The 115,343-nt window shown below is 62.9% G+C and carries 91 protein-coding genes and 3 pseudogenes (1 of these 94 running past the window's edge); 69 read left to right on the top strand and 25 right to left on the bottom strand.

The window, feature by feature from the left end; genetic code table 11:
• The 6 genes from H7F51_RS14475 to H7F51_RS14450 form a co-directional block, all read left to right on the top strand.
• Window positions 1-1,339, top strand: partial view of a TonB-dependent receptor gene (locus H7F51_RS14475; RefSeq protein WP_185665017.1) — the 3' portion only. It extends 1,178 nt beyond the left edge of the window; 1,339 of the gene's 2,517 nt are visible here — the last part of the coding sequence; its start codon lies beyond the left edge, outside the window; it ends in the stop codon at window positions 1,337-1,339.
• A gap of 82 nt (window positions 1,340-1,421) precedes the next feature.
• On the top strand, window positions 1,422-3,926 hold the full coding sequence (locus tag H7F51_RS18545) for a PepSY domain-containing protein (RefSeq protein ID WP_221774158.1): 2,505 nt from the start codon (window positions 1,422-1,424) through the stop codon (window positions 3,924-3,926).
• 26 nt (window positions 3,927-3,952) lie between these two features.
• Window positions 3,953-4,858, top strand: a complete 906-nt coding sequence (locus H7F51_RS14465) for a dienelactone hydrolase family protein (RefSeq protein WP_185665016.1) — start codon at window positions 3,953-3,955, stop codon at window positions 4,856-4,858.
• A gap of 119 nt (window positions 4,859-4,977) precedes the next feature.
• Window positions 4,978-5,835 carry a dienelactone hydrolase family protein gene (locus H7F51_RS14460; protein WP_185665015.1) on the top strand — a complete coding sequence of 286 codons (858 nt, stop codon included), beginning with the start codon at window positions 4,978-4,980 and terminating at the stop codon, window positions 5,833-5,835.
• 48 nt (window positions 5,836-5,883) lie between these two features.
• Window positions 5,884-6,510, top strand: a complete 627-nt coding sequence (locus tag H7F51_RS14455) for a DUF4142 domain-containing protein (RefSeq protein WP_185665014.1) — start codon at window positions 5,884-5,886, stop codon at window positions 6,508-6,510.
• A complete protein-coding gene (locus H7F51_RS14450; RefSeq protein ID WP_343061299.1) occupies window positions 6,464-7,738 on the top strand; it encodes an MFS transporter in 1,275 nt (424 codons plus the stop codon). Before H7F51_RS14455 ends, H7F51_RS14450 begins: the two co-directional genes overlap by 47 nt.
• Here the strand turns inward: H7F51_RS14450 and H7F51_RS14445 are convergent.
• Window positions 7,735-8,979, bottom strand: a complete 1,245-nt coding sequence (locus tag H7F51_RS14445) for an ROK family transcriptional regulator (RefSeq protein ID WP_185665013.1) — start codon at window positions 8,977-8,979, stop codon at window positions 7,735-7,737. The genes H7F51_RS14450 and H7F51_RS14445 overlap by 4 nt on opposite strands.
• Window positions 8,980-9,429: 450 nt before the next feature.
• Here H7F51_RS14445 and H7F51_RS14440 point away from each other — a divergent pair, with 450 nt between their 5' ends.
• From H7F51_RS14440 to H7F51_RS14410, 7 genes are all read left to right on the top strand, one after another.
• The gene (locus tag H7F51_RS14440; RefSeq protein WP_185665012.1) at window positions 9,430-11,097 is read left to right on the top strand and encodes a GMC oxidoreductase; all 1,668 of its coding nucleotides are present in this window, start codon (window positions 9,430-9,432) and stop codon (window positions 11,095-11,097) included.
• A 154-nt stretch (window positions 11,098-11,251) separates the two neighbouring features.
• Window positions 11,252-11,602, top strand: a complete 351-nt coding sequence (locus H7F51_RS14435) for an MFS transporter (protein WP_185665011.1) — start codon at window positions 11,252-11,254, stop codon at window positions 11,600-11,602.
• A 43-nt stretch (window positions 11,603-11,645) separates the two neighbouring features.
• A complete protein-coding gene (locus tag H7F51_RS14430; RefSeq protein ID WP_185665010.1) occupies window positions 11,646-12,113 on the top strand; it encodes a C-glycoside deglycosidase beta subunit domain-containing protein in 468 nt (155 codons plus the stop codon).
• 3 nt (window positions 12,114-12,116) lie between these two features.
• A complete protein-coding gene (locus H7F51_RS14425; protein ID WP_185665009.1) occupies window positions 12,117-13,256 on the top strand; it encodes a sugar phosphate isomerase/epimerase family protein in 1,140 nt (379 codons plus the stop codon).
• Window positions 13,256-14,479, top strand: a complete 1,224-nt coding sequence (locus H7F51_RS14420; RefSeq protein WP_185665008.1) for a lactonase family protein — start codon at window positions 13,256-13,258, stop codon at window positions 14,477-14,479. Before H7F51_RS14425 ends, H7F51_RS14420 begins: the two co-directional genes overlap by 1 nt.
• Window positions 14,480-14,584: 105 nt before the next feature.
• Window positions 14,585-14,875, top strand: a complete 291-nt coding sequence (locus H7F51_RS14415; RefSeq protein WP_185665007.1) for a DUF2218 domain-containing protein — start codon at window positions 14,585-14,587, stop codon at window positions 14,873-14,875.
• 51 nt (window positions 14,876-14,926) lie between these two features.
• Window positions 14,927-16,372, top strand: a complete 1,446-nt coding sequence (locus tag H7F51_RS14410; RefSeq protein ID WP_221774157.1) for an MFS transporter — start codon at window positions 14,927-14,929, stop codon at window positions 16,370-16,372.
• Window positions 16,373-16,395: 23 nt separating this feature from the next.
• On the opposite strand, the gene H7F51_RS14405 is transcribed toward H7F51_RS14410, so the two are convergent.
• The 7 genes from H7F51_RS14405 to H7F51_RS14375 form a co-directional block, all read right to left on the bottom strand.
• A complete protein-coding gene (locus tag H7F51_RS14405; protein ID WP_185665006.1) occupies window positions 16,396-17,589 on the bottom strand; it encodes an MFS transporter in 1,194 nt (397 codons plus the stop codon).
• Window positions 17,590-17,711: 122 nt separating this feature from the next.
• Entirely contained in the window at window positions 17,712-19,880 is a 2,169-nt protein-coding gene (locus H7F51_RS18840) for a TonB-dependent receptor (RefSeq protein WP_185665005.1), read from the bottom strand.
• A 22-nt stretch (window positions 19,881-19,902) separates the two neighbouring features.
• Entirely contained in the window at window positions 19,903-21,210 is a 1,308-nt protein-coding gene (locus H7F51_RS14395; protein ID WP_185665004.1) for an MFS transporter, read from the bottom strand.
• Window positions 21,211-21,229: 19 nt separating this feature from the next.
• Window positions 21,230-22,315 (bottom strand): TIM barrel protein, encoded by a 1,086-nt coding sequence (locus H7F51_RS14390; RefSeq protein ID WP_185665003.1) that lies wholly within the window; start codon window positions 22,313-22,315, stop codon window positions 21,230-21,232.
• 8 nt (window positions 22,316-22,323) lie between these two features.
• Window positions 22,324-22,710, bottom strand: coding sequence for a C-glycoside deglycosidase beta subunit domain-containing protein (locus H7F51_RS14385; RefSeq protein ID WP_185665002.1), 387 nt, complete (start codon window positions 22,708-22,710; stop codon window positions 22,324-22,326).
• 93 nt (window positions 22,711-22,803) lie between these two features.
• Window positions 22,804-23,739, bottom strand: coding sequence for an amidohydrolase family protein (locus H7F51_RS14380; protein ID WP_221774156.1), 936 nt, complete (start codon window positions 23,737-23,739; stop codon window positions 22,804-22,806).
• Between the two features lie 186 nt (window positions 23,740-23,925).
• Entirely contained in the window at window positions 23,926-24,933 is a 1,008-nt protein-coding gene (locus H7F51_RS14375) for a LacI family DNA-binding transcriptional regulator (RefSeq protein WP_185665001.1), read from the bottom strand.
• Between the two features lie 169 nt (window positions 24,934-25,102).
• Here H7F51_RS14375 and H7F51_RS14370 point away from each other — a divergent pair, with 169 nt between their 5' ends.
• Window positions 25,103-25,681 carry a gluconate 2-dehydrogenase subunit 3 family protein gene (locus H7F51_RS14370; protein ID WP_185665000.1) on the top strand — a complete coding sequence of 193 codons (579 nt, stop codon included), beginning with the start codon at window positions 25,103-25,105 and terminating at the stop codon, window positions 25,679-25,681.
• Window positions 25,681-27,357, top strand: a complete 1,677-nt coding sequence (locus H7F51_RS14365) for an FAD-dependent oxidoreductase (RefSeq protein WP_221774155.1) — start codon at window positions 25,681-25,683, stop codon at window positions 27,355-27,357. Before H7F51_RS14370 ends, H7F51_RS14365 begins: the two co-directional genes overlap by 1 nt.
• Before the next feature lie 64 nt (window positions 27,358-27,421).
• Here H7F51_RS14365 and H7F51_RS14360 read toward each other — a convergent pair whose 3' ends face one another.
• Both H7F51_RS14360 and H7F51_RS14355 read right to left on the bottom strand, forming a co-directional pair.
• Complete coding sequence (locus tag H7F51_RS14360) at window positions 27,422-28,243, bottom strand: methylenetetrahydrofolate reductase (RefSeq protein ID WP_185664999.1); 822 nt, start codon at window positions 28,241-28,243, stop codon at window positions 27,422-27,424.
• A gap of 204 nt (window positions 28,244-28,447) precedes the next feature.
• Complete coding sequence (locus H7F51_RS14355; protein WP_185664998.1) at window positions 28,448-29,194, bottom strand: GntR family transcriptional regulator; 747 nt, start codon at window positions 29,192-29,194, stop codon at window positions 28,448-28,450.
• A 229-nt stretch (window positions 29,195-29,423) separates the two neighbouring features.
• On the opposite strand from H7F51_RS14355, the gene H7F51_RS14350 reads away from it, so the two are divergent.
• From H7F51_RS14350 to H7F51_RS14330, 5 genes are all read left to right on the top strand, one after another.
• Entirely contained in the window at window positions 29,424-30,806 is a 1,383-nt protein-coding gene (locus H7F51_RS14350) for an aminomethyl transferase family protein (protein ID WP_185664997.1), read from the top strand.
• Between the two features lie 191 nt (window positions 30,807-30,997).
• Window positions 30,998-31,852 carry a formyltetrahydrofolate deformylase gene (gene purU, locus H7F51_RS14345; protein ID WP_185664996.1) on the top strand — a complete coding sequence of 285 codons (855 nt, stop codon included), beginning with the start codon at window positions 30,998-31,000 and terminating at the stop codon, window positions 31,850-31,852.
• Window positions 31,853-31,855: 3 nt separating this feature from the next.
• Window positions 31,856-32,752, top strand: a complete 897-nt coding sequence (locus tag H7F51_RS14340; protein WP_185664995.1) for a bifunctional 5,10-methylenetetrahydrofolate dehydrogenase/5,10-methenyltetrahydrofolate cyclohydrolase — start codon at window positions 31,856-31,858, stop codon at window positions 32,750-32,752.
• A gap of 221 nt (window positions 32,753-32,973) precedes the next feature.
• Entirely contained in the window at window positions 32,974-34,221 is a 1,248-nt protein-coding gene (locus H7F51_RS14335; RefSeq protein ID WP_185664994.1) for an MFS transporter, read from the top strand.
• A gap of 253 nt (window positions 34,222-34,474) precedes the next feature.
• Window positions 34,475-36,664, top strand: coding sequence for a TonB-dependent receptor (locus tag H7F51_RS14330; protein WP_185664993.1), 2,190 nt, complete (start codon window positions 34,475-34,477; stop codon window positions 36,662-36,664).
• A 63-nt stretch (window positions 36,665-36,727) separates the two neighbouring features.
• On the opposite strand, the gene H7F51_RS14325 is transcribed toward H7F51_RS14330, so the two are convergent.
• Entirely contained in the window at window positions 36,728-37,954 is a 1,227-nt protein-coding gene (locus H7F51_RS14325; protein WP_185664992.1) for an ROK family transcriptional regulator, read from the bottom strand.
• A 264-nt stretch (window positions 37,955-38,218) separates the two neighbouring features.
• Here H7F51_RS14325 and H7F51_RS14320 point away from each other — a divergent pair, with 264 nt between their 5' ends.
• The 9 genes from H7F51_RS14320 (at window position 38,219) to H7F51_RS14280 (ending at window position 49,881) form a co-directional block, all read left to right on the top strand.
• On the top strand, window positions 38,219-40,414 hold the full coding sequence (locus tag H7F51_RS14320) for a TonB-dependent receptor (protein ID WP_185664991.1): 2,196 nt from the start codon (window positions 38,219-38,221) through the stop codon (window positions 40,412-40,414).
• A gap of 100 nt (window positions 40,415-40,514) precedes the next feature.
• Window positions 40,515-42,209: a GMC oxidoreductase gene (locus H7F51_RS14315; protein WP_246448488.1), complete on the top strand. Its 1,695-nt coding sequence runs from the start codon at window positions 40,515-40,517 to the stop codon at window positions 42,207-42,209.
• Between the two features lie 23 nt (window positions 42,210-42,232).
• Entirely contained in the window at window positions 42,233-43,507 is a 1,275-nt protein-coding gene (locus H7F51_RS14310; RefSeq protein WP_185664990.1) for an MFS transporter, read from the top strand.
• A gap of 13 nt (window positions 43,508-43,520) precedes the next feature.
• On the top strand, window positions 43,521-43,988 hold the full coding sequence (locus H7F51_RS14305; protein ID WP_185664989.1) for a C-glycoside deglycosidase beta subunit domain-containing protein: 468 nt from the start codon (window positions 43,521-43,523) through the stop codon (window positions 43,986-43,988).
• Window positions 43,989-43,991: 3 nt separating this feature from the next.
• Window positions 43,992-45,131 carry a sugar phosphate isomerase/epimerase family protein gene (locus H7F51_RS14300; RefSeq protein WP_185664988.1) on the top strand — a complete coding sequence of 380 codons (1,140 nt, stop codon included), beginning with the start codon at window positions 43,992-43,994 and terminating at the stop codon, window positions 45,129-45,131.
• Window positions 45,131-46,348, top strand: a complete 1,218-nt coding sequence (locus H7F51_RS14295) for a lactonase family protein (RefSeq protein ID WP_185664987.1) — start codon at window positions 45,131-45,133, stop codon at window positions 46,346-46,348. Before H7F51_RS14300 ends, H7F51_RS14295 begins: the two co-directional genes overlap by 1 nt.
• Window positions 46,348-47,478: a Gfo/Idh/MocA family protein gene (locus tag H7F51_RS14290; protein WP_246448487.1), complete on the top strand. Its 1,131-nt coding sequence runs from the start codon at window positions 46,348-46,350 to the stop codon at window positions 47,476-47,478. The genes H7F51_RS14295 and H7F51_RS14290 overlap by 1 nt, the downstream gene beginning before the upstream one ends.
• A gap of 13 nt (window positions 47,479-47,491) precedes the next feature.
• A complete protein-coding gene (locus tag H7F51_RS14285) occupies window positions 47,492-48,547 on the top strand; it encodes a sugar phosphate isomerase/epimerase family protein (RefSeq protein WP_185664986.1) in 1,056 nt (351 codons plus the stop codon).
• Between the two features lie 56 nt (window positions 48,548-48,603).
• Entirely contained in the window at window positions 48,604-49,881 is a 1,278-nt protein-coding gene (locus tag H7F51_RS14280; RefSeq protein WP_185664985.1) for a gallate dioxygenase, read from the top strand.
• 118 nt (window positions 49,882-49,999) lie between these two features.
• On the opposite strand, the gene H7F51_RS14275 is transcribed toward H7F51_RS14280, so the two are convergent.
• Genes H7F51_RS14275 through H7F51_RS14260 form a run of 4 tightly spaced genes read right to left on the bottom strand, consistent with a single transcriptional unit; the run spans window position 50,000 to window position 54,286 of the window.
• Window positions 50,000-51,067 carry a lactonase family protein gene (locus tag H7F51_RS14275; RefSeq protein ID WP_185664984.1) on the bottom strand — a complete coding sequence of 356 codons (1,068 nt, stop codon included), beginning with the start codon at window positions 51,065-51,067 and terminating at the stop codon, window positions 50,000-50,002.
• 7 nt (window positions 51,068-51,074) lie between these two features.
• A complete protein-coding gene (locus H7F51_RS14270; RefSeq protein ID WP_185664983.1) occupies window positions 51,075-52,493 on the bottom strand; it encodes an aldehyde dehydrogenase family protein in 1,419 nt (472 codons plus the stop codon).
• Window position 52,494: 1 nt separating this feature from the next.
• Complete coding sequence (locus H7F51_RS14265; protein ID WP_185664982.1) at window positions 52,495-53,604, bottom strand: phenylacetate--CoA ligase family protein; 1,110 nt, start codon at window positions 53,602-53,604, stop codon at window positions 52,495-52,497.
• A gap of 55 nt (window positions 53,605-53,659) precedes the next feature.
• A complete protein-coding gene (locus H7F51_RS14260; protein ID WP_185664981.1) occupies window positions 53,660-54,286 on the bottom strand; it encodes a GntR family transcriptional regulator in 627 nt (208 codons plus the stop codon).
• A 149-nt stretch (window positions 54,287-54,435) separates the two neighbouring features.
• On the opposite strand from H7F51_RS14260, the gene H7F51_RS14255 reads away from it, so the two are divergent.
• The 6 genes and pseudogenes from H7F51_RS14255 to H7F51_RS14230 all read left to right on the top strand — a co-directional run bounded on the left by H7F51_RS14255 (window position 54,436) and on the right by H7F51_RS14230 (window position 59,734).
• The gene (locus H7F51_RS14255; protein ID WP_185664980.1) at window positions 54,436-55,458 is read left to right on the top strand and encodes an aldo/keto reductase family protein; all 1,023 of its coding nucleotides are present in this window, start codon (window positions 54,436-54,438) and stop codon (window positions 55,456-55,458) included.
• Between the two features lie 112 nt (window positions 55,459-55,570).
• Complete coding sequence (locus H7F51_RS14250; protein ID WP_246448484.1) at window positions 55,571-56,866, top strand: MFS transporter; 1,296 nt, start codon at window positions 55,571-55,573, stop codon at window positions 56,864-56,866.
• 16 nt (window positions 56,867-56,882) lie between these two features.
• On the top strand, window positions 56,883-57,599 hold the full coding sequence (locus H7F51_RS14245) for an IS6 family transposase (protein WP_185664979.1): 717 nt from the start codon (window positions 56,883-56,885) through the stop codon (window positions 57,597-57,599).
• Between the two features lie 65 nt (window positions 57,600-57,664).
• A pseudogene (locus H7F51_RS14240) lies at window positions 57,665-58,078 on the top strand (IS6 family transposase); the annotation flags it as partial.
• A 745-nt stretch (window positions 58,079-58,823) separates the two neighbouring features.
• A complete protein-coding gene (locus tag H7F51_RS14235; protein WP_185664978.1) occupies window positions 58,824-58,982 on the top strand; it encodes a hypothetical protein in 159 nt (52 codons plus the stop codon).
• A gap of 35 nt (window positions 58,983-59,017) precedes the next feature.
• Entirely contained in the window at window positions 59,018-59,734 is a 717-nt protein-coding gene (locus tag H7F51_RS14230; RefSeq protein WP_185664977.1) for an IS6 family transposase, read from the top strand.
• 120 nt (window positions 59,735-59,854) lie between these two features.
• On the opposite strand, the gene H7F51_RS14225 is transcribed toward H7F51_RS14230, so the two are convergent.
• Genes H7F51_RS14225 through H7F51_RS14210 form a run of 4 tightly spaced genes read right to left on the bottom strand, consistent with a single transcriptional unit; the run spans window position 59,855 to window position 65,997 of the window.
• Window positions 59,855-61,876 carry an acetyl-CoA carboxylase biotin carboxylase subunit gene (locus tag H7F51_RS14225; protein WP_185664976.1) on the bottom strand — a complete coding sequence of 674 codons (2,022 nt, stop codon included), beginning with the start codon at window positions 61,874-61,876 and terminating at the stop codon, window positions 59,855-59,857.
• Window positions 61,877-61,882: 6 nt separating this feature from the next.
• On the bottom strand, window positions 61,883-64,108 hold the full coding sequence (gene scpA, locus H7F51_RS14220; protein ID WP_425491030.1) for a methylmalonyl-CoA mutase: 2,226 nt from the start codon (window positions 64,106-64,108) through the stop codon (window positions 61,883-61,885).
• On the bottom strand, window positions 64,023-64,460 hold the full coding sequence (mce, locus tag H7F51_RS14215; RefSeq protein ID WP_185664975.1) for a methylmalonyl-CoA epimerase: 438 nt from the start codon (window positions 64,458-64,460) through the stop codon (window positions 64,023-64,025). Before mce ends, scpA begins: the two co-directional genes overlap by 86 nt.
• 10 nt (window positions 64,461-64,470) lie before the next feature.
• A complete protein-coding gene (locus H7F51_RS14210; RefSeq protein ID WP_185664974.1) occupies window positions 64,471-65,997 on the bottom strand; it encodes an acyl-CoA carboxylase subunit beta in 1,527 nt (508 codons plus the stop codon).
• A gap of 116 nt (window positions 65,998-66,113) precedes the next feature.
• Here H7F51_RS14210 and H7F51_RS14205 point away from each other — a divergent pair, with 116 nt between their 5' ends.
• Entirely contained in the window at window positions 66,114-67,523 is a 1,410-nt protein-coding gene (locus H7F51_RS14205; RefSeq protein ID WP_185664973.1) for a helix-turn-helix domain-containing protein, read from the top strand.
• Window positions 67,524-67,608: 85 nt separating this feature from the next.
• Window positions 67,609-68,325, top strand: a pseudogene (locus H7F51_RS14200) (IS6 family transposase).
• 204 nt (window positions 68,326-68,529) lie between these two features.
• Here the strand turns inward: H7F51_RS14200 and H7F51_RS14195 are convergent.
• Window positions 68,530-69,186 carry a redoxin domain-containing protein gene (locus H7F51_RS14195; RefSeq protein ID WP_185664972.1) on the bottom strand — a complete coding sequence of 219 codons (657 nt, stop codon included), beginning with the start codon at window positions 69,184-69,186 and terminating at the stop codon, window positions 68,530-68,532.
• A 117-nt stretch (window positions 69,187-69,303) separates the two neighbouring features.
• Complete coding sequence (locus tag H7F51_RS14190; protein WP_185664971.1) at window positions 69,304-70,137, bottom strand: LysR substrate-binding domain-containing protein; 834 nt, start codon at window positions 70,135-70,137, stop codon at window positions 69,304-69,306.
• A gap of 181 nt (window positions 70,138-70,318) precedes the next feature.
• On the opposite strand from H7F51_RS14190, the gene H7F51_RS14185 reads away from it, so the two are divergent.
• From H7F51_RS14185 to H7F51_RS14145, 9 genes are all read left to right on the top strand, one after another.
• Window positions 70,319-70,921 carry a cysteine dioxygenase family protein gene (locus tag H7F51_RS14185; protein WP_221774154.1) on the top strand — a complete coding sequence of 201 codons (603 nt, stop codon included), beginning with the start codon at window positions 70,319-70,321 and terminating at the stop codon, window positions 70,919-70,921.
• 186 nt (window positions 70,922-71,107) lie between these two features.
• Complete coding sequence (locus tag H7F51_RS14180; RefSeq protein WP_185664969.1) at window positions 71,108-73,096, top strand: TonB-dependent receptor domain-containing protein; 1,989 nt, start codon at window positions 71,108-71,110, stop codon at window positions 73,094-73,096.
• A gap of 228 nt (window positions 73,097-73,324) precedes the next feature.
• Entirely contained in the window at window positions 73,325-73,522 is a 198-nt protein-coding gene (locus H7F51_RS18915) for a hypothetical protein (protein WP_343061296.1), read from the top strand.
• Window positions 73,523-73,580: 58 nt separating this feature from the next.
• Window positions 73,581-74,954 carry an LLM class flavin-dependent oxidoreductase gene (locus H7F51_RS14170; protein ID WP_185664968.1) on the top strand — a complete coding sequence of 458 codons (1,374 nt, stop codon included), beginning with the start codon at window positions 73,581-73,583 and terminating at the stop codon, window positions 74,952-74,954.
• A 26-nt stretch (window positions 74,955-74,980) separates the two neighbouring features.
• Window positions 74,981-76,507, top strand: a complete 1,527-nt coding sequence (locus H7F51_RS14165) for an ABC transporter substrate-binding protein (protein ID WP_185664967.1) — start codon at window positions 74,981-74,983, stop codon at window positions 76,505-76,507.
• Window positions 76,504-77,526, top strand: a complete 1,023-nt coding sequence (locus H7F51_RS14160; protein WP_185664966.1) for an ABC transporter permease — start codon at window positions 76,504-76,506, stop codon at window positions 77,524-77,526. The genes H7F51_RS14165 and H7F51_RS14160 overlap by 4 nt, the downstream gene beginning before the upstream one ends.
• A 4-nt stretch (window positions 77,527-77,530) precedes the next feature.
• On the top strand, window positions 77,531-78,358 hold the full coding sequence (locus H7F51_RS14155) for an ABC transporter permease (RefSeq protein ID WP_185664965.1): 828 nt from the start codon (window positions 77,531-77,533) through the stop codon (window positions 78,356-78,358).
• On the top strand, window positions 78,355-80,103 hold the full coding sequence (gene nikE, locus H7F51_RS14150; protein WP_185664964.1) for a nickel ABC transporter ATP-binding protein NikE: 1,749 nt from the start codon (window positions 78,355-78,357) through the stop codon (window positions 80,101-80,103). The genes H7F51_RS14155 and nikE overlap by 4 nt, the downstream gene beginning before the upstream one ends.
• Window positions 80,103-81,428 (top strand): NtaA/DmoA family FMN-dependent monooxygenase, encoded by a 1,326-nt coding sequence (locus H7F51_RS14145; RefSeq protein WP_185664963.1) that lies wholly within the window; start codon window positions 80,103-80,105, stop codon window positions 81,426-81,428. Before nikE ends, H7F51_RS14145 begins: the two co-directional genes overlap by 1 nt.
• A 29-nt stretch (window positions 81,429-81,457) precedes the next feature.
• Here the strand turns inward: H7F51_RS14145 and H7F51_RS14140 are convergent, their stop codons facing one another.
• A complete protein-coding gene (locus tag H7F51_RS14140; RefSeq protein WP_246448470.1) occupies window positions 81,458-82,699 on the bottom strand; it encodes a rhodanese-like domain-containing protein in 1,242 nt (413 codons plus the stop codon).
• Between the two features lie 299 nt (window positions 82,700-82,998).
• On the opposite strand from H7F51_RS14140, the gene H7F51_RS14135 reads away from it, so the two are divergent.
• From H7F51_RS14135 to H7F51_RS14110, 6 genes and pseudogenes are all read left to right on the top strand, one after another.
• A complete protein-coding gene (locus H7F51_RS14135) occupies window positions 82,999-83,715 on the top strand; it encodes an IS6 family transposase (protein ID WP_185664961.1) in 717 nt (238 codons plus the stop codon).
• 396 nt (window positions 83,716-84,111) lie between these two features.
• A complete protein-coding gene (locus H7F51_RS14130) occupies window positions 84,112-84,657 on the top strand; it encodes a sigma-70 family RNA polymerase sigma factor (protein WP_185665051.1) in 546 nt (181 codons plus the stop codon).
• Window positions 84,623-85,651: a FecR family protein gene (locus tag H7F51_RS14125; RefSeq protein ID WP_185664960.1), complete on the top strand. Its 1,029-nt coding sequence runs from the start codon at window positions 84,623-84,625 to the stop codon at window positions 85,649-85,651. The genes H7F51_RS14130 and H7F51_RS14125 overlap by 35 nt, the downstream gene beginning before the upstream one ends.
• Window positions 85,652-85,768: 117 nt before the next feature.
• Entirely contained in the window at window positions 85,769-88,924 is a 3,156-nt protein-coding gene (locus tag H7F51_RS14120) for a TonB-dependent receptor (protein WP_185664959.1), read from the top strand.
• A 25-nt stretch (window positions 88,925-88,949) separates the two neighbouring features.
• Window positions 88,950-89,639, top strand: a complete 690-nt coding sequence (locus H7F51_RS14115; protein WP_185664958.1) for an EF-hand domain-containing protein — start codon at window positions 88,950-88,952, stop codon at window positions 89,637-89,639.
• A 176-nt stretch (window positions 89,640-89,815) separates the two neighbouring features.
• Window positions 89,816-90,052 (top strand): annotated as a pseudogene (locus H7F51_RS14110) (IS6 family transposase); the annotation flags it as partial.
• A 70-nt stretch (window positions 90,053-90,122) separates the two neighbouring features.
• Here the strand turns inward: H7F51_RS14110 and H7F51_RS14105 are convergent.
• Window positions 90,123-91,916: a tannase/feruloyl esterase family alpha/beta hydrolase gene (locus H7F51_RS14105; RefSeq protein WP_185664957.1), complete on the bottom strand. Its 1,794-nt coding sequence runs from the start codon at window positions 91,914-91,916 to the stop codon at window positions 90,123-90,125.
• Between the two features lie 247 nt (window positions 91,917-92,163).
• A complete protein-coding gene (locus tag H7F51_RS14100; RefSeq protein WP_185664956.1) occupies window positions 92,164-92,877 on the bottom strand; it encodes a GntR family transcriptional regulator in 714 nt (237 codons plus the stop codon).
• Window positions 92,878-93,213: 336 nt separating this feature from the next.
• Between H7F51_RS14100 and H7F51_RS14095 the strand changes: the two genes are divergently transcribed.
• The 17 genes from H7F51_RS14095 (at window position 93,214) to H7F51_RS14015 (ending at window position 114,313) form a co-directional block, all read left to right on the top strand.
• Window positions 93,214-94,464 (top strand): LysR family transcriptional regulator, encoded by a 1,251-nt coding sequence (locus tag H7F51_RS14095; protein WP_185664955.1) that lies wholly within the window; start codon window positions 93,214-93,216, stop codon window positions 94,462-94,464.
• 36 nt (window positions 94,465-94,500) lie between these two features.
• Window positions 94,501-95,469 (top strand): aldo/keto reductase, encoded by a 969-nt coding sequence (locus H7F51_RS14090; RefSeq protein ID WP_221774153.1) that lies wholly within the window; start codon window positions 94,501-94,503, stop codon window positions 95,467-95,469.
• A gap of 169 nt (window positions 95,470-95,638) precedes the next feature.
• Window positions 95,639-96,622 (top strand): DODA-type extradiol aromatic ring-opening family dioxygenase, encoded by a 984-nt coding sequence (locus H7F51_RS14085; RefSeq protein ID WP_185664953.1) that lies wholly within the window; start codon window positions 95,639-95,641, stop codon window positions 96,620-96,622.
• Between the two features lie 251 nt (window positions 96,623-96,873).
• Window positions 96,874-97,665, top strand: coding sequence for an ABC transporter permease (locus H7F51_RS14080; protein ID WP_185664952.1), 792 nt, complete (start codon window positions 96,874-96,876; stop codon window positions 97,663-97,665).
• A gap of 63 nt (window positions 97,666-97,728) precedes the next feature.
• Complete coding sequence (locus H7F51_RS14075) at window positions 97,729-98,559, top strand: ABC transporter ATP-binding protein (RefSeq protein WP_185664951.1); 831 nt, start codon at window positions 97,729-97,731, stop codon at window positions 98,557-98,559.
• 220 nt (window positions 98,560-98,779) lie between these two features.
• Window positions 98,780-99,001, top strand: coding sequence for a tautomerase family protein (locus H7F51_RS14070; RefSeq protein WP_185664950.1), 222 nt, complete (start codon window positions 98,780-98,782; stop codon window positions 98,999-99,001).
• A 104-nt stretch (window positions 99,002-99,105) separates the two neighbouring features.
• Window positions 99,106-99,384: a hypothetical protein gene (locus H7F51_RS14065; protein ID WP_185664949.1), complete on the top strand. Its 279-nt coding sequence runs from the start codon at window positions 99,106-99,108 to the stop codon at window positions 99,382-99,384.
• A 42-nt stretch (window positions 99,385-99,426) separates the two neighbouring features.
• Complete coding sequence (locus H7F51_RS14060; protein ID WP_185664948.1) at window positions 99,427-100,266, top strand: class III extradiol dioxygenase family protein; 840 nt, start codon at window positions 99,427-99,429, stop codon at window positions 100,264-100,266.
• Window positions 100,267-100,447: 181 nt separating this feature from the next.
• Window positions 100,448-100,891, top strand: a complete 444-nt coding sequence (locus H7F51_RS14055; RefSeq protein ID WP_185664947.1) for a nuclear transport factor 2 family protein — start codon at window positions 100,448-100,450, stop codon at window positions 100,889-100,891.
• Between the two features lie 99 nt (window positions 100,892-100,990).
• On the top strand, window positions 100,991-101,917 hold the full coding sequence (locus H7F51_RS14050) for a dihydrodipicolinate synthase family protein (protein ID WP_185664946.1): 927 nt from the start codon (window positions 100,991-100,993) through the stop codon (window positions 101,915-101,917).
• 45 nt (window positions 101,918-101,962) lie between these two features.
• Window positions 101,963-102,985, top strand: coding sequence for an ABC transporter substrate-binding protein (locus H7F51_RS14045; RefSeq protein ID WP_185664945.1), 1,023 nt, complete (start codon window positions 101,963-101,965; stop codon window positions 102,983-102,985).
• A gap of 1 nt (window position 102,986) precedes the next feature.
• Entirely contained in the window at window positions 102,987-104,465 is a 1,479-nt protein-coding gene (locus tag H7F51_RS14040; RefSeq protein WP_221774152.1) for an aldehyde dehydrogenase, read from the top strand.
• Between the two features lie 357 nt (window positions 104,466-104,822).
• Complete coding sequence (locus tag H7F51_RS14035; RefSeq protein ID WP_185664944.1) at window positions 104,823-107,900, top strand: TonB-dependent receptor plug domain-containing protein; 3,078 nt, start codon at window positions 104,823-104,825, stop codon at window positions 107,898-107,900.
• An 11-nt stretch (window positions 107,901-107,911) separates the two neighbouring features.
• Complete coding sequence (locus H7F51_RS14030; protein ID WP_185664943.1) at window positions 107,912-109,519, top strand: carboxylesterase family protein; 1,608 nt, start codon at window positions 107,912-107,914, stop codon at window positions 109,517-109,519.
• Between the two features lie 99 nt (window positions 109,520-109,618).
• Window positions 109,619-111,274 carry a carboxylesterase family protein gene (locus H7F51_RS14025; protein ID WP_185664942.1) on the top strand — a complete coding sequence of 552 codons (1,656 nt, stop codon included), beginning with the start codon at window positions 109,619-109,621 and terminating at the stop codon, window positions 111,272-111,274.
• 43 nt (window positions 111,275-111,317) lie between these two features.
• A complete protein-coding gene (locus H7F51_RS14020; protein ID WP_185664941.1) occupies window positions 111,318-112,988 on the top strand; it encodes a carboxylesterase/lipase family protein in 1,671 nt (556 codons plus the stop codon).
• 128 nt (window positions 112,989-113,116) lie between these two features.
• Window positions 113,117-114,313: a LysR family transcriptional regulator gene (locus H7F51_RS14015; RefSeq protein WP_185664940.1), complete on the top strand. Its 1,197-nt coding sequence runs from the start codon at window positions 113,117-113,119 to the stop codon at window positions 114,311-114,313.
• A gap of 107 nt (window positions 114,314-114,420) precedes the next feature.
• On the opposite strand, the gene H7F51_RS14010 is transcribed toward H7F51_RS14015, so the two are convergent.
• Window positions 114,421-115,343, bottom strand: a 923-nt coding sequence (locus tag H7F51_RS14010) for an ABC transporter substrate-binding protein (protein ID WP_185664939.1), incomplete at its 5' end; no start/stop codon positions are given.

Here is a 115,343-nt window from a genome sequence, read left to right as displayed (position 1 = left end):
GATCCGGGTGACTTCGCCGGGCACCGGACCGCTAACCTACGTTGCCGGCCTCTATTACCAGACCCAGAAGGTCGGCCGCGAGTACCTCCAGCGGTGGGGCACCTGCCCGGTTACCGCGGGTAACACGGTGGGCCTGCCGTGCGGAACTTCCACCACGGTTCTGCCGATCTACGTTTCGAATACGCTGAACGCTGGCCAGACCAGCGACCAGATCGCCGTCTTCGGCCAAGGCGAATACAAGCTGACCGACAAGCTTTCCGTGCTTGCAGGCGTGCGCGTACAGCGCGAAACGGTCAGCTACTTCGTGATCCGTCCGGGTGCGTCGCAGCCCGGCGACGTTTCGACCCTTTCGGTGGGTTCGGGCAGCGGCAACACGGCTGACAACACCATCACCGGCAAGCTCGGTCTGCAGTACCATGTCAATCGCAACGCGCAGTTCTATGCGACCTATGCACGCGGCTACAAGGGCGCCAGCTACGACATCGAGCTGACTGCGGCCTTCAACCAGACCACGCCGGTCCTGCCGGAAACGGTCAATGCCTTCGAAGCCGGCTTCAAGGGTCGCATCTTTGGCGGGCGGGCACTCCTGACCGCGGCGGCCTTCTACGCCAAGTACAAGAACCTGCAGGTTCAGGCACAGGCGGTCGATCCGCTGACCTTTACCGCGACCAGCATCCCGACCAATGCCGGCGATGTGACCACCAAGGGCTTCCAGGCAGCAATCTCTGCCGAAGTGACCCAAGGACTGAGCGTGAACGCCAGCGTGGTTTATTCGAAGGCCACGGTTAACGCCAATGGCCTGCCCTGTACTTTCCCGCAGAACAATGCGGCGGTCTATGGCCTCCCGGCTATCGCGACCGTCGCGGTCGGGGCGGCGCAGCCGAGCAACGTCTGCTTCCGTCAGCTGAACACGTCAGGTGGCAGCGCCACTTTCCAGAACGTCCGCAACGGCTCGCTGCCCGGTGCGCCGGAGTGGCGCGGCAATGCCTCGATCCGCTACGAGCATCCGCTGTTCGGCTCGCTGGCCGGGTTCATCATGGGTTCGATGAACTTCCAGTCGTGGCAGTCGTTCGATCTCAGCCAGGATCCGTTCCTGAGCCAGCCCGGCTATGCGACGTTTGACCTCAACTTTGGGGTCAAGGATATCGACAACAAGTATTCTTTGACAGTCTTCGTCAAGAATTTGACCAACCGGCACTACTACACGGGCAAGAACTATGCGGGGAACAACGTTCGCCCTGCCGGCTATGTCCTGAACTACGACCAGCAGGGATACAACGTGAACCTGCCCAAGGCGGCCGATCGCTACGTGGGTGCCACCTTCGCCTTCAAGTTCTGAAATTCATCTCTGGGCGGGCCCGCGAGGGTCCGCCATTTTTTCTGAAACAAGAATAACATAATCGATTCGTGGGAGCCCGACCGTGCTGAAGAAGCTGCTGTTCAATCTGCACTGGATTCTCGGCCTCGTCGTCGGGTTGTTCGCGTCGATCATGGCCATTACCGGTGCCGGGATCGCGTTCGATCAGGACGTCAGCTACTGGGAAAGCGGCGATCCGCTGCACGTCGAGGCGGCTGGCCGCCCCTCACTCTCGCCCGAGCAGATCTGGGTCAGGGCGCGGGCGGCGAACCCCGATGACACGGTCACCCGGCTGGTCTTTTCGGGTGATCCGAACGAAGGCGTGGTGGTCGACCTGACCGGCACCAACGTTTCCGAGGGCAACCAGCTGGTCAACCAGTACACCGGCCAGGTGCACAATTTCAAATATGTTCGGCATGCCCTGGGCAAATTTGGCCAGTACATGGAAGGGGTACATCGCAGCCTGGTCTTCAGGATTCCCGGTACGCGCACGGGGCTCTACCCGATGCCGAAGTGGGCGATGTTCTACACCTCGCTCGCGGTGCTGATCCTCAGCCTGTCGGGCCTCTATCTGCGCTGGCCCAAGAGCAAACTGGCCGACTGGCGCTCGTGGTTCAAGATCAACTGGAAGGCGCAGGGCTATCCCTTCCTCTACAGCCTTCACGCGGCTGGCGGCACCATCGTGCTCATCGCGTTCATCTCGATGTCGCATAGCGGCCTGCTCAACGAGATCCAGAGCAACCGCTACATGGACTTCGTCGGCAGTGCGACCGGGGCGGAACCGGCGCGTTACATCAACTACGACAGGGACAAGTCGAAGGAACTGCCCAACCGCTCCTCCTACGATCTCAACAAGCTGTGGGCCTCGTTCCAGCGCGAGGTTCCGACCTATGCGCAGGCGACCGTGAACTTCAAGGAGAGCGGGCCTGACTACCTGAAGATTGAATACCTGCTAAGCAAGCAGCGCACGGTGAAGGGCGGACACTCGCCTGCGCTCAACAGCAAAGTCAACGTCGTGGTGCTCGATGCGCATACCGGCGCTGTCATCACCCACGACCGTTTCGGTGATTTGCCGCTGTTGCAGCAGATCGTGATGCGCAACTTCGATTTTCACAACGGCGCGATCCTCGGCCTGCCCGGGCGCATCTTCTTCTTCCTCGCTTGCCTGATGATGCCGGTATTCTTCGTCACCGGCTGGATGATGTACCTCAAGCGCCGTCGGCGCGAGAAGGAAGCGGCGGCGATGAAGGTCGCGGCGAGCGGTCATGTCGCCACGCTGGAAGGCGTGCCGGAATGGATCGTCGCCTATGCCAGCCAGACCGGCGGCGCCGAACGCTTCGCCTGGCAGACCGCCGCGGCGTTCCACGCCTCGGGCCTGCCGGCCAAGGTGATCGGGCTCGACAAGCTCGAACTCGATGAACTCGAGAACGCCGAGCGTGCCCTGTTCATTGTGTCCACCCATGGCGAAGGAGATCCGCCGGACATGGCGCGCGGTTTCTTGCGCAAGATCATGGGCGAGAAGGCGGCTCTGGCGAACCTGCATTTCGGGGTCCTCGCCCTGGGGGACAGCGCCTATGCGAACTTCTGCGGGTTCGGTCGCAAGCTTGATGCCTGGCTGAACGAACAGGGTGCACGTCCGCTGTTCAAGCGGATCGACGTCGACAATCTCGACGCGGCTGCTCTGGACGAGTGGAAGTCCGAACTGAGCCACTTTGCCCGGACGGACGACATGCCGGACTGGAAGGCGCCTGCCTTCGAACGGTGGCGTCTGGCGGGCCGCCGCCACCTCAATCCGGGCAGCGCGGGCAATCCGGCCTATCACATCGAACTGGAGCCGCTGGATGGTGCCGCGGCCGACTGGGAAGCGGGCGACCTTGCCCAGATACTGGCTCCGGCCGATCCCGATCGGGCGCGTGACTATTCGATCTCGTCGATCCCCGCGGATGGCCGAGTCCAGTTGCTGGTGCGGCAGGAGCGGCGCACCGACGGCACGCTGGGCGTCGGCTCGGGCTGGCTGACCGACGGCGCGGCCCTGGGCGGTGAGATCGCGATGCGTCTTCACCCGCACCAGAACTTCCGTCTGGGCGAGAACGTCGACCGGCCGCTGATCCTCATCGGCAATGGCACTGGCCTTGCGGGATTGCGCGCGCACCTCAAGGCCAAGGCTCTGGCCGGCAAGACCGGGAACTGGCTCATCTTCGGTGAGCGCAATGCTGCGTTCGACACCTACTATGCGGACGAGCTCGAGGCCTGGCAGGCACAGGGGATTCTCGAACGGGTCGATCTGGTGTTCTCGCGCGATGCCGTGCCGGTGGCACTGCTCGAAGCGGCCGGGGGCGCGGATGGCGAAACCAGCCCAGATGCGCCGCCGCGCCGCTATGTCCAGGACCAACTGCGGCTGTCGGGCGATGCGGTGTGCGACTGGATTGCGCGCGGAGCGGCAATCTACGTGTGCGGCAGCCTTGAGGGGATGGCCACCGGGGTCGATGACGCGCTGGTCGAGATCCTTGGCGCCGATGCGCTCGATGAACTGACCCAGCACGGGCGCTATCGCCGCGACGTCTATTGAACCCCGCGATCCAACGGAGAGCCAAGATGGACAAATCTGTTCTAAGGGCACGGCGCGGCTTGGTCTGGGCATTGGCCCTGGCGCTGCTGACCGCGCAGGCGCCGCTGGCCAAGGCTCAGGCTCAGGCTCAGGCTCAGGCTCAGGCTCAGGCTCAGGCTCAGGCTCAGGCCGAGATGCATGCGGCCGGAGGCGGCAATGGCCCAGTAAATGTCGCCTGGATGCCGTCGACCCGCGAGGATGACCGGCGTTATGCGGTGAAGACGGCGGTCATCGCCGGACCTACTGCTCCGTTCAACGGCTATCTCGTCACGCCTTCTGCCTGTGCTCGCAAGAAGTGCGGGGCCATTGTTCTCCTCGTCGAGAACCGCGGGCTGACCCGTTATGCCAAGGATCTCGCCCGGCGCTATGCCGCGGAGGGGTTCATCGTGCTCGCGCCGGACTATCTGGCGCCGCGCGGGGGGCAGCCGGAAGACGAGGATGTCGCTTTCGCGCGGGTCCATGACGTGACCGACGCTGAATATGTTGCGCTGACCCGGCAGGCAATCGCGGCGCTCAAGGCGATGCCCAATGTCCGGGCCGTGGGCGTCGTCGGCTATGGCAAGGGCGGGAGCCAGGTCGATCAGACGGTGAGCGAGGATTACACCCTTGCCGCAGGCGTGACCTACTCGTCTTCGAACCTGCTCGACCTTGGCAAGCTGCACCTGATGAGCGCCGCGCTGCTCAAGCATTACGGTTCGCCCGATCCGGCGCGCAACACCAAGATCAAGCCGATCGACGATGCGATGACGGCCTCGCACAAGCCACACGAATTCTACGAGTACGCTGGAGCCAGGTGGGGCTTCGCCAATGCCTATGGCACGACCTTCGATGCGGGGCCGGCGGCCATCAGCTGGAGGCGGACGATCGCGTTCCTGCACAAGTACCTGAAATGACAATCGTCGCCGGACGCGCGGGGCGTGGCCGGAGCAAGGCGATAAATGCGTTCTCGAGGGGAGCCAGAATGAACCAATCCAGGTCTCGCGGATTATCGATTGCCGTCATGATCGGTGCGATGAGCCTTGCTTCGGGCGGCGCGACGGCACAGCCGGTTGCTGCGCCGGCCAAGGCCCCGGCTGGCAGCGATGCGCAGGATGCATGGAAGAACCCGGCCGTTTGCTGCCGCGCCACGCACAATCCGCCGCCGGCGGACTGGAAGCCGCTGTCGCGAGGAAACGATCCCCGCGTCCGGGTCTCGACAGTCTCCATCCCCGGCTGGCATGGCCTGACCGGCTATCTGGCTATGCCGGTCAGTCCGCCCAAGAAGGGCAAGCGTTATCCGGCGATCGTCATCCAGGTCGATAACCGGGGCATGAACGCTCATACCAAGGACATTGCGCGGCGCTTCGCGCTTGAGGGCTTCATCACGCTCGCCCCCGATTTCCTCGGGCCCTACGGCGGCCAGCCCGCTGACGAAAAGCTCGCCGACGACATGGGCGAGAAGCAGAAGGATCAGGAGATCGTAAACTTCATCCGCCAGGCTGAAGACTATCTCCGCAGCCGCCCGGACGTCGGCAAGGTCGGCGCAGTAGGCTTCGGCAAGGGCGGCGATCAGGTCGATGAACTGGTGGGCCAGGACAGGGAGCTTCAGGCCGCCGTCTCCTACTACACCAATCTCAACGATCTGACGGCCGTGCCGCTGATCCGCGCACCGATCCTGAAGCACTACGGGCTGCTCGACGTCTCGCATTACCGGCGCACCAAGGAGCTTGACGAGACCCTGACCCGGTTCGGCAAGGTCCACGAGTTCTACACTTACCCCGAAGCCAAGTGGGGTTTTGCCAACGACTATGACCCCACCTGGTACAGGAAGGACGATGCCGAGCTTTCTTGGCGGCGGACCATCGTCTTTCTCAAGCGTTACCTTGACTGAAGGAGGAACGGCATGCGCATAGCTTCCATTGCCCTCGCACTGGCCGCCTTGCCGGTCCTGGCCGGCTGCGGCGTTTCCCATGAGACGAAGGAGGCCTCCATTTCGGAGGACTTTTCCGGACAGGCGGTAAGCCCTGCTCAGTTCGTTGATGCGGCGTCGCAGCTCTACGAATATCAGGTTTCCGCCGCACGGCTGGCGATCACCAATTCGATCCAGACCAAGGTCGAATATTACGCCTATTACCGCGTCAAGGAGGCCGAGCGGTTGAAAGGCCTGCTGGGCGAGGCCGCGCCGGGCAAGGCAGCGGCTCCGTTGAATGCGGCACAGATCAAGTCTCTCACGGAACTGGGGCGGCTGTTCGACTTCTTTTTCGATGAAAAGTATGTCCGCTCGCAGATCGCGGTGCAGAAGTCGCTGTTGACGCTGATGGACAACTATTCACGCCAAGGTGACGATCCGGCGTTGAAAGCGTTCGCGGCAAGAAACCTGCCGATCGTCCGGGGCAATCTGCTGGCAGCCCAAGGCCTCATGAGCGTCGTTCACGGCCCGGAGACCAAGCCTCACTACGAGTTCAGGCCGGGCCAGAAGCGCCCCGATCCGCTGAAGGATCACAACGCTGGCCTGCTCGATGCCCAGGTCAGTGCGGAAGGTGCCAAGAATGACAACGTCGGCTGAAACACAACACAGCGCTCGCTCGCGGTATCTCCTGATCGCTCTGGTTTTCGCGGGGACTGCGCTCAGTTACCTTGATCGGCAGGTGCTTGCCCTGCTCAAACCGACGCTCGTCTCGACATTCTCGTGGACAGACCAGGAATTTGCGCACCTCGGCTCGGCATTCACCTTTGCCACCGCCGCGGCAGTGCTGTTCTCGGGCTGGTTGGTCGACCGCTTCGGCGTTCGCGTGGCCTATGGGGCGGCCGTTGCCCTGTGGAGCCTTGCTGGCATGGGGCACGCGGCCGCGGCAACGGTCAGCGAGTTCGTCATGGCGCGTATTGTCCTTGCGCTCGGCGAATCCGTTTCAGGCCCTGCCACTGTCAAGTCGACGGCCCAGTATCTGCCGGTCGAAGAGCGCTCGCTTGGCCTCGGGATCATTGCCGCTGCGCCTAGCATAGGTGCCATCGTCGCGCCTTTGACGATCCCCGTAATCGCGGTTCTCGTCGGTTGGCAGGCGGCCTTCCTCATGACTGGTGCTCTCGGCTTTGTCTGGGTGTGGTTGTGGTTCCTGGGGACCCGACACCTCAAGAACGTGCAAAAGGCCGCGCCGGTGGCGCAGAACAACTGGCAGATATTTGGGGAACTGCTCCGGGATCGGCGCACCTGGGGGATCACCGGGGCCAAGATGCTGGCCGACATGGTCTGGTGGTTCATGCTGTTCTGGATTCCCGACCTGTTCAGCCGGGTATTCCATCTCAGTCAGGCAGAACTCGGCGCGCCTGTGGCTCTGACCTATATCATGGCAGCGGGCGGAGCGATCTCCAGCGGGCTCCTGTTCCCGGCCCTGCTGCGTCGAGGCTTCACCGTCAACACGGCGCGCAAGACCTCGATGGTGATCTTCGGGCTGCTGATCTTGCCGCTGCCACTGGCGCTGGCGATGCCCAGTCCGTGGCTGGCGGCTCTCCTGATCGGGCTTGCGCTGTTCGCCCACAATGGTTTCGTCACCAACATCTTCGGTGCGACCGCAGACATCATTCCTCTGAACCGCGTTGCCACCGTGACGGGGCTTGGTTCGGTTTGCGGCAACCTCAGCGGCATGGCGATGATCGAGTTCGCCGGATGGTCACTGACCAATGGCTATGGCTATTATCCGATGTTTGCCATTGCGTCCGGCGCCTACCTGGCCGGAACGCTGGTCCTGCATCTCATGGTGCGCAACCTCGTTCCGGCCAGCGAACTGGGCGACTAAGCGATTGCGGCCGCTGGTTGCGCGAGCGCCAGCGGCTGCGGTTCGAGCATCCACGGCGCAAGGGTGCTGACGCCGAGATTCAACTCGGCCAGTATGGCAGACATGCCCCCAAGGATTTCCGCGTCGTCGATTATGGAGGCGAGCAGAAATTCCGGTGATTGTCCGATCGCGCGCAGATTGGTGATGTCAGGGGACGAGCGCAAACCATCGAGTACGATGTCGCCGGCCGCACCGAGTATCCCGCCGATGGCGATCACGCTCGGACTGATGACGCGCACGACGATGGCAAGGGCCTTACCGAGGTGCACGCCGGCCTCGTAGAGCACGCGCTGACACGCAGCATCTCCCTGCTTCGCGCTGTTCACCACCTCTTGAAGCGAGCTCTTGGGATTGTTGGACGCTCGAAGCACCGCAAGGATCGCATTTTCCGATGCGAAGCCGGAGAGGCAGCCGCGATTGCCGCAGAAGCAGATCTCGTCACCTTCCTCGACAACCATGTGGCCGATCTCGCCAGCCAGACCCATCCCGCCATGGTATAGCTTGCCATTGATGATGAAGCCGCCGCCGACACCTTCGCAACAGGTGAGTTTCAGGAAGTCGTTGCAGCCACGGCCCACACCCCAGGTCCATTCAGCCAGCGCCGAAAGATTGGCATCGTTCTCGATCACGATGGGTATGCGCAGGTGTCTTGAAAAGTGCTGGTTGAGAGAAATGCCCTTCCATTTGGGCAGTCGTCGCCATGCCCAGGGAGCGATTTCTCCGGTCGATGCCTCAATGGGGCCTTCGATGGCAATCGCCAGTCCCGACACTGGTGAGCCGCGTTCCTGTGCAACTGCAATCAAACGCTTCGCGATGTCCAGCGCCATGGCCGGGCTCGATTCCTGTTCTCGCCAAGTTTCCAGGTCGCTGCTGGCAAGGTCAATGCGGGTCTGGTTGGAGAAGTCGAGGAGCGTTGCGTAGACTGCCGAACTGCGCACCAGCATGGTGACCAGTGAGTCCCGCGCCGACGACAGGCAGACAAGGGCTTCGCGCCGGTTTTTCCAGTTGTACTCGACCTTGCCCTCGTCGCGCAGGGCCTGCACGACCTTGTTTACGGTCGCGGGCGAGAGCGAGGTCATGCGGGCGATCTCGGCCTGGGTGCATGGACCATTTGCGCGCAGGGCGTCCAGGATGCCCTGGATGTTTGTTGCGCGATCCGCACGCCGCGAAGCCTGCCTTTCTACATTTCCGGTCTTCGTCATGGGGCCAATTGAATCCGCGCAAGTGAATGGTCAATCCCGTCACCTCTCCATCTGCCTTGTCGTTGGGGCAAGGGAAAGAGAGAGGTGGGTGTGTTCGGCAGGCAGCGCTGCAAATGACACAATGTCAAGCGCTGACGGCCGATGAATCCTATCTATCGACGGCAAATCTATCGATAATCATTCTAAAAGGAAAGAATAAACTCATTGCATTGTGGAAATGAAAAACGATAGGGATGTCTCTGGGTGTAAGGATGCGAGGGTGTTCTGATCCGCGCGCCGGGTGTGAAGGTGGACTGCGTAAAGTTGTCCCGTCCGGACTCGAAATGCCTGCGGGATATGCAGGCGTCCATGAGTTGCGCGGCCGGAGCGGTTCCAGCCCCTCCATCGCCCACCGTTGCGGGGATTTTCCTCGAAACGCCTCGAACTGATTGCGAAAGCCAGGGGTCCGGAATGAGCGCGAATATGCATGACGTGATAATCGTCGGATCGGGAGCTGCGGGAAGTTTCGCCGCACACGAACTGACGTCGCGCGGTGTCAGGGTCCTCCTGCTCGAGGCCGGTCGAACGATAACGCAAGATGATTTTCCAGTGAACCGCGCAGGGCCCAAGGAAAAGGGCATCCAGCTGTGGGCACGGATACGCGCAGCCGTGACGGGACAACCCATTCAGTCGAAAGTGGCGTTCTACGGCCAGCAGCAGCGGCATCTGTTCGTCAAGGACAGCGAACACCCCTACAGCACGCCGCGCAACCGGCCCTTCCTGTGGATTCGCGGCAAGCAATTGGGAGGGCGCCTCCACGTTTACGGTCGGGTGCTGCTTCGCTGGTCGGACTTCGATTTCAAGGCTGCAAGCCGCGATGGGCAGGGCCAGGACTGGCCAATTTCCTATGCCGACCTCGAGCCGTACTACGAGCGTGTCGAAGCCATGCTCGAACTGCGCGGTTGTCCCGAGCACATCGCTAACCTGCCGGACAGCAAGTTTGCCGGCCCCGCGAAGCTGACTGCGGCTGAGCGATCGTTTAAGGAATCCACCGAAGCGCATTGGCCCGAGCGCCACGCAACGACGTGGCGTTACATGCCGCCAAACCCGAAGCGCATTCCCCAGCCGCTGGTCGCTGCGATCGACAGTGGGTTGCTCACTGTTCGATCGGACGCTGTGGTGAGGCGGATTCTCACCGACCCGACGACCGGCAAGGCTACCGGCGTGGAATTTGTCGACCGCAATACGCATGGGGTCGAGACGGTTCATGCCCGTGCGGTGATGGTTTGCGCCTCGCCAATCGAATCCGTGCGGCTGTTGCTCAACTCGGCCGGGGGCAGGCACCCGACCGGGCTGGGCAACAGCTCGGGTAACCTCGGCCGCTACTTCATGGATCAGGTCCCGAACATGATCATGGGCACCGTGCCAGGGCGGACCGGCTCGGAGCAGGACGACAGCGTGCCGCCCGATCCATTCTATGGGGTCTCCGGCGGGGTTTACATTCCCCGCTATGAGAACCTCGACACGGTGACTTCCACCAGCTTCCGCCGCGGCTTCGGTTATCAGGGCACCGTGGGGCGGCTTTATACCCCGCCCACCAAACCGGCCAAATTTGCCATCATGGGATTCGGCGAAATGCTTCCCCATCCCGACAATCGCATCACGCTGCACCGTTCTCGCAAGGACCAGTGGGGGATGCCGATCCCGCACATCGACATCCAGATGCGCGCGAACGAGATCGCCATGGTTCGAGAGCAGTCCAAGGCGATATACGAGATGTGCAGCAATGCCGGGCTCGATACCGAGTTCGTCGGCTCCTACCTTGATCTGCAGGAACACGGCAAAGGGGCCTTCCCCGATGCAGATTGGTTCAGCCGCCTGCTGTTCCGCCTGAACTTCAAGAGCAGCATGAGCCTGGGCGCCTGCATTCACGAGACGGGCGGCGCGCGCATGGGCGACAATCCGTCCACTTCGGTGGTCAACGACTTCAACCAGGTCTGGGATGCACCCAACGTCGTCGTCGCCGATGCGAGCGCATTCCCGACCAGCGGATGCGCAGGCACCACGCTGACCGTCATGGCGATGAGCAGTCGCGCCGCCGAGCATCTTGCGGCCGAACTGGCCGCCGGCGCGTTATGATCCCGCGATAGCAAGGCAAGCGAACAATGGCAGCATTCGCGCCTGGTCCAAACGAACAGTCCTCGGGGATTGATCCGCGACACGCGCCTCCGGGCCTTGCCATCCCGGCGCGGCTCAGCATCATGATGCTGCTTGAGTTCATTGTGTTCGGGGCGTGGTTGAGGTGGGATATGCGATTGCAGGCGTGGCGCTGCATGGCATCTGCAACGACTCCTTCATCATCATAGCCGCGATGTACATCGCGCGGGTCGCGCCCGCCGACCTTCAGGCACAGGCGCAGGGTTGGCTGACCCTGATGCTCTCCGGCTTCGGACAGGCGATCGGATCAGGCATTGCCGGCGCGATCTTCGCGGCTCGCGTTCTGCCGCGCGGTGAGCTTGGCGCGGCGGCGTGGGCCCCCTTGTGGATTGTGCCCATCGGTCTTGCGCTCGTGACGGCCCTGGTCTGGGCAACCTTGTTCCGGCCGGTGGCACAGCACCCCGGGGGCAGCCCGCCCACACACTGACCGTTTTTCCTTCGCGACACTCCAGAAACGACGGACCTATATCATGTTCGACAATTACCTGATCCGTTCCGACAGCCTTCGCAACGACATCGTCGATGGCGAGGTCGTGGGCTTTTCGATGGCGGTGCGTATCGCCAACTACCGCGGCGTGTTTCTCTCGCTGCACACGGGCTACTATCTGGTGGTCGATGGGGTGGACTATCCGCGCGAGGTCCAGACCTTCGAGGTCAATGGCCAGCCGCCGCGCGGCTTTGACGAGATCAAGGGCTGCGTCTGGGAGCACTGGGACTACGACGACGAGGCGATCCTGCATGTCGCCAAGCCGGGAGGGCTGGCTCTTGGGGCGCACGTGATACAGTTCCAGCAGTGTGTGATCGCCGCCTACGGCTACCTGTCGACCGACGAGGAATGGGTGAAGGCTCCGCCCAAGACCGGCACCGGTGCCGGATCGGACAAGACGCCCCAGGTCATTACCTATCACCTTGAACTGAACGAAGGCGTGGAGGCCTGAACCATGAAGCTTGGCGTTTCGCTCTACAGCTACCAGCAGTCGCATTTCTTCAAGGAGCTGACCCTTGAGGACCAGATCCGCGAAGTGGGTGAGAACCTCCCCGGCGCCGATGGCATCGAGATCGTCGATGAGATGAGCCTGCGTTATCCCGATCCGGGCGAGGACTTCGTGCGCCAGTGGCATGGCTGGATGGAACGGTACGGCACCGTGCCGGTCACGATGGACGTCGCACTCGACGTACTCCAGTTTCGCGATCACGTGATGTCGACCGAAGAGGCGGTCGAGCGCCTCGAACGCGACATTCGTCTCGCCAAGCGGCTCGGATTTGCCAACGTGCGAGTGCTCTCGGCCTGCCCGTTCGATGTCATGGCCGGGGCCCTGCCGCTGGCCGAGAACCTCGACATCCGGTTGGGCAAGGAGATCCACCAACCAATGCGCCTCGAAGGCCAGCAGGTCAGCGAGATCATCGAGCATATCGAGCGCACGGGCACCAAGCACATGGGGATCGTTCCGGATTTCGGCATCTTCGGCTTCCGTCCCTCGGAGGTTCTGCTGGCTCAATATGAGCGGCGCGGGGCGAAAGCAGAGGCGAGCGCCGCCTCGGTCGACCTGTCGGCCCTGCTGCGTAGCGGATCGGCGCCGTTCGATCTCAGCGACATCATCAATCATACTGCCGGCAACCTGCGGGTGGCTTTCAAGCAGTTCATCAATGACGGCACTTGCGTGCCTGAGATGAAGGCGGTGTTCTCGGTGCTCAAAGCGTTCGCCGAGGAGCGCGTGCCGCGCCCGGGCGAACTCGACTATATCGTTGTGGCCGAGGCCATCATGCAGTCCAACACCTCGCTCGAGACGATGCGCGATCTGGCGAAGCATGTGATCAGCTGCCACGGCAAGTTCAACTACATGTCGGAAATTCCGGGCCGACCCGGCCAGTATCAGGACATCGCGATCGACTACAAAGGGGCCATCGGCGCTCTCGTGAAGGGTGGTTTCGACGGCTATATTAACAGCGAATACGAAGGGCAGCGTTACTTCCAGGACCGAACCCGCGCCGAGATGATGGACGAGGTCGATCAGGTCCGCCGGCACCACGAGATGCTGCGCCGCCTGACCGGTGTCGGCATCCCGGCGGAGGCGCAGTAATGGCGGGAGCGAATGGCAAGCGGCTGGTCGCCTATGTCGGTACCTATGGCGTTGCGCCGGGAACGAAGGGGGGCGGAATCTTCGCGTTCGAGGTGACAGCGGGTGGCAGGGCGCTGACCCCGCTGGATCACGCTCCCCAGCCCAGGGACGCCGGCTATCTGGTCTATGCGCCCGAGACGGCGACGCTCTATGCCGTCGACGAACGGAAGACCGACGGGCGCGGACCGGTGGACCTGCCGGCGGCAGTCCACGCGCTGTCGGTCGATTGCCCGACCGGAGCTCTTACCTGGCGCAATTCGCAGATCGCACCGGGGCCCCGGCCGACCTTTCTCGACCACGATGCGGGGCAGGGCCTGCTGTTCAGCGCCAACCACGGCGACTTCCATCATGTCGAAAAGGTGGTCCGACAGCCCGATGGGAGCTGGGGCGTCGAATACGACTATGACGATTCCACCCTCGTTGCCTATGATCTTGCGTCCGACGGCTCGGTTGCCGGGATCGCGGACGTTCACGTTTTTACGGGGCAGGGCACCGATCCCAACCGCTCGCCACAGAACGGGGGGCACGCCCAGTCCAACCCGCACGCCCACTGCGCGGTGATCGATCCGAGCCGTCGCTTCGTCACCGTTTGCGACAAGGGCACTGACCGGATCGAGGTGTTCCGGCTGGGACGCAAGCTGGAGCAGGTTTCTTCGCTGCAGTTCGATCCCGAGACGGGTCCGCGCCACATCGCCTTCGATCCGGTGAGTGGTCTGGCTTTCGTCACGCTGGAGTTCTCGTCGCAGCTGGCCTCGCTTCGGCTCGATGCCGAAACAGGGCAGTATGAGTTGATCGACGTTGTCTCGACGATTTCCGGCAGCCATTCGGGCCGGAACGAGCCGGCCGAAGTTCGCGTCCATCCGTCTGGCGGACTAGTCTACGTCAACAATCGCGGCGAGGACACACTGGCCTGGTTCCGCAGTGATGCCGAGGGCAAGCTGGAACGGCTTGGAGCGGTGACGCTGGCGCAGTCAGTCCATCCCGGTCTGGCTGCACGCAGTTTCATCTTCGATCCTGTCGGGAACCTCGTTATCGTGGCCGATCGTCCCGCACATTTGGTGCGCTGCTATGCTGTTTGCGGTGAAAGCGGAGCCCTGACATGGCTGGGTCAGATCCATGTACCCGATCCGGCCTATGTGACCATCGTTGAACTTGATGCGCCGCGCGAAGAAATGAGGCTGTAATCGCCAAGGCGATGAATCTTGTCCAGTTGTTGTCCTGGTGCGTGCCCGTGCCCGTTGCAACGGCGCCTGTATCGCAATTGACGCGGGGTCAACAAAGAGGTTGTTATGCCTGTTACCACGACTTGTTTCGCTCCTTGTGAAAAGGCCAGCCGGTATCTCCAGCAACTGGTCAGCCACTGGAGCCACCGCATGGCAGCCACCTGGAACGACGGCCGGGCCGAGTTTCCATTTTCGGACACGAGTCGCGCTTCGATGGAGGCTCTGGAGGTCGGCATCGTCGTAACCCTGACGACAGCAGACGGCGCCGAGAACGAAACGATGCGCGGGGTGATCGAACGTCATCTTGATCGTTTTGCGTTCCGCGAGGCGCCGTTGAGCTTCCAGTGGAGCCTTTGAAGCAGAAGCTTCGATTGATTGCCCTGACGATCGAAGCGCTGGGGAGAATCCATGGCTGAGAGCGTAAACCGCTCCGACGATCACGTTGCCTCGGAGGGGGGCGAGTATTCAGGTCTCCGCTTGAATCTGGTTATGGCGTTGATCACGACCACGCTGTTCATGGAGATGCTTGACGGGTCTGTCATCCTGACCGCTTTGCCCACAATGGCGCGCTCGTTCCACAGCTCCACGATCGAGCTGAATTTTGGCGTGAGCATCTATCTGCTGGCTTTGGGCGTGTTCATCCCGATTAGCGGGTGGGCTGCCGATCGTTTCGGTGCGCGCGTGATTTTCACGTCGGCAATCGGGCTGTTTACGGTAAGTTCGGCGCTGTGTGGAGCGGCTGATGGCGTCCTCGAATTTGTAATCCTGCGCGGGTTTCAGGGCCTCGCAGGCGCTATGATGGTGCCGGTGGGACGGCTCGTGGTGATGCGAATTACCCCGCGCGGGCAATTGCTGCGGCGCATGTCAGCACTACTCTGGCCAGCGCTCTCCGCTCCATTGCTTGGTCCGCCGCTCGGCGGATTTATCACCTTGCACTGGGGATGGCGGTGGATTTTCTACCTCAACGTGCCGATCGGCATCGTCGCTTTGGCCGTGAGCCTGATCCTGATCCCCGATGTGAGAGGTGACGGCCCGCGCAAATTTGACGGTCTTGGCTTCTTTCTGGTTGGCGGATGTACCGTAGCGTTGTTGTCAGGCCTCGAGTGGATGGTCGCGTCCGACCCATCGATCGGAGTGGCGCTGATTGGCGTGGGGATCGTGCTCGCGCGGGCATCGTGGCGGCACTTGCGCCGAGCCGAGCAGCCGATCGTCGATCTGTCCGCGCTCAACGCGCAGACCTATCTGGCATCGATCCGAGGTGGCTCGATCAACCGGATGGCGATTGGCAGCGTCCCCTTCCTGTTGCCGCTGCAGTTTCAGGAAGGATTCGGCATGAACCCTGCCCGTTCCGGATTTCTCGTGCTGTTCGTGTTCCTTGGAAACCTGGGAATGAAGGCGTTCACGACGCCCCTGCTCAAGCGCTTCGGGTTCAAGCGCATCTTGCTGGTGAACGGGGTTTTGGCTGCGGCATCAATCGCGGGGTGTGCACTCCTGACCCTCCACACCGAAGAATGGGTCATAATCGCGCTGCTGCTGTTCGGAGGAGCATCAAGGTCTTTGCAATTTACCACTCTGTCGACATTGACCGTTGCTGACATTCCCAAGTCCATGATGAAAGACTCGAACAGTCTGTTTCATGCTGTCCTGCAGATCAGTTCAGCGGCGGGGATCGCTTTTGCGGCATTCGGCGTCCGTTTGGCCACGCTGGGGTTGGGCGGGTGGGATGCCCACGCCGGAGCGGATGCCTATCGAGCGGGCTTCATCCTGATGGCGCTGGTCGCCTTGTTCGGTCTATTCGACGCCATTCGACTGCCTTCGGGCGCAGGCATTGAGTTTGTGCGCCAGTCGCGGTGAAGAACATGGCCAGATCCATCGTTCTAATTCTCGGAGTTGAGCGCCTCAGGTTGAATTTTCATACTCAAGCCCAAGGCAAGGGCTCCGGCGAGGCTGATCCCGGAGCCTGCGACCAGCACGGTGAGGAAGTTGTCCTCGCTTGGAATCGCAGCAAAGATGATCGATGCGATGATCTGGGCTACAACCACCATCAGGTCGAATAGTGAAGTCGAAAGGCCGACGCGTCCCTTGATCGATTCCTGGATATAACTGATCGGGATGCTGACCAGCCCTGCCATCGCCAAGGCGTTGAGCCCCTGTAGCCACAGCACATCATGCACCGAGTGCGAAAAATGGACGAGGAGCAGGTAGGCTGCATAGAGCAGGGCATTGACGATGATGATCCATTCCTTGGCGAACCGACCTGCGGCGTAACCCCACGCCAACATGAACGGGATTTCAAGGCCAGCACAGAGCGCGGAAACGAGGCTGACATCAGCCAGCGTTCCACGGAATGGGCCGGTAAGGATCAGCGGCAGGGTCATCGAGTGCAGAAACACGGAAGCCCGCAGCAGAGATACTCCGCCGATGCCGACGAGGCGATCGAATGGCAACGTGCCGGAAGGGGCGCACTGGATGGGGAGGGGCGCGACCCGTCCCACTTTTGTTTCCGGGATCAGGAAAAGCAGCGAGAAGACTGCGATCAATGCAATCTGCGCAATCATGGCTGCGCCGAATACACCGAACACGGAATACCGGTAGGCGATCCAGCCCACGAGCGCCTGAGAAACGACCCAAGCCAACGAATATAGCGTCCGCAACGCTGACATGAAAAATTGCGCGCTGCCCGGCCTCGCTCGCTCCATGTAAGCGCGCGAAAAGGAAAAGCTTTGTGAGAACAGCGCGCCGCCCAACGGCAGTATCGCGCAGAACGCCGCCACGTAGCTGAATTTTGATCGAACGATGAATATCAGGGCATATGCCAATCCAGCAAAGGTAGCGCACAGGAGTACGCCAAGCCGGCGATCATGGATTTGATCAGAAAAATGCCCCAAGAGTAGCGAGACTCCGGCAGTGCCGATCGAACTGATCGCTGTCACCGTCGCGAACAGAGAGTTCGACATCCCGAGGTAATTGATGGCGACAATGCCACGATATGGCCCGATCGCCGATGCCGAAAGACCAGCGAGGAAAATGGTCGCGAAAAGAACCGGGCCTGCAAGCGTACGGGATCGCATGATTGTGACTCGCAAGCTGATTCTCTGCTGGAAACCGATCTTGGTCCGGCAATTGGCGATCGGAACGGACCCGGGGAATTTTCCCGGGTCCGCTTCCTTGCTTCGCGTGAAGGCGTTGGTCGTTAGAAATTGACCTGCAGGCGGCCGCCAAACGTGCGCGGTGCTGCGAACTGGTAGAGGTTGGTGCCGGTGAACGAACCGATGTTGGCGGAGGTAACTACCACCTGGTTTGTCAGGTTGCGGACATAGGCCTGCAGGCTCCACTTCTTGTCCGGCGAGGTATAGGTCGCGCTCAGATCGACCGTCGCGTAGGGCCGCATGCGATCATTCAGGCGATTGAAGAACGTCAGGTACTGTTCCGAACGATAGAGGAACTGCGCCCGCGGAGCGAGGGTTGCGCCGTTAGGCAGGTCGAACGAGTGCTCGTAGCCTCCCGAGATGGCCCAGTCGGGCGCCTGGACCAGGCGGTATCCGGCCAGGTTGACGTTCACCCCACCCGAGGCCACTGCGAACTCGCGGAAGCGCGCATTGAGGTAGTTGACCGAAAGATCGATCGTATCGTTCGGCGTGGCGCGCCAATCAATCTGGGCCTCGACGCCCCTGACACGCGACCGGCCTGCATTGAGCACCTGAGTGCCGTTGGGCGTGAGTTGGCTGACCTGCTGGCCGGTATAGTCGTAGATGAAGGCGCTGAGGTTGACCTGCAGGGTGTTGCCGAGGAAGCGGTTCTTCGCCCCGATCTCGTAGGCCTTGACCGTTTCAGGGCCATAGGCATTGATCGTGGTAAACCCGCCCGACTTATAGCCCTTGTCGGCCTTGGCGTAGATCAAGCTAGAAGGTGAGATCTGGTAGTCGATCCCCAGGTGCCACGAGGTGTCGGTGTCCTTCGACTTGCTGCCCGGGCCTTCGTCCACCCGGTTCAGGGTCGGCTGCGTGGTCCAGGTCGCGGTCAGGCTCGGCCCGTTGAGGGTAAAGCCGGTGCGCTGCTTGGTGTCTTCGGAGAAGCGCACGCCCGCGCTGACCTTCAGGTCGTCGGTCAGGGCGTACGAGACCTGACCGAACCCTGCCTTGGACTTCACCTCGACGTCGTAATTGAAATTACGCAGCGTGATGGTTTGACCGTTGTAGATGACCGTGTTGAACGAGCGGATCTTGAGGTTCTGCTTGTAGAAGAACGCGCCGACCTGCCATGTGAACGGGCCATTGCCGTTCGAGGCGAGGCGGAATTCGTGGCTGTAGTCCTTCGAATATTCGCCCCGGCGGAAGACATAGGCCTGCGTGCCATATTGCCCCGCCGTGCCATCGATGTCGTACTTATGGTCGAGGTCGAGCCCGGCGAAGCCGAACAGGTAAGTCGCCTTGACCGGGCCGAAGTCGTAGTTGAGCTCGGTCACCAGGTTCTTGCGGACCAGGCCATAGACGCCCGGCTCGCTTAGCGGGAAGGTCTCTGCCTCACTGGGCGACGTCGGCGCTTGCGGGCGCGAGGTCATGTAGCCGACCCCGACGGGGCCGTTGCCGCCCTGGTCGATGTAGGTGCCGGAAAGCAGTGCGCTGAAGTGGTTGTCGGGCTTGAACAGCAGCTGCAGGCGCGCGCCCTTGGTCTTCTCGTCGTCGCCGCGCTCTTCGTTCGCGCTGCCAGGCAGCGTGTTATTGCGATAGCCGTCGTGATTGCGGCTGGTGAACGAAGCGCGCATCGCCAGGCTGTCGCCCAGCGGTACGTTGATCGCGCCTTCGCCGTTGACCGTCTTGTAGTTGCCAACGGTCACCGCGGCATAGCCGCCCAGGTCGAAGTTAGGCCGCTTGGAGATGATGTTTACTACGCCGCCGGTGGCGTTGCGGCCATAGAGGGTGCCCTGCGGCCCGCGCAGTACCTCGATCCGGTCGAGGTCGAAGAAGGCAGCGTTCATCCCGTTGGGGCGCTGAAGGAAGACGCCGTCGACGTTGATCGCGACCGCCGGATCTCCGATTTCCGTGGCGTCACGGCCCGAAACGCCGCGCACCGTCACGAAGGTCGCGCTGGCCGATTGGGCGATCTGCACGCCCGCATCCATGGCCTGCAGCGCCGAAATGTCGGTGACGCCGTTCTTGGCGAGCTTTTCGCTGGTCATTACGTCGATCGCGATCGCTGTCTTCTGCACGTTCACCGTCCGCTTTTCAGCGGTGACGACGATTTCCTCGAGCCCGGCGCTCTTGGTGCCGGCTTCAGCGGGAGCCTGCTCCTGCGCCTGTGCAACGGTCGGCAGAACCCAGGCGAGCGCCAGGGCGGAGATGCCAATGCGGTAAGTGTTCATGTCAGTCCCCTCAGGTCGGTTATTATGCTTGAGATGCAGGTTGATCGGATTGCGCTGAGCTTGCGCTAAGCTTGATCCGGTCGTCGAATAGCCAGATGAACAGGGCCATGGCGCCAAGCGTGATCGCGGCAGGAACCAGCCAGACTGCGGTCCAGTCATGATGGACCGGCGAGTAGGTATTCAGCCCGTAGACGAAGCCGGCGACATTAGCCCCGATCACCACGCCCATGCCGGAAAGGATGAACCAGTAGAACGACTGGGCCCGCGCCCGGATCGAGGGGTCGCACCGCTTGTCGAGCCAGATCTGGCCAGAAGTGAACAGGAAGTCGTAGCTGACACCGTGCAGCAGGATGCCGGTCAGGATCAGTGGCTTGATCGCCTCGTGCCCCTCGAAGCCGTAGGCGAAGAAGAGGAAGCGGGTGACCCAGCCGACCATGCCCAGCACCATCACCCACTTGATCCCGATCCGCGCGATCAGGTACGGGATCGCCAGGATAGTCACGATCTCCACTGCCTGGCCCAGCGCCTGCATCGCCGTCGGCTCGAAGCGCAGGCCCAGCAGGGTGACGTTCATGCCCTTCTCGACCAGGAAGTTGTTGAGGTAGCTGTCGTAGAACTTCTTCGGGATGACCATGACCAGGATCAGGCTCATGAAAACCCAGAATACCATGTCGCGGTTGCGCTTGAGCACGTCGAGGCCAAGGATCGCGGTCACGGTCAGCCGCTCCGCGCTCGGCCGCGGTGGCCGCGGCGGAAGGGACAGCGCATAGACCGCGAGGATCATATAGGTCACCGATCCGACCAGCATCGGGATGCGGGTCTGCCCGGCGCCGGGCCACAGCCCGATCATGAGCCCGGCGACGACCCACCCGGTCGATCCCAGCACGCGCACGCCGGGATATTCCCGGCTTGGTTCGTGCAGCGCGTTCATCGCGATGGTCACGCCAATCGGGATCGAGCAGATGTAGAACAGGCAATGGGTCAGCATCGCGATCAGGAACAGGCCCTGCGCATGGTCGATGGTCGAGAGCCAGAACAGCGTGATGCTCGACATGAAGGAGAGCGCGGCCAGGACCTTCTGGGCCGGGAAGTAGCGGTCGGCGATCGTACCGACGATGAGGCTTGAGGCGATTGCAGCGAGGCCGACCATACCGTAGGCCGCGCCGATGATCCCGTCGAAGCGCAGCGTCTTGCTCATGTAGGAACCGAGCGGGACCAGCCAGACTCCGGCGGCCACATATTGCAGGAACATCATGCCCTGGAGGCGGCTATAGACCAGCCGGCCGGTCTTGGGGACGGCGTGGCTGTCGGTGGCGAGAGCGACGGTCATGGTCGGTCGGCCTTCTGCTTCAAGCGGCGCCGCAGGCGGCAGGCCGCGTAGCCTGCGCATTCCGGTCCGCCGGGATTTCTCCGAGCATGCGGCGCAATTGCAGCTGGTTGCGGCGCACCTGTTCACAGCTATCGGTCTGCAGCGCGTCCTGCGTGTGGCGCTGGCCCTCGTATTCGGTGTCGATCGAGCCCTTGTATCCCCCGGCGACCAGCGCGGGAATGACCTTCTCGTAAGGGATCGAATACTCGGTCATGTCCTCAGTCATCTCGAGGATCTTGGCGTGGACGTTCATCACGTGGGGAAGGAAATCCGTCAGGTCCGCCACGTTCTGCTCGAAGGCGATCGCATGGACCGCGTTGAAGAAGCGCAGCTCGGCATCGCTCGCGCCCATCGCCTTGGCGGCGGCCAGTGCCTCGTCGCGCGGCGTTCCGGCTTCGTGCGTGTCGGTGATGGCCACGGCCACAGCCTCGCGCAGCACGCCGTCACGGATCTGCCGGTCGCGGACCACGCGCGGATAGCGATCCTGAAACACCGACATGTCGAGCGTGAAGCCAAAATGCCGGGTGCCGGAGCGGTGAATGGTCTCGAGGTAGGACTGGACCTTGGGCCCGCTGAGAAGGGCCGGGGAATGAATTTCCGGCGCGATGCGGATGTCGAGCTTCTCGGCGATCGGCAGGGCGCGCTCGATCAGGTCAGTCACCTTGAACAGCTGCGGATTGCCCTCGGTCGGGCGCAGCACGGAAAAGCCCAGCTCGCTGGCCAAGCCGATCTGCCGGGTCAGCACGCAGAGCGCCTCGTCGAGGTCGAGGCTGCGATGGCCGCCCACGTTGAAGTCCCAGTAGGTGTCGAGCACGGTGGGAGTAGTACCGTGGCAGTCCATGAGCGCGAACCAGCTGTCGATCCAAGCGGTGGAGGGATATGGATAGCTTGGGATCATTTGCTCGGAAATGAGCTGCACGCCGGTGGCGCCCATTGAGGCAACCTCCTCGATGCAGTCTTCCATGGTCATGGCCCGGGTGAAGTATTCTTCCTGATAGCTGTAGAAGCTGACGCCGCGGGTGATGCGGGGCGCGGGCGCAGGGGTGGCGGCTGGCGTCGGGGTCATCTTGTGTCTCACTGGACCAGGGTGAGGGCGCGCTCGGTGCGCCCGACAATCGTGGTGAAGGCCGGCAACAGCGTCAGAGCCAGTTCGACCCGATGCAGGCCGGGGTCGAGTCCGCCAGCCTTGGGTGCGATCAGGGTCAGTACATCGCCGAAGTCCCAGTGGACGGTCTCGGCCACGGCCAGTTCCTCCATCGAGTACTCCTCGCCCTTGTAGGCCACCCGCAGAGTGTCGGGGGCGAAGGCATCGCCGTCCACCGTCAGCTCGAAGCGGGAAATGACCGCGAGCCAGACCCCCCGGTAATAGGGGATCCGCACGCCCAGCCTGAAGCCGGTGGCCACCCCGTCGTCATAGACGTTGTTGAAGTGTCGGGTGACGACCATGTGCTTTTCCAACATGGCAAGATTCCTCAGCCTATCCGCGCCGGGCTGCTCTGCCCGGTCGCATTTCCCATCGTTTTTCCCGGTACGGCGGTTCGACCGCCGCACCGCTCATTGCCAGTCGAGCCGCTTCAGGATGGCGCGGCCCATGATCCAGTCGAGGTCAGACTCCGAGAAGAAGCCGAGTTCCTCGGTGAAATGGGTCACCCGCTGGCGATAAGTCGCTTCCGACCGCGCGATCGAGGCGGTCACGTCGGTGCCCCAGTAGCAGCGCTCCGGCCCGTAGACGTCGAAGAGGCGCTTGATCGTGTCGTCGAGGTCGCGCCAAGGCCACACCTCGCGCGAGAACAGTCCCAGCGAAGACAGCTTGATCGAAACGTTCGGATATTTCGCCAGGGCTACCGCCGCATCGATGGTCTGGTCGAACAGGCCCTGCTGCAAGGCGGCGTAGGACACGCCGAGATGGTCGATGATCAGCGGCAGGTTCGGATGCCGTTCGGCAATGGTGTCGAACAGATGCAACTGGCCGGTGGTCAGGAACATGATCGGAAGGCCAGCCTTTTCCGCCGCGGGCCAGATCCAGTCGGTCGTGCCGTTGAGCAGCCATTCGGGATGCTCGACCGGGCAGGCCATGCGGATGCCCAGCACACCGGTCTGTTCGCGCCAGCGCGGGAATGCAGCGGCGAGGTCGGGGCGTGTCGGGTCGATCAGCGCCATGATCCGGAACACGTCCGGGTGCTTGTTGACCGCTTCCTGCGCGTAATCGGTGCGGATGCCTTCGATCGACGGCGGGACGATGATCGCCCGGTCGACTCCCGACCCCTCGCGCATGGCGAGGTAGCGTTCGTAAGTGAACGGTTCCGGTAGCTGCGCATTGCGGCCCGGGACCCACGGGCGATAGGGGCGCGACTCCAGCCAGAGGTGGATCTGCGCATCGACGATCACGCGCGGCTCCGCCTCGATGGCATTCGCTGGGGCATTGGCGCTGAATGGCGCGGCTGAGTTCATGATCGTCGTCTCTCCCTCGCCGAGGATGAAGTGGGTCAATGGCCCTGCCGAATGATTCGGCTTATCGGTCATTCTCGGCGACATTATGTAGTCGTTTACATCACTCTTATGTAAACGATACCTGTCTTTGTCAAGCCGCTCCGCGCTCCGCCCGGCCGCATTGCGTTGGCGTTGTAGTGCCGATGCAGTGGGGTTGCAGCAGAAGGCGCTGTTTTGCTCGGTTTTTCAGGCCTTCGGTGCAGGCCCGGTCGACTCTCGGGCGATCAACTGGTGGGCCAGGGTCACGCGCCGCACCAGGCTGGGGGTGCCGGTCAGGAAGTCGTGCAGGATGCGGAAGACCTCGTGCCCCATCGATTCCATCGGTTGGCGCACCGTGGTCAGCGGCGGGTTCATGTATTGCGCGTAGGCAATATCGTCGAATCCGGCGAGGGAAATGTCGCGCGGACAGGTCAGTCCTCGCTCGCGAAAGGCGGCCAGCGCGCCCATTGCCATTTCATCGCTGAGGCAGAAGATCGCCGTGGGCGGGTTGGGCGAATCGAGCAGTTCCAGCGTCCGGCGTAATCCCGAATTGATCGAGAAGTCGCCTTCGACCGCGCTGATTTCGAGGTCCGGTCGTTCGAGTTGGACGGAGTGCACGCCGGTTATGCGATCCTTGCTGTTGGGTGCCGCGCGGGGGCCGGAAATGATGCCGATCCGCTTGTGGCCAAGGTCCGCCAGGTGTTCGATCACTTCGGCTGCGGCGTGCAGGTTGTCGATCTGGACAGCCGGAATCCGGGGATCCGGACTGAATCCGCAGGCGTTGATGAACGGCAGGGGGCGTCCCGAATCGTCAAGCACTTCCCTAAGGCAGGTGGGGGTGCCGTGACCGAGCAGGATCAGCCCATCGGCCTCGCGCCGGCGGACCATCATGGCATATTGCTCTTCCCGGTTCTTGTCGTAGCGGGTGTCTCCCAGCAGCACCGCGTAGCCTGCCGCGCTCGCCGCCTCTTCTACCCCGCGAATGAACTGTGCGCAGAACGGATTGGTAATGTCGGGCACGGCCACGACCACCTTATCCGTGCGCAGGGTGCGCAGCGTTTTTGCCGCGATATTCGGTGTGTAGCCCAGCCGCGCCATCGTCGCCAGCACCCGCGCCCGCGTCCCCTCCGCCACCTGGTGCGGCGCACTCATCACCCGCGAAACCGTGGCTGACGAAACTCCCGCCTCGCGGGCGACATCGATGATCGTCGACATTTGAATTGCACCATTGTTATGAGAACGTTTACACGACTTGTAGTTTATGGAATCATAGGCTCGCAAGCTCTTCCTGCAACTCCGCCGGAACGGGGCCTGCGTCAAGCATCGCGCCTGCATCGCAGGGCTGAGACAGAGAATTCCGAATTCGGAATCCGGGAGAACGAGGATGACTGAGCTGAGCCAGCTGGAAACAGATCGGCGCGCGTTGCTCGGCGCGGCGGGTGCGCTGGCGGTATTGATGATGCAGCCGGGCTGGATCGCCGTCGCGCGTGCCCAGGAGGGTGCGACGCGTCGGGATCCGCGATTCGCTTTTGCCGACCGGCTTTGCGATCTGACCATTCCGGCCACCGACACGCCCGGCGCATCTGCCGCGGGAGTTCCGGCATTCGTGTTGATGGCGCTCGACGAAGGCATGCACGGACTGAAGCCGGAAATGCTCGACCGGGTCATGGCCCGCCTTGACGGGGACGCGCAGGGGATGTTCCTGGGCAAGAGTGTCAATGTGCAGCTGAACCTCCTGACCGGGTTGGACCGCGCGGCCTATGCGAGCCGCCCGGCAGATCCGCTCGGCGCCGAGGCGGCCTGGCGCCGGATCAAGTCCGCCATCGTGGCCGGCTACTACGCCAGCGAAGTCGGCGCTTCTCAGGAACTGGTCTACGAACCTGCCGCCGGAACGTCTGAAAACATCGTCATGCCGGCCGACTATCGGGCGCGGTCGAACGAGGGACACGGAGGGGCATGGTGATGGCGGAGTTCGACGCAATCGTGGTGGGCTCGGGGATCACGGGCGGATGGGCGGCCAAGGAACTGACCGAGCGTGGGCTCAAGGTCCTGATGATCGAGCGTGGGCCGGAGCTTGCGCACATAGCCGGATACAAGAACGAATGGACCTCGCCATGGGACCTTCCATTCAAGGGCTACGGCGATCCCAAGGCCGAGCGCACCACCAAGCGGGTCCAGAGCGTGGCGCGGCTGAACGAATGGAATGCCGACTATTTTGTGGATGATGAGCAGGAGCTCTACGAAACCCCGGCTGAAAGCAACTTCCAGTGGGTTCGCGGCTATCACACCGGCGGCCGCTCGATCATGTGGGGGCGGCAGTCCTACCGGATGGCTCCGGACTATTTCGAGGCCAACGTCCGCGACGGGCACGGCATCGATTGGCCGATCCGCTACAAGGATCTGGCCTCATGGTATGACCATGTCGAGGAGTTCATCGGCGTTAACGGCACGATTGAGAACATGCCGATCCTGCCGGATGGGAAATTCCAGCCATCGATGGGGTTCAATGCCGGCGAACAGCATTTCGCGGACCTGATCAAGGCGCATTACCGGGACCGGCGACTTATCCCGGGGCGAACGGCCAACCTGACCAAGCCCATCGGCGAGCGTGGAACCTGCCAGTATCGCAACTGGTGTTCACGCGGTTGTTCGTTCGGAGCCTATTTCAGCACCCAGAGTTCGACCCTCCCGGCTGCCGTGGCCACGGGACGGCTGACCCAGCTGCACAACGGCATCGTGGAATCCATCGAATTCGATCCGCAGAGCCGCCGGGCGACCGGTGTTCGCATCATCGATGGCGAAACCGGCCAGCGATCGATCCGCACCGCGCGCATCGTGTTCCTGTGCGCCGGGGCCTACGACAGTGTTGGCATCCTCATGCGTTCGGTCTCCGAGTCTTGTCCGAACGGCCTGGGCAATTCGAGCGATGTCCTGGGCCGCTACATCATGGATCATGCCTACAAGGTCGGCGCGACCTCGACCATTCCGGGGCTCGATCAGGCGATGTACCTTGGTCGCAAGCCTAATCAGGTGATCATTCCGCGCTTCGTCAACATCGACCGACAGGAAACCGATTTCCTGCGTGGCTATTCGTTCTGGGGCCGCTCGGAACGGATGAACTGGAACCGTGGCGGGGAAATCGCTGGGGTAGGGGTCGGCTTCAAGCAGGCGCTGCGCAAGCCAGGCCCTTGGGCGATCACGATGGGGACGGTGATCGAGGCACTGCCCCGCCGCGAGAACCGGATTTCGATCAACCATGACAAGCTCGACAAGCACGGCCTGCCGTTGACCCGGATCGACCTGCGCTATGGCGACAACGAGCAGAAGGCCGCGCGGCACGCCTTCGATGAATTGATGGGCATGATGAAGTTGCTGGGCGGTGAAATCCTTAGTGCCAATCGCGAGATTGCGCCGCCGGGCTCGTCAATTCACGAGATGGGCGGAGCCTGTATGGGTCACGATCCGCAGGCCTCGGTGGTCAATGCATTCAACCAGTTGCATGAGGCGCCGAACCTGTTCGTGACCGACGGTTCGGTCATGTGCTCGACCGGGGATCGCAATCCTTCGCTCACCTACATGGCCTTGACGGCGCGGGCGGCAGCGGCTGCGGTTTCGATGGCGCAGGAAGGCAAGCTTTGACGCTTCCCGGGCGGCTGGTCTTGGGGGTGTGGGGCACCGGGGTCCGGTGCCCCACGGCGGGGCATCAGCCCTTGGTCTGCTGGTAGTTTTCTATCCATTCGACCGTCTTGGAAACGCCGCCGAACGGGTAGAAGTGCAGGCGGATCCGACCGTGCTCGGGCCCAAGGCCGGCGACGAGCTTGTCGACGAACTTGTCGGGACCGGCCGTGCCGATCAGGCGGCCGAGGGAGATGCCGTACTTCGCCAGAACGGATGCCGAGGCGGAAACGCCGCAGACGGCGGCAAAGCGGGCAAGGGTCTTGATCCCGGCGGGGCCGGGCACGCCGACGCGCACCGGGTAGTCGAGCCCCCGCTCGCGCAGCTCCTTGAGCCAGGCCAGCATGGCGTCCGCATCGAAAGCAAACTGGGCGACGATCAGCGGGGCCATGCCGCGCGCTTCGATATCCTCGCACTTGCTCTTGAGGATATCCCAGCATTCGGCCTTTGACATTACCGGATGTCCCTCTGGATGGCCGCCGACGCCGATGACCTTGATCCCCGCCCGCTCGAAAGCCCCGGTCTCAATCAGCGACGAGCTGTCAGAGAAGGGGCCCGCAGGCGTCGAGGGATCACCGGCCACGACGAAGCAACGCTCTACACCCGCTTCGCGCACGACACCCTCAAGGTAGGTTTCGAATTCCTCGCGGGATTCGATCCGGCGCGCCGAGAAGTGCGGCATCGGCTCGAACCCGAGCTCGCGCACCGACTTGGCCGCGGCGATCCGTGCCTCGTAGGTTTCACCCGGCAGGTAGGGGACGGCGATGGGGCATTCGCGCCAGATCTTGCCGGTGGCTTCGGTCAGCGCGGGAATATCCTTCGAGGTCACCTCAAGGGAATACCCCTCCATGATGGAATCGTGATCCTTGAGCCAATTGGGATGGACGATGGGTCTCAACGTCAGGCACTCCGCGAGTTGGCCGGCCACGATGCGGTGGCGCGGGCTTTGCTGTTGCCTGAGCTTCTACCAGAAATGTATCCCAAAATACAGAGATAATGCTATACATGCGTTAAGATCTGTAAAAATGTGTCCCTTTAATGCGTTCTGTCGCGCTTAGGCCTGAGGCTCCGCCGCTTTAGGTTTGCGTTGCCGCTTGGGTTTGGATCGTGTGGCGGCCGGGGGCTGATCGCCTTGATTCGCCCGTCTTCGTTCGAACATGCTGACGCGCTGGTGGTCGGCATGTTCACGGAACAGGAACTCCGCACGGTTACCGTCCCGCTTCCTGATCGCATCGACGATGGCGTGGTGGAAGCCGTGGGCCCGGTGCAACATGTTGAAGGCCGCGCGCAGGCCGACCTGATCGAACACGATAACCGAAGGGGCGACGAAGGGGACGTTGTTGAGCCGGTCAATGAATGACCGGAGAAGCGTGGAATTGCAGGCATCGATCACGAGTTGGTGGAAGCGCTCGTTCATCATCCCGTATTCGCGCTCGTCATCGAGGTCGAGATGGTGCTTCTCGAACAGCCGGTCGCCCCAGGCGAGGCAATCCTCGAGTTGTTGCAAAATTTCCGGGCTGGCGCCTTCCTCGGCCAGTGAGCGGGCGGCCCAGCCTTCGAGGACGGACCTCAGGTCGAGCGCGTCGTAGATCTCCCGCTCGCCGAAATCGGCCACGACGAAGCCCCGCTTGCCCACCGGCTGGAGGAAGCCTTCCGCGGCAAGGCGTGGGAGCACGTTCCTGACCGGTGTGCGCGATACACCCAGGCGGTCGGCCAAGGCGGCTTCGGTGATGCGTTCGCCGGGACGAAGCTCCTCGCGGAGGATCATCTCTTTCAGCGTGTTTTCGAGGGAACCTTTCATGGCTGGACGAGAAGCCAATCGTGGCACTTTGTCAACGTTGATTGGATCCCAAGATCCGTGTTGGGGGCGAGCGGCTTGGTCGTGAAGGTGTGTAAAATAGTATCCTAAACTCCGAAAAATAGCCAAGATAGCGACGTAATGCGCAAAAATGGGATACCAAAGTTGCCATTCTGGCGCGAATGCTCTAATGAGTCGGGGAATCGTTACGAACCCTTGGGGAGTGATCCAGATGGCCAGTTTGCAGGACAAGATCGATCGTTCGGGTGGCGCGCTGAACATGCTGCGCAATTCGCAGATCGGGCAGTACGTTTTCCCGGTGGCGGCGGAGTTTTCCAACTGGCGCGACGAGGTCGAGGCCTGGAACAACACGGCCGTCCTGCTCGACCAGTCGCACCACATGACCGACCTCTATGTCGAGGGGCCGGACACCGTGCGTCTGCTGTCGGACCTCTCGATCAACAACTACAAGAACTTCGGTCGCAACAAGGCCAAGCAGATCGTCTGCTGCAGCCACGAGGGTCACGTGATCGGCGATGCCGTGCTGTTCGGCCTCGATGATTTCCGCGTTAACGTCGTGGGGCGTCCTCACATCCCGAACTGGGTGCAGTACAACGCCGTTGCCGGCGGCTATGACGTCGTGGTCGAGCGCGATGAACGCACCACCAACACCGCTCATCCCAAGCGTCGTTCGTACCGTTTCGAGGTTCAGGGGCCCAAGGCCTGGGAAATCCTCGAAAAGCTCAACGGCGGCCCGATCGACGATATCAAGTTCTTCTCGATGGGGCAGATCAAGATCTGCGGCCGTAACGTACGGGCGCTTAAGCACGGCATGGCTGGCGCGCCCGGACTGGAACTGATCGGCCCGGCTGACGAGGCTGAAGAAGTCCGTGCCGCGATCCTGGCCGCTGGCCGCGATCTTGGCCTGCTGCAGGGCGGCGCCCGCGCCTATTCGACCGCCTCGACCGAGAGCGGCTGGTTCGCATCGGTGCTGCCTGCCGTCTATTCGGACCCCAAGCTGGCCGACTACCGCAAGTGGCTGCCTGAACACGGCTTTGAAGCGGGTGCCTCGCTGGGCGGCAGCTTCACCTCGGACAACATCGAGGATTACTACATCACGCCGTGGGACGCCGGTTACAAGTTCGTGGACTTCAACCACGACTTCGTCGGTCGTGACGCGCTGCTGGCCAAGAAGGACGAGCCGCACCTGCAAAAGATGACGCTGATCTGGGACAACGACGATGTCGTCGACATCTTCCGCTCGCAGTTCAACGAAGGCGACGATCGCGCCAAGTGGATGGAAGGTCCTGCCGCCTATTTCGCCACGTTCCCGTTCGATGAAGTGAAGGTGAACGGAAAGCTGGTCCCCGGCTTCTCGACCTACGTGGTCTACAGCTCGAACGTGCGCCGCTGGATCTCGCTGGCCCTGCTGGATCCCAGCGTGGTCAAGGAAGGCGACACCGTTGAGCTGACCTGGGGTGAGCCGGGTGGCGGTTCCAACCGGCCGCTGGTGGAACGTCACAAGCAGGTCACGGTCCGCGCGGTCGCCGCGTCCAGCCCGGTCCCCTCGAAGATCCGCGAAGGGTATCGCCCTTACCTCAACACAGCCGCCTGAGGTCTCGCGTCGCACACCGCTGCCGGTGCCGGGCAATCCGGCCCGGCGGCGGGGATGCGATCCCGGTCCTCCCGGGAAATGGCACCTTCCTGCGCTTTGAGGCGTGGCGGTGCATTCGTGCCGCCGAGCCTGCGCGGCTGCGCGTTGTCCGGTGTCCGGACCCGTCCGCGCCCCATTCTAGGAACTGACCCATGTCCAGTTATACGCTTCGCATCCAGTGTGACGATCAGTCCGGCATCGTGGCAAAGGTTGCCGGGTTTCTGGCTCAGAGCGACTGCAACATCACCGATGCCCAGCAGTTCAACGATGCGGCCAACCAACGGTTCTTCATGCGCGTGGTGTTCACCGCCGGTAAGGGCGTCGATATGACAGCCCTGACCGTTGCCTTCGGCACGCTTGCCGCCGAACTTAACCTCGAATGGTCGATCCGCGACAACTCCGTGCCAACCAAGGTGGTGCTGATGGTGTCCAAGTTTGACCATTGCCTGGGCGACCTGCTGTACCGTTACCGGATCGGCGAGCTGAACATGGAAGTGGTGGCGATCATCTGTAATCACCCGCGCGAGGTGATGACGACTTCTCTGATCGGCGACATCCCGTTCCATCATTTACCGATCAAGAAGGACACGAAGCCGGAGCAGGAAGCGCAGATCAAGCAGGTGGTGACCGAGAGTGGCGCCGAGCTTGTGGTGCTGGCGCGCTACATGCAGATTCTTTCGGACGACCTTGCCGCGTTCCTTTCGGGCCGCTGCATCAACATCCACCATTCGTTCCTGCCCGGCTTCAAGGGCGCCAAGCCCTATCACCAGGCCTACGACCGCGGCGTGAAGATGATCGGTGCGACTGCCCACTACGTCACGGCCGACCTCGACGAGGGGCCGATCATCCATCAGGATGTTGAGGCGATCGGCCACTCCGACATGCCTGAGGATCTCGTTCGCAAGGGGCGCGATATCGAGCGGCGGGTGATAGCGACTGCGGTTCACTACCATCTCGAGGACCGGGTTTTCCAAAACGGGCACCGCACTGTGGTCTTTAAGGCCTGAACCATGGCGGAGGTCATTGACGGTCGGGCCATGGCGGCGGGCGTGTTGGCGGCGACCATCACTCGGGTAGAGCGTCTCAAGGCCAAGGGGATCGAACCGGCGCTGGCCGTGGTTCTTGTCGGCAGCGATCCGGCGAGCGAGGTCTATGTCGGGCGCAAGGTGGCGCAGTGCCGCAAGGCGGGGATCCGGTCGGTCGAGCATCGTCTGCCCGCCGCAACGGGCAAGGCGGAACTGCTCGGCCTGATCGACTGCCTCAATCGCGATCCGGCCATTCATGGTATCCTGATCCAGTTGCCCTTGCCGCCGGGCCTCGACGCAGCCGAGGTACTGGACCGCATTCACCCGCTCAAGGACGTCGATGGCTTCCATCCGGTCAACGTCGGCCGCCTTTCGACCGGGACCGGTGGACTGGTGCCGTGCACGCCGCTGGGGATCATGAAGCTGCTCGACAGCGTGGTGAGCGATTACCGCGGCCTCAACGTCGTGGTAATCGGCAAGTCCAACATCGTGGGCAAGCCGATCGCGATGCTCCTGCTCGAGCGGGAGGCCACCGTAACCGTCACCCATATCGAAACGCGCGATCTGGCGGATGTGGCGCGCAAGGCTGACATCATCGTGGCCGCTGCCGGTGCGCCGCACCTCGTGCGCGGCTTCTGGGTCAAGCCGGGCGCGATCGTTATCGACGTGGGGATCAGCCGGATCGGGGCGGCGGACGGGTCGACCAAGCTGGTTGGCGACTGTGCGGCGCACGAGCTTGATCATGCCGGGGCGGTGACACTGGTGCCCGGAGGAGTTGGGCCGATGACTATCGCATGCCTCCTCGAGAACACGGCTCAAGCTGCGGAGATGAGCGCCGAGGCAGAGGCATCGGCCGAAACTGCATTTGCGACATCCAGATGAGGTCTGCAAATGGGCTTGAAATCTAAAATGTATCCCAACAATAGATTGAATTGCCTTTAATCTGACATAAGCTCAAAAATGGGATACAAATATCTTGAATTTATCTATCCATTCCGCTAGGTGCTGATGCGAAAAGAATCGGTCGTGCCATGCGGATTTGAGATCCGCGCGAGGTAGCGGCTGAGCCGAGTTGATTTCGGCTCGCTCGGAGAGAGGTACCTATGGACGGCACGGCTGAGCACTATGGGCGGGGCATGCGATATGGCCTGATTGCCCTCGTCTTTTTTGGAACGGTGCTCGCCTATGTCGATCGGCAGGTTCTGGCGTTGCTCAAGCCCACGCTTGAGGCGACATTCCAGTGGAGCGACGAGGACTTTGCTCACCTTGGTTCCGCCTTCAGCCTGGCAATGGCTGGCTCGGTCTTCTTTTCGGGGCTGCTGGTTGACCGCTTTGGGGTGCGGCGAGCTTATGGCTGGGCCGTCGCCATATGGAGTCTCGCAGGCATGGCCCATGCCGCGGCCTCAACTGTCACGCAGTTCGTTGTCGCCCGGGTTACCCTGTCTCTCGGTGAATCGGTTGCCGGTCCCGCAACGGTAAAGACGACGGCTCAGTATCTGCCGTTGGAAGAGCGGTCGGTTGGTCTTGGTATAATCGCCACGGCGCCGAGCATCGGGGCCATCGTTACGCCGCTTGTGATTCCGTTGATCGCCGTCTGGTTTGGCTGGCAATCGGCTTTCCTCGTGACTGGCGGGCTCGGCGTGTTGTGGGTGGTCGTCTGGCAAATTTCTACCAGGAAGCTGGATGTTGGGGCTGCGCGGAAGGCCGCGCCGCAGGCCGGTGGAACCGCTTGGCGCGAACTGCTGACCGACCGGCGGACCTGGGCAATAACCGGCACCAAGGCGCTTGCCGATATGGTCTGGTGGTTCATGCTGTTCTGGATTCCGGACCTGTTCAGCAAGGTGTTCCATCTCAGTCAGGCGGAAATTGGCGGTCCGGTCGCGCTGACCTATGCCATGGCCGCGCTCGGGGCGATGGCGAGTGGGCTGCTGTTTCCGGCGCTCCTGCGGCGCGGCTTCAGTCTCAACCTCGCGCGCAAGGTTTCGATGCTGGCTTTCTCGGTGCTGATCCTGCCGGTGACGTTGGCGCTGGAGATGGGCAGCCCCTGGCAGGCCGCCTTGCTGATCGGGCTCGCGCTGTTCGCGCACAACGGCTTCGTCACCAATATCTTCGGGCTGACGGCGGACATCGTGCCGCTCAAGCGCGTCGCCACGGTGACGGCGATGGGCTCGGTCGCGGGTAACATCACCGGCATGTCGATGATCGAGTTTGCCGGTTGGTCGCTGACCAATGGGCACGGATACTGGCCGATGTTTGCCGTGGCCTCGCTGGCATACCTCGCGGCGATGGGTTTTCTGCATTTGATGATCCCGCGGATCAGGGAATCCGACGGAGATGGGGCTGAGGGTTAAGGGATAGCTTCGAGAAAATAGTTTCACTGCAAAAGAAATAGATTCCTCGGTAGGCGCCGAGGAGTACGGTGAACTACGTCGAAAATTCATATATTTAATTAGATATTGTATTTTTGCAACGACCGGAAACCATTCATGTTCGGAACAATAAACCGGATTGATTGTATATTGTCGTAATGGTTAGAGATTTTTTCTCTGATCAATAGGTTTATCGCGTAAAATTTTTGATTTTGTTCTTTCCAGGGAGAGAGAAATGAAAGCCATCCTGCACAACACTTCCATTCTCGCGCTCGGCCTTGCCCTGTTCCCGGGGGCTCCGGCCATGGCGCAAACGGCCCCGGATGGCGCGTCCGCAGGCAACGGCGCTGCGCTTGAGGAGATTGTTGTTACCGCTGAAAAGCGTGAGGCTTCGGCCCAGAAGACTGCGATCGCCATCGACGTGCTCGGCGGTGACAAGCTTGCCATCAATGGCGTGAACGACATCCAGCAATTGCAGAACGTTGCCCCGGGCGTGCAGTTCGGCCAGGCCAACACTTCGACCTTCGTCGCGGTTCGCGGCGTGTCGAGCCGTGATGGCACCGAAATCGGTGACCCGGCCGTGGCGATCAACGTTGATGGCGTTTTCCTGCAGCGTCCTTCAGGCATGAATGCCGCCTTCTTCGACCTTGATCGGATCGAAGTGCTGCGCGGGCCGCAGGGCACGCTCTACGGCCGCAACGCCACCGGCGGCGTGGTCAACATCATCTCCAAGAAGCCGAAGCTGGGCGAATTCGGCGGCTACGCCGCGCTGACGCTGGGCAATTACAAGACGATCAATGGTGAAGGGGCGATCAATCTTCCGCTCGGTGAAACTGTTGCCTTGCGCGCCTCGATCATCAGTCGGAATCATGACGGCTATCGTAACAACGCCTCGTCGCTGTTTCCGGCCAATGGCAAATTGCGCGGTGACGATGAGGATACCAACGGCGCGCGCCTGCAACTGCTGTTCAAGCCGAACGACCAGTTCAGCGCGTTGATTTCGGGCACCTACATCAAGCAGGGTGGGGTTGGTCCAGCCCTTGTCGGCTTCTCGCCCACGGCCCATCCCCTGCCGCCGACGACTTCCGCCGAGGCGAAGAACTTCGGGCTGAGCGAAGCTGGAAGCTTCCGCACTCTTCGCAAGAACCTCTCAGCCCAGTTGGACTACGATTTCGGGCCGGTGAAGGCGACCTACCTGTTCGGCTTCGTTGGGCTGGACGTGGATCACAAGTTTGACAACGACGGCTCCGACACCAGCTACTACGTGTTCAAGCGGGGCGAGTATTCGGAAGATCTGAGCCACGAACTGCGCTTCTCGTCCACCGGCAGCGGTCCGTTCCAGTGGCAGTTCGGCGGGTTCTTCTACGACCAGACCTTGAACCTGAGCTCGTTGAATTATGTCAATCCGATCGGGGTGCCGTTCATCCTGCGTGATTTCGAATACCAGGTGAAGTCGAAGTCTCGCGCTGGGTTCGGCCAGGTAAACTACTCGCTGACCGATGCGTTCAAGGTGAGCGCGGGTGTGCGCTACTCGCACGATACCAAGAGCCGCACGGGCTATGCCCTGCGTGGTCCCGGGCTCGGCGGCGCCAATTCCCTGACTGCCCAGCCGGCCCTGATCACAGCCGCTGATGATCCGACCAAGACGCGCTCGGACGATACGGACTGGTCCTACCACTTCGGCGTGGATTACCAAGTTTCGTCGCGGAGCCTGATCTATGCCAAGGTCGACAAGGGCTACAAGTCGGGCGGGTTCACGACGCTCAATGAGTATGGGCCGGAACACGTGATTGCTTATGAGATCGGTTCCAAGAACCGCTTCCTCGGCAATTCGTTGCAGATCAACGTCAGCGCCTTCCACTATGACTATACCGACCAGCAGGTGCAGCAGTTCACCAACCAGGGCGCCCTGACTCTCAATGCCGGTAAGTCGCGGGTCAATGGTGTCGAGGCGCAGGTCGACTGGAAGGCCACGCCAACCGACGCGATCGACCTTTCGGTGAACTGGCTGGATGCGAAGTACAAGGACTTCAAGGTCAATGTTTCGAACCAGAACGTACCGCAAGACGGGCACCGCCTGATCCAGGCGCCGGAATGGTCGATCTCCGGCGGCTACGAGCACACGATCAATCTGGCGAATGGCGGCAAGATCACGCCGCGGGCCCAGGCGATTTACCGCTCGGAGCAGTTCTTCACCTTCTTCAACTCGGCGGCCGATCGTCAGGGGGCCTATGCGACGCTCGATTTGAGCGTGACCTATGTGTCGCCCGACAAGAAGTGGAGCGTGCAGGCTTATGGGCGCAACGTAACCAACAAGGTGGTCCTGACCTCCGCCGTCCCCAGCGCCACCACGTTCCAAGGCCTGAACATGTATCAGTTCGCGGCTCCGGCGACCTTCGGCGTGAGGGTGCAGGCCAACTTCTGATCGGAAAAGCAAAGAGATAGGCGGCCGTACTCTGCAAGGAGTACGGCCGCTCTGTGTTTGCGTTCAGGCAGATGCCGCGGCGAGGGGGCGGGGCGCTACCATCCAGGGGACGAGGCTGCTGGCCCCCAGATCGAGTTCAGACAGGATCGCGGCAAGGCCGCCAAGCTCGGTCGCATGTTCGAGGATTTCGGCGACCTTGATGTCCGGCGCCTTGCCGATCGCTCTCAGGTTAATCACCTCGGCGCAAGAGCGCAGGCCGTCGAGCACTATGTCTCCGGCCCAGCCGAGCGTCCCGCCGATCGCGATCACGCTGGGGCCGATCACGCGGACCACTGTCGCAAGGGCTTTGCCGAGGTGTTGGCCGGCTTCGGACAAGACGCGCTGGCAGGCTGCATCGCCGTGTTGGGCACCGTCGATCACCTCGCGCAACGATGTGCGCGGCCGGCCCGTGTTGCCCAATGCCCGGAGGATCGCCCGCTCGGTGGCGAAGCTGGTGAGGCAGCCGCGGCTGCCGCAGAAGCAAAGTTCGCCGGCATCTTCGATCACCATGTGGCCGATCTCTCCGGCAAGCCCGGTGCCGCCATGATAGATCCTGCCATTGATGACGATCCCCCCGCCGATGCCCTCCGAACTGGTGATGTGCAGGAAGTCGTTGCAGCCCCGGCCCACGCCCCAGGTCCATTCCCCCAGCGCGGCGAAATTGGCGTCGTTGTCGATTACCAGCGGAATGCGCAGGTGGCGCGAAATATACTGGCGGATGTTAACTTGTTTCCAGTGCGGCAGGCGATGCCAAGCCCACGGCGCAATGGCCCCGGATTCGCGTTCGACCGGACCTTCAATCGCCAGGGCAATCCCGGCCAGCGGCGCGTTGCGGGCCTTTGCGAGGGCCGCAAGGCGATTGACGATCCCCAGCACCATGGCGGGGGAGGTCTGTGGTTCGTCGATTTCCGGAAAGTCGGAGCTGTAGACGTCGAACCGTTCCTGCGCGGTGAAGTCGAACAGGATGGCGTGGACGGTGTGTTCCCGCACGATCACCGAGGCCACCGAATCCCGGGTCGAGGTGAGGGTGACCAGGGCCTCCCGCCGGTTCTTCCACTGGTATTCAATCGCGCCCTGGTCGCGCAGCGTCTGGACGATGTGATTGACCGTGGCGCGCGACAGGCCGGTGGCGCGTGCGATGTCCGCCTGAGTTGATGGGCCACTCGCCCGGAGGAAGGACAGGATCTCCTTGGTGTTGGTTGCGCGGTCGATCCGCGCGCCGCGCTTTGTGGGAAGAGGAGGGGTGGCCATGCGATATATCATAATGTTCGCATTGCGAATGGTAAAGGGGCGATGTTGGTCTGATTATGCTGTTTGTGGCGCATGTACGTCATAATGCTGCGCTGCGGCACGCTCAAATGAGCTATTGAGCGCAATACGGTTTAAAAAGCGAACAATAATGCTATTGCAAATCCAAACGTAAAAACGTTTAAGTCATCTCTGTCGCACATGAGAGCCATGTTCAGGGCGTGCGACGATCGCCGGCTGCCAGGCCGGGAAAAATGGGAGGATTGTATGAAGGCTTTCCGCTTTGGCGCATCCGTGATCGCCGTCGGCATTGCGTTGCTACAGACCGCGCCGGTGATGGCGCAGGCGACGACCGGTCAGGCCGAAGGGGCCGGCCCGGCCTCGGCCGACGAGATCGTCGTGACTGCGCTGCGCCGCAACGACTCCCTGAGCAAGGCGCCGGTCGCGATTTCCGCCGTTTCCGGGGCGCAGCTCACCTCGCAGGGCGTTACGCAGGCCAAGGACCTGACCAACGTTCTGCCCAACGTCGAGAACTCGGTCGCGGGCTTTGCCATCCGCGGCGTTTCGAGCGCAGACTTCCTGCCCAAGGGTGACCCGGCAACCGCGTTCAACGTCAATGGCGTCTACATCGCCCGTCCCGCCGAGCAGCAGCTGGCCATGTTCGACGTCGACCGCGTCGAGGTTCTGCGCGGGCCACAGGGCACGCTCTATGGTCGAAACGCGACTGCCGGTGTGGTCAACGTCATCTCGGTTCAGCCGACGGACCGGTTCGAAGGCAATTTCTCGGCCGAATACGGCAACTGGAATACCGTCCGCCTGAACGGTGCGATCAACGCACCGCTTTCGGAAAACGTGGCATTGCGCTTGGCGGGAACATTCAACCGTCATGACGGCTACACCAAGACCCGTGACGGCACCCGCGCGCTCGACGACCAGAATAACTTCGGCCTGCGCGGCAGTCTCAAGTTCAATCTTGGCGCTTCAACCGATTTCGTGCTCACTGCCGATTATGCCAAGCAGGATGAAGCCGGCCCGGCGTTCATCGCCGCCTCGCGCGCTGTCGCCCAAAACGATGATCACTCGCTGCGGTATGCCCTGCCGGGGATCGACAATCACTATTTCCTCGAGGCCGGCGGGATCTCGGGCGAACTCAACTCCGACCTGGGCTTCGCCAAGCTGACTTACGTCGGGTCCTATCGCAAGTCGAAGCTCGACGTGCTCAACACCAAGAACGATGCAACTCTGACCAGCCAGTCGGACCGCGCATATAGCCTTCACCGTCATGACCAGACCACTCAGGAAGTGCGTCTCTCGTCGAATGCGGGCGGGCCGTTCCAGTGGGTTGCTGGTGCGTATTACTTCCACGAGTATGAGACTTACCAGGACTATCTGAACCTGTGTTGTTTCTTCAACGCGCTGTTTGCCTACGATCAGTACGTCCGGGCGACCACCTATGCCGGGTTCGGCAACGCGACCTATTCGTTGACCAACAATCTGCGCCTGACGGGTGGCCTGCGCTGGACGCATGATACCAAGGAGCGGATTGGCAAGGCTCCCGCGTTTTTCTACGGCGCGCCTCAGTTGCCCCTCAACCAACTGCCCGCCACCAACAACACGTCGCTTTTCGTTGGCCAGCCGATCAACAGCATCGCCTACTATCCGGGCGGCGGCGCTCCTGCGAGCAAGCTGACCTGGAAGGCGCAGATCGAAGGCGATCTCTCGCGTGATGTGATCGCTTATGCCAAGGTCGAAACCGGTTACAAGGCTGGCGGTTTCAACGACGGCGTCGCCACAGCGGCGAACCCGATCGTCTACCAGCCGGAACTGATCACCGACTACGAGGCGGGGGTTAAGGGCACCGTGCTGGATGGCAGGCTGTATTTCTCGCTCAACCTGTTCCATTATGACTACAAGAATCATCAGGTCAGCGCTGTTTCTCCGTTCGGCGGTGCGACCACCTTCAATGCCCCGGCCAAGGTCACGGGCGCCGAACTCGAAGGCTGGATCAAGCCGGCTCGCAACACCCGGATCAGCTATTCCGTGGCTGTGCTCGACACTAAGTATGGGCATTTCTTCCCGGGCGCCCTGACGGGGAATACCACCACCGACTTTGTCGACCAGCCGCTTGACGTGTCACCGAAGTTCTCGGCCCGCGTCGCCCTGAACCAGGACATCCCGCTTGCAAGCGGTGCGCGGATCTCGGGCAACGTCGCGGTCAAGTACTCGAGCTCGTACAAGGTCACCGACTATATTCCTTCGGGCGGCGCGATCGTTCGCTATAATCAGAAGGAATACACTCGCACCGAGGTCTCGCTTGGTTATTTTGCGCCGGGTGACGCCTACTATATTCAGGCCTTTGGTCGCAACCTCGAGAACAAGCGTCGCCTCGGCGTGGTCGAACTGGGCGGCTTCACCCTGTCCGAACCCTCGCAGTATGGTGTGAGGGCCGGCGTGAAGTTCTGATTGTAGGACTAGCGAGCAAAATGAATGGCGCTCGCGGCCCTGTTGTCGCGAGCGCCATTTTTCTTCGGGATATCCCGGCATTGGCGGCGGTTCTCGCTGAATGACCTGGGCAGGCAGTGTGATTGAGCTCATGACGAAGCAATATGACATCATCGTGGTCGGCTCAGGGGCTGCGGGCAGCTTTGCCGCCAAAGAACTGACCGAGCGGGGGCTGGAAGTCCTGCTGCTGGAAGCCGGTCGGAACATCACGCCTGACGACTTCCCGACGAATTTTGCGGGGCCGAAGGAGAAGGGCATCCAGCTCTGGGCCCGTGCCAAGGCAGCCGTAACGGGGCAGCCGCTCCAATCGCGCGTGGCCTTTTACGGGGCGCAACAGCGCCATCTTTTCGTGAAAGACAGCGAGCACCCTTACTCGACCGCGCGCGGCAAGCCGTTCCTGTGGATCCGTGGCAAACAGCTGGGCGGGCGGCTCCACACCTTCGGCCGCGTGCTGATGCGCTGGTCGGATTTCGATTTCAAGGCTGCCAGTCGGGATGGTTACGGTCAGGACTGGCCGATTTCCTATGCCGACCTTGCCCCCTATTACAGCAAGGCCGAGCAGGTTCTGGCTGTGCGCGGCTGCCCCGAGGGCATTTCCAACCTGCCGGATGGCAACTTTGCTGGCCCATCGCTGCTCACCGCGGCCGAACAGGACTTCAAGGCAAGGACCACGCAGCGGTGGTCGGATCGCAAGCCTACGTCGTGGCGGTACATGCCGCCCAACATCAAGCGCGTGCCTCAGCCTATTCTGGATGCCCTCGAAACCGGCCGCCTGACGATACGGTCTGACTCGGTGGTGCGCCGGATCGAGACCGATCCCGCAACCGGCCGGGCCACCGGCGTCGAATTCGTCGATCGTACCAGCGGCGAGGTGGAGGTCGTACCGGCCCGCGTGGTCATGGTCTGCGCCTCGGCGATCGAATCCGTTCGTCTGTTGCTCAACTCGGCCGGGGGAAAGCATCCGGCTGGACTGGGCAACAGTTCGGGGAATCTCGGCCGCTATTTCATGGATCAGGTGCCCAACCTGATCATGGGCACCGTGCCGGGGCGCACCGGTAGCGAAGTGGCCGATCCCTTGCCGCCCGATCCGTTCTATGGGGCATCGGGCGGAATCTATATTCCGCGCTTCTCCAACCTGACGGCCCGCACAAACCCCGAGTTCATTCGCGGGTTCGGGTTCCAGGGCACCGTCGGGCGGCTCTACGTGCCGGAGGGCAAGCCGGCGCGTTATGCCTTCATGGGCTTTGGTGAAATGCTGCCCCAGGCCGACAATCGCATTACCCTGAATCCCCGTCGCAAGGATCGGTGGGGTGTTCCCATTCCTCATCTCAGCGTTGCCATGGGTGGCAACGAACTGGCCATGCTGCGCGAGCAGGAGCGTAGTATCCGCGAAATGGCCTTGAACGCTGGCCTGGACATCGAATTCGCCGGCTCTTCGCAAAGCTTCCAGGAAGAAGGACGAGGCGCCTTCCCCGACGCAGACTGGTTCAGCCGCCTGCTGTTCCGGCTCAACTTCCGGAGCAGCATGTCGCTCGGTGCCGCCATTCATGAAAGCGGGGGCGCGCGAATGGGCAACGATCCGGCGACGTCGGTGCTCAACGAGTGGAACCAGTGCTGGGATGCGCCCAACGTGTTCGTGACTGACGCCAGCAGTTTCCCGACCAGCGGGTGCACGGGCACGACCTTGACCCTGATGGCGCTGACCATCCGGGCCAGCGAGTATGCGGCGAGGAAGCTGTTGGCTGGGGAACTCTGAGCCGGGCCGCGGGGAGAGCGCGAATGGACATTATCGTCAAGGCTGCGGAGCTGTCGGAAGGTCCGATGACGGGCGGCGAGCGGTTGATGGCCGTGCGGCTGAGCGCGATGATGCTCGTTGAATTCATCGTCTTCGGCTCGTGGTTCGCGACCCTCGGCCTGGTCCTGGCGACCCACGGCGGCGAGAGCATCATCGGCAAGGCCTATCTGCTGAGTGCGGTGGCGGCGATTGTCTCGCCCCTGTTCATGGGCGCTATCGGTGATCGCTACCTTGCACCGCGCAACCTGATGGCCCTGCTTCACGCGGTGGGCGCCGTGGCGATCGGGGCCGTTCCGGCCGCGCTGCAAGCGGGCGAGTTCGGCCTGACTCTTGGCCTGATCTTCCTGCACATGACGTTTTTCCAGCCGACGCTCGGTCTCGTCAATTCGATCGCGCTGACCCAGCTTGACCGCCACCAGCGGCTGTTTCCCTATGTCCGGGTATTCGGGCCGCTGGGCTGGGTCGTCGCCGGCCTCTGCGTCGGCGGGCTGGGCCTCTCCGCCTCGACCGGGGTGTTCTACATTGCTGCGGGCAGCGCGGCGCTTTTGGCGGTATATTCGCTGACCCTGCCTTACAGCCCGCCGCCTTCTGCCGGGGCGCATATCTCGCTCGGTGATCTCGTCGGGGTCAGGGCGCTGGTTCTGTTCCGCGACCGCCGCTTCGCGGTGCTGATGGCCTGCACCTTGCTCACGTCGATCTCGCTCGGCTTCTACAACACCTTTGCCTCGCCGTATATCGCGGCCCTCGGGATCTCGAATGTCGCCGGGGTCCTGGCGCTCGGGCAGATCTCGGAAGTGGCCTTCATCGTGACGATCCCATGGGTTCTCGTCCGGATCGGCATGAAGCGCGCGCTGCTATTGGGGATGGGTATGTGGGGGGTGCGTTTTGCCCTGTTTATCCTGGCGGCTCAAGGTATGCCTGCGATGGCGGTGGTGGGCGTGGCCCTGCACGGCATCTGCAACGACTATTTCATCGTGATCGCCGCCATGTTCATAGCCCGCCTCGCGACCCCGGAACTGGCGGCCCAGGCGCAAGGCTGGCTGATCCTGATGATCTCGGGCTTCGGCGCTGCCATCGGCTCGGCGCTCTCCGGCTCGATCTACGGCGCTTTCGTGGCCGGAGACCCGGCCCACGGCGTCGCGGGATGGACGCCGCTCTGGCTGTTGCCGATGGGCCTGGCCCTGCTGACGAGCGTCATCTGGACCTTACTGTTCCCGCCGGGCGAGGAGCAATCTACCGCGACCCGAACCGCACTTTGATTGGACGAAACCGATGTTCGACAATTACCTGATCCGTTCCGACAGCCTCCGCAACGATGTGGTCGATGGCGAGGTGGTCGGCTTTTCGCTGGCGGTGCGCATCGCCAACTATCGCGGCGTGTTCCTTTCGTTGCACACCGGCTACTACCTGACGGTCGACGGGGTGGATTACCCGCGCGAGGTCCAGACCTTCGAGGTCAACGGCAAGCCGCCGCGTTCGTTCGACGAGATCAAGGGCTGCGTCTGGGAACACTGGGACTACGACGACGAGGCGATCCTGCATGTCGCAAGGCCCGGCGGGCTGGCCCCCGGGGCGCACGAGATCAGGTTCCAGCAATGCGTGATCGCCGCTTACGGCTACCTGCCGACCGACGAGGAATGGGTAAAAGCGCCGCCCAAGACCGGCACCGGGGCGGGCTCGGACAAGACCCCCCAGGTCATCACCTATCATCTCGAACTCAACGACAGCGTGGAGGCCTGAGCCATGAAGATCGGCGTTTCCTTCTACAGCTACCAGCAGTCGCACTTCTTCAAGGAACTGACCCTCGAGGACCAGATCCGCGAGGTGTCGCAGAACCTCCCCGGTGCCGACGGCATCGAGATCGTCGATGAGATGTCCCTGCGCTACCCCGACCCGGGCGAGGACTTCGTGCGCCGGTGGCATAGCTGGATGGAGCAGTACGGCACCGTTCCTGTGACGATGGACGTCTCGTTCGACGTCCTCCAGTTCCGCGACCACGTCATGTCCTATGACGAGGTGGCCGAGCGGCTGATGCGCGACATGCGGCTCGCCAAGCGGCTCGGGTTCAGCAATGTGCGCGTGCTGTCGACTTGCCCGGTCGAGGTCATGATCAAGGCGCTGCCGGAGGCGGAACGGCTCGACCTGCGGCTGGGCAAGGAAGTGCATCAGCCGATGCGCCTGGAAGGTCAGCAGGTGACGGAGATCATCGAGTTCGCGGAGCGCAACGGCACGGACCGCCTTGGCATCGTTCCCGATTTCGGGATCTTCGGGTTCCGTCCCTCGGAGGTTCTGCTGGCTCAGTATGAGCGGCGCGGGGCCAAGCCGGAGGCAAGCGTGGCAGCGGTGGAGTTGTCGGCGCTGCTGCGCAAGGGCGAGGGGCCGTTCGACCTTGCCTCGGTGGCTACCGAGACAGCCGGAAACCTGCGCTCCGAGTTCAAGCGCTACCTTACTTCGGGTGACAGCACCGCGGTTCTGGCGGAGCCTTTCGCGGCCCTGCGCGACTTTGCCCGGGCGCGCGTGCCGGATCCTTCGGAACTGGACTATATCGTCGTGGCCGAAGCGATCATGCAGTCCAACACCGGGCTCGACACGATGCGCCAGCTCGCTGGCCATGTCGTCTCGTGCCACGGCAAGTTCAACTACATGTCCGAGATTCCCGGCCATCCCGGCCAGTACCAGGACATCGCGATCGACTACGAAGGCGCGCTGAAGGCCCTGTCTGATGGTGGCTACGAGGGATACATCAACACCGAATACGAAGGGCAGCGCTACTTCCAGGATCGTACCCGCGCCGAGATGATGGACGAGGTCGACCAGGTTCGCCGTCATCACGAGATGCTGCGCCGTCTGCTCGGCATCGCAGCGCCCGCCGAGGTCAACTGATGTCCCGACTGGTTGCCTATGTCGGAACCTATGGTGTTGCGCCCGGAACGAAGGGCGGCGGGATCTACGGGCTTGCGGTTTCGGACGACGGACGCGGTCTCACCGCGCTCAACCATGCGCCTGAGCCCAAGGATGCCGGCTATCTCGTCCATGCCGCCGATACCGGCACGCTCTATGCGGTCGACGAGCGCAAGACCGATGGGCGCGGGCCGGTCGACAAGCCGGCGGCGGTCCATGCCCTGTCGGTTGATCCGGTGAGCGGGGAGCTGACCTGGCGCAATGCGCAGATCGCGCCGGGGCCGCGCCCAACCTTTCTCGACTACAGCGCGGAGAAGCGCCTGCTGGTAAGTGCCAATCACGGCGATTTCCAGCATGTCGAGAAGGTCTATCGCAGGCCGGACGGCAGTTGGGCAGTCGATTATGTCTATGACGATTCCACTGCGGTGCTGTTCGCAGTGGAAGACGACGGCCGGGTCGGCGCGATCGAGGATATCCATATCTTCGAAGGGCACGGCAAGGACCCGAACTTCTCGCCGCAGAATGGCGGCCATGCGCAGTCCAATCCCCATGCCCATTGCGCGGTGATCGATCCCTCGGGTCAATTCGTGATCGTCTGCGACAAGGGGACGGACCGGATCGTCGTGTTCCGGCTGGTTGGCTCAAGCCTTGAAGGCGCATCGGTGCTCCAGATGGCCGAGGAAGTGGGGCCACGCCACATTGCCTTCGATCCGGTGAGCGGTCTGGCCTATGCGACCTGCGAGTTCTCCTCGGAACTTGCTGCCTTGCGGCTCGATCCCGCCAGCGGCGATCTGACTGTGCTGGAGCGGGTCTCGACCGTGTCACCAGCCTATCACGGCCCGAACGAGCCGGCCGAGGTGCGGGTCCATCCGGCCGGCGGCCATGTGTATGTCAATAACCGCGGCGAGGACACACTGGCCTGGTTCCGCGTCGACGCGGCCGGTGCGCTGCAGCCGGCCGGCGCCGTGCCGCTGGCGCCCTCGATCCATCCGGGGCTGGCCGCGCGCAGCTTCACATTTGCACCCTCTGGCCGGTTCATGCTGGTCGCTGATCGGCCTGCACATCTTGTCCATAGCTATGCAGTTTGCCCCGACACCGGCAACCTGACATGGCTCGCCCAAGCCCCCGTTCCCGATCCTGCGTTCATTGCGCTCGTCGAATTGGGGCAATCAGACAACGAGACTGGGGAGAGCGAGTAATGTCACGCCGTTTGCGCATGGGGATGATCGGGGGCGGTCCGGGGGCATTCATCGGCCCGATCCACCGGATCGCGGCGGAAATGGACCGGGAGATCGAGCTGGTCGCCGGGGCTTTTTCGAGCGATGCCGGGCGCAGCCGGGCGGCGGCGGAGACCTACCGGATCGATCCGGAGCGGGCCTACCCCTCGATGGAGGCGATGTTCGCGGGTGAGAAGGCGCGGGGCGACGGGATCGACTTCGTCGCGATCGTCAGCCCCAATTACCACCATTTGCCCGCCGCGCGCGCGGCGCTGGCGGCGGGCCTGCCGGTGCTGAGCGACAAGCCGGCCACCTCGACCTATGCCGAGGCGCAGGAACTGGCCGGGCATGTGGCCGCCGCGGGCCTGCCTTATGGCCTGACCCACACCTATTCTGGCTACCCGCTGGTGCGCGAGGCGCGGGCGCGGATCGCTGCGGGCGCGCTGGGCACGGTGCGCAAGGTCGTGGTCGAGTACCCGCAAGGCTGGCTGGCCGGGGAGGCCTCGGGCAAGCAGGCCGAATGGCGCACCGATCCGGCGCGCTCAGGGCCGGGCGGCTGCATTGGCGATATCGGCACCCATGCCTTCCAGTTGGCCGAGTTCGTCACCGGCCTGCAGGTCACTCAGCTGCTCGCCGATCTTGGCGCGGTGGTGCCCGGAAGGCTGGTCGATGATGACTGCTCGGTTCTGCTGCGCTTCGAGAACGGGGCGAGGGGCGTGCTGCTCGCCAGCCAGATCGAAGTGGGCGAGATGAACGGGCTGCGTATCCGGGTCTATGGCGATAAGGCCGGGCTGATCTGGAAGCAGGAAGTGCCCAACACCCTGACGATCAACACGCTCGATGGACGCACCGAAATCGTCCACGCCGGCGGGTCGCAGCTTGGCCCTGACGCTGCCTCGCGTACCCGTACACCGACCGGGCACCCCGAGGGCTATCTCGAGGCTTTCGCCAACATCTACCGCGATTTCGCCGCCGTGCTGCGGGGCGAGCAGGCCCCGCTGCTGCCGGGGATCGACACCGCCCTGCGCGGCATGGCCTTCATCGCCACCGCCGTCGCTGCCAGCCGCGACGCCAACGATGGCAAGGCTGGCTGGGTCAAGCTGACCGTCTGAGGGAGAGACAATCATGAAGACCATCAAGGGCCCCGCCATCTTCCTCGCCCAGTTCGCGGGCGATGGCGCTCCGTTCAACAGCCTCGATACCATTGCCGACTGGGTCACCTCGCTCGGCTACAAGGGCATCCAAATCCCGAGCTGGGATGCGCGCCTGTTCGATCTGGAAAAGGCCGCGGCCAGTCAGACCTATTGCGACGAGATCACCGGGATGCTGGCCGAGAAGGGCCTCGCCGTGACCGAGCTTTCAACCCACCTCCAGGGCCAGCTGGTCGCGGTTCACCCGGCCTTCGACGCCCAGTTCGACGCTTTCGCCGCGCCGCATGTCCGGGGCAACCCGAAGGCGCGGCAGGAGTGGGCGACCGAACAGGTCAAGCTCGCCGCCCGGGCCAGCCGCAACCTCGGCCTGACCGCTCACGCGACTTTCTCCGGCGCGCTCGCCTGGCCCTACTTCTATCCGTGGCCGGCGCGTCCGGCAGGTCTGGTCGAAGACGCCTTCGATGAACTGGCCCGGCGCTGGAAGCCGATCCTCGACGTGTTCGAGGACAACGGGGTCGATGCCGCCTACGAGATCCATCCCGGCGAGGACCTCCACGACGGGGCGACCTTCGAGATGTTCCTCGAGCGGCTCGGCAACCACCCGCGCGCAAACATCCTGTACGATCCCAGCCACTTCGTGCTGCAACAGCTCGATTACCTCGCCTACCTCGACATCTACCACGAGCGGATCAAGTGCTTCCACGTCAAGGACGCCGAGTTCCGCCCCAATGGCCGGATGGGAGTCTATGGCGGCTACCAGTCGTGGGTGGATCGCCCCGGCCGGTTCCGCAGCCTCGGTGATGGCCAAGTCGACTTTGCCGCGATCTTCTCGAAAATGGCACAGTACGACTTCCCCGGCTGGGCCGTGCTCGAATGGGAGTGCGCGCTTAAGCATCCCGAGCAGGGCGCGGCCGAGGGCGCGCCGTTCATCGACCGCCACATCATCCGCGTCACCGAACACGCATTCGACGACTTCGCCGTCGGCGGGGCAGACCGCGATCTCAACAAGCGGCTGATGGGAATCGGTTGAATCGCCATGGCCTGCGCCGCCGGGCGGCGTGGGCAGGAATTTTCAGGAGAAAGTCATTGGCTACCATCGTTGGCGGGATCGCCACTTCGCATACGCCCACCATCGCCTTTGCCAAGGACGCGGGCAAGCAGCAGGATCCGGTCTGGGCGCCGATCTTCGAGGGCTATGAGCCGGTCAAGGCGTGGCTGCGCGAGAAGCAGCCGGACGTGCTGCTATACATCTACAACGACCACATGACGGCCTTCTTCGCCGATCACTACTCGCACTTCGCCCTCGGCATCGGCGAAAGCTACGGCCCGGCCGACGAGGGCGGCGGCCCGCGCGACCTGCCGCGGATCGAGGGCGATCCCAAGCTCGCCCAGCACATCGCAACCGGGCTGGTCGCTGACGAGTTCGACCTGTCCTACTTCCAGGGCAAGGACCTCGATCACGGCGCCTTCTCGCCGCTGTCGGTCGTGCTCGACCATGACAAGCAGGGCTGGGCGGCCAAGCTCCTGCCGATCCAGTGCGGCGTGCTGCAATTCCCGATCCCGAGCCCGCGCCGCTTCTGGAAGTTCGGCCGTTCGCTGCGCCGCGCGATCCTGTCCTACCCCGAAGACATCAAGGTGGCGATCGTCGGCACCGGCGGCCTTTCGCACCAGGTGCATGGCGAGCGCTGCGGCTTTAACAACACGCCGTGGGACATGGAATTCATGGACCGTCTGGAGAAGGACCCCGAGGGCCTGCTCGACATCACGCTGGCCGAACTGGCCGAGCGCGGCGGGATGGAAGGCTCCGAAATCGTGATGTGGCTGATGATGCGCGGTGCGCTGGCCAGCGAGGTCACCTGCACTCACAAGACCTATTTCCTGCCCTCGATGACCCCGATCGTCTCGATGATCCTCGAGGAAGGCGCCGACCGCGCGGGCGAGGAAACCGACGCCGAGTTCATCGCGCGGATGAACCACCAGCTCACCGGGGTCGAGAAGCTGGAGGGCACCTATCCCTTCACGATCGAGCGCTCGGTCAAGGGCTACCGGATCAACCACTTCCTCCACTCGCTGATCGAGCCGGAAGTCCGCACCCGCTTCCGCGAGGACGAGGAAGGCACGCTGGCCGCCGCCGACCTGACCGATGAGGAACGCGCCCTGATCCGCCGCCGCGACTGGATCGGGATGATCCGCTACGGCGTGATCTTCTTCCAGCTGGAAAAGCTCGGCGCGGTCACCGGCGTGGGCAACATCCACATCTACGCCGCGATGAAGGGCCTCAGCCTCGAGGACTTCCAGAAGACCCGCAACGCCGCGATCACTTACGGCGTCGCCGGCAAGGAAGCGGGCGAAGCGGCGAAGTAAGCGTCGGGGCGGGCGAGGGGGCGGTGAAACGGCCCGCATCGCCCACCGATCCGGCCATTGAGGGGAGCGCGAGGCCTTGCCTCCTGCGCCCCTTTCCTCTCCAGGACTTTCGTGCGGGTCAGAACTGGGCGATAAAGGCTGGCCGTTCGGCCGCGACGCTCCCGGTTTGGATGAATTTCCCGCCGACATCCCGCGCGAACTGCGTGATCGTGTCGGACAGGGTATTGGCGACCAGCAAACCGCCGGTGGCAGTGACGAGGAAAAACCACGGCCACTTGCCTCCGCTCGCGGTCCACTCGCAGCGCACCACCAATCCGTCTGCGCCGAGGGCGAAGCCGACGATGGAATCGTGCCCTCGGTTCGAGACGAGGATCAGATCGTCACCCGGCCCGACCGCAAGATGGGCCGTGTGGGAATCACCGGTGAAACCATCGGGCAGCGTATCCACCCCCTGCAGTTCCTGCAGCATCCCGTCCGCGCCCGGCCTGAGCACGATCAGCCGGTTACCGAGTTCGCAGAGGAGATAGGCGAGGCCGCGGTGAAACAGGATGTGGCGTGGGCCGAGTCCAGGCGCAGCGCGATAGACGAGGCGCTTCTCGCCGACCTGCCCACTGGCCGCATCGAAAGGAAAGGCAAGCACGGCATCGGCGCCCATGTCGGCGGCATAGAGCCAACAATTGTCGGGTGAGAAGACGATGCAATGCGGGTGCGAGTGGGCCTGACGCGGATGCGGGCCTTTGCCCTCATGAGTAAGCTGGGCGATGATTTCGGGCGTATCGCCGTTGCGAAAGACCGTCCAGCGTCGTCCCCGCGCGTTGGCGACAGCAAAGTAGGCGCCGGTCCGGTCGAAGGCGATGTAGCTGCCGCCATCGCCGCCGCTCGACCAGCGGCCCAGCTCGACCAATTTGCCGTTCTCGTCGAAACGCTGGCGGGACATGGACGAGCGGTGGAGATCGTTGTGGAGCAGCAGGATGCTGCGCCCGCCGGGCTCCACCGCGCCGTAATAGACCGCGGTGGCGTGATCCGCATGCGCGCCGATCGTGGCCTGCGCGGCAACGTCGAGCCGGCAGGCCGGGGTCGCCAGCGCGCGGTCCGGATCGGTGAAGGTCCAGCACCCAACGAGGTACCGCTCAGCCTTTGCCCCGTCAGCGTTCATCGCCGCCTGTTCCTTGTCGGCTGCCCACATGCGCTGATCAGGGCGCCGGGGGGAGGGCATCCGGCACCCGGACATACCCCTTTGACTTCATCAGGAAGTCGGCGAGATAGCCGTCGTGCGGCATGTTGGGTGCGCTGAAATAGGAGCGCACGGCGCCAGCATAGACGTTGCGGATCGAACCGTCTTCCAAGCCTGCCTCGATCAACCCGTCCTCAGCCCCGATCAGCACCAGGTTGAGAGTGGATTTGAGCGGAGCGAGGCCATCTTCCGGCGACCACGGCGCGAACCACAGGCAGGGGAAGGCCAGTTCGATGCCCTTCGTCTGCACGTCGGCTGCGCTGTCGAGCACATGCACGGCCGGGCGCATCACCGCGCTGCCGTCACCCAGGTCGTCTACGATCCCCTCACCACCGAGCATGGCCTCGGTGCCCTGCGCAGTTTCGAGCAGGTAGCTTTCGATCCGCCGCGCTTCCTCGATCGGCTGGACCGGCAGGACGGCGCACTCGTCTTCCGGGCGGAGCGAGGGGATCAGGGCCAGCTTGTCCGCCACGGCGCGGGCGAAGTCGGCCGCGACGGAGCGGTCGCCCTCGACCAGGATCGTGGTGACATTGGTGCAGCCAGTGCCGCCGCCGCGGCTGGCGGATTCGACAACGAGATCGACATAGTCGCGCCAGTCGTGCTCGCCGGCGATCAGGATCTTGGAGCGGCCCGGTCCCTGCGGAAGCAGGCGGGTGCCGCTGTACTTGGCGATCACGTCGGCGCCGCCGTAGACCATGGCGAGGTCGGAGGCGTGGATCATCTCGTCGGCCGCCGCATAGTCGGTCGGCAGGAAGATGACATGATCATGGCCGAACCCGGCCTCGTGCAGGGCGGTGACCAGCCGGTGCGGGGTGAGCGGCTCGCGGCGTGAGGGGCGCACGGCCACGCGGTAACCGAGCGCAAGCGCTTCGAGCCAGCCCCCGTGGATCGCGGGGTGATTGCCTGCGGCATGGACCCCGAACACGTCACCGCGCCGGACCCACAGGCCCACGCCCTTGCCGACGGACGGATGGTCGGTGGTCGGCACCACGCCCAGCGGACGGGCGAACTGCGCGCGGTCCCACGCTTGCTGGGAATAGGCCGCGATCTTGCCCGCGGCGGAGCGTACTTCGGCAATGCCGAGACCGGAAATGCGCGAGACCATGCGGTGGTATTCGTCGGGCGAGAGCCCGGCGATAGTGCCGTTCTGGAAAGCCTCGCCCGCCCGGGCGATGGCGGCAAGGCGAGCCTCGCGGTCCATTGTGTCTGCCTTGCGCAAGGCGGACATGGCGCGCGAAACGTAGGGGGCGGGAGCGAGGCTGAGTTCGGCCACGGGCTTGCCGCCGACCTCGGTCACGGTCATCCGGTTGCGCGAACGATAGGCGCCGGACGGGCCGAGGGCGTCGATTTGGAACAGTTCGTCGAGAACGTCGGACATCTCAGTACACCCCCTCGATCACCTTCTGGCCCTTGAATTCGACCAGCGGGGCAATGTCGGCGATGGAATCACCGATCTGGTTGGGATTGACCGGCGCGATCCGGGTCACGGCATCGCGCTCGGCATTGTTGGGGAGCAGCAGGGCCTTGCTGACGTGGTTGACCACGAGTTGGCCGCGCTGGCCATATTCCACGCGCTCGCCGGTGTTGGCGTCGCGCACTTCGAAGGTGGTGTAGGGAGATAGGGTCGGGTCGAAGATCGTCTCGTTCGCGTCCTCTGCGCCGAAGCGCTGTGCGCCGCCGGAACCCAGGGCCATGGTTGTCCCGTAGGAGCCGGCCAGCGTCATGCCCGGGAACATCTCGTCCATGTAGAAGTGGCGGGTGTCGGCGTCCATCGAGGCGCCACCCCAGTGGATGTAGGACACGTTCTCGCGGATCAGGTCGACCCATTCGTCATGGCGGCAGATGCGCGAGAGGATCGGCGGGGTAAGGCGGATATAGCCGATGTTCTGACCCCGCATGATGAAGAGCGCCTGATCCAGCAGATGTTCGGCATAGGCGTCGGCCTCGGCCTGCTTGCCGGCGCCGATTTCCTTCTTCACCCAGCGCGGGTCCATGTCGATCGCGAAGGGAAGAACGCCGTAGGCGCGGGCGCCGCGGCGAGCCTGCTCGAGTGCGCCATGCGGGCCGCTGGGCGAGAACAGCAGCCAGTTCTTCTCGTGAGTCAGGCCGTAGTGCTCGAAGATATAAACGTCGCGGTCCACCATCAACTGGGCGAAGTCAGCCATCAGCGGCAGCGCCTTGGGCGCGCCAGTGGTGCCGCCGCTTTCGATGATCGCGAGCACTTGCGATTTGGAGCCGTAGCCCTTGGGGATGAACGAGGCGGCGGGAACGTCGCGGATTTCGTCGGTGACGTTGGGGAACAGCGCGAGGTCGGCGTGCGACTTCACGTCGGCGCGCGGATCGAAGTCCAGGGTCTTGGCCCGCTCAAGCCAGAACGGCGAGCCGGTTTCGGGATCGAAGTGCCAGGCCATGGCCGCCTGGATGTACGCATCAGGGTCCGGCAGAGTGCCGAAGGGCAATTCGAGAATCGGGTTGGCGGCGTGCGACATGGCAGGATACTCTCGTATGAAGCAGAATCCTGTTACAAGATTATATATAATCGTGTCAATGATCGCGTTTTGTCAGGGCTTGCCTGAGGATTTCCGTCAGTCGATCAAGGTGTTTGCGCATGGCCCGAGCCGCAGCTGCCGCGTCGCTGGCGCGCAGTGCCTCGAGAATCTCCCGGTGTTCGCAGGGCGAATGGGCCGACCAATCCTGCACCAGCTTTGTATAGTGGTGATAGCGCAGGAGATGGCCGTGCAGGCTGCCGCAAAGGCGCTTGATCGTGCCATCGCCGGCGATTTCCAGGATCTTCTGGTGGAACTGCGTCTCGGAACTCAGGGTTTCCGTCGGCGACCCCGCTTCGGCGCGTTCGATGAGCGCTTCCAACTCGGCAAGCTGTTCGGGCGTCGCCCGGGTCGCGGCCAAGCTTGCCGCATGGCTCTCCAGCAGTGAACGGGCCTGATAGATTTCGATGGCTTCGTCGGGACCAACCATGCGGACCCGCGCGCTGGTGTTCTTGGGCTGCTCAACCAGTCCTTCTGTCTCGAGACGCAGGAGCGCATTGCGGACCGCCGGGCGTGAGGCGCCATACTGCGCCATTAGGTCGGATTCGACCAGGCGCATATTCGGCTGCAATTCCCCCGACGCGATCGCCGTCCGCAGTGATTCATAGACTGTTTCGTTGCCCATGTGATTCGGGTGGCAGCCTGAAGCAAGTCCGTCAATATGGAGGCACAAGCGTAGGTTGCGGGCGCTTCCCGGCCGGCGGATTGCCTGCTCGTCCGGGCGCTGGGAAACTGTATTGCCACGATTGTCTATAATCGTATATACGATCCGTCATGGAACATCGCTTCATTGGTCGCTCTGGTCTCATGGTTTCGGCCCTGACCTTCGGAAACTGGCTCACGCAGGGCGCGGAGCGGGATCGCCAGGTCGCTGAGCGCTGCATCGGCGCGGCGCTCGATCTCGGCATCACGAGCTTCGACACGGCTGACACCTATGCCAACGGCGCGGCCGAGGAATGCCTTGGCGCCGCGCTGAAGGGTCAGCGGCGCTCGTCGCTGGTGGTCATGTCCAAGTGCTTCTACCCGGCCGTTCCGGCGCCGCGCGGCCCCAACGAGGTTGGCCTGTCACGCAAGCACATCATGGAAAGCATCAACGGCAGTCTCAGCCGGCTCGGCATGGACTATGTCGATGTGTACATGGCCCACCGCTACGATCGTTTCACGCCGCTAGAGGAAACGATGCAGGCGTTCGCCGACATCGTCCGGCAGGGCAAGGCGCTCTATATCGGCGTGAGCGAGTGGATGCCCGAGGCGCTGCGCGAGGGGCAGGCGTTGGCCCGGCAGATGGGCTTCTCGCTAATCTCCAACCAGTCGCAATATTCGATGCTGTGGCGCGTGATCGAAGGGGAGGTTGTGCCGACCTCGCAGGAATTGGGGATTAGCCAGATGGTCTGGTCGCCGATGGCGCAGGGCGTGCTTTCGGGCAAGTACCTGCCGGGACAGGCAGCGCCCGAAGGCTCGCGTGCGCTCGACACCGTCGGCGGCGGCGCGCAGATGATCTCTCGTTGGCTGACCGATGAGGTGTTGCAGGCCGTCCAGAACCTCAAGCCGGTTGCGGCCGACCTTGGCGTTTCGATGTCACAGATGGCCCTCGCCTGGGTGCTCAAGAATCCCAATGTCGCGACGGCCGTGATCGGCGCCTCGCGCCCTGAACAACTGACCGAGAACGTGAAGGCGGCCGAGATCGACCTGTCGCCCGACGTCATGGCCCGGATCGATGCGATCCTCGCGGGCGTTGCCAATACGGACCCGGCCCTGACCGCCCAGTTTACCCCGGCCGCGCGGCCGGGCGGGTAGCCGAAAGCACCGGTTGAGGGTGCCTGAAAGGCCCATCGCCATTGCCTTCGACCGGGTTCACGATTGCGACAATCGCCCGAGCAGCAGGGCAGCGCATAAGGGAGAGCGGGAAATGATGCCCATCGTGGATGCCGGTTCCGGCGCCCAACCCACCGGCAAGGTCGCGCGGCCTCTGGTCGCCAAGCTGGTGGCGATGATGCTGCTCGAATTCGCGGTCTTCGGATCGTGGTTCGCCACGCTCGGCCTGGTGTTGTCTACCCACGGTGCGGCCTCGGTGATCGGGCAGGCCTATTTCCTCAGCGCGATCGCGGCGATTGTCTCGCCCCTGTTCATGGGCGCGGTAGGCGACCGCTTCCTCGCTCCCCGCAACCTGTTGAGCCTTCTGCACCTGGCCAGCGCGGCGATCATCACTGCTATCCCTTCCGCGCTGCAGGGGGGCGATCTCACGCTGACCCTGGTGCTGATCTTTTGCAACATGCTCTTCTTCCAGCCGACCCTTGGCATGGTCAACGCCATCGCGCTGGTCGAACTGGGCGAACACCAGCGAATATTTCCCTATATCCGCGTGTTCGGACCGCTCGGCTGGGCCCTTGCCGGCATTTGCGTCGGGGCCTTGGGGCTGTCGTCCTCGACCGGGGTATTCTATTTCGCCGCGGCGAGCAGTACTGCGCTTGCCCTGGTCGCGCAGACTTTGCCCAAGCGGCCGCCGCCTTCGGTGGATTCCCACTTTTCGTTGGGCGACCTGGTGGGGGCCAGGGCCTTTGTCCTGTTCCGCAACCGGGGCTTTGCGGTCTTGATGTTCTGCGCGCTGCTTACATCGATCTCGCTTGGGATCTACAACACCTTTGCATCGCCTTACCTGGCGGCGCTGGGGATCAAGAATGTCGCCGGGGTGCTGGCGATGGGGCAATTGTCCGAACTCGTCTTCATCGTGACCATTCCCTTTGCCCTCTCGCGGATCGGGATGAAGTGGTCGCTCCTGCTCGGAATGGGGCTGTGGGGCGTTCGCTTTGCGCTGTTCATCCTTGCCGCTCATGGCCTGCTGGGCGCCGCTTATTTGAGTGTGATCATGCACGGCATCTGCAGCGACTATTTCATCGTCGTCGCCGCGATGTTCATTGCCAGGTGCGCCACCCCGGATCTTGCGGCGCAAGCGCAGAGCTGGCTGGTGCTGATGATTTCGGGCTTCGGCGCTGCCATCGGCTCGGCATCCTCCGGCAAGATCTTCGCCGCCTTTGTTGCACCCAATGCTGCATCGGGCGCGGTGGCATGGACCCCGCTCCTGCTGCTTCCGCTGTGCCTCGGAGCGATTACATGCGCGGTGTGGATCGTACTGTTTCCAAGCGCCCGCAATAGTGAGGCGGACTCTGTCAGACCAACTGCACCGCTTGGCGGTGCGGGGTGTTGACTGGTAGGGCGGGGCCATGCCCCGTCCTCGCAAGCCCGCCAGTCCGTTCAAATACTTCAACTCGTCCCCGGAGATCATCCGTCTCGCGGTGCTCATGTATGTGCGTTTCCCGCTGTCGCTGAGGAACGTAGAGGACCTCTTGTTCGAGCGCGGCATCGATGTCTGTCACGAGACCGTGCGGCACTGGTGGAACCGGTTCGGGCCGCTGTTTGCGGCGGACATCCGGCGACAACGGGTCAGTCGGATGCGGGGCTTCCGGCACTGGCGGTGGCATCTCGACGAGATGTACGTGAAGGTGAACGGCGAGATGGTGTACCTCTGGCGCGCCGTCGATCACGAAGGCGAAGTCCTGGAAAGCTACGTTACCAAGACCCGCGACAAGGCGGCTGCGCTGCGGTTCATGAAGAAGGCGCTGAAGCGCCACGGCTCGCCCGAGGCGATCACCACCGACGGTTTACGGTCATACCGCGCGGCGATGACCGAACTCGGATGCGAGCAAAAGCAGGAGCTGGGGAGGTGGGCGAACAATCGTTGTGAGAGCAGCCACCTGCCCGTCCGCAGGAGGGAGCGTGCCATGCTCCGCTTCCGACGGATGAAGACGCTGCAGAAGTTCAGTTCGGTCCACGCCTCGGTCCACAACCATTTCTCTCAGGAGCGCCACCTCGTTGACAGACAGACCTACAAGCTTCGCCGCTCGGCCGCATGGGCCGAGTGGCAGAGCTTAATGGGTTGAAGTGCCGGACGGGTGAGGGGGCGCCTGACCAGTGGAGAGCGGTTCGCATTAGACTGACAGCACCCTGGCGGGCCGTTGATCACGAAGGCGAGGTTCTGGAATCCTTTGTCACCAAAAAGCGAGATAAATCCGCAGCGTTGCGGTTCCTGAAGAAGACCTTGAAGCGCCACGGCAAGGCCGATGCCATCGTCACCGACGGGCTGCGATCCTACCCCGCCGCCATGCGAGAACTCGGAAACGAAGGTCGCCGGGAGGCCGGCCGCCACCTTAACAACCGGGTTGAAAATTCACACCTGCCCCTGCGCCGAAAGGAGCGGGTGATGCAGCGTTTCCGGCGGATGAAGACGCTGCAGAAATTCGCTTCGGTCCACGCCTCGGTTCACAATCATTTTGCCCAGGAACGCCATCTCGTCAGCAGGGAAGTCTACAAACGGAGACGCTCGGCGGCCTTCGCCGAGTGGCAGAATCTCATGGCCTGATAAATCGTGCGGAGAAGGGTAGGCCTGACCAACGGAGACGAGTTCGCATCAGACTGACATCTCCGCCACGCACCACCCGGGACGAACGGGATAATCCCAAACCACTGCCTCAAAGCCGGGGAATTTCGCCGTTGTTCGCGGGCATTCGCGCCGTGCGGATAACGCGCCTCGCCTGAACGGCAGCGGCCGGGCTGGGGCCTGCTGGCGGAGAGAGAGAAACCGCCGCAGAGACAGAGTTCGCACGCGCGCAGCCCCTGCCTGTGCGGTCGCTCGCGCCCGGCAACGGCTGGTACGGCAGGGCGGGGCCAGAAGATGGGGCCGATCACGCGGGCCCTCGCGCGGAGCCCGATCAGACCCGCTGACGGCCAACCGTAAGCCAAGGTCGCGGTCGCATCTGCCTCCTCGAAAACACCTTCCTTTCGCGCGCCGACACCCATGGGGCATCGGGTGGCTTCCAATGCGTTGCAGCATGCAATCACGACCAATCGGGCGTCAAGATCCGACCTCGCTCGCGGGCGCAAAATGCCTCTCGGGTTCGTTTTGCAGTTTTTGAAAAACAGCATTTTGGGGGTCGGGCTGGACGATTGTGGCGATTTCTCGCTTGACACGCGCAGGTCGTGACGCCGCGGAAGGCCGATTCTTGGGAAAGATAAAAACATTGTAATATCAATATGTTGATGATTTTTGGTAAGTTCTCTTTCCGTCAATCTGGTCGTGACAGCAGGTTGAATGGACGATCCACTCGATGTCCAAAGGCCTGCCCATGATCTACAAGCCCAACCTCTCGCGCCTGGCCCGGCTGGCGGCCGGGTCCCGTCTGTCGCTCCCCGGACAGGACCCGGTGCGAGAGGAAGAAATCCGGGTTGAACTGACCGAGGGGCTCTGTCAAAGCAACTGCACCTGATGGCAATGCGGCAGCGTGTGGGGTAGGGCGGGGCCATGCCTCGCCCTCGAAAACCGGCCTCGCCATTCCGTTATTTCCACTCATCGCCGGAGGTGATCCGGCTTGTGGTTCTGATGTACGTTCGGTTTCCGCTGAGCCTGCGGAACGTCGAAGATTTGTTGTTCGAGCGCGGGATCGACATTTGCCATGAGACGGTTCGACTCTGGTGGAACAGGTTCGGTCCGATGTTCGCCGCGGACATCCGGCGCCAGCGGGTCAGCCGGATGCGCGGCTTCCGCCACTGGAAGTGGCACCTCGATGAGGTCTACGTGAAGATCAACGGCGAGATGCATTATCTCTGGCGGGCCGTTGATCACGAAGGCGAGGTTCTGGAATCCTTTGTCACCAAAAAGCGAGATAAATCCGCAGCGTTGCGGTTCCTGAAGAAGACCTTGAAGCGCCACGGCAAGGCCGATGCCATCGTCACCGACGGGCTGCGATCCTACCCCGCCGCCATGCGAGAACTCGGAAACGAAGGTCGCCGGGAGGCCGGCCGCCACCTTAACAACCGGGTTGAAAATTCACACCTGCCCCTGCGCCGAAAGGAGCGGGTGATGCAGCGTTTCCGGCGGATGAAGACGCTGCAGAAATTCGCTTCGGTCCACGCCTCGGTTCACAATCATTTTGCCCAGGAACGCCATCTCGTCAGCAGGGAAGTCTACAAACGGAGACGCTCGGCGGCCTTCGCCGAGTGGCAGAATCTCATGGCCTGATAAATCGTGCGGAGAAGGGTAGGCCTGACCAACGGAGACGAGTTCGCATCAGACTGACATCTCCGACTGACGGCTTGCGATCACACGCTTCACCCGGACCAGGACCTTCAAGGCCGCTACTCACTCCAACTCGAGGATGATGGCGTCGACCGCCAGGCTCGCGCCTGCCACGGCATTTACGGTCTTGACCGTCGCCGCTTTCTGCGCGCGCAGGATGTTTTCCATCTTCATCGCCTCGACCACGGCGAGCGGCTGCCCTGCCTCGACCACATCGCCCTCCTTGACGTGAAGCGCGACGAGCAGGCCGGGCATCGGGCAGATCAGGAACCGTGAGAGATCGGGCGGGATCTTCTCGATCATGTGCGCGGTGAGCGGCGCGATCCGGGCGGGCAGGACCTGGACCTTGTGGCTGGCGCCGCGCGTGGTGAGGATGAGGCCGGTGCGGGTGAGCCGGACCTGCACTGCCAGCACGTCGCCGGCCACCTCGGCCTCGATGAGCCGGTCGCCGGGGGTATATTCCATGGCGAGGTCGAGCGGGGTGCCGTCGACCGTGACATCGTCGCCATCGAGTGTCACGGCATGGCTCTCGCCGTCCAGCGAAACCTGCCAATCGGACGGCGGGCGCAGGCGGCGGGCGAGCTGTCCGTCGATCCGCCGCGCCCGGTCGGCCCGGGCGGCGGCGATGAAGGCGGCGATGGCGGCCAGCGCCGTCCTAAGCTCCGGGCCGGCGAGGGCGCCGGTGAAGCCTTCGGGATATTCCTCGGCGATGAAGCCAGTGGTCAGCTCGCCCGCGCGGAAGCGCGGGTGCTGCATGATCGCCGAGACGAAATCGATGTTGTGGCCCAGCCCCTCGATCTCGAAATTGTCGAGCGCGGCGATTTGCAGGTCGGCGGCCTCCTCGCGCGTTGGCCCCCAGGTGATCAGCTTGGCGATCATCGGATCGTAGAACATCGAGACTTCGCCGCCTTCGTAGACGCCGTCGTCGACGCGCACGCCATCGATGCCCCGGCGCCCATTTCCCGCGCCGTCGTCGGCCCAGCCATCGACCGGCGGATTGTAGCGGATCAGGCGGCCCGTCGAGGGGAGGAAGCCGCGATAGGGATCTTCGGCATAGACCCGGTTCTCGATCGCCCAGCCGTCGATCTTGATGTCGTCCTGCGTGAAGGCCAGTTTTTCGCCAGCGGCGACGCGGATCATCTGCTCGACGAGGTCGATCCCGGTGATCGCCTCGGTTACCGGATGCTCAACCTGCAGGCGGGTGTTCATCTCGAGGAAGTAGAAGGACTCCCCCGTCGGGTCCGCGCCCGAGACGATCAGTTCGACCGTGCCCGCGCTGTAGTAGCCGACGGCCCTGGACAGGGCGACGCACTGCTCGCCCATCGCCTTGCGCATCTTCGGGCTGACGAAGGGGGAGGGCGCTTCTTCCACCACCTTCTGGTGGCGGCGCTGGATCGAGCATTCGCGCTCGTTCAGGTAAAGCACGTTGCCGTGCTGGTCACCGAGGATCTGGATCTCGATGTGGCGCGGGTTCAAAATGAACTTCTCGATGAAGACGCGGTCGTCGCCGAAGGAGTTCAGGCCTTCGCGCTTCACGGACTCAAAGCCCTCGCGCACGTCCTTTTCATCGTAGGCGAGGCGCATGCCCTTGCCGCCGCCGCCGGCGCTGGCCTTCATCATCACCGGATATCCGATCTCGTCCGAGATGCGCACCGCATGCTCGGTATCCTCGATCTCGCCGACGAAGCCGGGGACGACGTTGACGCCCGCTTCCTTCGCGAGCTTCTTGGACTCGATCTTGTCGCCCATCGCGGCAATCGCACCGACCGGCGGCCCGATGAAGGCAATGCCCTCGGCGGCGAGTGCCTCGGCGAACGAGGTCCGCTCGGAGAGGAAGCCATAGCCGGGATGGACCGCCTCGGCGCCGGTTGACTTGCAGGCGGCGATGATCTTGTCGGCCACGAGGTAGCTTTGGGCAGCCTGAGCGGGTCCGATGTGGACCGCCTCGTCGGCCATCTGCACGAAGGGCGCGCGGGCGTCGGCGTCGGAATAGACGGCGACCGTGGCAATGCCCATCCGCCGCGCGGTCTTGATCACCCGGCAGGCGATCTCGCCGCGGTTGGCGATGAGGATTTTCTTGAACATCGAGATTTACTCCGCCGCTTCCGCAGTCTCGCCGAGAGGGGGCATGTTGTGTCCGAGCAGGCGCAGCATGTCTGCCGCGCATTCGACGACGTTGGAGCCGGGGCCGTAGATGCCCTGAACCCCGGCCTCGCGCAGGAATTCGTAATCCTGCGGCGGGATCACGCCGCCGGCGACGACCTTGATGTCGCCCCGGCCCGCTTCGCGCAAAAGGCCGATCAGCTCGGGGATCAGGGTCTTGTGCCCCGCCGCGAGGCTGGAGGCGCCGATCGCATCGACCCCGCTTTCGAGCGCCAGGACCAGCGTTTCCTGCGGGGTCTGGAACAGCGGGCCAGAGGTGACCTCGAAGCCCATGTCGCCGAAGGCCGATGCGATGATGTTGGCGCCGCGATCGTGGCCGTCCTGCCCCATCTTGGCGACGAGCAGGCGGGGCTTGCGACCCAAGCGGCGGGTGACGGCCTCAACCCCTTCGATCACCTGCCGGTAGCGGCTGTCACCATCATAGGCCGCGCCATAGACGCCCTTCACCGGGCTGGGCTGGGTGCCGTAGCGGCCGAACACGGCCTCCATCGCGTCGGAAATCTCGCCCAGCGTGGCGCGGTGTCGCGCGGCTTCGACCGCCAGTTCGAGCAGGTTTCTGGTGCCCTCGGCGCCGTCGGTCAGGGCGGCCAGCGCGGTGCGGCACTTCGCCTCGTTGCGCCGCGAGCGGACCATGGCGAGACGCGCGATCTGGGCGTCGCGGACGACGTGGTTGTCGACTTCCAGCGTCTCGAGATGGTCCTCGCTCGCAAGGCGGTACTTGTTGACGCCGACGATGACGTCGTCGCCCTTGTCGACCCGCGCCTGGCGGGCGGCAGCGGCTTCCTCGATCATCGCCTTGGGCCAGCCTGCCGCCACGGCCTTGGCCATGCCGCCTTCGGCCTCGACCCGCTCGATGATCTCCCAAGCCTTGTCGACTAGGTTCTGGGTCAGCGCTTCGATGTAGTACGACCCGCCCAATGGGTCGACCACGTTGCACATCCCCGTTTCTTCCTGAATCACGATCTGGGTATTGCGGGCGATGCGGGCCGAGAAGTCGGTCGGCAGGGCAATTGCCTCATCCAGCGCATTGGTGTGGAGCGACTGGGTGCCGCCGAGCATGGCCGCCATCGCCTCGATCGTGGTGCGCATGACGTTGTTGTAGGGGTCCTGCTCCTGCAAGCTGACGCCCGAAGTCTGGCAGTGGGTGCGCAGCATCTTGCTGCGTTCGTCCCGCGCGCCGAGCTTGGTCATCACCCGGTGCCAGAGGACGCGCGCGGCGCGCAGCTTGGCCACTTCCATGAAGAAGTTCATGCCGATGGCGAAGAAGAAGCTCAGCCGCCCGGCGAACTTGTCGATGTCGAGACCCGAGGCCACGCCGTACTTCACGTATTCCATGCCGTCGGCGATGGTGAAGGCCAGTTCCTGCACCTGCGTCGCCCCGGCTTCCTGCATGTGGTAGCCAGAAATCGAGATCGAGTTGAACTTGGGCATCTCGCGGCTGGTGTAGCCGAAGATGTCCGAGATGATCCGCATCGAGGGTTCGGGGGGATAGATGTAGGTGTTGCGGACCATGAACTCCTTGAGGATGTCGTTCTGGATGGTCCCGTCGAGCAGCTTGCGGTCGACGCCCTGCTCCTCGCCCGCGACGATGAAGAAGGCCAGGATCGGGATCACCGCGCCGTTCATGGTCATCGAGACGGACATTTCGCCGAGCGGAATGCCGTCGAACAGGATCTTCATGTCCTCGACCGAGTCGATGGCGACGCCTGCCTTGCCGACGTCGCCGACCACGCGGGGATGGTCAGAATCATAGCCGCGATGGGTGGCAAGGTCGAAGGCCACCGACAGGCCCTTCTGCCCGGCGGCAAGGTTGCGGCGGTAGAAGGCGTTGCTCTCCTCGGCGGTGGAGAAGCCCGCATATTGCCGGATCGTCCACGGGCGGCCCGCATACATCGAGGCGCGCACCCCGCGCGTGAACGGGGCAAAGCCGGGCAGGCCCGGATCTTCGCGCACGTCCTCGGCCGTGTAGAGCGGCTTGACCGCGATCCCTTCGGGCGTGTGCCAGGTGAGGTCCTTGCCCTTCACTTCCTTGGCGGCGAGGGCCTGCCAGTCGTCAATGCCCGGGTTTTCATTGGTGGCCACGCGGCGTCTCCATGATCTCGGTGAGCACGCCGCCCATGTCCTTGGGGTGGACGAAGAAGATCGGCGTGCCATGCGCGCCGATGCGCGGCTCGCCCAGCACGCGCTTGCCCAAGGCCTCGAACGCGGCCTTGGCGGCGTGAATGTCGGGCACCTCGAAGCAGACGTGATGCTGGCCGCCTAGCGGGTTCTTCTCCAGCCACTTGCCGACCGCTGAATCGGGCGAGGTCGGCTGGAGCAGTTCGACCTGCGTGCCTGCCATACCGCCTTCGCCCGGCGTATTGACGAAGCAGACGCGCACCTGCTGGCTTTCCAGCACGAAGGGTTCGGTGATGTCGCTCGCGCCCATCACATCGCGGTAGAAGGCGATCGATGCGTCAAGATCAGGCGTGGCCACGCCGATGTGGTTCATCCGGCCCAGTTTCATCTGCCTGTCCTCAAAGCGGAATGTTGTCGTGCTTCTTCCACGGGTTCTCAAGGCTCTTGGTCCTGAGCTTGCGCAGGCCGAGCGCGATCCGGCGCCGCGTGGAATGGGGATGGATCACCTCGTCGATGAAGCCCTTGCTCGCCGCCACGAAAGGGTTGGCGAAGCGGTCTTCGTATTCGCGGGTCTTTTCCGCCTGCTCCTCGGACGAAAGCCCGCGGAAGATGATCTCGACCGCGCCCTTTGCACCCATCACCGCGATCTCGGCGGTGGGCCAGGCATAGTTGAGATCGCCGCGCAGGTGCTTGGAAGCCATGACGTCGTAGGCCCCGCCATAGGCCTTGCGGGTGATCACGGTGATCTTGGGCACGGTCGCCTCGCCATAGGCGAAGAGCAGCTTGGCGCCGTGCTTGATGATCCCGCCCAGTTCCTGCGCCGTGCCCGGAAGGAAGCCGGGCACGTCGACGAAAGTGACGATCGGGATGCTGAAGGCGTCGCAGAAGCGCACGAACCGCGCCGCCTTCTTCGAGGAGTTGATATCGAGCACCCCGGCCAGCACCATCGGCTGATTGGCGACCACGCCGATCGTGCGCCCCTCGATCCGGCCGAAACCGCAGATGATATTGCCGGCATGGCTGGGCTGGATCTCGAAGAACTCGCCCTCGTCGACCACTTTGCGGATCGCCTCGTGCATGTCGTAGGGCTGGTTGGCTGAGGCGGGGATCAGGGTGTCGAGGCTGTCCTCCAGCCGGTCCCACGGGTCCGAAGTCGGCCGTTCCGGCACGCCCGAGCGATTGGTGAGCGGCAGGTAGTCGAAGAACTCCCGCGCGGTGAGCAAGGCCTCGATGTCGTTTTCCAGCGCGAGGTCGGCCACGCTGGTCTTGGTGCTGTGCGTGACCGCACCCCCAAGCTCCTCCTGCGTGACGATCTCGTTGGTCACCGTCTTGACCACGTCGGGCCCGGTCACGAACATGTAGGAGCTGTCCTTCACCATGAAGATGAAGTCGGTCATCGCCGGGGAATAGACCGCCCCGCCAGCACAGGGCCCCATGATCAGCGACAACTGCGGCACCACGCCGGATGCCAGCACGTTGCGCTGGAAGATCTCGGCATAGCCGCCGAGCGAGGCCACGCCTTCCTGGATGCGGGCGCCGCCGCTGTCATTGAGGCCGATCACCGGCGCGCCGACCTTCATCGCCGTGTCCATGATCTTGCAGATCTTCATCGCATGGCGCTCGGAAACCGCCCCGCCGAACACGGTGAAGTCCTGGGCAAAGACATAGACCAGCCGGCCGTTGATCGTGCCCGAGCCGGTCACCACGCCGTCGCCCGGCACCACGTTGTCGGGCATGCCGAAATCGGTGCAATTGTGCTCGACGTACATGTCGACTTCCTCGAACGATCCCTCGTCGAGGAGCACTTCCAGCCGCTCCCGCGCGGTCAGCTTGCCCTTGGCGTGCTGGGCGTCGATCCGCTTCTGGCCGCCGCCCATCCGCGCCGCGGCCCGGCGCCTCTCCATCTCGGCGATATTGGCAGACATATCTTCTGCGCCCCTGATCACGGTGTCTCATGATCGCGATGCGGCAAAGCGGGCGAGCTGTCCAATGCAATTCTGCAAAGTTGCGAAGCTGAAATTTGCAAAGTATGAGCGATGCTATGGTATCGCGCCGCATCTTTGCAGGTCGTCATTTGCGCCAATTGCGGAGCGGTCGGGGCGTGCGCCAGTCGGAGATGGCCGCCACGCTGGGAATCAGCGCGGCCTATCTGTCGCAGTTGGAGAACGACGAACGCCCCCTGACCCTGCCTCTGGCCGACCGGATTCGCACAGCCTTTCCGGTTGAGTGGCAGGATGTTCCGCAGGGGTACGGCGCCCCTCTGCACCTGGCCTTGCAGGAGGCGGCGGCCAACCCGCTGCTGGGCGAGGAATTGCCAGCCGCGCAGGTGCGCCGGATCGCCGAGCAGTTTCCCGAATTCGCTGCCCAATTTGTGCAGATGGAAACCGCGCTGCGCCGGAATGTCGAGCGGCTGGAAATGCTGGACGAGGCCGTGGGCGCAGGCAACCTCGCGGGCGGACGCCTGCCGTGGGAAGAGGTGCGCGACTGGTTTCATCACGCTGGAAACTATGTTGATGTGCTGGACCGCGGGGCAGAGCAACTGGCCGCGCAAATCGCGCGCGGCGGACTTTCGCCCAGCGCGGCCGAAATGGAAGGCTGGCTGGCCGCGCGCGGGATCACGGTGGAAAGCCGGACCGGAGGGGCGCTGCGCCGGTTTGACGTGGACCGGCAGGTGTTAAGCTTGGATTCCGTTCTGCCGTCCGAAAGCCGACGGTTCCAGATCGCGTTCCTGATCGCCACCATTGCCCAGCGCGACCAGATCGCTGCCATCGCGGCCGGGGCGCCGCTGCGCACGGACGTGGCGCGGCGGTTGCTGGCGGTGGGGCTGGGCAATTATGCGGCAGGGGCCCTGACCATGCCCTATGAGGCGTTTCGCGCCATGGCGCGCGACGTACGCCACGACATCGACCGGCTGCGCTATGCATTCGGCGCCACGTTCGAGCAGACGTGCCACCGGCTTTCCACGCTGCAGCGGCCCGAGGCGCGCGGCACGCCGATGTTTTTTTGCCGGGTGGACATGGCGGGCAACATCACCAAGCGCCATTCGGCAACGCGGCTGCAATTCGCGCGTTTTGGCGGGGCCTGTCCGCTGTGGGTGGTGCACGAGGCCGTAGCCGTGCCCGACCGCATCCATGTGCAACTGGCCGAGATGCCGGACGGAGTGCGCTATGTTTCGATCGCCAAGGGCGTGGTCAAGCCGGCGGGCAGTTATAACCAGATCCCGGGGCGCTATGCGCTGGCGCTGGGCTGCGAGGCGGCTTTTGCCAAGGACTTCGTCTACGCCGACGGGCTCAACCTCGAAGGGGCGGGTAACGCCACGCCGATCGGGGCCTCGTGCCGCATCTGCGCGCGCCGTGATTGCACCCAGCGCGCCTTTCCGCCCAACGACCGCGACATCAGCGTCGACATGCTGAGCCGCAATCTCGTCCCCTATCAAATTTCGTCAGACTGAAAGGTTGGGCGGTCCGGAGGGTGGTGTCAAAAGGTGGTGTCAAAAGGACTGCACCGGATGACGGTCCGTGGGGTAGGGCGGGGCCATGCCCCGTCCTCAAAAGCCAGCCTCGCCGTTCCGCTATTTTCACTCCTCACCGGAGGTGATCCGGCTCGTGGTCATGATGTACGTTCGTTTCCCGCTGAGCCTGCGGAACGTCGAGGATCTGTTGTTCGAGCGCGGCATCGACCTGTGCCACGAGACGGTGCGGCTGTGGTGGAATCGGTTCGGGCCGCTGTTCGCTGCGGACATCCGACGCTAGCGGGTCAGCCGGATGCGAGGCTTCCGGCACTGGCGGTGGCATCTGGATGAGACCTACGTGAAGATCAACGGCGAGATGCGGTTTCTCTGGCGCGCCGTCGATCACGAGGGCGAAGTCCTGGAATCGTACGCCACTAAAAAACGAGACAAATCTGCGGCTCTGCGGTTCCTGAAGAAGACGTTGAAGCGTCATGGCAAGACCGAGACCATCGTCACCGACGGACTACGATCCTACCGAGCTGCCATGCGCGAGTTGGGAAATGAGGGGCGCCGGGAAGTCGGCCGGTATTTGAACAACCGGGTCGAGAATTCACATTTGCCGTTCCGACGACCAGAACGTGCGATGCAGCGCTTCCGGCGGATGAAGACGCTGCAGAAATTCGCTTCGGTCCACGCTTCCGTTCACAATCACTTCGCCCAGGAGCGGCATCTCGTTAGCAGAGAAGTCTACAAGCAGAGACGCTCGGCCGCCCTCGCCGAGTGGCAGTCCCTCATGAGTTGAGCGAATGCGCGGAGAGGGGGAGGCTTGACCAACGGAGAGCAGTTCGCATCCGACTGACACCTCCCGCCTGATAGAAGCTGACGTTGAAACCGCGAAGCCGCCCGGCTGGAGGGCGCTTATCGGCTCGCGCTGCAATGGTCGGCTGATGAACTCGGTGGCCGGAGGTATCGCCGATCAGGCTGGCGGCGGTACGGTGCGCGAGGGCTATACCTGTGAAGCGCCTTGTAGCGCCGCCAGCACAGTCGTCGCCTCGGTCCTCGCCAGCCAGTCCGGACTCACATCGATGAACCGGATAACGTGGTCCGGATCGATGACGATCACCGCAGGCTTTGCCATTTCATAGCTATCGGTTCCAAGCGTCGCGCCGATCCATGCCTCGCTAGGCTGAACGGAGGGCTGATCTTCCGGAAAAAACGTAAGTCCCAGTTGACGGGCAAGCCCGTAGTGAGGATCGCCATAGGTGGGGAAGCTCAGCCCCTGGCGCCCGGCCGGGCCCGGATCGACGGGAACCTGCGGACTGATCGCGGCCAGGGCGAGCCCCGCGCGGGCGAGCGGCGCGCGCAAGGTCTCGTCGTAATAGGGCAAAGCGATGTTGCACGCAGGGCAGCCGCCGAAGCGGAAATAGACCAGCGCCACCGGCCCTTTGGCCAGTAGCTGGTGGCTGGTCAGCGCCTGCCCGCTTTCGTCGATGATTTCAAAAGGGGCCAGCCGGTGCCCCGCGGCAGGCCTGCTGCTCGGATCGTCCCGCTCGACGAGCAGCCGACGCTGCGCCGCATTGGCCGCAAGCTGGTCTTGCGTCCACGTTCGCTCCCGCTCGGCCTGGAGCTGCCTAAAGCGGTGAGCCAGGGAATTTGCGGTCATCAGAGCCTCCTTCGCTGATCCTGTTCAGACGAAGGTAGGATGTGCGGTTCCCGGTGAACATCGAGATCGGTGGCGGCGCAGATAAGCAACGGTCATAAGGCGCCGGCGCGGAGCGGATCACAGTCCGGCGGCTACCTCGCGCGACAGCGCGGCGAGCCGCGCGGTCGCCCCGTCCAGCGCCGGAGCAGTCCGGACGATGCAGGAAACCTGCGGCAGGGACGGAAGCTCTTCCGCGACGACAGGCTCGGCCTGGAGGAACAGGTGGGTCCGGCAGGTAATCCCCAGTCCCGCCTGGACCGCGGCCCACATCGTGGTCAGATTGGGGGTTTCAACTGTGATGCGATAGGGACGCCCGGCGTTCTCGAGCGCGCGGATCGCCGCCTCGCGGAACCGGCACGGCGGCTCGAGCACGGCAAGCGGCAGCTCCTCACGCGCGACCAATGCCGCATCGCCATACCATGCCATCGGCGCCTGGACGACAGCGGCCGGATCGTTGGCGGCGCCAAATCCCAGCACGATGTCGAGCTGCCGCATTTCTAGCTGCGCCAAGAGCTCGGCCGTCCCGGCGATGCGGGCATAGACCTGCGCGTCGGGATGCAGTTCCGCGAACCGGGCGAGCAGGCCGGTCAGCAGCATGTCGGCAAAATCCTGCACCATGCCTATCCGCGCCGGCCCCGAAAAATCGCCCGCGGTGAGCGCCGCCACGGCCTCGTCATGCAGCGCGAGCACCCGGCGGGCATAGTCCAGCATCAGGTCGCCAGCCGGGGTCAGGGTCAGGCGGCGTCCGTCGCGGTGGAACAGCGATTGCTGCAGCAGGTCCTCCAACCGTTTGATCTGGAGGCTGAGGGCGGACTGGGTCAGGAACACCTTTTCCGATGCGTTGAGCATCGAGCCGGTGTCGACGATGGTGACGAAGCTGCGCAGCAGGTTGGTCGGCAGATTGACTGGCATGGCGCCCCGGCAATAATGTCTACTTATTTGGTAGATTTAATCGCCTGACGCACGGGAAGACAACCAACATTTTCTATCCCACGCCCCGAATGGGGTAACGCAGGCACCGATGAGCGGGGCTCATGGGTCCGGCCGGCAAACTCATTTGCGGACCAGCGGCATGGCGCGGCAGCTTCCAGCCATGTCCAGCGCTGCCCCAGACCCCGCCCCCAACCTCGCGCGCCTGCGCGGGTTCATCGTCCGCATGGCCGACCTGGTCGCCCATCACCGGCAGGAACGTGATATCCTGGCCGGAGGCAGCGACCTGCTTGCCGATCTTGTCCGCCACGATGACTGGCTTCCCGAACGCTATGCCCGCCCGCACCCCGACCGCTACCAGCAATATCTGCTGCATTGCGACAGCCGCGAGCGGTTCTGCGTGGTCAGCTTCGTCTGGGGTCCGGGACAGGCCACCCCGGTTCACGATCACCGCGTCTGGGGGCTGGTAGGCGTGCTGCGCGGGGCCGAGGAGGCGCAAGGTTTCGCGCGCGGCCCGGACGGACTGATACCCGTCGGCCCGCCACAGATCCTCGGCCCGGGAGAGGTCGACGCGGTCAGCCCGCGGATCGGTGATATCCACCGCGTCGCCAATGCCGTTCCCGACGGCACGTCGATCAGCATCCACGTCTATGGTGCCAATATCGGCGCCGTCGCACGATCTGTCCTCGACGACAGCGGCGCCGCCCACCCGTTCATTTCGGGCTATGCCGACTGCCCGCTGCCGAACCTGTGGCAGCCAGTCTGAACGCTGCCCGGCGACCCGGCGAGGCCGGAACGGCCATATAAATATCTGATATACAATGACTATCGCCAAAGGTTGAGCGAAAGTCATAACCGCTCGATCAATTCTCTATTGAATTGGTAGGGATTAATCCGATCCTGAGGTAGCACCGATTTCGTGAACGCCCAGGGGGTTACGTTGAAAGTTGAATTGAACCGTTTTGTCGCATCTTCCGCTGCTGCCCGCCGCCGCTTGTTGAGCGCCTCGGCCATCGTGCTGACGTTGGGCGCCATGGCCACCACCGCCCATGCTGCCGACGTCGCCGAGGCGGCCGAGGCAGCTGCGGCCGATGCCTCCGCAGACGCCGGGTCCGATGCCGTGACCGAGATCACCGTCACCGCCCGCTATCGCACCGAAAGCGCGCAGGCCGTGCCGATCGGGATCACCAGCCTGTCGCAGGACCAGCTGGCAGCGCAGGGCGCGGTCACCGTCAAGCAGGTGATGCAACAGCTGCCCAGCCTCAACATCCAGGGGTTCAGCGGGCGCAACCAGACCATCACCATCCGCGGCGTCGGCACCAATGCCGGCGGCACCAACGACGGGCTGGAACAGGGTGTCGGCCTCTATGTCGACGGGGTCTACCGCCCGCGTACCGGCTCGGTCATCACCGACCTGCTCGACGTGGAGAGCATCCAGCTGCTGCGCGGGCCGCAGGGCACCCTGTTCGGCAAGAACACGGTGGCCGGCGCGCTCGACATCAAGACCCGCGAGCCGACCTTCGATCCCGAAGGCCGGGGCGAGATCACCTATGGCAACTACAACCAGATCCGCGCCGCAGCCAGCCTTGATGCGCCGATCGGCGACACCCTCGCCTTCCGCGTCAGCTATCTTTACAGCCGCCGCGACGGCCTGATCCACAACACGAAATACCAGCAGGACTGGGACAACCAGGAAAACCATTCCGCCCGGATCGACGTGCTCTACAAGCCGACCGACAGCTTCAAGCTGCGCCTGATCGGCGACTACAGCATCCAGAGCGGCAACATGGGCTTCCAGAGCGTGGCCGAGGTGCTGCCGACCACGCTGGCCAACGGCACCCAGGTGCGCGGGTTCTATGCCCGTGCCGCCGACGTCGGCTATGTCCCGATCGCGATCGATCCGTTTGCCCGCAATGTCGATCTCGATTCCTCGCAATATGACGAAATGCCCAGTTGGGGCCTGCAGGCCCGCGCCGACTGGGACACCGGCCCGGCCACGCTCACTTCGATCACGGCCTATCGCAACTGGAAGTGGATCCCCAACTACGACGGTGACCAGATCGGCGCCAACGTGGTGGTCAATTCCGTGGTCGACACCGACCAGCAGCAGTTCAGCCAGGAATTCCGCCTCGCCTCGAACGGGCAGAAGACGGTCGACTATACGGCCGGGCTCTATTTCTTCTGGCAGAAGGCCGACGACAAGCAGATCCAGCTCTATGGCCGCGACGCTTCGGCCTGGCTGACGACGGCCAACACGCCGACCGCCACGGTGTCCACCCTGCCGTCGTCCGCGCTGGACGGGCTGGTCGCCTATGCCCATGTCGTGCCGCAGACCTACAGCTACGCCGCCTATGGCCAGGCGACGTGGAACATTGCGCCCGATTTCCGCATCACAGGCGGCTTGCGCTATACCTATGAGCACAAGACCGGGCTGTACGATGCCTATGCCACGGGCAATGTCGCGCCCCTATCCAGCTTCGATCCGGCGACCCAGGCCACGGTCATCGCCCGCCGCGCCGCCCTGGCGCCGACCGCCAGCTACACCGCCCAGCGCAACACCGACAACCTGTCGTGGAACCTGGTTGCCGCCTATGACCTTGGCGCCAATGTCCATACCTACGCGTCGTGGTCGCGCGGCTACAAGTCGCCCGGCATCAATCTGGTCGCACCGTCGAACGGGATCGACATCTTCGTCAAACCGGAAAAGGTCGACAATTACGAACTGGGCCTCAAAAGCCGCCTGCTGGGCGGCAAGGCGGAATTCAACCTTGCGCTGTTCTGGGCCGATGTCAGCAATTACCAGGCAAACTTCGTCAACTCGGCGGTTACCCCGGCGGTCAGCTACATCACCAATGTCGGCAACCTGCGGTCGCGCGGGGTCGAGGTAGACGCCCGGGCCACGCCGCTCCCCGGCTTCACGCTAGCCTTTGCCGGCACCTAAAACGATGCCAAATACCGGTCCTATCAAGCCGCCCCTGCGCAGTATCTCAATTCCTACCTCGGCCTGATCGACCTCAGCGGCCGGCAGGCATCGGGCGCGCCCAAATGGGCGCTGACCGGCAGCGCGGAATATGTCCATTCCGCCGGCCGGGCCGAGGTCTATCTCGGCGGCGACGTCAGCTACCGCTCGGACTTCTATGCCGCGGTCAACCTCGATCCGTTCTCGCGGGTGCCGGGCTATGCGCTGGTCGGCCTGCACGGCGGGGTGCGCAGCGCCGACAACCGCTGGGACGTGTCGCTCTGGGTCCGGAACCTGCTCGACAAGGACTATTACAACACCCGCTCGGTCAGCAGCGCCTACGGCGTAGTGCTCGCCGCGCTTGGCGACCCGCGCCTGTTCGGCGTCACCCTCAAGGGCCGGATCTGATGCGCCGCGCCCTCTCCATCATCCCCCACCGTCCCACCCCCCCTGAAGGAGCAGCGTCATGACCAAGCGGACCCTGAAACTCGGCCTCGTCCCCACCGGCGTCGGCGGCCCCGGCCACGGCAATCGCTGGCTCGACCCGCAGGTCCCGGCCGATGCCAGCGTCGATATCGACTGGTACATCGACGTGGTCCGGCAGGCCGAAGCGGCCAAGTTCGACTTTGTCTTCATCGTCGACAGCCAGTTCATCACCCCGGATTCGCCGCCGCACTATCTCAACCGGCTGGAGCCGTTCACCCTGCTTTCGGCCCTCGCTGTGACCACGGCGCGCATCGGCCTGGTCGGTACGGCCACCACCTCGTTCAACGCGCCGTTCAACCTGGCGCGGCGGTTCGCCTCGCTCGACCTGATCAGCCATGGCCGGGCCGGCTGGAACGTGGTGACCAGCGGCGATGCCGGGACCGCGGGCAATTATGGCCTGGACGAACACTTCGACTATGACACCCGCTATGGCCGCGCGGCCGAATATCTCGAGGTCGTGCGCGGATTGTGGCGCTCCTATGAGGATGGCGCGCTGGTGCGCAACCGCGAGACCGGCCAGTTCCTCGATCCGGCCAAGCTCCATGCGCTCAACCATCAGGGCAAGTACCTGTCGGTCACCGGACCGCTCAACATCCAGCGCTCGCCGCAGGGCGAACCGGTAATCTTCCAGGCCGGCGATTCCGAACAGGGTCGCGATCTCGGCGCCCGCACCGCCGACGCGATCTTCACCCACGCCGCCCGGATCGAGGATGCCCAGGCCTTCTATCAGGACATCGCCCGCCGCGCCGAAGGCTTTGGCCGCAATGCCGACGAGGTGCTGATCCTGCCCGGCGTCAGCATCTTCGTCGGCGACACCGACGAACAGGCGCGCGAGATCGAACAGGAGCACAACCGGCGAGACAACAATTTCGAGCTGAGCCTGGCCGAATTCGGCCGCGCCTTTGGCTGGCACGATTTCCGCCAGTACGACCTCGATGCCCCGTTCCCGGCCCAGGCGCTCGAACATGCCCGGCGCAGCTTCTTCACCCAGGCCAGCCGCATTACCCGCCTCGCGCTCGACCAGGGCCTGACCCTGCGCCAGACGGTCGAAGCCGCCAGCCTCACCCGCAAGAGCCCGTTCGTCGGCAGCGCGGAAACGGTGGCGAACGAAATCATCCGCTGGTTCGAAGGGCGCGCGCTGGACGGGATCAACCTGATGCTCGGCCATCCCGACCAGTTCGCCCGCTTCACCCGCGAAGTCGTGCCGATCCTGCAGGCGCGCGGGGTCTATCGCACCGACTACGAGGACAGCACCCTGCGCGGCCACCTCGGCCTGCCCAAGCCGGAAAATGTCCGAACCCCGGCCGAATCCGCGCCGCAGGACGACGGCGTCCGCCCGGCACTGGTCGCCTGAACGGATCGGACAGGACAGGACCGGCCATGATCCCGACGAGACCGCGCCCGCCATTGCTGGCCCTCGCACTCGGTGCGCTGCTGCTGGTGGCAGGCTGCGGCTCGTCGGATCAGGCGGCGAAGGACCGCGTGCGCTGGGCCTTCACGATGCCCACCTCGTGGGACCCGGTGACCAGCCGCACCGGGGCCGACATCAACACCATCAGCCTGGCCTATGCCTCGCTCACCCGGCTGAACCAGGCGGGCGAGCCGGAGCCGGCGCTGGCCCAAAGCTGGACCTACAGCAAGGACGGCACGGCCCTCACTTTCACCCTGCGCCCGGGCCTGCGCTTCAGCGACGACAGCCCGCTCGACGCCGCCGCAGTCAAGGCCTTCCTCGATCGCGGCAAGGCGCAGAAGGACAGCTTCCTCAAGGCCGAATTGCAGGGGATCGATCGCGTCACCACCGATGGCCCGCTGCGCCTGACCCTGCATCTGGCCCGCCCGGACTATCAGCTGCCCTATGTGCTGGCGGGCCGGGTCGGCGCGGTCACCAGCCCGGGCGCGGCGCGCGATCCCAAGCGGCTGGCGCTGTGGCCGGTCGGCGCAGGGCCGTTCCGGATGATCGAGTTCACGCCCGAATCCCATGCCTATTTCGAAAAGAACCCGAACTACTGGGACGCGGCCAACATCCACATCCGGCGGATGGAGCTGACCAATTCGCCCGATCCCTCCACGCTGGTCGCGGCCCTGTTGTCGGGTTCCATCGACGTTGCCACCCGCATTCCCGCCCACAAGGTGAAGGAAGCGCGCGAACGCGGGCTGACCGTGGTGATCGCCCCCTCGCTGAACGCGGCAAACGTCTCGATCAACCGCAACAAGCCGCCGTTCAACGATCCCCGCGTGGTCGAGGCACTGCGCTATGCGTTTGACCGGCGCGAATTCGTCCAGATCGTGACCGACGGGATCGGCGCGCCAACCCACCAGCCCTTTCCACCCGGTTACTTCGCCTTCGATCCGCAGACCGAAACGCGCTGGTCCTATGACCCGGCCCGCGCCCGCGCCCTGTTGCGCGCGGCGGGTTATGGCCCCGGCCAGCTCTCGCTCGAAATCGCGGCCAACCCGCAGACCGCCGATGGCGGGGCCGAAATTGCCCAGGCCCAGCTGGTCCGGATCGGGATCAAGGCCCGCATCCGCGTCATCCCGCCCGGTTCGTCCAGCTGGCAAAGCGAGGTCTATGTCGCCAAGCGTCCGCAGCTCGCGGTGGACGGCACGATCGGGCGCGAGAGCCCGGTGCAGAACCTGCTGGCCACCTATGGCCCGGCCGGGATCATGAACCTCAGCGGACCCTATGCCGCGCCGGAATTCCTCGCGGCGGTGGAACGGGTGCGCCGCACCCCCACCGACGATCCGGCCTACAAGGCCCGCCTGCACGAGGCCGTGCGCATCGCCGTGGCCCAGTCGCCCAGCGACTATCTGTACAGCGCGCCATGGATCGTCGCGGCGCGCAGCCGGGTCAAACACCTCAACCTGCTGCCCTCGCAGGTCCGTTGGGAAGGAGTGCGCGTCGAATGAGCACCGTGGCCGTCCAACCGTCTTCTGCCGTGGCGCCTCCCGCGCCGGTCCGCCGGCCGCGCAAGGCCTCGCGCTGGCAGGTCCTGCGCTCGCTCGCGCTGATCGTGGTGCCAGTGTTCGTGGCGGCCACGCTGATCACGTTCCTGCTGGGTCAGGCCAGCGGGCTGGACCCGGCCGCCGGCGTCGCCGGCGATGCCGCCAGCCCTGAGATGGTGGCACGGATCCGCCATGATTTCGGCCTCGATCGCCCGGTGGCGATCCAGTACCTCGCATGGATGGCGGGCCTGGCCCGGGGGGATTTCGGCGTGTCGTGGTTCAACGGCGTGCCGGTGGCGCACCTGATCGCCCAGCGCCTGCCGATCAGCCTGTCTGTGGCCGGCGCCGCGCTGGTGATCGGGGTGGTGCTGGGCAGCGTGCTGGGCATTGCCGCCGCGGTCCGCCGCGGGTCCTGGCTTGACCGGGGGGTGACCGCCTTTGCCTCGCTCGCCTCCGCCCTGCCGCCGTTCGTGGTCGCGATCGTGCTGATCCTGGTGTTCAGCCTGTGGCTCAACCTGCTGCCCGCGGCCGGATACATCCCTTTTTCCGAGGACCCCGCCGGATGGCTGCGGATCATCGCCATCCCGGCCGCCGCGCTCAGCGTCGACATCGTCGCCGACCTGTCGCGCCAGCTGCGCACCGGGCTCGTCACCGCGCTTTCGGAAAACTATGTCACGGGGGCCGTGGTGCGCGGGCTTTCGCCGCGCCGCATCCTGTTCGTCCACGTCCTGCGCAATGGCGCGGGACCAGCCCTGTCGGTGCTGGCCCTGAGGGTGCCCATGTTGATCGGCGGGGCCGTGGTTACCGAAACCATCTTCACCATGCCCGGCATCGGCAAGATGGCTGCCGATTCCGCCCTGCGCGGCGACGTGCCTGTGGTTCAGGGCACGCTGGTCGTCTCGATCCTGATCGTGCTGGCCTGCAATCTGGTCATCAACCTGCTGCTGGGCCTGCTGCAACCCGCCACCCGGCGAAAGGACTGACCCCATGTTCAAACGCCTGATCGCCAGCCGTTCGGCCCGCCCGGCATTGGCCATCCTCGCGGTGGTGGCCCTGCTGGTCGCACTTGGCCCCCTGCTGACCCCGCAGGACCCGCTGGCGCAAAATCCCTATGCCCTGCTCGAAGGGCCGAGCGCACGGCACTGGCTCGGCACCGATGCCTTCGGTCGCGACGTGCTGAGCCGGCTGCTGGCGGGATCGCCGGTGTCGATCCTGGCAAGCCTGCTGTCGGTGGCGATCGGGCTGGTCTTGGGCGTGGTCCCGGGGCTGCTGTCGGTCTTCCTCAGCCGCACCTTCGAATGGATCAGCCTGCGCCTGGTCGATGCGCTGATGACCCTGCCGTTCCTCGTCTTTGCCGTCGCGATGACCGCCATGCTCGGCAATGGCCTTGGCCAGGCGATGTTCGCGGTGGGGATCCTGATCACCCCGGTGTTCTACCGCGTCGGCCGGGCGGCGGCGCTGGCCGTGGTCAATGCCGAATATGTCGAGGCCGCGCGGCTGATGGGCGCCTCAACGGCCTTCATCATCCGCCGCCACGTCCTGGCCAAGGTCCTGCCCGCCGTGGCGGTGACCACCGCTGCGATGACCGGAGCCTGCCTGTCGATCGTCGCTTCGCTGACCTTCCTCGGCATCGGCGTGGTCCCGCCCGAACCGACCTGGGGCGGCCTGCTCGCGACCGACCTGACCACGCTTTACGAGCGTCCCTATGGCCCCTTCGCGCCGGGCCTGCTGATCGTGGCCACGGTTTGGGCGATGAACGCCCTGGCCGACGCGCTGCGCGACCTTACCGCCCCGCCGCAGGAGCACTGGGCATGAACATCGCCGGCAACATCGTGGAATTCACCGGTCGGACCGCTGCCCTCCGGCCCCGACCCGCCCCATCCCTGCCGCCGCTGCTGTCGTTGCGCTGCCTGACCATCGCCGATGCCGGCGGCCAGACCCTGGTCGACGACGTGGGCTTCGATGTCCCGCGCGGCGGCACCATCGGCATCGTCGGCGAATCCGGCAGCGGCAAGTCGCTGACCTGCCGCGCCATCCTCAACCTGCTGCCGCCCGGGCTGAGGGTGGCGTCTGGCTCGATCCGCTATGGCGACCATGACCTGACCCGGCTCGACCGGCGCGGCTGGCAGGCCCTGCGTGGGGTGGACCTCGCCGCCGTGTTCCAGGACCCGGCGTCCTATCTCAATCCGTCGATCCCGGTCGGCAAGCAACTGGCCGAGGCCCTGCGCGCGGTATCCGGCCTCAACTCTCGCGCCGCGCACCAGCGCGCGCTGGCCCTGCTGCGCCGGGTCGGGCTGGCCGATGCCGAGGGGGTGTTCAACCTCTATCCGTTCGAACTGTCGGGCGGCATGGCCCAGCGGGTGCTGATCGCCATCGCCATCAGCGCCAATCCGCAACTGCTGATCGCGGACGAAGCGACAACCGCGCTCGACGTGACGGTGCAGGCCGAGGTGCTGGCCCTGCTGGATGAATTGCGCCGCGAACAGGGGCTGACCCTGATCCTGGTCTCACACGATCTCGCCGTGGTGGCGCAGGTCTGCGATCATGTGATCGTGATGCAGGGCGGCCGGATCGTCGAAGCCGGGACGACCGCACAGGTCCTGCGCAGCCCGGCCCATGCCTATACCCGCAGCCTGGTGGACAACCACGCCCGCTATTCGATCGACGCGGTGGGCCAGTCCCTTCCGCCAGCGCCCGATCCGGCCGCCGCACCTGCCCCGCGCCCCCTGCTGGAAATTACCAACCTGCGCGCCGCCTATGGCAACCGCGCCGTGCTGGATGGCATCGACCTCACCGTGCAGCGGGGCGAGATCCTCGGCCTGATCGGGGAAACCGGCTGCGGCAAGACCACTGTGCTTCGCGCGATCCTGGGGGTGGTTGCCCCGGAAACCGGGACCATCCACTTCAACGGACAGGACATTTCGGCCCTGCGCGGCCGAGAACTGCGCCGCTTTCGCCAGTCCAGCCAGATCCAGCACGCCTTTCAGGACCCGCTGCGCAGCCTCGACCCCGACCTCACCGTGGCCGGGTCCATCGGCGAAGGGCTGGATATCCGCGGCGGGATCGGCGCGGCGGAGCGGGCCGAACGGGTGGCCACAGCGCTGGCGGCCGTCGGTCTGGACCCGGCCCTTTCCGTCCGCCTCCCGCGTGACCTGTCGGGTGGCCAGCGGCAGCGCGTGATCATCGCCCGCGCGCTGGCGATGGATCCCGCGATCCTTCTGCTGGACGAACCGGTCAGCGCGCTGGACGCGGTCAACCGCATCCACGTGCTCGAACTGATGCGGCGGATGGCGGACGAACGCGGCGTCGCCCAGGTCTTCATCTCGCACGATCTTGGCTCCATCGCCGGCATCACCGACCGGGTCGCCGTGCTGCACGAAGGCCGGATCGTGGAAAGCGGCCCTACCGCCGACATCATCGCCAACCCCGCCCATCCCTATACCCGCCGGCTGGTGCAATCGGTGCTGCGGCTGGAGGACGGCGCGGTCAGCCGGCCAAGTCCTGCTGAACAGAACCCGCCCGTCCCGCCGCAACGCGCCGCCATCCCCGGAGAAAATTGATGTCACGCCAGAAACTCAAGCTCGGTGCCGTGCTGATTGGCGTCGGGTCCGGCTCCGAAAAGGAACTGTGGCGCGATCCCGCCGTACCGCTGGACGCCAGCGTCAACATCGACTGGTATGTGCAACAGGCGCGCGAGGCGGAAGACGCCCGGTTCGATTTCGTCTTCATCGTCGACAGCCAGTACATCACGCCGGATTTTCCCAACCACCACCTGAATCGGCTGGAGCCATTGACCCTGCTGTCGGCGGTGGCGGCCCACACCCGCTCGATCGGGCTGGTGGCAACGATCAGCACCACCTACAGCGAACCGTTCGACATTGCCCGGCGGCTGGCCTCGCTCGACCTGATCAGCCAGGGCCGCGCCGGGTGGAACATCGTGACCAGCCAGGATCCCGGAACCGCCGGCCATTTCAGCCGCACCGCCCACGGCAGCTATGGCGACCGCTATCGCCGCGCGGGCGAGGCGGTGGAGGTGGTCAAGGGCCTGTGGCAATCCTATGAGGACGGCGCCTTTGCCCGGGACCGCGATGCCCGCCGCTTTCTCGATCCGGACCGGCTGCACCGGCTGGATCACCATGGCGAATTCTTCTCGGTCACCGGCCCGCTCAACATCCAGCGTTCGCCGCAGGGGCAGCCGCCGCTGGTGCAGGCCGGCACCTCGGCGCAGGGCCGCGATCTCAGCGCGCGGGCGGCCGACCTGGTGTTCAGCTTTGCCCGCTCGCAGGAAGAAGCGCTGGACCTGGCGCGGGACGTGCGCGCCCGTGCGGTCGAATATGGCCGCGATCCCGCGCAACTCCTGTTCGTGCCCGCGCTGGGCGTCACCATCGGCGATACTGACGCCGATGCCCGCCGGATCGAGGAGGAACGGCTGGGCGCCGGCGATCTGCAGGCCGCGCTGAGCATGCTTTCGCGCCAGTTCGGCGGGTACGATTTTTCCGGCCATGCGCTCGACGCGCCGTTCCCGGATGTGCCCGCCCCGGCCGAAGCCGCCGGGATCACCCGCTTTCATGACGAAATCGCGGTGGTCCGCCGGCGGGGCGGCACCCTGCGCGAGGTGATCGACCGGCAACGCACATCGTGGCTGCGGTTGGTCGGTTCGCCTGCCACCGTGGCCCGGGAGATCGCCGCATGGTACGCCTCGGGCGCGGCCGATGGCTTCAACCTGTTCGTCCAGCACCCGGCAGACTGGGCGCGGTTCCGCGCCGAGGTCGTGCCCCTGCTGGTGGCCCAGGGCCTGTTCCGCGACCGGTATGAGGCCGAAACCCTGCGCGGCAACCTCGGCCTGCCGATCCCGGCGAATGTCCACGCCCGGGAGCCAGCATAGCGCCGCACTCCCGGTATGCCCCCCGCTGTTCAGATGACGAAAAAGCCGTGGGTGCCGTCGCGCTCCAGCTGGGCCACCAAGCCATATTCCCAGTCGAGATAGGCCTGCATGGCTGTCTGCTGATGGTCGGTCCCTTCGTAGGGACGGCGATAGCGCCCCTCTGGCCCGCGCGGTGGCGGGGCGCCATCGGGTCCGGTTTCCACGGCGGCAGACGCGCCTTCGTCGAGAACGAAGACCTGCCAGCCCATCTGGGCGAGCCACGATGCGGTCATGTCGGCGCGCGGGCCGACAGGGTCCCACAGCACGATCCGCGCGCCGCGCACCGGCGCGAAATGGTCCGCCTCCTGCACCAGCTGTCCGCCGGGCGCACTGCGGAAACCAGGGAGGTGCCCGACAACGAATTCGTCCGGCTGGCGCACGTCGAAACGGTAAACCGTGCGCGCCGCATCGCGCAGCAAGGCGTCCAGTTCCGCTTGGCCGATCCGCTTCACCCCGGCCCGGTAGGCAACGGCGCGGGCTTCTTGCCGTGCCGCGTCCTGCACCGCGGGCTCCACCGGAGGCGGCTTGCGCTGCTGGCCCCGTTCCAGCGCCTGTCCGGCCAGGGTCCAGCCGATCGTGCCGTTGCGCAAGGCATGAACCTGGTTGGGCAGGCCGGCGTTGATCAGCGACTGGGCGCCGATGATGCTCCTGGTCCGCCCGGCGCAGTTGACGATGATCGTGGTATCGGGATTGGGCGCCACGGCGCGGGCTTTCAGCACCAGTTCGGCGCCCGGCACGCTCGTGCTCGTCGGGATGGTCATCACCTGGTACTCGTCGAAGCGCCGGGCATCGAGGATCTCGATATCGGCCTTTTGGCGGATCAGCGCCTGGACTTCCTCGGCAGGCAGCGACGGTGTGTGCCGACGATGCTCGACCAGCTCGCCAAAGGCCTTGGCATAGCTGTTGACGTCCTCGAACAGCTCCAACCCGGCGTCCCGCCAGACCTGCAGGCCTCCGTCGAGCACGGCGACTTCGGTAAAGCCCAGGTCTGCCAGAATCTCGGCCGCACGCAGCGCCAATCCTTCTCCGGCATCATAGACCACGACCGGCACGTCGCGGCGGGGCAGGCGCCAAGGCGCTTCGGCAGCGATCCGATCGACCGGTATCTGTGCGGCGAACAGCGGGTGCCCACGGGCAAAGGCATCTTCATCCCGGACGTCAATGAGGGCAATTTCCTGCGCCAGCAGCAGGCGGCTGCGCACCTCCCGGACTGACGCAACGGCAGAATTCAAGCCTACAGGCATTTCCAGTTGACCTCGCAAATTGGCACCACCGCGTTGATCTGATCATCGAAAATCGAATGGTCCAATGAGATTTTTCACCCGTCTTATTGTCACCATAAATGGGTTTTTCGTGAAGCCGTCCTCGACCGGGTTAGGTCTGGCGAAGCTTGTTGTCAGGTGTCTCGCTAAGGGAACATCTGTTTTCCCAAGCATCGTGTAATTGGCTCCTCGCCCGCGTCGAGGAGCCAAGGATTAGATTTCAGGGCTCTGTCAAAGCAACTGCACCGGCTAGCGAATGGGGCAGGGGTATGCCTCGCCCTCGAAAACCAGCTTCGCCGTTCCGGTATTTCCACTCCTCGCCGGAGGTGATCCGGCTCGTGGTCATGATGTATGTTCGGTTCCCGCTGAGCTTGCGGAACGTCGAGGATTTGCTTTTCGAGCGCGGCATCGATCTGTGCCACGAGACGGTGCGGTTGTGGTGGAATCGGTTCGGGCCGCTGTTCGCTGCGGACATCCGGCGCCAGCGGGTCAGCCGGATGCGGGGCTTCCGCCACTGGAAATGGAACCTCGACGAGGTCAACGTGAAGATCAACGGCAAGATGCGGTATCTCTGGCGCGCCGTCGATCACGAGGGCGAAATCCTGGAAAGCTATGTCACGAAGAAACGGGACAAAGCCGCGGCCTTGCGATTCATGAAGAAGGCGCTGAAGCGCCATGGTCGGGCCGAGACGATTGTTACCGATGGTCTCAAGTCCTATTCCGCTGCTATGCGCGCACTGGGCAACGGGCACCGCCAGAAGGTCGGTCGCCACGCCAACAATCGCGCGGAGAATTCACACCTGCCGTTCCGACGACGAGAGCGGGCGATGCTCCGGTTCCGACGCATGAAGTCGCTCCAGAAATTCGCTTCGGTCCACGCCTCGGTTCACAATCATTTTGCTCAGGAACGCCACCTCGTCAGCAGGGAAGTCTACAAGCAGAGACGCTCGGCGGCCCTCGCCGAGTGGCAGTCCCTCATGACCTGAGCTGCAGCGCGGAGAAGGGGAGGTCTGACCAACGGAGACGAGTTCGCATCCGACTGACAGCTCCTCTCCTGGACATCGCGCAGGCTCGTGGTGAAACGGAAGTAGAGCCAGACCGCCAGCCGGATCGTTTCGGGCAGGAAGCGGTGGCGCTTGAAGGAAATGGCTTGCATCGGCTGTCTCATGGCGGAGACGAGTTAGCATTAGACTGACAGCACCCAACTGACACTACCCCTGGAGAATGTTTTTTGCGAGCCAAGTCCGGCGGTCACTCCGCAGCGGATCGTGACGGTGACTGGGACGCCTGTCTCTAAAAAAAGATTATGACGGAACTGCCTCGCTCCTGCATCTAGGTTGTGAGGAGATCGTGCCACGGAACGCGAGCGACAAAGGGTATGGATCGCACGGGAGATCCTGCCGCATGAAGCGGCACTGCGCGCTTGGTTGCTGCGCCGGGTTTCCTGCCGTTCCGATGCTGAGGACATCATTCAGGAATGCTATTGCACCCTGAGCGAAAGAGGGGACTTCGGATCGATCCAGTCTCCGCGCGCTTACCTGTTTACCGTGGCCCGCAACCTGCTGCTGCAGGAGATCAGGCGGAACCGGATAGTCCAGATCGATTCCGTTGCCGAGCTCGATCGGTTCGATGTCGTCTGCGAGGAGCCGTCGCCGGAGCGGGTGGCGGCGGGACGGAACGAGCTGGCACTGGTCCGCCAGCTGATTGCGGACTTACCCGCCCGGGCGCGCAAGATAGTCGAGTTGCGTAAGATCGAGGGTCTTTCTCAGAAGGAGATCGCGGTGCGTCTGGGAGTGTCGGTGAACGTCGTGGAGAACGAAGCCTCGCGGGGACTCAAGGTCATCCTCGATCGTCTCACTGGCGGTGCCCTGGCTAGCAAAGCACGGAAGCAGAATGATGACAGCGCGCGAAACCCCCGAGCAAATTGAGGAGGCCGCCTTGGCTTGGGCGGTTCGCTTCCCCCTTTCCGAGGAGGAAGAGGAGCAGTTCGAGGCGTGGATGGCAGGCGATCGCCGGCGGCGCGGCGCGGTGACACGGGCGCTCGCGGGGTGGTCGATGCTCGACCGCGCCCAGGCGGGCGGTCCCATGGCGTCCGCCGAGGTCGCGCCTGACAACGATGACGAGCCAGCCGTAGACGGACGCGCGCTCTCTTGGATCCGGCGGCGGCATGTGCTTGGCATGCTCGGGAGCGGGATCGCGGCGGCGGTTACCGGGCTCGTGGTGCTCCCCCGGTTGGGACTTCACCGCGAGACGACGTCCTTGGGAGAGATACGCCGGCTGCCACTGCAGGACGGATCGCTGGCGACCATCAATACCGACAGCGCGATCGACATCAGGCTCGGCAGGAAGGTCCGCAGCGTCGCGCTCGTGCGGGGCGAGGCCTGGTTCGAGGTTGCCAAGGATCCGTCCCGACCGTTCGTGGTGGAATCCGGCCATGTCAGTGTCCGCGCCGTCGGCACGGCGTTTTCGGTCCGGCGATCGGACGATACCACGACCGTATCGGTGACCGAGGGGGTCGTCGCGGTGTCGCAGCACGACAGCATGCACAAGGGCTTCCCGCTGACCGCTGGCGAGCAGGTCACGATCGGGCATGACGGACTGATCGGCGACGTACGCAAGTCACCGGAAAATATTCAGCGCGCGCTCGCGTGGAGGACCGGCGAGATCGCACTCGAGGGCGAGACTCTCGGCTATGCCGTCGACGAATACAACCGCTACAACAGTCGCAAGCTGGTGATCGCTTCGGACGCGCTCGCGCAGGAGCGGCTGGTCGGTATGTTCGATGTGAACAACCCGGAAGGCTTCGCGGAAACGGTTTCGGAGATGCTCGACCTGCGGGTCGCGCACCGGAATGACGAAATTCTGCTGTTTCGCGATAAAATCTCACCGGTGGCGACGGAACTTCCTCAACCAAGCATCTAACGGGCAAGCCCTACAAAAAAATAGGGCGAAATTTGGGGTAGATGTCGGAGAGCAGGGATGGGAAAGGTCGTTTGTGCCGCGTTCGGTACGGCACTTATTGTTGCAAGCAGTTCACCTTTGCTTGGACAATCAGAAGAATTACATCAGTTCGACATTCCTGCTCAACCCGCGGTAACGGGGATTCCCCTGTTCGCCCGGCAGGCCAAGATCAACATCCTTGCTCCGCAGGCCTTGGCGGCCAATCGCCGCGTCAACGCGGTGCGCAGCCGGTTGAACGTCAAGGCGGCGCTTCGGCAATTGCTTGCTGGCACGCATCTGGTGCCTGTCTGGACCGCCAACGGTGCGGTGATGCTCCGGGAAGACGTGGCTGCGCAAGCCTCCCCCGTGGCAAAGCCAGCGCAGCCCATTCCGGTCGTCCTCGCCCCGGCCGCCGCGCCCGCACTTCGGGCTTCACAGACCTATGTCGCCACGGCCGATGAATCCGCGGCACAGGCCGCGCCCGCTCCCGCGGCCGACATCGTGGTGACCGGCTCGCGCGTGATCAGGAACGGCAACGACAGCCCGTCGCCGACGACGATCGCTTCCTCGAAGGATCTGCTGGCGGTGCAGCCGGGGCAGTTGAACGAGGCTCTGCAGATCTTGCCCGCATTCTCGGGGGTGCGCGGATCCACGAGCAACGCCGCCTCGACTTCGTCCTCCAATGGCGGCAACTCGTCGGCAAACCAGCTGAACCTGCGCAACATGGGGACATTGCGTACCCTGCCGCTGATCGATGGCCTGCGGATCCCGCCGTCGGGCTTCAACGGGAGCGTCGATGTCGACATCGTGCCCCAGATGCTGGTCCAGCGGGTCGACGTCGTGACTGGCGGTGTTTCCGCCGTCTACGGCTCGGATGCGGTTGCCGGCGTGGTCAACTATGTCATGGACAAGAAGCTGGCTGGGCTGAAAGTGCAGGCTAGCGAAGGCGTGTCGAGCCGCGGCGACGGGTGGAAGACCGATCTCGGCGCCGCCTTTGGCACAAGGTTCGCAGACGGCCGCGGGCATTTCGAGGCCAGCTACGAATTCCGTAACGAGAGCGGAATTCTTTATCGCTCGGACCGTGACTGGCTCCGGCAGCCGGGCGTCACGGGCGGGGGCACGACCGCAAATCCGTTCGTGCTGATCCAGGATACGCGCCAAGCGAACTACACTTTCGGTGGCCTGATCACCAGCGGAGCGCTTGCCGGCCAGGCGTTCAAGACCGATGGCGTCCTCTCGCCCTTCGTCCATGGGCAGGCGACCGGGAACAGTGCGCTCGAAATCGGTGGTGACGGTGCCTACTACGACGGTTCGTTGCTGACGCCGCTGCGCTCGCACCAGGTCTTTGGCCGGCTGGACTTCGATGTCTCGGACGGCGTCAAATTCTATGCCCAGGCCGCGGGCGACATCAAGACAAACCACAACTATGCCAACTACGACGCGCTGACCAACGTCACCCTCAGTTCGACCAACGCCTTTCTCGCGCCGCAGTACCAACAGGCGCTGGCCGCGGCGAAGCAGACCACCTTCAAATTGTCGGAGCTGCTCAGCAACGCTCCGCGCGAGGATGCGATCAGCAATTCCGATCAGTGGATGTTCGCCACCGGCCTGTCCGGCCGGGTCGGCGGGTATGACTGGGGGGTCGATTTCGAATACGGCAAGACCACGCTTCATGACATCCTGCCGCACAACATCAATTACCAGAAGCTGGCGGCGTCTCTCGATGCCGTCACCTCGGGCAGCCAGATCGTGTGCAAGATCACGCTGACCAATCCCGGGCTTGCAGACGACTGCGTGCCGCTGAACCTCTTCGGGCCGACCGCCGGCAGCGCGGCCGCCTACAACTATTTCCAGGTGTCTACCGACTGGCGTGGCCAGACCACGATGCCATCGGTCTCGGCCCATGTGTCGGGCGCGCCATTCGCGCTTCCTGCGGGCCCCGTGACGATGGCGCTGTCAGGGGAGTGGCGCAAGACCAGCTTCTCGGCCGTGACGACCAGCGACCAGAACACGCCTTACAGCTGCACCGGCATTGCGTTCAACTGCACCACGGCCCCGCGGCTTTACGACCAGACGTTCCAGGCTTTCCCCAAGGCCAGCAACGCCGTGTGGGAGGCGGCCTACGAAGTCGAGGTTCCGCTTCTGGGCAGCGCCAGGGGACGCGGCCTGAGCGTCAACGGCGCGGCCCGTTACACCAGCTACCAGTACAGCGGCAATTACGTGACGTGGAAGGGCGGGGTGGACTGGCGGATCACCGATACGCTGCGCCTGCGCGGCACCGCCTCGCGCGACATTCGTGCGCCCAATCTGTTCGATCTGTTCCAGCCCGCCAATAGTCCGCTGGTCAAGGCGACCGACCTGCTCACCGGAATCGCGACCACCGTGACCACCAACGGCGGCGGCAATCCCAACCTTACCGCCGAAAAGGCTCGGACCTATACCGCCGGTCTGGTCTGGAAACCCTCGTCCAGCCTCAGCCTTGCGGTCGATTACTACCACATCACCATCACTGGAGCCCTTTCCAGCGTGTCCGGCCGCGACGCCAGTTCGCAGAACGATTGCTACGCCAGCGCGGGCACATCGCCATATTGCGCCTTGCAGAACCGGGCCAACGGGAGCGTCGCTGACGCGATTGCCGCCTACAATGCCAACCCGGCATCCGTCATCGGCAACCCGGCCTATGTCGTCACCAGCTGGAGCGGCTACAACCTGAACATCGCCCGGCAGGAAACCTACGGCGTGGACCTAGAGGTGAACTACAGCACGCGCCTGTTCCAGCGCCCGCTCGGGCTGCGCCTGCTGGCGGCTTATCAGCCGCATATGTACATCGCCCAGCCCGGCCTCGGCACGGTCGACTACGGCGGCGTCGCCTTCGGCCCGAATGGGTTTGCGGCCGGACCCAGGACGAGCGTGACGGCACTGGCCCGCTACCAGTTGACCGACAGCCTGACGCTTGACCTGATGGAGCGCTGGCGGGACGCGATGAAGCTGGCGGCATCGCCGACGGAGATTTTCGTGCCCGGCGGAAACCGGATCGGTACGTTCGCGACCACGAGCCTCAACCTGACCTACGAGCGGGCTACCCCCTGGGGCAAGGCGGCCGTCTTCCTCAATGTCCAGAACCTGTTCGACCGGGATCCCCCGCTCGGTGCATCCGACGCCAATGGCACCACGGCCGGCCTGCGCGACGGTTTCGCCGTGAATGATAGCCCGATGGGCCGATACTTCACGCTGGGCGCGCGGATCGGTTGGTAAATACTGCTTTTCACGGAGAGAGATCATGAAGAAAATCATTGCCCTTGCCGGTTCCGCGATCGCACTGGCCGGGACGGCCCACGCGCATACGTTGACCCAGAAGCCGATCAACTGTGAAATCCCGGTCGCCAAGCCGTTGCCCGATTTCGCGGCCGAATACGTCAACGCTGACGCGAACCACGATTCCCGTCTGACCTTCGACGAATACGTCTCCCACCGCGTGGCGCGTGAAGGCCAGCCGACCGACAAGATGAAGCGGCACTACATCATGCGTTTCGGCCAGATGGACCTCGACGGCGACGGCGAACTCAGCGCGCAGGAATATGCCACCCGCATTCTCGAATACGGCGACCGGCTGACCATGGGGTGGTTCTACGAGGCTGGTGATGGCCCCCATCCCAAGTCGCGCGAGCTGTGCCACACGGCCAACCCCGAGCCTGTGCCCGACATCGTCGCCGAATTCCGGAGTGGTGACGCCAACCACGACGGCAAGCTCAGCTGGGACGAATACGTGGCGGCGCGTCGTGGACGCGAGGGCGGAGAATATACCCCTGCCAAGGTGAATCATTACATCATGCGCTTCGAGCAGATGGACCTGAATCACGACATGACGCTCAACATGGCTGAGTATGGGGCGCGCATCGGCGAGTACAAGGATCGCCTTGACGACGGGCGGTATTACGAAGTGGCTTCCGGCGATCCGAAGGCCAAGTAAACGTTCCAAGCGCCAGCCCCGGCGCGGCCGGAGCTGGCGCATTTGCCGAAGTCGCCTTCGTCTCACTCCCGGGCGGCTCCGCCGGCCAGGTGCAGTTCGTTTGACATCACCCCGCGGGGCTCTGTCAAAGGGACTGCACCGCTAGCGAACGGGGCGGTCGAGGGTAGGGCGGGGCCATGCCCCGTCCTCAAAAGCCAGCCTCGCCGTTCCGCTATTTTCACTCCTCGCCGGAGGTGATCCGGCTCGTGGTCATGATGTACGTTCGTTTCCCGCTGAGCCTGCGGAATGTCGAGGATCTGTTGTTCGAGCGCGGCATCGATCTCCGGCGTGAGACGGTGCGGCTCTGGTGGAACAGGTTCAGTCCGATATTTGCCGCCGACATTCGCCGTCAGCGGGTGAGCCGGATGGCTGGACCGTCGAACGAGAATGTCGGCAGCGGACGACTGCTGCGAAAGTGTGTGTCTATGGAGAAAATCGCTTATTTCATTGCTCTACCACCAAGCGCCCATTTTTGACTTGATAGAAATGTTGGTTATCAGGTGAGAAGAATTTTGAAATTTCCGTAGTATATTTGTAATAATGATGAGATGAATTCCTGTTATTTATATAGTTTTTTTCATCGTTGGGATCGCCCGTTCCGGCGTACTGAGCCCATTGGGGGTATGGGAAAACGGGGCGGGTAAAGAGCGTCTTTGCCGCCGGCTGCGAATATGGATCTGCTCTGTCTTCGCTGGCCGTTCCGCCGGCCGTCTTGCCGACGATCAGTTTCTCCGGTGCGCGATGGAGTTCGGTCCAGGCCATCAACGGGCTCAGCAAATCGACCTGTCCCGGACCCTCGCCGCCACCGCAATGCCCGACACCGGGAAGGAGGAAGAGGCGCGTGAAGCTATCGGTTCGTTGCGCGCCCAGTTCTCGTTGCACGCCTTCGTAATATGCGACCACGCTTGTGGGCTGGACTGTCAGGTCAGCAGCCCCGATCCACAAGATTAACTTGCCGTCGCGCTTCTGTAGTGGGCGCAGATTGGTGTTCGCTGTATTCCACAGCGGCGCCATTCGCGCGACTTTCCCGAACCATTCCTGATCGAAGTGGAAGCTGTGCTCCATCACGGCGGGCGTTATGCCGGGATCTGATGGGGAGAGTATCCGCACAAGGGCTCTGCCCGGGTTGGTGGCGACATTTGCCGGCCCGGCCGAAGTACTGAGTTTCCAGTACAGCTCGGAACCCGGCGGGAATCCACCAAGATCGAGCAGTCGGCCCTTGTCGTCTTGCGGGCCTCTATACAGCTTTTCGGCGACGCGGGCCTCTTCGCTCGTCAGGCATTTCGCGGTGTCGCTCGCTGCGGCGCTGCATTGCACCCACGCCGGTTTGAACGTGCAGGCGCTTGGCGTCTGGAGCAAGCCGCCAATAAGCCCCGCCGAAGGCGCGCAATTCTGCATGACGGCATCGTGCAGAATTTTGAGGCGACTGCTCGCCAGAATGACCGAACCGTCGCTGCGCCTGTTCGCCTCCCACTCCCAGCCAGGGAAGAATGCGTTGTGGACGCTGTCGATGACGACCGGGGCTCCCGCACTGATGCCGTCAAAGTCAGATGGGTAACGCTGGGCGCTGGATAGCGCCTCGCGGCCGCCGTTCGAGCAGCCAATGAAGTATGAAAAGCGCTGTGACTGACCGTAAAAGGCCTTGATCAAGGCCTTTGCTGCAAGCGATGTTACATGATTGGCTCGATAGGACCAATCGATGCGCTTCTGCTGATTGTCGTAGGTCCATGGGGTTTCGCGGGTGATACCCGGGCCACCCCTATCGGTGATTGCAAGCACAAGTTGCCCCTTCAGCGCGGGCTCGTTCGTGATCGCTCGGGGAATTGTCAGTATGTTCTGCGCGCTGAGCGCGAAGCGCTGGGTCCAGCGCTCGACCGGCAGGAACACTTGATATTGGACGGTGCCTGGGCCGATATTGCCTGTAACCTTGCAGAATGGGCCTTGGGCAGAATTGACAAGTTTCGCCGAATTGATTGTGGCTTGGCTGACTTCGCCGGCGCCAAGCGCAACGCTTGCCAGTCGCTCGCAATCGATCACCGGTTTGACGATGGGGAGATCGAGCCAGTTCCGCGGGCTAGTGTCCTGGTCTCGCGGAATTTGGACGTGTTCCGGGCTTTGGGCTTGGTTTGGATTTTGGGCAGTCGCCAATACCGAAACAGTGCTCAGTAGCAAAAATCCCATGTGCGGACGTAGCCGGGCGAGAGAGTGGCGCGTCAAACCGTTCTGGTCGTAAGTCACTGTATTACTCTCCCGGGTACTGGATTATTTGCAATGTGTTTTATTTGAAAGGGATAGGCATAGTTCCTGGTCGGTCATCGAAGATTGTTGACTGCGAAAAGGTTGGTTGGCTGATTGGATTTATATCGAATGACGTCCCTGTTCCGGTCGCAACGGACCGGCACTTTCGGACCGTGGCGACGGCCTCGGGCCGCGGTGCAAAGGTTGCGTATAAATCGCCTTGAAATGTGTTTTGATCCGCACCCGATCAAGCGGGCGCGCGGATGCCGAACTGGTGTTTGTCGCCATCCATGGATTTCATGATCTGAATGACATTTTCCATATGGATGTGCACTGCCATCTGCGCGGCGTTTGGATCGCGATTGCAGATGGCCTCAATTGTCTTGAGCCAATACGGCAGCGAAACCTGTGGGCGGCCCGGCCTATAGGCAAGATTGGACCGAAACGCGGCATTGCGGTCCCGTAGTCGGCCCAGAATCTCCTTGGCGATCGGATGGCTGGCGATGCGCACATAGGTGTCGACAACCAATTCCTTGGTCTCGATGAATCCCACCGTATTCCCTTGCTTGACATGCCGCTTCATTTGTTTGGCAAGCTGTTGCAATTCGACGATCTCATCGTCGGTAATGCGTTCGGCGGCGCGGGCAGCGCAGTGGCCTTCCACCAGCGAGCGCATCTCGGTGATCTGAACGCCTTCCTCGGGTGCAACCGTGCGAACGCGGGCGCCCTTGTTGTCGATTCGGAGGACCAGGCCTTCGTGAACCAGCACAGTGAGCGCGGCCCGAACGGTATTGCGACTGATTGCGCCCAGTAATTGGGAAACATCATCCTCTACCAGGCGCTGCCCGGGGATTAATTGTCCGGTCACGATCGCCTGACGAATGGCGTCGACGGCCGCGGCCTGTGACAACACTTTTGGACGTTTTTTTGCTGTCGGCGAGGCGTTTGCAATCTTGTTCATATCGCGAGCTTCGTTGGATCTAGGATATTGCAGGGCCGACAGGAAGCGCCAGTCGGATCGTCAGCTAAAAGTGCATCTTCGATGGGGCAGCCAATTTCTCGTAACAAAGGGGGCGCGGAATCGCAACCGGAGGGTGAAGTGTGACCTTAGGCGAGGCGTGCCGTTGATGTAAACTGGTGACCAATATCGTTGTTGTAAAATGGAGAGTGATATTGACTCGCGCTGGAGCCTTCGGTAGGCCAAGGCATCAGGGCGCACCGCCTGCAACGGGCATTCCAGCCACCGGTTGTCGTGGCCCGCAGCGGCAAAAAAGTCGCCCGTTCGCGGAGAGAAGCGATGATCAGGGCTGAGTTGGGCAAGGCAGTCAGCGTTTTGCCAAGTATCGGCAGGCTTCGCGCCTTTCGCGCAGCGGCGCGATGCGAAAACATTTGCAAGGCGGCGTCCGAACTTGGGCGTTCCCAGTCCGCCGTCTCGGAAGCCATCCAGAACATGGAGAGCGAGTCTGGCTTCAGCTTGTTTAATCGGACCGCCTCGGGCTGCTACCCGACTGACGCGGGCAAGGTCCTGATGGCCCGGGTAGATGGCTTTTTCGCCATCATGGAGACGGCCGTGGCGGAAGCGCTCCGGGCAAGTTCGTTGGCGGGAGCGACGCCGTCGACGGTCATGCAGCGGATCACCTGGTCGGACATGCTGGCCTTGCGGACATTGCACGAATATGGCGCGTTTCCTCACGCCGCACGCCATTGTGATGTGACCGTCACCTCATTGCGGCGATCCGCGCGCAGGCTGGAGCGGCATCTGGGCGTGTGCCTGTTCGAGAACAGCGCGCAGGGTTTGAAGACCAATGCCTGCGGATCGAAGCTGGCAGGCCAGATCATTCTGGCGACGCGCGAACTGGAATGCGCCGAAGAGGAAATGAAAGTCCAGCAGCGGACCCTCGGCGGACGGTTGCTGATCGGGCAGGTATCGGCGGGCAATTTTCTGAATTCGCTGGAGCTGGATGACTTCAGCAAGTTGCATCCGGAAGTGAAGATCAGTGTCACGAGCGGTTCCTATGACGCATTGCTTTCAAAACTGCGTGATGGCCAAATCGACTTGCTGATCGGCATGGTCGGGAATCCGGCGCCGACACCGGATGTCATCGAGGAAGTGCTGGGGGAGGATCCTTATGTGATCGCTGCCAGCCGCAACCATGCCCTGGTCCGCTTTGAGCGGGTTTCACGCGAAGATCTCGCCTCGGTTGAGTGGATCGCGCCCAAGTCCCGGCGGCCGATTTTTGAACGGATTTTCAAGGGCATATCGTCGCCAAGATTCAACATCGAGACCCAGTCGCTGGTGTCGATCTTTGTATTGCTGACCCGGGCCAAGCACCTTGCGATCCTATTGCGGTCGGAACTCGAGTTGAGCCGAAGCCTGGGCAATCACCTGGTCGAACTCAACTACGCCGTGGAGAGGGCTCCGTTGCAGATGGGGATGAGCGTTCGCAGGGAATGGCGGCCGTCGGCGGTCCAGCGGGAGTTTATGAATTTCCTGCGGGGGCGACAGGGCGGCGGTTCGGGTTTCAACGGCTGGCGTGTTGCCGCCTAATTAGCGGAATTAGCGGAAGGAATTTGCGCGTTGCGCATGCGATCGATCGGCTCTTTGCAAGTCAGCGTGGTTGGACTTGGTTGTGCGAATTTCGGGCGCGGGATCGACCGCGACGCCACCGCGACAATCGTCGGCGGCGCGGTGGAGGCCGGAATCAACTTCTTCGACACCGCAGATACCTACGGCATGCCGAGGACTACCAGCGAGGTGTTCGTTGGCGAGGCTCTGAAGCCTTTTCGCGATAGCGTGATCATTGCCACCAAATTTGGCCGCAAGCTGGACGATCGGCGATTTGGGGCCAAGCCCGACTATGTCCGCAGCGCGACGGAAGCGAGCCTCAAGAGGCTGCAGACCGACCGCATCGACCTGATGCAACTTCACATTCCCGATCCGCTCACGCCGATCGAAGACACGCTCGGCGCGCTCGCCGATCTGGTCAGGGAAGGGAAAATCCGCGAGATCGGTGGTTCGAATTTCACAGCGGCTCAATTGCGGTCCGTAAATGTCGCAGCGCGAGCTGCGGGAACGCCGACATTCGCATCCACCCAAGCCTCTTTCAGTCTGCTGCATCGCAAGCCGGTGGCCGACCTGCTGGCCGAATGTGAGGCCTGCGGGACCAGCCTACTCCCTTATCAGCCTCTTTTTCATGGCCTGTTGACCGGCAAATACCGCACGGGAGCGCCAGTGCCCCAAGACAGTCGCATGTCGGGCAAGAGCCTGAGTACGCAGAATGAATTCATGTCGGCATCCAACCTTGCCGCGGTCGCAGCGCTCACATCCTACGCGCAGGAGCGGGGCCATTCGATCATCGAACTGGCTTTCGGCTGGCTGCTCGCTCACCGTGCAGTGCCGTCGATCATCGCAGGCGTCAGCACGCTTGGCCAGGTGAAGTCGAATGCTACGGCCTGTGGCTGGGAAATTACCGCTGACGAGATGGACGCGGTCCGCCTCATACTGGACGCGAATGCGCCCTCGGGCGACCTGCTGGAGATCAACGGACTTTAGTCTGCTTATGGGCTTGCGGCCAGGCGCCGGATGGCTGTCCGGCGCTGCTTGGCGATGGACGGGCCATTCCTTGCGGCACACCCGTCGCGAATTGGCGAAGGGCCGCCCGGTCGAATGGCCGGGGTGAGCTTAGCCAGCCCGATGAAATCATTATTGGGGAGAAGATTCAGTGGCCTCGATCATTCTGGGGATCGGTACATCGCAAAATTCGCTTGCCAGCGTGCCCGGTCGCGATTGGCACATCCGCGGCAAACTCGATGCTGAACGAGGATGGTTCTTTCGTCCGGACGGCAGCCAGGTGAGTTATGACCAGCTTGCCGCCGAGGCCGGCGATCGTTTCAAGGACTATCTCGCCGAACCGTATCTGGACGAACTGACCGGCCTGATCAGCGCTGCTCAGCGCCGGCTTGCCCAGGCGATTTCACGTGCCCGGCTGGATGTACTGGTTGTTGTCGGGGATGATCAGGGCGAGCTTCTCGATCGCAGCAACATGCCAGCCGTGGCCATCTACAACGGCGCCGAACTTGCCAACGGCAAGGCCGTTACGGGCTTTCCTGAGTGGCAGAAACGATGGCGCGAGGCGGCCGCGCTTGATCCCGCTCGGCACTATCCGGGGGCGCCGGACTTCGCCAACGATCTGATCGGGCGGCTGATCGAACGGGAGATCGATGTTTCGGTCGTCAATCGGCCGGCTGCCGATGGCAAGGGGATCGGCCATTCCTGGGCCTTCGTGGCGAACCGACTGATGGTCGGCGTCGACGTGCCGATCGTGCCGGTCATCATCAATACCTGGTATGGGCCCAATGTCCCGACGCCCGCCCGGTGCTTTGCGATCGGGCAGGCGATCCGCGCCGCGATCGAGAATGACCCTCGTGATTTGCGCGTCGGTATCGCCGCAGCGGGCGGCCTCAGCCACACGCTTTTGAACGAGGAACTTGACCGCAGTGTGATTGCGGCGCTTCAGACGGGGGACGCCGAGGTGCTGACGACCTTGCCGCGCAAAGCGCTTTCGGGTGGATCGGCGCAAATTCTCGACTGGATCGTCATGGCCGGTGCCGTTTCCGGGCTCGCCAACAAGTGGATCGACTACTTTCCAGCATATCGTAGCCTGGGAGGAACAGGTGCGGGCCTCGCCTTCGCGGCCTGGTCCTGAACGGTCTTGCGCAACGAATTCCCCGGCATCGAACGTCGGCCTTGTTAGTGGTCCATGCAGGGCGCGACAGGAATCCGATGACCGGGACGTTGAAACCGGAATGACATTCATTTTCCTCCTGCCTAATTAAAAACCAGTCGTTCTCAAGTCGGGCCAATCGGCGGCGATGGGAATACTGTGAAATATCCTGACAGGTAAGGGACGATATGGCGTCTAACCCGACAATAGGTTTGCCTGCGGCTGATGACAGTATGGCCATGCGCAGGTTTTTGCGCGGCATTGTCCATGAATTGCGCTCCAGGCGTTCGTTGCTCCTGGCCTGCCTTTCGGTCGTGCTGATCGTGGGTACTTGGCAAGCGTCGGCTAGCTATCGCTGGGTCGACCCGATTTTTCTGCCGGGTCCGCTTGAGGTTTTGGGGGCGCTGAAGGGCATTGTCACTGATCCGGGATTTGCCTCGGACTTGTCAGTTTCTGCCAACGAGTTCTTCTGGGGCCTCGGCCTGTCCGTCCTGGTCGGCGGCACGCTTGGCATCCTGTCGGGCTGGTATGGGGCGGTAGATGAATTTCTGAGGCCGGTGGTGACCGCGCTCAATTCAATCCCGCACTTGGCGCTGATCCCTCTCTTGGTCCTGCTTTTCGGGATTGGCGTGCTTCCGAAGGTCCTGCTGGTCCTGCTGAGCTGCATCGTCGTAATGTTGATGAACACCGCGGCCGGCGTGAGGAGCGTTGACACACAATTGCTCCGCATGGCCAAGAGTTTCGGAGCGTCGGATCGGCAAATCGTTTGCGCCGTGGTGCTGCCGTCGGTCGTCCCATTTTTCATGACGGGTTTGCGCATCTGCGTGGGCAAGGCCGTGGTGGCGGTTGCGATGTCCGAACTGTTCGGCTCCACCGCTGGCATCGGTAACATCCTCATCAAGGCGCAAAGTGCGATGGACATGTCGCGCATGTACGCGGCGGTTGTCCTTCTGACTGTGATCGGCATCGCGTTGACGCAGCTGGCTGCGGCGCTCGAGGCTGCCATGCAGCAGTGGAAGGCCTAGAAATATCGGCCATCGCAGGGGTGGGGCGAAGACCCCGCGACAGTTCGACAAAGGGATGCAGGCATGACCGTGATTTTCCAGGAACAAGAGGTCTCACCGCCGGGCTCGTGCGTTGACGCGCCAACGAAGCTTCAGATCCGCGATCTGCGCGTCACCTTCAGTTCGCGCGGCAAGAACTTCGTGGCTGTCAACGGTATCGACCTGGAGGTGCGCGATGGCGAGTTCATCGCGATCGTCGGGCCCAGCGGATCGGGCAAGAGCACATTCCTTATGGCGCTGGATGGCCTGACGCCATCAAGTGGCGGCGAGATCGCGGTTGATGGCAAGGTCGTGACCGGGCCTGGACGGGACCGCGCGGTCGTGTTCCAGGATTCCTGCCTGCTGCCGTGGCGAAACGTACTCGATAACGTCAGCTTCGGCCTGGAAATGGCCGGGATGCCGAAAGGTGAGCGCTACGAGATTGCGCGGGAACTCATTGGTCTGGCGGGTTTGACCCAGTTCGAAACCTTTCATCCCAAGCAACTGTCTGGCGGCATGCAGCAGCGAGTCAACATCGCGAGGGCCCTGGCGGCTGATCCTCAAGTACTGTTGCTCGACGAACCGTTTTCCGGCCTGGATGCACAGACCCGCGAGATCATGCAGGGCGAATTGCTGAAGATCTGGGATGAGCGCAAGAAGACCGCCATCTTCGTGACCCATCAAATCGACGAGGCTGTGTTTTTGGCGGACCGGGTGATTGCTTTCAGCGCTCGCCCGGCCCGGATTGCCGGAGAATGGTCTATTCCGTTCCCGCGTCCGCGGCACCTGAGCATCAAGCAGAGTCCGGAACATCGGGCCCTCGAGGATTCGATATGGCAGGTCGTGCGTCAGGAGGGGGCGCTCGCCGCCGCATAGCCGCTGTTTCGAAAGGATGAGGCGGGCCAGCGTGGCTGCCGCGCGCCAGATCTTGCCCTGCAAGATATTGATGGTGAAATTGGTCACCAATTATGTTGACCGAATCGGGTTGGATTGGTAAGAAGAATAAAGATAATACCGACAAGAACATATCCGGTTTGGAAATTACAATAATGTTCTTGAAGGCATCGCCAATTTTCATAACGTAGTGGAGAGAAAAATGCCTGAAGTAATTATTTACGCAGCGGCTGGTAGAACCGTCGAGCAGAAGCGTGGGCTGGTCAAGGACATCACGACCGCTTTCGACGTCCACTTCAAGTCGCCTCCGAAGAACATCGTCATTCAGATCGTGGAATGCCCGGAGGAAAACAAGGCGAAGGGCGGCGAGCTGTTCTGTGATGCCGAGCGGCGCAAGCATCACCAGGTTTCGCAGTCCAGCTGACCGGGCGCTGCTGCACAGTTGAATGCGTTGCTGTCGGGGTGCCGTCGCCTTGCGGTCCGGATCTGTGCGTGTCCGCCCGGTCTGGCAAACAGAAGGAAAGCCACTTGGGTATCAAATTTGTAGGAACCAAGCCGCTTGACGTCGACCTTATAGTCGAGGGGTACGCGCTCAATAAAATGGGCCACTCCCTTATCCGGGAAGAAAATCGGCAAGAATTCCAGGCCGACGAAGATGCTTACATGGCAAAATTCGGACTCAGCGAGAAAGCGGTCGCGGCGGTGAAAAGCCGCGACCGGGACGAGATGATGGCCGTAGGTTTGAACATGTATTTCTACGGGAAAATCAGATTCGTGACTGGTGGTGGCGGGCCGGCAAGCGCCTGAAGACCGCTGCGGCGATTGTTACGAACGAAGAAGGAAAGAACTATGGCTCGGATTGTCGGCAGCGTGGCGACTTCTCATACGCCGATTATTGGCAAGACGATCGCCAAAAAGCGGGAGAATGATCCGGAGCTTGGCTTGAAGCCATTCTTCGACGCGTTTCCGCGGGTTCGTGAATGGGTGGCTGAAGTTGACCCTGATGTCGTGGTCCTTGTGTACAACGATCACGGGGTCAATTTCTCCCTCGAGAACCGTCCCGCCTTCGCGATCGGCACCGCGCCGACGTTCACCAATGCGGACGAGGGCAATGGCGCGCCGCCGCCGCGGACCTTCCAAAGTGACCCGCACCTGGCCTGGCATATCGCGCAATCGCTCATTGAGGATGAGTTCGACATCGCGACTTGTCAGGAAATGGCGTTCGACCACGGCGGCACCACCGCGCTCGACCTTCTGTGGCCCGACCACAAGGTGATCCCGCTGATCCCCGTCGAGATCAATGCGGTGCAGCCGCCTCTTCCGACGCCGCGCCGCATTTTCAAGCTTGGTCAAGCTTTGGGAAAGGCCATTGGGTCCTATCCCAAGGATCTCAAGGTGATGTTCCTGGCCACAGGCGGTCTTTCTCATACGATCGGGATCGGCGGATACATCAATGAAGAATTCGATGCCTATTGCATGGAAACGCTGGCCAATAATCCGATCGAAATCGCCCGCTTCACTAGCGATGATATCGTCGCCAATGGCGGCGAGCAGGGCTTGGAATTCCTGACCTGGGTCGTCGCGCGCGGAGCTCTGCCCGACAAGGTCGATGTCGTGACCAGTGTTTATCACAAGCCGATCTCGCATACGGGTGGAGGCATGATGGTGATGGAAGCGGCCGAACGGTAACGGACGGTCGCGGCCCGAAGGCTGCTGGTGCAGTTACCCCATCTAGGGTGGGGCTGTTGGACGCGCCTGATGCCGTCGTCGAGCAGCAGCAAGGTTTTGCGGGCGATTTGTCCAAAAACTTTCGAAGGACAGTCGGTGGCGACGTCCCTTGGTAACGCCAATATATTGCAACGGTGATAACATGACCGTAAATAATAATCTAAATGCCGACATAATCACGTTGAGCTCCGATGATAGACTCGAAATATACGAGTTGATCGCGGCCAAGTTCTTCCTGTGTGAGGACGCTGGTGATCATGAGTCCTGGGCGGATCTTTTCACCACCGATGGCACGTTCTTTCCTATCGGCAAGGAGCCGGTTCAAGGCAGGGTCGCGCTGATAGAGTATTCCGAGAATCGGTGGGAAAAGCGACCCGAAGTGCGGGGGTGGTCGCATTGGGTCAGCAACGTCGTCATCCGGGCAACCGCGGAAGGCGCGGAGTCCCAAAGCTACATGATGGCGGTCGAAAAGAAGGACGGCAAGTTCGAGATCGTCTTGGCTTCGGCCAAGCGGGACGAGGTGCGGCGCGAGAATGGCAAGTGGCTGTTCCACACGCGCCGGACGGTGCCCATCGGGCCGGCCTAAGGCTCACTCTGGGCGGACATATGGTCGTGCGCAGTGGTCGGTAGCCGAAGGTTTCCACCGACAGGCGTCAGCGCCGCCAACGAAGGCAAGGAATTAAAGATGTTGCTACCTGAAGGCCTGAATCCTGGCGCATATACCCCGTTCGACAGAAACGGGCGGCTCAACCAAAAGCAGCTCGCCGAGGAGCTGCGCTTGGTCACTCGCGGGGTCGGTGGTCTTCACGGACCGTCGACCCATGCCGAATATGTCAGCCTGACTCTCAGCGATTGGAAAGCGTGGGCAGAGACCGTCATCGACGTCGCGCAAGGAGCCGGGGTCAAGGCCTGGCCCTTTCTTGGAAGCGAGAGCTTCGAGAAGACGCTTGAGCAGGCAACCCATGCCATGAAGTTGGGCGCTGACGGGATTTTCGTCATGGCGCCATATTTCAACAAATACTCACAAGAAAGCGCCTTCGAGTATTATCGTGATATTGCATCAACATTTTCTGATACCCCAATTGTCATCTATCCTTCTCACATGACAGGCAATCATTTTTCGCCGGCCACGATCGCGCGCATTGCTGCGCTGCCCAATATCGTCGGAATCAAGATGGCGCCGGACAATGAATTCGCCGACACGGCCAAGATCGTGCTGTCCGCGGAAACGAATCCGTCGTTCAACCCGGTCGCCGGCGGATTGCTTCAGCTCTATCCCTTGATGAAGGGCGTCGACATCAAGGCTAGCTGCAGCGCGCTTTCCAATTTCGCCCATGACTGGAGCTTGAACCTATGGACTGCCTACCTCGCGAAGGATTGGCCGACGGTCCGTAAATGGCACCTGAAGCTCGCCAGGATCGCCGCGGTGCTAAGCTCCGGTCCAGGTGGCGGCGCGCAGGCCGGGCACAAGGCCGCGATCAGGTTGCTGGGCCGCGATGTCGGCGAGATGCGCCGCCCCGGACTGCCGGCAACCGACGAACATGTTGCCCGCATCCGCAAGGTCTTCGAGGAAGAAGGGCTCTTTGAAAGCCAGGCCGCGAATACGGCGTGAATTTGTGCAGGTTTCGTGGTGCGCGGTAGGGAGCTGAGAAATCCGATGAAATTGGATCGCAAAGTGGAAGCGCAGGGATCGCCTAACTGGAAAGTGCGAACAGTCGCGGCCGTGGCCGGCATCTTGATCATCGCCGCGAGTGCCTGGCGCTCCGAGGCGCCGCAGGACAAGTCCGCGAAGATCACCAAGATCCGCGTTGCCTCGACGGACACTCTCGTCAACGCGACGCCGTTCTTCGTCGCCGACAAGCTTGGCTATTTCAAGGAAGCCGGCCTGAATGTCGAGTATTTTGCCATGTCAGGCGGCGCTGCGCCGCTGGCGGCAGCGATGAGGTCGGGCCAGCTTGACGTCTCCTTGGGGGCGGCAAGCCAGTTCATGGCTGACATTGCCCGGGGTGTTTCCAAGGGAAAGATCATTGGAGAGTTCGTCGATAACTCCTACAATATCATTGGGGGGAAGGGCATTAACAGCGTCGAGCAGCTGAAGGGCAAGATCTTCGGCGTGGTAAGCTACAATTCCGGCGATCAGATCTATTCGATCGCAACTCTGCCACGGTTTGGCATTCGGGATCGGGATGTTACTTGGCTACCGCTGGGTTCGCCGCCTGCCCGGTTGGCTGCGCTATCGACTGGCCGGGTCGATGCGATCGAGATCGAGGATACCCTGCTGACCGACGCGCTCAGGCCGCAGGTCATCGTCAGTTCAGACAAGAGCCCGATCAAATTCGTCGCGACTAGCGTTTTTGCCCGGCAGGATTTCGTGGACGCCAATCGGCCGGCGCTGAGTGCTTTCCTTCGCGCTATTGGCAGGGCTTCCGTCTGGATAAAGGCTAATCCTGACAAGGCGTTGCCGATGTGCGTTCACGGCGGTGCCAGCCTGGCTGCGTGCACAAACGCGATCAAGGTCGGAACCTCCAGCAAGAACCCCTACACCTGGTCGGAGACCACTGCGGTCAATGCGCCGGCGATACAATCCATGATCGCGCAAATCGGGACCGTGGTGCCGCGGGCGAACAGCCTGTCGCTGGCAGACTTCGCCGATACTACCTTAGCAGCCTCGGAGCGGTGACATGGCAATGGGCATGAAGGCATACCAGGCGCATATCGGCGGCCAGTGGACGGGTTCCGCAACATCGCGGCACTTTGAAAGCGACGATCCTTACACGGGAAGTCCTTGGGCCTTGATTCCGCGGTGCGATGCCGAGGACGTAGACCGGGCGGTTCGCGCTGCGCACCGGGCGTTCCCGAGCTGGGCGAGGTTACTGCCGACGGAAAGAGGGCGGCTGCTGCGCAAACTGGGCGATTTGATCGCAGAACACGCGGATCATCTGGCCGCCATAGAGGTGCGCGACAATGGAAAGACATTTGCCGAGGTGCGGGCCCAGATCGGCTATATTCCGCAGTGGTATTATTATTTTGGCGGTCTGGCCGACAAGATAGAAGGCGCGGTTATTCCAACCGACAAGAAGCAGCACTTCAATTATACGCGGCATGAGCCGCTTGGTGTCATCGCCGCCATAATCCCCTGGAATTCGCCGCTCTTCCTGACATCCTGGAAGTTGGCGCCAGCCCTAGCCGCCGGCAACACGGTCGTGGTCAAGCCGTCCGAGTTCACATCCGCATCGGCGTTGGAACTGATGAAGCTCGTTGATAGCGCCGGCTTTCCTGGTGGCGTCATCAATGTCGTAACCGGTTTCGGCGATGAGGTCGGCGCGGCGCTCGTGGCCCATCCGTTGGTGGCCAAGATCTCGATAACCGGGTCGGACAGCACGGGGCAGAAGATCTACGAGGCGGCCGCGCGCCATCTGAAGCCGGTGAGTATGGAACTGGGAGGCAAATCGCCGAATATCGTTTTCGATGATGCCGAGTTCGGCAACGCCCTGAATGGCGTGGCATCCGGCATTTTTGCAGCGGCCGGGCAGGCCTGTGTCGCGGGGTCGCGTTTGCTTGTGCAGGAATCCGTGCACGACAAATTCGTCGACGCATTGGTCGAATTGGCCTCGAAGGCCAAGGTCGGCAATCCGATGAGCCCGGATACCAAAATCGGGCCGCTGGCGAACCGCCCGCACTATTCCAAGGTGCTCGACTACATCGATATCGCCCAGAAGGAAGGCGCGACAGCCGCGATCGGAGGCGCGCCGCCCTACTCGAGCGATTTCGGCAACGGGCTTTTCATCAAGCCGACGATATTCACCGGCGTGAGCAACAGCATGCGCATCGCGCAGGAGGAGGTCTTCGGGCCGGTCTTGTCGGTCATCCCGTTCAAGGATGAAGACGAGGCATTACAGTTGGCCAACGACTCCCTTTATGGCTTGGCATCCGGTGTCTGGACCAGGGATGTCCGCCGCATGTTCCGGATGATCGAAGGCCTTCAGGCCGGGACCGTCTGGATCAACACCTACAAGACCGCGTCCTACCTGACGCCGACCGGCGGCTACAAACGCAGCGGGTTGGGGCGGGAGAATGGGCAAGAGGCAATCTGGGAATATCTGCAGACCAAGAGCGTCTGGATTTCCACTGCGGACGAAGTGGCAAATCCGTTTGCGTAGCCAAGGCCTTTCGTAATTTTGCATATTTTGCTTAGTTTATATGATTTGTTGGGATTGAGTTGATTAAATTATTGTGCGCGTAATCACGAAATAATTAAATGCGCGAATGAATATGGTTTTATGAGTATATTATATGTAGCGCTAAATAGCGGATTAAAGAATCTGCTATTTAGAGAAAGCGTTCGTGCGCCAAAAAAAGTTCTGCAATTTCACAATAGATTTATTTCAGTCGCTAAGGCCAATTCTTCTTGGGTGGTCTTGATTGAAGTCAAATTTTGTGCATTAAAAATGGTCACCAATATCGGGGACGTAAATCGCATCCAAGTGAGCCGTTGTCCGAACCGAGGGAGGATTTACATGAGGCACCAGTTCGTCGTCGCCCTGCTTGTCAGCGGCTCTGCGTTTGCTTTCCAGACTGCGCATGCGCAGTCGGCCGCCGATCCGCAGCCCGCTCCCGAGCTGCAATCCTCCGCTTCCAGTGCGCGCAGGGATGAGGAGATTATCGTCACGGGATCCCGCGTCATTTCCAACGGCGACAACAGTCCGACGCCAATCACGATCATGTCGACCGAGGCGCTGTCGGCGTCAAAGCCAACTACGGTGTTCGAGGGGCTGCTCGAAAATCCCTTGGTCGCGGGTGCCAATGGGGGCAAAGTAGCGAAGGGCGCCGGCCAGGGCGGCACCAACGCGGCCGCGGCAACCCTCAATCTGCGCGGGTTCGGGCCAACCCGCAACCTGGTGCTGCTGGACGGGCTTCGCGTGCCGGCGCAAAATCTGGACGGTACCGTGGATCTCAACCAGATCCCGCAATTGCTGCTGAAGCGGGTGGACATTGCAGCGGGCGGCGCGTCGGCGGTCTACGGTTCGGACGGCATCACCGGTGTCGTGAACTTTGTTACTGACACCAAGTTTGTCGGCGTCAAGGCCAACATTCAGACCGGCATCTCCCAGCGCGGGGATGACCCGACTTTTGATACTGGCCTTGCCTTCGGCACCCAGTTGTTTGGCGGCCGCGGTCACTTCGAGGCGAGCGTTCAGTACCATCGCGAGGGGGCGGTATTTCGCAATGACCGGCCCAATGTCCAGGTTACCGGGAATGCTGGATGGACGCTCCAGGGCAATGGATGTGCCGCTGGGGTAACGGCCTGCATACCGTTCTTCGTCGCCAATAATGTTCGGGATGGTGCGGGCACCTTCGGCGGCATTATTAACCAGATCGGCACTGTCGCGAATCCGTTCGCAGGCTACAATTTTGCTCAAGACGGGCTGGCGACACCGTTCGTGCCCGGTACTCCGGTTGGTGTCGGTAATAATCAGGTCGGCGGGCAGGGCGGGTTCAATCCGGAAATCGCCACCATGGTTGCGCAGCAGGATTTCATCCAGAGCTTCGCGCGTTTCGACTATGAATTGACGGACGACGTGAATTTTCACCTGGCTGGTTTCTACGATCTCGGTCACCAGCGCGCCTATATCAACAGCATGCGATCGAACGGGTCCAGCGCCTCATCGGCGCTCGCGACCGGCTTCAGGATGACGGTCGATAACGCTTTTCTGCCGCCCAGCATGGCAGCGGCGATGAAGTCCGCCGGGGTAACTGTCTTTAATCTCGGAAAATACTTCCTTAATTCGGTAACGCCGGTCACAAATGTCAGTTACACGAACCGGAACATATATGTTAATCCGGGTTTCGATGGATCTCTTGGAAAGTTCAAGTGGCAAGTAGGTTACATTTACAGTGACGTCCGCCAGTCGAATGTTTCGAACAATTCCTGGAACACCGCGAAGCTGTTCGCCGCCCTCGACTCGGTGAATGTGAACGGTGTGCCAACCTGTTGGGTTCTGACCCAGCCCCAATATGCGGCCAATTTCAAGGGCTGCGTGCCCATGAACATCTTTGGCCCGACGGCGACGACAAAAGCTTCGCTCGATTATGTCCTGCAGCCTACCGAGTATGTCGGAATTACCAATTCGCACGACGCTACGGCCAGCATCAGCGGTCCACTTTTCGATAATTGGGCCGGCCCCGTCGTCCTCGCCCTGACCGGGGAGTATCGCCGGCTCGGTTACGAACTGATCAGCGATGCGCCGCCGGCCAATGTGCTGCCGCTCGACTGCAATGGGCTGGGCGTACTCCCCTCCCGCACATCCTGTGTGCAACAGTCGGCCACCAACGTCGGGACGACGACAATTTTCCCGAATGGGACAGCGGCCCGCGCGCCGGTTTCCCAAAGCGTGCTGGAAGGCGCCGCCGAAGCTAATGTGCCATTGCTGAAAGACATATTTTTTGCGCGCAGGTTGGACGTCAATGTCGCGGCGCGCTACGCAAAATACGTATCGAATGGGAGCGCGGTGACGAGCATTCCCTACTCGAAATCATACTTCAATGCCTTGACTTGGAAAATCGGCCTGGATTGGGAGGTCAATGACTGGTTGAGGCTTCGTGGCAGCCGGTCGCGCGATTTTCGGGCACCGAACCTTAGCGAGTTGTACACTCCCGGCCGCATCCAGGGTCTGGCAACCGCTACCGACTACCTTACCGGAGCGCAGGTGGGCGTAACTCCGGGATATACAGCAAACCAGCAACTTGGCGGCAATCCTAATCTTAGACCGGAAGTCGGATATACTTGGACTGCCGGCTTCGTGGTCAAGCCAGTGCCCCAGTTCAGTCTGGCGGTCGATTACTATAATATCGTCATCAACAACGCGATCACGCAGGTCGACGGATCGCTGCCAACCATTCAGAACGCATGCTACGACAGTGGCGGCTCGTCGCCCTACTGCGCGCTGCAAGTGCGACCGGGCGGGTTCGGCCGCACGCCTGCGAACCAGGCGGTCTCCAATTCGGCAACATTGTTTTATACGCAATTGCCGTTGAACATCGCGAAAGCCTCGACCTATGGTTGGGACTTCGAAGCGAATTACCGCAGCGAATTGTTCGGCAAGCCATTGTCGATCCGTGCCCTTGTCAGCTACCAGCCGAGCCTGCGCGCCGTGCAAACAAGCACGCCGACGACTGACGCGGCGGGCGTCTCCATCCCCAAGGTCCGGCTGCAGGCCAGCCTCAGCTATAATGTCACCGATGCATTCCGGGTCGACTGGTCGACGCGCTGGCGCAGCGGGATGAAGAATGTCGATCCCTTGCTGGGCCTTCAGGTGGCTCCCGGCAGTGAGGACGTGGCCGCGGTATCCTTCTCCAACCTCAATCTGTCGTACCGCGTGTCGCTCGACGGCAGCGGCGATCCCCAGTCGCACAATGTCCAGTTCTTCCTGAACGTGTCGAACATATTCGACCAGAAGCCGCCGGTTTATACGCCGTTCACGAATACGACGCCGTTTGCGCCGCCCACGGGCGCCGGTCAGCCCGGGATCGGGTTCTATCCTGCAGACGACGCCATCGGGCGGGCATTCTATGTCGGCGCAAGGGTCGCATTCTGATGGGACGGCCTGTGAAGCACTTGGCATCGGCGTTACTGGCATGCTCCGGCGTGTTGGCATCCGCGCCGGCATGGGCCGACCTGGGCGCGCCCGTCCGCATCGAAGGCGGGCTCGTCGCTGGGGCGGTTGCCAAGGATCCCGCGATACGCGTGTTTCGCGGGCTTCCCTTCGCGGCAGCGCCGGTTGGCAACCTGCGTTTCCGGCCGCCGGCCCCGGTGACGCCGTGGCAGGGTGTGCGTGCGGCGTCGAAGCCCGGGCTGGTTTGCCCACAAGTGCGCACGCCCGACATCGAGGGGCTCGTGATCGGCGAGGATTGCCTCAACCTTGACGTCTACACTGGCGCCACAAGCAGCCGCGAACGCCGGCCGGTGATGGTGTGGTTCCATGGCGGCACGCGCGGAGCGGGCGGCAGTTCCCAAGAAATTTTCGACGGAAGCGCGTTGGCTAAGAAGGGGGTCGTAGTCGTCGTCGTCAACTACCGGGGCGGCCCCCTTGGCATGTTGGCGACGCCGGAACTTTCGCGGGAAAGCGGCCACAATGCCTCGGGCAATTATGGGCTGATGGACAATGTCGCCTCGCTGAAATGGGTGCAGCGGAACATCGCCCAGTTCGGTGGGGATCCTGCGAAGGTCACGATCTTTGGGGAATCGTTTGGCGCCGGAACGGTCAATTTTCTGTCGCTGACACCCGCCGCCAAGGGACTGTTCAAGCGCAGGATCACACAGAGCCACTCGCTCTACTCGCGCGATCCCGTTCTGCAGGAAAAAGGCACCCGCTATGTCTCGCTGCAGGACGGGGAGAAGGCGGGCGAACGGTTCATGCAGATCCTCGGCGTCAAAAAGGCGGCGGAACTGCGGCAGCTGCCCTGGCAGAAGCTGTTCGATGCTTTTACCGCCAGCTTCAACCAGATATCGTGGACCTATGTCATCGATGGCTACGTGCTGCCGCGCAACTATTCGCAGACCTATGCGGCAAACGCTCACGCGGATGTTGATGCGCTGACGGGTGAAAATCGCGACGAAAATGGTGCTGCCGCGGATACGGCCTTCGACCGGGTCGCCGCCGGCGCGGCCGTCCCGCCATATTCGCTCTCGCTTTTGCCCCGTTCGGAATATCTCGCCTTCGTGCACCAGCGCTACGGCGCAATGGCGGACGAATATCTGAAGCTCTATCCCGCCGACACCGACCGGCAGGCCTTCGAAACGGCCAATGCGGCCATTCGCGACAACATCCAGATTTCGCCATGGATGTGGGCGCAAGAGACCACGCCGAAGCGCGACAAGGCCGTCTTCATTTACATGTTCTCCAAGGCTCCGCCGGACCCTGATCACGACGTGCGCGGCGCCTACCACGGAGCTGACGTCCGCTATGTCTTCGACAATCCCCAGTCGAACTGGAGGGCGCAAGACCGCCGCGTCGCGGACATGATGTCGAGCTACTGGGTCAATTTTGCGAAGACCGGAAACCCGAACGGACGAGGTCTCCCGCGGTGGCCAGCATTCGACGGCAAGACCGAGCAGACGATGGAACTGGGAAACCGCTTCGAAACAATCCCATTCCCCAGCGCCGCCAAGATTGCCTTCTGGAAGCGCTTCTACGCGTCGCAACCGGCGCAATAGCAAACGCGGTGGGAACGGCGCGGAGTTCGCGTTGTCCATCCTCACGCGGGTTCGACTGACTACGGGAGAAAACGGATCATGACGAGGCTAGGAGCATTGGTGAAAGGCACGCTGGCGCGGATTTTCCTTGCGGTCGCGCTGCTGATGTCGGCGCCCGCACCAGCTGCGCTCAAGGGGCCGGTAAAGACGGATGCTGGGCAGGTGTCCGGCGCTGTCACGGATCCTTCCATCAGCGTGTTCCGGGGCGTGCCTTATGCCGCGGCGCCGGTCGGAGACCTGCGCTTTCGCCCGCCGGCGCCGGTCGTGCCATGGAAGGGAGTGCGTTCGGCAGAACGTCCCGGCTTGATTTGCCCGCGACTGCCTTCGCCTAACGGTCCTTCGTCGCCCAACGACACGGGCAACCTGCCCATCGGCGAGGATTGCCTAAATCTCGATATCTACACCGGCGCGCAGGGCGGCGGCGAGCGGCGGCCGGTCATGGTCTGGTTCCACGGAGGGACGCGCGGCGCAGGCTCCAGCTCGGCCCCAACTTACGAAAGCACCGCGCTCGCGAAAAAGGGAGCGGTCGTCGTCTTGGTCAATTTTCGCGGTGGCCCGCTCGGTTTTCTGGCGACGCCGGAACTGTCACGCGAAAGCGGTCACAATGCCTCGGGAAACTATGCCCTGATGGACGATATCGCGGCGTTGAAATGGATCAAGCGCAACATCGGGGCATTTGGCGGAGATCCTGGCAATGTCACGATCTTCGGGGAATCGCTCGGCGCAGGAACGGTCAATTTCCTCGCCCTGTCGCCATTCAGCAAAGGGCTTTTTCAACGCAGGATCACGCAAAGCCACTCCCTCTACTCGCACGATCCCATGATTCAGGACCATGGCACGCGCTCTCAGACGATGAAGGAAGCCGAAGCTTCGGGAGAACAGTTCATGCAGCTCGCCGGAGTGAAGACAGCCGCGGAGTTGCGTCGGTTGCCTTGGGAAAAGATCTTTGACGCCTTCGCCCGCAGCTTCAAGCCGGGGCCGCTGACCGGCTTTGCGAACGAGATGCCCTGGACCTACGTCATCGACGGCTACATCGTGCCGCACAATTATACCGATACCTATGCGGCCCATGCGCAGGTGGATGCCGATGCCCTGACCGGCGAGAACCGCGACGAGAATGGCGCCGCCGCAGATACGGCTTTCGCACTGGTTGCCGCTGGCAAGGCGACGGCTCCGCGCTATACCACCGCCCTGCTGCCTCGCTCGGAATATCTCGCCTTCGTGCACCAGCGCTACGGCGTGATGGCGGACGAATATCTGAAGCTCTATCCCGCCGATACCGACCAGCAGGGGTTCGAGACCGCCAACGCCGCGAGCCGGGATAGCGGACAGCTTTCTTCCTTCATGTGGGCCGAGCAGGTCACGCCGGGGAGCAAGAAGCACGTCTACATCTACCGCTTCAGCCAGGCGCCGCCGGGACCGAACCACGACGTGACGGGCGCCTATCACGGCGCGGACCTGCGCTACGTTTTCAACAATCCGCTCTCCAACTGGACTGACGAGGATCACCGGGTCGCGGACATGATGTCGAGCTACTGGGTCAATTTTGCGCGAACCGGCAACCCCAACGGGCCGGGTTTGCCGAATTGGCCGGCATTCGACGGCAAGACGCTGAGCACGATGGAACTGGGCCGAAGCAATGCTCCCATCCCGTTCCCCGAACCTGCCAAGGTCGACTTCTGGCGACGCTACTACGCGTCACAGCCGGCGCTGTAGCAGGCGCTGTCAATTCCTCCGCTGACCGCAGGAGAAATGAATCATGGAAACCCACAGAACCCTCGGAAAATGCGCGTCTTTGCAAATTGCCATTGCGGCCGGGCTGTCCATGTCGGGGCAGGCACAGGCGGCGCTGAACGGGCCGGTAAGGACTGATGCGGGCCTCGTGTCCGGAACGGTCACAGATCCGTCGATAAGCGTGTTCCGCGGCGTGCCCTATGCAGCGGCTCCCGTTGGCGATCTGCGCTTCCGTCCCCCGGCTCCCGCCGTGCCCTGGCAGGGGGTTCGATCGGCGGAGCACCCAGGCTTGGTTTGCCCTCGCGCGCCCGAGTACAATTCGGGGCCCAACAGTTCGGGCGACCTCCCCGTCAGCGAAGATTGCCTTAACCTCGACATTTACACCGGTGCTCAAGCGGCCGGTGAGCATCGGCCGGTCATGGTCTGGTTCCATGGCGGAACCCGCGGGGCCGGTTCAACCTCGAACCCCACCTTTGACAGCACCGCGCTGGCGAAGAAGGGGGCTGTCGTAGTTCTGGTGAACTTCCGCAACGGTCCGCTTGGCCTATTGGCGACCCCGGAGCTTTCGCGTGAAAGCGGGCACAACGCATCGGGAAATTACGCCCTGATGGATGACATCGCGGCGCTGAAATGGATCAAGCGCAATATCGGGGCATTTGGCGGAGACCCTGAAAATGTCACGATCTTCGGGGAATCGCTCGGCGCAGGGACGGTCAATTTTCTTGCCTTGTCCCCATTCTGCAAAGGGTTGTTCCAACGCCGGATTACGCAGAGCCATTCGCTCTATTCGCACGATCCTTCGATGCAGGATCATGGCACACGTTCACAGACGCTGAAGGAGGCCGAGGCTTCGGGCGTGCAGTTCATGAAGTTGCTGGGAGTGAAAACGACCGCAGAACTGCGCAAATTGCCGTGGGAGACGATCTATGCTGCGTTCGTACGCAGCTTCAAGACCGGCCCGTTGACCGGCTTCACGAATGACATTCCATGGACTTACGTCATCGATGGCTACGTCATTCCGCGAAATTATACCGACACTTTCGCGACCCACGCCCAAGTGGATGCGGATGCCTTGACCGGCGAGAACCGGGACGAAAACGGCGCCGCCGCCGATACGGCATTTGATTTGGTCGCGGCCGGAAAGGCCATGCCCCCACCATACAACACCGCGCTGCTCCCACTACCGCAATATCTTGCATTCGTTCACCAGCGATATGGAACGATGGCGGATGAGTATCTGAGGCTTTATCCCGCCACCAGCGCCAAACAGGCATTCGAAACCGCCAACGCTGCCATTCGGGACAGTTCGCAGGTTTCGCCACATATGTGGGCGGAGCAGGCCATGGCGGGGAGCAAGAAGCATGTTTACATTTATCGCTTCAGCCAGGCACCCCAAGGCCCGGACCACGACGTAACGGGTGCCTTTCATGGCGCTGACCTACGCTACGTATTCAACAATTCGCTTCCCGACTGGACCGATGAGGATCATCGCGTCGCGGACATGATGTCGAGCTACTGGGTCAATTTTGCCAGAACCGGCGATCCGAACGGACCAAACTTGCCGAAGTGGCCGGCGTTCAATGGCGAGAAGCTGAGCACGATGGAACTGGGCGGCAGCTATGCTCCGCTCCCATCTCCCGATCCCGCCAAGGTCGATTTCTGGCGGCGATACTACCAGAGCCAGCCCCCGCTTTGAACGCAGACGGAGCACCAGGTCCGATGGTTGGAATGACGCATGAACGAGACGGGCAGGCCGCGCAGGAAATGCGGAGGACATCCTGTTGGAGCGGCTTGCCGGATCAGCCCTACGCGGGGGTTCCGAGCATGTCGCAACTGCGTGCATTCGCGTCGGTGGCGGAAATGCGGAGCATCTCGCGAGGCGCTGCTGTTCTGGGCCGCTCCCAGCCGGCGGTTACTCAGGCTATCGCAAATCTCGAAACGGCCTTTGGCGTGACCCTGTTCCTGCGGCATCGTGCCGGCGTTGTCCTCACCGATGCAGGCCTGATCGTCCAAAACCGCGTCACCCGCCATTTTGCCGAAATCAGGGAGGCGGCCATCGAATGTGGCGCGGGCCGCGCCTGGACGCGGCCGCAGGTGGACGCGATGGTCAACTGCCTGACCCGTCCGTTAACCACGGCATTGCTGATGATCGACGAGCTGGGGTCTCTCCCCCGTGCAGCGCATCTCCTGCAACAGCGTGACGAGACCCTGCGCAAAACGGCTGCAAGCCTTGAGGCCGTGTTGAATGTCAAGCTTTTCAATCGGGAGCCCTATGGCATCAGGACTAATTCTGCGGGCAAGGCGCTGGCCGCGCGGCTCCGGCTCGCCATGCGAGAACTCGAAGCTGCCAGAGAGGAGGTGAACGCCGGGTTCGGGATCGAGAACGGATGCATCCTGGCCGGCGCCATGATGCTTGCGGGCAATCAACTTATGACCGCGGCGCTGCAGCGCTTTACTCAGCGTTACCCGCAGGCGAGCGTCTCTGTGTCCAACGCAGGCTATGACGTGCTTCTCGATCGCCTGATGCGTGGCTCCATCGACTTTGTCGTGGGCCTGCAAAATCGGCCATCGCCCGCCGAGAACGTGGTCGAACAGGTAATCGCGGCCGATCCGTTCATGCTGGCGGTCCGCGTCGGTCACCCGCTGACCTTGCGGTCGGTCGTCCGCAAGGCCGACTTGGAACAGCATGACTGGGTGCTTGCAGCGCCGGGCACCGTCCGCCGCGACGCTTTCGATGCTTTGTTTGCAGATGTGCCAAAGCCGATCTGCCGGGTTGAGACGCACTCGATTATCACGATCCTGTCGCTGCTCGCGAACAGTGATGCCATCGCAATCCTGACGCAGTCCGAACTTCAGCTCGACCAGCAATTGGGCGGACGCTTGGAGGCGCTGAAGTTCGGGGCGCTGCTGCCGGGTTCCAGCATCGCCATGATCACCCGCCGCGGTTGGCTGCCGACCAGGCTGCAAACCGCTTTTGCCCAGTGCGTGGCCGAATGTTCCGCCGGCAAGGAGGCGCGCTAGCAGGAGGGGCATGGCTGATCGTCTGGCCGGCATGCTGACGAGCCGGGCTGGTCCAGTGCACCGTCAGGCGGCAAACGGGGGCCGCTGCCGGCCCCCGCCGCCCCTCATCAGGCTTCGGGATCGACGAAGAGTTCGTCGATCGACATCCGGCGCGGGGTGAGCTGCTGCTTGAAGGCAGTTTCCTCGAGCGCGCGGATGGTCGGGAGGTTGGCTTCGAGGCCGTAAGGCAGCGGGTCCGGCCCGACGATCGCGCGGACCGCGGCGTAGCGCTTGTCGGTGGCGTTGGTGAGCTCGCCCTGGTCAAGGCCGGCCAGCCACTGATCCTTGGCTTGCGAGAAGGCCTTGAACAGCGACTTCGCGACCCACGGGTGCTCCTTGAGCACCTCGTCCTTGACGACGATCGTGCCGTGCATCGGCCAGATCCCGGTGCGGCGGAACCAGTCGGCCTCGATCTCCTCGAAGTTCGGGAAAAGCTCGGGATAATCGGCCGCTTCGGCCTTCCATCCGCCGGTCGGTGCGCCCGAGCGGCCGATCCCGGCATTGGCGGCAAAGCCCGCCGCCAGATCGCCGGCCGCCATCATGTCGGCCAGCGAGCGGCCTTCGGGAGCATGGATCACGTTGGGCGGGAGCGTCATCTGGGTGACGTGCTCCTCGTCGTCCACCACCCAGGTGACCTTCGAGCTGTCCACCCCGTATTCGTCGATCAGGATCTGGCGGGTCCAGACCCCGGTCGTCACCGAATAGGCGCGCACGCCGACCTGCTTGCCCTCGAGGTCCTTGGGCGAGTTGATCCCGGCATCCGGGCGCACGAGCAGGCCGCGATGGTGGAAATTGCGCATGACGAAGATCGGCAGGGCCGTGAACGGCGCACCGTAGGCCTTGGCGATGATGTAAGTGGTGGGTGCCAGTTCGCAGACGTCGAATTCCAGATCGCGCACCATCCGGCGGAAGGCGCCGATCTGCGGCTGGACGGTGATGATCTCGGCATCGACGCCTTCGATCGGGATCTCGCCGCTGCGAACGGCGGCGG

Origin of the sequence: Novosphingobium flavum (assembly GCF_014230315.1) — a bacterium.
GTDB lineage: Bacteria > Pseudomonadota > Alphaproteobacteria > Sphingomonadales > Sphingomonadaceae > Novosphingobium > Novosphingobium flavum.
Note: the sequence above shows the minus strand (reverse complement) of the source record. Positions and strands in the feature narration are given on the sequence as shown.

Coding starts and splice junctions, on each gene's coding strand:
- H7F51_RS14465 (WP_185665016.1), top strand. CDS start 3,953: ATGGACAAATCTGTTCTAAGGGCACGGCGCGGCTTGGTCTGGGCATTG.
- H7F51_RS14460 (WP_185665015.1), top strand. CDS start 4,978: ATGAGCCTTGCTTCGGGCGGCGCGACGGCACAGCCGGTTGCTGCGCCG.
- H7F51_RS14450 (WP_343061299.1), top strand. CDS start 6,464: ATGCCCAGGTCAGTGCGGAAGGTGCCAAGAATGACAACGTCGGCTGAA.
- H7F51_RS14445 (WP_185665013.1), bottom strand. CDS start 8,979: ATGACGAAGACCGGAAATGTAGAAAGGCAGGCTTCGCGGCGTGCGGAT.
- H7F51_RS14440 (WP_185665012.1), top strand. CDS start 9,430: ATGAGCGCGAATATGCATGACGTGATAATCGTCGGATCGGGAGCTGCG.
- H7F51_RS14430 (WP_185665010.1), top strand. CDS start 11,646: ATGTTCGACAATTACCTGATCCGTTCCGACAGCCTTCGCAACGACATC.
- H7F51_RS14425 (WP_185665009.1), top strand. CDS start 12,117: ATGAAGCTTGGCGTTTCGCTCTACAGCTACCAGCAGTCGCATTTCTTC.
- H7F51_RS14420 (WP_185665008.1), top strand. CDS start 13,256: ATGGCGGGAGCGAATGGCAAGCGGCTGGTCGCCTATGTCGGTACCTAT.
- H7F51_RS14415 (WP_185665007.1), top strand. CDS start 14,585: ATGCCTGTTACCACGACTTGTTTCGCTCCTTGTGAAAAGGCCAGCCGG.
- H7F51_RS14410 (WP_221774157.1), top strand. CDS start 14,927: ATGGCTGAGAGCGTAAACCGCTCCGACGATCACGTTGCCTCGGAGGGG.
- H7F51_RS14405 (WP_185665006.1), bottom strand. CDS start 17,589: ATGCGATCCCGTACGCTTGCAGGCCCGGTTCTTTTCGCGACCATTTTC.
- H7F51_RS18840 (WP_185665005.1), bottom strand. CDS start 19,880: ATGAACACTTACCGCATTGGCATCTCCGCCCTGGCGCTCGCCTGGGTT.
- H7F51_RS14395 (WP_185665004.1), bottom strand. CDS start 21,210: ATGACCGTCGCTCTCGCCACCGACAGCCACGCCGTCCCCAAGACCGGC.
- H7F51_RS14390 (WP_185665003.1), bottom strand. CDS start 22,315: ATGACCCCGACGCCAGCCGCCACCCCTGCGCCCGCGCCCCGCATCACC.
- H7F51_RS14385 (WP_185665002.1), bottom strand. CDS start 22,710: ATGTTGGAAAAGCACATGGTCGTCACCCGACACTTCAACAACGTCTAT.
- H7F51_RS14375 (WP_185665001.1), bottom strand. CDS start 24,933: ATGTCGACGATCATCGATGTCGCCCGCGAGGCGGGAGTTTCGTCAGCC.
- H7F51_RS14370 (WP_185665000.1), top strand. CDS start 25,103: ATGACTGAGCTGAGCCAGCTGGAAACAGATCGGCGCGCGTTGCTCGGC.
- H7F51_RS14365 (WP_221774155.1), top strand. CDS start 25,681: ATGGCGGAGTTCGACGCAATCGTGGTGGGCTCGGGGATCACGGGCGGA.
- H7F51_RS14360 (WP_185664999.1), bottom strand. CDS start 28,243: ATGGAGGGGTATTCCCTTGAGGTGACCTCGAAGGATATTCCCGCGCTG.
- H7F51_RS14355 (WP_185664998.1), bottom strand. CDS start 29,194: ATGAAAGGTTCCCTCGAAAACACGCTGAAAGAGATGATCCTCCGCGAG.
- H7F51_RS14350 (WP_185664997.1), top strand. CDS start 29,424: ATGGCCAGTTTGCAGGACAAGATCGATCGTTCGGGTGGCGCGCTGAAC.
- purU (WP_185664996.1), top strand. CDS start 30,998: ATGTCCAGTTATACGCTTCGCATCCAGTGTGACGATCAGTCCGGCATC.
- H7F51_RS14340 (WP_185664995.1), top strand. CDS start 31,856: ATGGCGGAGGTCATTGACGGTCGGGCCATGGCGGCGGGCGTGTTGGCG.
- H7F51_RS14335 (WP_185664994.1), top strand. CDS start 32,974: ATGGACGGCACGGCTGAGCACTATGGGCGGGGCATGCGATATGGCCTG.
- H7F51_RS14330 (WP_185664993.1), top strand. CDS start 34,475: ATGAAAGCCATCCTGCACAACACTTCCATTCTCGCGCTCGGCCTTGCC.
- H7F51_RS14325 (WP_185664992.1), bottom strand. CDS start 37,954: ATGGCCACCCCTCCTCTTCCCACAAAGCGCGGCGCGCGGATCGACCGC.
- H7F51_RS14320 (WP_185664991.1), top strand. CDS start 38,219: ATGAAGGCTTTCCGCTTTGGCGCATCCGTGATCGCCGTCGGCATTGCG.
- H7F51_RS14315 (WP_246448488.1), top strand. CDS start 40,515: ATGACCTGGGCAGGCAGTGTGATTGAGCTCATGACGAAGCAATATGAC.
- H7F51_RS14310 (WP_185664990.1), top strand. CDS start 42,233: ATGGACATTATCGTCAAGGCTGCGGAGCTGTCGGAAGGTCCGATGACG.
- H7F51_RS14305 (WP_185664989.1), top strand. CDS start 43,521: ATGTTCGACAATTACCTGATCCGTTCCGACAGCCTCCGCAACGATGTG.
- H7F51_RS14300 (WP_185664988.1), top strand. CDS start 43,992: ATGAAGATCGGCGTTTCCTTCTACAGCTACCAGCAGTCGCACTTCTTC.
- H7F51_RS14295 (WP_185664987.1), top strand. CDS start 45,131: ATGTCCCGACTGGTTGCCTATGTCGGAACCTATGGTGTTGCGCCCGGA.
- H7F51_RS14290 (WP_246448487.1), top strand. CDS start 46,348: ATGTCACGCCGTTTGCGCATGGGGATGATCGGGGGCGGTCCGGGGGCA.
- H7F51_RS14285 (WP_185664986.1), top strand. CDS start 47,492: ATGAAGACCATCAAGGGCCCCGCCATCTTCCTCGCCCAGTTCGCGGGC.
- H7F51_RS14275 (WP_185664984.1), bottom strand. CDS start 51,067: ATGTGGGCAGCCGACAAGGAACAGGCGGCGATGAACGCTGACGGGGCA.
- H7F51_RS14270 (WP_185664983.1), bottom strand. CDS start 52,493: ATGTCCGACGTTCTCGACGAACTGTTCCAAATCGACGCCCTCGGCCCG.
- H7F51_RS14265 (WP_185664982.1), bottom strand. CDS start 53,604: ATGTCGCACGCCGCCAACCCGATTCTCGAATTGCCCTTCGGCACTCTG.
- H7F51_RS14260 (WP_185664981.1), bottom strand. CDS start 54,286: ATGGGCAACGAAACAGTCTATGAATCACTGCGGACGGCGATCGCGTCG.
- H7F51_RS14255 (WP_185664980.1), top strand. CDS start 54,436: ATGGAACATCGCTTCATTGGTCGCTCTGGTCTCATGGTTTCGGCCCTG.
- H7F51_RS14250 (WP_246448484.1), top strand. CDS start 55,571: ATGATGCCCATCGTGGATGCCGGTTCCGGCGCCCAACCCACCGGCAAG.
- H7F51_RS14245 (WP_185664979.1), top strand. CDS start 56,883: ATGCCCCGTCCTCGCAAGCCCGCCAGTCCGTTCAAATACTTCAACTCG.
- H7F51_RS14235 (WP_185664978.1), top strand. CDS start 58,824: ATGTCCAAAGGCCTGCCCATGATCTACAAGCCCAACCTCTCGCGCCTG.
- H7F51_RS14230 (WP_185664977.1), top strand. CDS start 59,018: ATGCCTCGCCCTCGAAAACCGGCCTCGCCATTCCGTTATTTCCACTCA.
- H7F51_RS14225 (WP_185664976.1), bottom strand. CDS start 61,876: ATGTTCAAGAAAATCCTCATCGCCAACCGCGGCGAGATCGCCTGCCGG.
- scpA (WP_425491030.1), bottom strand. CDS start 64,108: ATGGCACGCCGATCTTCTTCGTCCACCCCAAGGACATGGGCGGCGTGC.
- mce (WP_185664975.1), bottom strand. CDS start 64,460: ATGAAACTGGGCCGGATGAACCACATCGGCGTGGCCACGCCTGATCTT.
- H7F51_RS14210 (WP_185664974.1), bottom strand. CDS start 65,997: ATGTCTGCCAATATCGCCGAGATGGAGAGGCGCCGGGCCGCGGCGCGG.
- H7F51_RS14205 (WP_185664973.1), top strand. CDS start 66,114: ATGGTATCGCGCCGCATCTTTGCAGGTCGTCATTTGCGCCAATTGCGG.
- H7F51_RS14195 (WP_185664972.1), bottom strand. CDS start 69,186: ATGACCGCAAATTCCCTGGCTCACCGCTTTAGGCAGCTCCAGGCCGAG.
- H7F51_RS14190 (WP_185664971.1), bottom strand. CDS start 70,137: ATGCCAGTCAATCTGCCGACCAACCTGCTGCGCAGCTTCGTCACCATC.
- H7F51_RS14185 (WP_221774154.1), top strand. CDS start 70,319: ATGTCCAGCGCTGCCCCAGACCCCGCCCCCAACCTCGCGCGCCTGCGC.
- H7F51_RS14170 (WP_185664968.1), top strand. CDS start 73,581: ATGACCAAGCGGACCCTGAAACTCGGCCTCGTCCCCACCGGCGTCGGC.
- H7F51_RS14165 (WP_185664967.1), top strand. CDS start 74,981: ATGATCCCGACGAGACCGCGCCCGCCATTGCTGGCCCTCGCACTCGGT.
- H7F51_RS14160 (WP_185664966.1), top strand. CDS start 76,504: ATGAGCACCGTGGCCGTCCAACCGTCTTCTGCCGTGGCGCCTCCCGCG.
- H7F51_RS14155 (WP_185664965.1), top strand. CDS start 77,531: ATGTTCAAACGCCTGATCGCCAGCCGTTCGGCCCGCCCGGCATTGGCC.
- nikE (WP_185664964.1), top strand. CDS start 78,355: ATGAACATCGCCGGCAACATCGTGGAATTCACCGGTCGGACCGCTGCC.
- H7F51_RS14145 (WP_185664963.1), top strand. CDS start 80,103: ATGTCACGCCAGAAACTCAAGCTCGGTGCCGTGCTGATTGGCGTCGGG.
- H7F51_RS14135 (WP_185664961.1), top strand. CDS start 82,999: ATGCCTCGCCCTCGAAAACCAGCTTCGCCGTTCCGGTATTTCCACTCC.
- H7F51_RS14125 (WP_185664960.1), top strand. CDS start 84,623: ATGATGACAGCGCGCGAAACCCCCGAGCAAATTGAGGAGGCCGCCTTG.
- H7F51_RS14115 (WP_185664958.1), top strand. CDS start 88,950: ATGAAGAAAATCATTGCCCTTGCCGGTTCCGCGATCGCACTGGCCGGG.
- H7F51_RS14100 (WP_185664956.1), bottom strand. CDS start 92,877: ATGAACAAGATTGCAAACGCCTCGCCGACAGCAAAAAAACGTCCAAAA.
- H7F51_RS14095 (WP_185664955.1), top strand. CDS start 93,214: ATGATCAGGGCTGAGTTGGGCAAGGCAGTCAGCGTTTTGCCAAGTATC.
- H7F51_RS14090 (WP_221774153.1), top strand. CDS start 94,501: ATGCGATCGATCGGCTCTTTGCAAGTCAGCGTGGTTGGACTTGGTTGT.
- H7F51_RS14080 (WP_185664952.1), top strand. CDS start 96,874: ATGGCCATGCGCAGGTTTTTGCGCGGCATTGTCCATGAATTGCGCTCC.
- H7F51_RS14075 (WP_185664951.1), top strand. CDS start 97,729: ATGACCGTGATTTTCCAGGAACAAGAGGTCTCACCGCCGGGCTCGTGC.
- H7F51_RS14070 (WP_185664950.1), top strand. CDS start 98,780: ATGCCTGAAGTAATTATTTACGCAGCGGCTGGTAGAACCGTCGAGCAG.
- H7F51_RS14060 (WP_185664948.1), top strand. CDS start 99,427: ATGGCTCGGATTGTCGGCAGCGTGGCGACTTCTCATACGCCGATTATT.
- H7F51_RS14055 (WP_185664947.1), top strand. CDS start 100,448: ATGACCGTAAATAATAATCTAAATGCCGACATAATCACGTTGAGCTCC.
- H7F51_RS14050 (WP_185664946.1), top strand. CDS start 100,991: ATGTTGCTACCTGAAGGCCTGAATCCTGGCGCATATACCCCGTTCGAC.
- H7F51_RS14045 (WP_185664945.1), top strand. CDS start 101,963: ATGAAATTGGATCGCAAAGTGGAAGCGCAGGGATCGCCTAACTGGAAA.
- H7F51_RS14040 (WP_221774152.1), top strand. CDS start 102,987: ATGGCAATGGGCATGAAGGCATACCAGGCGCATATCGGCGGCCAGTGG.
- H7F51_RS14035 (WP_185664944.1), top strand. CDS start 104,823: ATGAGGCACCAGTTCGTCGTCGCCCTGCTTGTCAGCGGCTCTGCGTTT.
- H7F51_RS14020 (WP_185664941.1), top strand. CDS start 111,318: ATGGAAACCCACAGAACCCTCGGAAAATGCGCGTCTTTGCAAATTGCC.
- H7F51_RS14015 (WP_185664940.1), top strand. CDS start 113,117: ATGTCGCAACTGCGTGCATTCGCGTCGGTGGCGGAAATGCGGAGCATC.